The following is a 95,977-nucleotide window of genomic DNA, read 5'->3' as shown; positions in this document are numbered from 1 at the left end:
GGCGACGGCCTCGTCGCCCGTTCCGCCGACGATGAAGCCGCGCCGTGCCGCTCGATCGCGCGTCAGTCGAGCAGCGTCAGGATCTCGTCGTACAGCGCCTTCGGAATCCGCACGCCGTTCGCGATGCTGCGCGCACGGGCGTCGAAGCGCCGTTGCGACGGCAGCCGCGCACCCTGCGCGACGATCGATTCGAACATCCGCTCGCCGCGCGCGAGCCCCGCATCGAGATCGTCGCCGAGAAATACCTTCGGATCGAACGCGATCACGAGTTCGCCATGGCACGGCGTCGCGCCGACGCCTTCGTCGAAGTCCATCGATTCCCGGCTCGTCATGTCGCCGATCAGTGCACCGCCGAGCAGCTCGACCATCGCCGCGAGCGCCGAGCCCTTGTGGCCGCCGAACGTGCGCATCGCGCCTTGCAGCGCGGCCTTCGGGTCGGTGGTCGGCTGGCCGTCCGCGTCGATCGCCCAGTGCGGCGGAATCGCCTTGCCCTGTTTCGCGTGCAGCTCGATGTCGCCGCGCGCGATCGCGCTCGTCGCGAAATCGAACACGAACGGCTCGCCGAACGGGCGCGGCCACGCGAACGCGATCGGGTTGGTGCCGAACACCGGTTCGCGGCCGCCTTCCGGCGCGACCCAGCTGTGGCTCGGGTTCATCGCGATGCCGACCAGCCCTTCGGCGGCGATCGCCTCGACCTCGGGCCACAGCGCGGAGAAGTGATAGCAGTGGTTGATCGCCATCGCGGCGATGCCGTGCTGCTTCGCCATCTCGACGAGCACCGGCAGCCCCGTCTCGAAGCTCAGCAGCGAGAAGCCGCGATGCGCGTCGACCGCGACGATCGACGACGACAGCCGGCGCAGCGTCGGCACGGCTTGCGGATCGACCTTGCCCTTCTTCAGCGACCGCACGCAGACGAGCAGCCGGTACACGCCGTGCGAATGGCACTCGTCGCGCTGGCCCTGCGTGATCACGTTGGCGATCGCGCGCGCATGCGCGTCGGACATCCCGTTGTGCGTCAGCACGCGCAGCGCGAGCGCATGGACTTCATCGAGCGACAGGACAACTTCGGTGGTTTGCTCAGACATGGTTCACCTCCCGCGGGGCAGGCACGCCGTCGATGCGTTGCGGCACGTGCAGCGGATTGCTGCTGCGGATCGCTTCCGGCAACAGCGCGTCCGGCAGGTCCTGATACGACACGGGGCGCAGGAAGCGCTCGATCGCGCGCGCGCCGACCGACGTCGTGCGCGTGTCGGACGTCGCCGGAAACGGGCCGCCGTGCACCATCGCATGGCCGACCTCGACGCCCGTGCCGAAGCCGTTGACGAGAATGCGGCCGGCCTTGCGTTCGAGCGTCGGGCGCAGCGCGGCGAACAGCGCCGCGTCGCCGTCGGCGAGATGCGCGGCGATCGTCAACTGGCCTTCGAGCGATTTCAGCACGCGATGCAGCGTGTCGGCGTCCGGGCAGCGCACGATCAGCGATGCGGGGCCGAATACTTCGTCGCGCAATTCCGGATGCGCGATGAACGCGTCGGCGGATGTCGCGAACAGCGCCGCGCGGGCCTGGTGACGGCCGCCTTGCGCGCCTTCGGCCAGCAGCTCGACCGCATCGTGATCGCGCAGCGCCGTGATGCCTTGCGCATAGCTCGCGTGGATGGGCGGCGTCAGCATCGTCTGTGCGGCCACGGCGCGCACAGCGTCGGCCGCTGCGGCTTCGAATGCGCGCAGCGCGGGGCCGTCGACCGCGAGCACGAGGCCCGGATTCGTGCAGAACTGGCCGGCGCCGAGCGCGAGCGATGCGACGAACTGCGGGGCGATGGTGTCGTGACGCGCCGCGAGCGCGGCGGGACACAGCAGCACGGGGTTGATCGAGCTCATTTCCGCATAGACGGGGATCGGCTCGGCTCGCGCGGCCGCGATATGCATCAGCGCTACGCCGCCGCGGCGCGAGCCCGTGAAGCCGACCGCCTTGATGCGCGGATCGGCGACCAGCGCCTGGCCGATCTCGCGCGACGCGTCGAACAGCAGCGAGAACACGCCGGCCGGCATCCCGCATTCGCGTGCGGCCTGCTGGATCGCGCGGCCGACGAGTTCCGACGTGCCCGGATGCGCGGAATGCGCCTTGACGATCACCGGGCAGCCGGCCGCCAGCGCCGACGCCGTGTCGCCGCCGGCCACCGAGAACGCGAGCGGGAAGTTCGACGCGCCGAACACGGCCACGGGCCCGACCGCGACGTTGCGCAGGCGCAGGTCGACGCGCGGCAACGGCTTGCGCTCGGGGCGCGCCGGGTCGATGCGTGCGTCGAGAAAACCGCCGTCCCGTACGAGCGACGCGAACAGCGCGAGCTGGCCGACCGTACGGCCGCGCTCGCCTTCGATGCGCGCGCGCGGCAGCCCCGTTTCGACGACGCAGCGCTCGATCAGATCGTCGCCGAGCGCCATGATGTGGCGGCCGATTGCGTCGAGGAACGCGGCGCGCGCGTCGAGCGACGTTTCGCGATACGTGTCGAACGCGTCGTCGGCGAGCGCGCACGCCGTTTCCAGGTCGTGCAGGCTCGCGCCGCCGAACGCCGGTTCGAGCGGTTCGCCGGTCGCGGCGGCGATCGCGTGGAGGGTGCCGTTCTGTCCGGCGACAGCCGATTGGCCGATCAGGAGCTGACCTGTGAGTTGCATGGTTTTCCTCGGAAAAAAGCAGGGCCGGGCGTGCTGCGCCCGGCCGATGGAAGGGGAAAAAGGCGCGGGCGCGTCAGTCGTCGTCGTCGAGCTGCAGCTTGTCGGAACGGACGCCCGTGTGGGCGCCCCAGTAGTAGATGACGAGCGCGACGGCCGCGACGACGACCGTGTCGTACGGATGCGCGAGCCGGCCCGTGCCGCCGAAGCCGCCGAGATACGACAGCACGATCATCGCCGCATAGAACGCGATCAGCCACGCGGACGAACGCACTTGCTCGGCGAGGCTCAGGTGCGCGGTCGGCACCCAGCGGCGGCACGCGAGATAGATCGCGAACATCACGATCTGCAGGCCGAGCAGCCAGGACACCGTGCTCCAGCCCGACCAGTAGACGATCAGCGCGGCGATCACGAACGACGCGGGGCCGGTGATGCCGAACGCGCTGGCGCGAAACGGCCGCGGCAGGTCGGGCGCGGTGCGGCGCAGCGCGGCGACCGACACGGGCGCGACCGCATAGCTGAGCACCAGCGCGGCGGACACGATGTTGATCAGCGCTTCCCACGACGGGAACGGCAGCGTCCAGAAGATCGCGAGGCCGAACGTGAGCCACAGGCCCGCGCGCGGGATGCCCGACGCTTCGTCGACGCGCGTGAACACCTTGAAGAACGTGCCTGTCTTCGCCCAGCCGTAGACGACGCGCGGCGTCGCGTTCATGTAGATGTTGCCGCAGCCGCTCGGCGAGATCATCGCGTCGGCGACGACCATCACCGCGAGCCAGCCGACGCCGAGCGCGAGGGCGATATCGCGGTACGGCAGCGAGAATGCCTTGCTCACGTCGTGCCAGCCGGCGGCGAGCATCGCCGTCGGGATGCTGCCGATGAACGCGAGTTGCAGCAGCACGTAGATCAGCGTCGACAGCAGGATCGACAGGATCAGCGCGATCGGGATCGTGCGCTGCGGATTGCGCACCTCGCTCGCGACCGACACGATCGGCGTGAGCCCGAGGTACGCGAAGATGATGCCGCCCGCCGACACGGCCATCTCGATGCCGGGCATGCCGAACGGCGCGAAGCCGTGCACGGTCAGGTTCGCCGGCTTGAAGAACGTGAACAGCACGCCGATCACCGCGAGCGGCACGATGAACTTGAAGATGCTGATGATGTTGTTCGCCTTCGCGAACGTCTTCACGCTCGAGTAGTTCAGGTAAAAGAAGAAGCAGAGCAGCGCGGCCTGCACGAGCCAGCCGAGTGTGGTCGGGTCGCTCGACCCGGCGACCGTCAGGCCCGGAAACCACGCGGCCGCGTACTGGCGCGCGGCGACGACTTCGATCGCGATCAGGCTCGAGAACGCGATCAGCGTGATGAAGCCCATCAGGTAGCCGAGCAGCGGGCCGTGCGAGAACACCGGGTAGCGCACCACGCCGCCGGCGCGCGGCAGCGCGGCGCCGAGTTCGCAGTAGACGATGCCGAGCAGCAGCACCGCGAAGCCGCCGAGCAGCCACGAGAAGATGCCGGCCGGGCCCGCGATCGTCGACACGTGACTCGCGGCGAACAGCCACCCCGAACCGAAAATGGCGCCGAGGCCGATGAACGTGAGATCGGTCAGCGACAGCTGTTTCTTGAACTTGCCGTGACCCGCGTCGGGGTGCGCGGAACGGGAAAGCGGGACAGACGGGTGAGCATTGCCTTGGCCTGGCATGGGCGTGTCTCCTGGAGAATGTCGGTGCAGGCGCGCGTGGCGCGCGCTCCGACGGAGCAGCGCGCACGCCTGCCGGCCGGCGTCGCCCGGTTCGAACGACCGGGGCGGGCCATGGCCCGTTCACGCGCGGCGCGGGCTGGCGCCGGGGCGAGCGGGACCGCAGGCCATGCCGGACCGCGGATGGCGACGCACCGGGCAAGCCCGCGCGCCGCCGCAGGGGCGTCGATCAGAGACCGACGTCGGGCAGCGCCGGGCGCGTTTCGAGCGCCTTCGCGACGATGGCCTTCACTTCCGCGAGCGTGTCGCCTTGCAGCGCGAGGCGCGGCGGACGCGTGACCGCGCTGCCGCGGCCGACCAGCTCTTCGCACAGCTTGATGCACTGTACGAGGTCCGGGCGTGCGTCGAGGTGCAGCAGAGGCATGAACCAGCGATACAGTGCGAGCGCTTCGTCGAAGCGCTTTTGCTTCGCGAGGCGGAACAGCGTTTCGCCTTCCTTCGGGAACGCGTTCGACATGCCCGACACCCAGCCTTCGGCGCCGACCGCGATGCTCTCGACCACGACGTCGTCGAGGCCCGCGAACAGCACGAAGCGATCGCCGACCGCATTGCGCAGGTCGATGAAGCGGCGCGTATCGCCCGACGAATCCTTGAAGCAGACGATGTTCTCGCAATCCTGCAGCGCGATCAGCACGTCGGGCGTCACGTCGTTCTTGTAGATCGGCGGGTTGTTGTAGACCATCACCGGCAGGTCGGTGCTCGTCGCGACCGCGCGGAAGTGCGCGGCGGTTTCGTGCGGCTTCGCCGAGTACACGAGCGCGGGCATCACCATCACGCCGTCGACGCCGACGCGCTGCGCTTCGCGCACCGTGTTGCGCGCGAAGTCGGTCGTGAATTCGGCGATGCCGGCGATCACCGGAATCTTGCCGCCGGCCGCGTCGCGTGCGGCTTCGATGACCTGGAGCTTCTCGCTCGTCGACAGCGACGTGTTTTCGCCGACCGTGCCGCAGACCACGAGGCCCGACACGCCGTCGTTCACCAGGTTCTTGACCACGCGGTGCGTGGCGTCGATGTCGAGGGAGAAGTCCGGCTTGAACTGGGTGCTGACGGCCGGGAAAACCCCGGTCCACTGAATGGCTTTGCGGCTCACTGAAATCTCCTACGTTCGTATCGGTCGGCCGACGGGTGTGTCGGTGTGGCAACCAGTATCGCCGCGCAAACGCCCATCACGCTTGAGTCGTATCGCGGAGCAAAATGACGAAATCGGCACAGCGGCCGGCGGGGGCGCGAAGGGCGCATCGCACTATGCCGATTTCGTCGTCGTCCTCATCGAAAAGCCACAAGCGGACGGACGCGCGACGGAGGAAGCTATGCTCCTTTCCCCACTTCGGACAGCTCATGATGAAGCGTATCCAGATCATCGATTCGCACACGGGCGGCGAACCCACTCGGCTCGTCGTGTCCGGTTTTCCGGCGCTCGGCAACGGCACGATGGCCGAGCGCCGCGACGTGCTCGCGCGCGAACACGACCGTTATCGGACCGCGTGCATCCTCGAGCCGCGCGGCAGCGACGTGCTGGTCGGCGCGCTGCTGTGCGACCCGGTCGCGGCCGACGCGGCGGCCGGCGTGATCTTCTTCAACAATAGCGGCTATCTCGGGATGTGCGGGCACGGCACGATCGGCGTCGTGCGTACGCTGCATCACATGGGACGCATCGCGCCCGGCGTGCACCGGATCGAGACGCCGGTCGGCACCGTCGAGGCGACGCTGCACGAGGACCTGTCGGTCAGCGTGCGCAACGTGCCCGCGTATCGCCACGCGCAGGGCGTCCCGCTCGACGTGCCGGGATACGGCCCCGTGAAGGGCGACGTCGCGTGGGGCGGCAACTGGTTCTTCCTGATCAGCGACCACGGGCAGCGCGTCGCCGGCGACAACGTCGCGGCGCTCACCGCGTATGCGTCGGCCGTGCGCGAAGGGCTCGAACGCGCGGGCATCACCGGCGCGAACGGCGGCGAGATCGATCACATCGAGCTGTTCGCCGACGATCCCCAGCACGACAGCCGCAGCTTCGTGCTGTGCCCGGGCCTCGCCTACGACCGTTCGCCGTGCGGCACCGGCACGAGCGCGAAGCTCGCGTGCCTCGCGGCCGACGGCAAGCTCGCGCCGGGCGCCGTGTGGCGGCAGGCGAGCGTGATCGGCAGCGTGTTCCAGGCGAGCTACGAGCTGGCCGACGGCGGCATCGTGCCGACGATTCGCGGCAGCGCTCACCTGAGCGCGGAAGCGACGCTGCTGATCGACGAAGACGATCCGTTCGGCTGGGGCATCGGGTCGTGAGCGAAACGAAGACCGACGTCGTCGTGATCGGCGCCGGCATCGTCGGCGCGGCGTGCGCGCACGAACTCGCCCAGCGCGGGTTGCGTGTGCTCGTCGTCGACGACGCGAGCGGCGGCGCGACCGGCGCGGGCATGGGGCACCTCGTCGCGATGGACGACAACGCGGCCGAGCTCGCGCTGAGCCATTACTCGATCGAACTGTGGCGCGCGTTGAGCGGCGAGATGCCCGACGGCTGCGCATACCGCAACTGCGGCACGCTGTGGCTCGCGGCCGATGCGCACGAGATGGATCTCGCCCGCGCGAAGCAGGCGACGCTCGCCGCGCACGGCGTGGCCGGCGAGCTGATCGACGCGGCAGCGCTCGCGCAACTGGAGCCGATGCTGCGCGCGGGCCTCGGCGGCGCGCTGAAGATTCCGGGCGACGCGATCCTCTATGCGCCCGTCACGGCGAACTGGCTGCTGCAGCGCGCGCCGCGCGTCACGTTGCGCCGCGAGCAGGCCGTCGCGGTCGATGGCCCGAACGTGACGCTCGCGAGCGGCGACGTGCTGCGTGCGGAGCGTGTGGTCGTCGCGAACGGCGTGGCGGCGCGCACGCTGCTGCCCGAATTGCCGCTGCGCCCGAAAAAGGGCCATCTGCTGATTACCGACCGCTATCCGGGCCACGTGTCGCACCAGCTCGTCGAGCTCGGCTATGCGGCGAGCGCGCACGCGAGCGACGGCACGTCGGTCGCGTTCAACGTGCAGCCGCGGCCGACCGGCCAGTTGCTGATCGGCTCGTCGCGCCAGTTCGACACCGAGGATGCACGGGTCGAGCCGCCCGTGCTCGCGCGCATGCTGCGCCGCGCGGTCGGCTACCTGCCGGATCTGGCCGACCTGAACGGGATCCGTGCATGGACGGGTTTTCGCTCCGCGAGCCCCGACGGCCTGCCGCTGCTCGGCGAGCACCCGGCGCGGCCGGGCGTATGGCTCGCGCTCGGGCACGAAGGGCTCGGCGTGACGACCGCGCCGGGCAGCGCGCGGCTCGTTGCCGCGCTGATGGCCGGCGAACGGCCGCCCATCGATATCGAACCGTATTTGCCGGGACGCTTCCTGACCGCGTCTCTTGTAGCCGGAGCGCTGACATGAAACGACCCCCACGCTCACTTCGCTCGCTGTCGACCGGAGTTGGCGCTTCAGCGCTTACTCCGGTCCCATGCAAGGCGTCCCCGACGGGAGCGGTTAGCCTCCTTGGCGCGGCCCGGCGGAGGTTGACATGAAACGACCTCCACGCTCACTTCGTTCGCTGTCGACCGGAGTTGGCGCTTCAGCGCTTACTCAGGTCCCGTGCAAGGCGTCCCCGACGGGGGCGGTCAGCCTCCTTGGGACGGCCCGGCGGAGGCTGACATGATCATTCATCTGGACGGCCGTGCATTGACGGTAGCCGACGGCGCGACCGTCGCGGCCGCCGTCGCGGCGAGCGGCGACGACACGACGCGCGTGTCGTGCACGGGCTCGGCGCGTGCGCCTTTTTGCGGAATGGGCATCTGCCAGGAGTGCAGGATGACGATCGACGGCCGCCGCCGGCTGGCTTGCCAGACGCTGTGCCGCGACGGGATGCGGGTGGAGCGCACGCGATGAAACAGGAACGACTGAGCGTCGACGTCGCGATCGTCGGCGCGGGGCCGGCCGGGTTGTCGGCGGCACGGGCCGCCGCGCGCAGCGGCGCGACCGTTGCGATCGTCGACGACAATCCGCGTGCGGGCGGGCAGATCTGGCGGCAGCCGGCAGCGGCGGCACCGACGCCGGCCGCCGCCGAACGCCTCGCCGTGCTGCGGCAACCGAACGTCACGCATCTCGCGGCGACGCGCATCGTCGCCGAAACGCAGCCGGGCACGCTGCTGCTCGAAGACGACGAACGCGGGCTGCTGCTCGATTTCCGGACGCTGATTCTCTGCTGCGGCGCCCGCGAACTGCTGCTGCCGTTTCCGGGCTGGACGCTGCCGGGCGTGACCGGTGCGGGCGGCTTGCAGGCGCTGATCAAGTACGGGCTCGAGGTGCGCGGGCAGCGCACGGTGATCGCGGGCAGCGGGCCGCTGCTGCTGGCGAGCGCGGCGACGGCCCGGCAGGCCGGCGCACACGTATCGCACGTGCTCGAACAGGCGGCATGGGGCGACGTGGCCCGCTTCGGCGCGGGGCTGTGGCGCTGGCCGTCGAAGCTCGCGCAGGCCGCGAAGCTCGTCACGTCGGCGTATCGACCCGCTGCGCACGTCGTCGAGGCATTCGGCGACCAGCGGCTCGAACGCGTGCGGATCCGGCACGGCGATCGCGAATTCGACGTCGACTGCGACCGGCTCGCGTGCGGCTTCGGCCTCGTGCCGAACACCGTGCTGCCGCGCCATCTCGGCTGCCGGGTCGAGAACGGGGCGGTGGCGGTCGACGCGCACCAGCGCACCAGCCGCGACGGGTATTTCGCGGCGGGCGAATGCACGGGCGTCGGCGGCAGCGAACTGGCAATGGTCGAAGGCGAAATCGCCGGCTACGCGGCGACCGGGCAGACCGCGCGGCTGGCCGAACTCGTCGCACGGCGCGCGCACTGGCAGGCTTTCGCGGATGCCGTCCGCGAGCGCTTCGCGATCCGGGAGCCGATCCGCCGGCTCGCACGGCCCGACACGCTGCTGTGTCGTTGCGAGGACGTGCGGTTCGATGCGGTCGCACGGGAACCGGGCTGGACGGCCGCCAAACTGCAGTCGCGTTGCGGGATGGGCGCGTGTCAGGGCCGCGTGTGCGGCGCGGCCGCGCAGGCACTGTTCGGCTGGACGCCGCCGGCGCCGCGCACGCCGCTCGTGCCAGCGCGGGTCGGCACGCTGATGCTCGACGGCACGGGGTCTTGCGACGGCGCATGACGCGTGCAGCGTCGCAGTGAAGCGGGCCGGTTCGCGGCGGGCCGTGCCCGTTACTCGATCTTCACTTTTTCCCATTCGCAGACCTGCGGCGCCGCATTGGCGCGCAGGCACTCGATCGTTGCGGCCATGGCGGCGCGGTTCGCACTGTCGGGCGCCAGTACATCGACACCGCGCCCTGGCCCTTTAGCTCCATCGGCAGAATCCGGATCGCGTTCAGTTGCGCGAAGCGCCGTGCGGCGCGAGCGCGTTCACCGTCGTTGCCGCGCCATGCGTGATCGCGGCGCTGGCGCTCGGCGTGGTGCGCGCCGGTGCGGTACGCGCGGCGGTCGCCGACGGAATGGCGGGCAAGCAGTGCTGATCGAAGGAGGGCAGCGAATTGGCGATCCGGCAAGCAGCGGGATACGATATTATACAAAATAATATAATGTTGATTCTTTAATCGTATTCCCCGCTCCGATGAACGACGATCTTCCCGCCGGGCCGCCCGGGCCCGATCAAATGCGCGCCGCCGCCGAGTCGGCCTGCGCGCTCCTCAAGGTGATGTCGAATCCCGACCGGCTGCTGCTGCTGTGCGAACTGTCGCAGGGCGAGTGCTGCGTGAGCGATCTCGAGGCGCGACTGGACATCCATCAACCGACGTTATCGCAGCAGCTCGGCGTGTTGCGGGACAACGCGCTGGTTCGTACGCGCCGCGAAGGCAAGAACATCCACTATTCGCTCGACAGCCCGGCCGCGATCGCGGTGATGGGCGTGCTCTACGAACAGTTTTGCGGGGTGGCCGCGAAGGAGGCGCGCGATGCAGGTTGATGCACTTCATTTCACGCCGTGGTTGTCGTTGGCCGGCGGCGTGCTGATCGGGCTCGCGGCCGCGGGGCTCGTCGCGTTCAACGGTCGGATTGCCGGCATCAGCGGGATCGTCGGCGACTTGCTGACGGCGGGCGGTGCAGAGCGCGGCTGGCGCGTCGCGTTCATCGCCGGAATAATCGCCGCGCCCATTGCGATGCGTTTCGTCGGGAGCAGCCTGACGCCGCAGGTCGACGCCAACTGGCCTGAATTGCTGGCGGCCGGGCTGCTGGTCGGGATCGGCACGCGGTACGCGGGCGGCTGCACGAGCGGTCACGGGGTTTGCGGGATGTCACGTGGCGCGCTGCGTTCGGTGGTCGCGACGGCGACCTTCATGGTCGCCGGCTTCGTGACCGTATTCGTGCGACGGCACGTGCTGGGAGGCTGACATGCAGGCAGGATTCGCGTTTCTGGCCGGGCTGCTGTTCGGCGTCGGCCTCATCGTGTCGGGCATGGCCAATCCGCAGAAGGTGCTCGGTTTCCTCGACCTGGCGGGCCGCTGGGATCCGTCGCTCGCGTTCGTGATGGCGGGCGCGACCGGTGTTGCGGTGTTCGCGTTCGCGTGGGCGAAGCGCCGGACACGGTCATGGCTCGGCTTGCCGATGCAGTTGCCGGCGTTGCGGGCGATTACCGTGCGCCTGGTCGCTGGAAGTGCGGTGTTCGGCATCGGCTGGGGGCTCGCCGGGTTTTGCCCGGGACCTGCGATCGTGTCGATCGGCTTCGGGTCGGCCAAGGGGCTCGGGTTCGTCGTCGCGATGCTGGCCGGGATGGCGCTGTTCGAGTGGATGGAGCGTCGACGGAACGGGCGGTGAGGCAGGGGCACGCTCGCTGGGCGCGTTCGATCGGCACCTGCACCGGTTCCGCGAACAGTTGCGCGCGCAGCGTGACGTGACGATCGACGCGATTGCACGGCATTTCCCGGCCGGCAACGTGGATGACCCCCACCGCCGGGCGGGATGCTGCCGTGGATCGCGTTGCCGGAAGGCATGCGCCCCAATGCGCCGTTCGATGCCGCACTGGCGTACGAAATCAAGATCGCGCCCGATTCGATCTTCTCGAATTCGGACCGTTTCGACGGCTATATCCGGTTCGCCTGCATGTGCGTGTTCGATGCGGCGCACGAGGCGGCATTCGACACATTCGGACGCCTCGTACGGGAAGCCATGGCGGCCGCCTAAGCGCGACGGCGGCGGCCGGCCGGACTTGCGAATACGCGAGTGCGCCGGCCGGATGCGGTACCGAAGCGGCAAGCCGCCGCCATTTCATCGGCCGACCGAGTGCGTGGCGAGGTGCTGGCGGATCAGCGACAGGTAGCGATCGCCGACCGAAAAATCGCGGGCCGCGCGCGGCCGGGCGGGCGCCGGCCGCAGCGTGGCCGGCGCGCTCATGCCCAGATACCGGCACACGGCGGACGGAAAGGGCTTGCGCGTATGCCCGAGCTGACGCGCCGCGCGCTCGACGCGGGCATCGCCGACCTGGGCACGAAGCCACGCCAGCACTTGGCGATCGGTGTCGTTGACGATACGGACCAGATGTTCCATCGTGCGCCTCACTGTTCATAAATACAGTACTGTAAATATAACCAGTGTTTGCGGTAACTGCAAGCGGGGACACGTCGACTGGCCGTTCGGCCAAGGTCAGCGCGCCGGCGCGGCGGTGCGCGTGATCCGCGCGTCGGGAGCGGCCGAGGCGGCGCGGCCGGTATAGCGCGCGTCGGTCAGCGTGCCGAGGAACGCGACGATGTCGTCGATTTCCGCGTCGGTCAGCGCGGGCGGCGTGCCGGGCCGGCGGTTCATCGGCGTCGAGTTGACGTTGATGTTGCCGCGATAGGCGGCCGGCACGTCGTCGAACGTCCTGGCGCCGTGATACCAGAAGCCGGGATCGGTCGAGCGCGTGTTGTAGAACGCGACCGCGTCGCGCAGCGTCGTGAACACGCCGTTGTGCATGAACGTCTGCTTGACCGCGACGTTGCGCAGCCCGGGCGTGCGCAGGTAGCCGCACCATTGCGTCGGTTCGGGCCAGCGCAGCCGACGCGCGGTGTCGCACAGCCCGTTGTCGAAATGGCGCGGATCGCGATTCGCCGGCAGCGCACGGTTGCGCGGCACCGCGATCGCGTCGTAGCCGAAATCGGTGAACAGCGAACGCTCCGGGCGGCTCGACGTGTCCGACAGCGTATGGCAGGTCATGCAATTGCCCTTGTCCGGATTGCGGAACAGCGCAAGGCCGCGCATCTCGGCCGGCGCGAGCGGCGTGCGCGTGCGCAGGAACGCGTCGAAGCGCGACGTGAACGGCGCCATCTCGTCGCTCTGCAGATAGGCTTCGACGGCCGAGCCCAGCGCGCGCACCAGTTGCTCGGGATCGCGCCGCACCGGCGCGCCGAAGCGCGCGGCGAGATCGGGCGCGAGTTCGGTCGCATCGACCTTGCGCAGCAGCGCGGCCGGCGACCGGTTGTTCATCTCGTTCGGATCGAACAGCGGCCCGCGGATCTGCTCGGCGAGCGTATCCGCGCGACCGTCGCTGAACAGGCCGCCGAACGGCGACGGGGCCGGTGCGTCGTCGTCCTGGTAGAAGTGGCGGCGCGGCACGTAGCGGACATACAGCAGCGAGGGCGCATTGCGTTGGCTGAAGCGCCCGGGCCGGCTGCCTTCCGGCACGCCGGGCCCCGCGAGAGAAGCCGCCGACAGCGTTGGCGCGAACGCGCGGTCGGGATCGTGGCAGCCCGCGCACGACATGCCGCGCGGCTCGGACAGCCGCGGGTCGAAGAAGATCCGGCGGCCGAGCGCGACGAGCGTCGGGTCGGGCGCGAAGCGCGCGGTGGCCGCGTCGATCTTGCTCGTCACCTGCGGCGTGCCGTTGCCGATCGTGTCGACCACGCGCGACGGCGGCGCGCCGGGAAGCAGGACCGTTTCGGCCGGCGCGGCGTGGGCCGCGAGCGCCAGGCCGGCGAGCGTCGCGGCCGAAAGCGTGCGAACCGTTCGCCGGCCGCGCGCGGCAGCGGAACCCGCCGCCGGAACCGAGCCGGTGCACGGCCGTGTTTCCACCGTCAGCGCACGCCAATCGACCGCACGCATCAAATCGCCATCCCGTCGAACCTCGTCACTCACGGCGCGATGAACCCCGTCTTGTCGCAGGCGAGCGTCGTGCCCGACTGGTTGCACGACGCGAGCAGCTTGCCTGCCGCCGAATACGCATGGAAAACCCAGCCCGTCGCCGGCGCGGCTCGGCGCTCCATGATCAGGAAACCAAAGCTGTTGTTGTGCGACAGCCGCTCGATCACGGCGCCCGGCGCGGGCGTCAGGCCGGCCGGGAACGGGTCGGGCAGCGCGACGTCGAGGTTGTCGCCGCCGTTGCCGGACACGATCGTCGCCGGGTGCCCGGACGAGAAGTTGATCGCCTGGAAATCGTGCACGTGGCCGTGCAGCGCGACGTGCACGCCCGGCGGGTAGTACGCCTGCGCGTTGAGGCTCGACATCACCGACTGCAGCGCGAGATTGCCCGGCGCCGGCGTGCTGCCGGCGATCGGCGCGAACGCGAGGATCGGATGATGATTCGTGAAGATCGTCGTCGTCATGCCGGCTTTCGACGCGAGCGATGCGACCGTCTGGAACTGCTTCTGGTAGATGCTGAACTGCGCGTCGGTCGTCTTCAGCGGCGCGCGGCCGACCTTCGCGGTGTCGAACACGATCACCTGCGAGCCGCCGCCGAGCGACACCGCATAGGGTTCCGAATAGTTCGCGTTGTTGTCGTTGGCCGGGTCGTCGCATGAACGTGCGGCCGAATACGGGCGCGGGTCGAGGAAGCGGAACCAGCCCTGGCCCGCACGTGCGCATTCCTCGTGATTGCCGCGCACGACGACCCACGGCGCTTTCGCGAGCAACGGCGCGGCCGGGCGGAACAGGTCGGCTTGCCACGTATCCCAGCCATAGCCCCACGGGCTGTCCTTGCAGCCGGCGATGTCCGGCGGGCACGCGTTCTCGCGATAGTGGTAGTCGCCGACGTGCAGCACCAGATCGGGCGACAGCTTCGCGACGCTGGCCGCGATCGTGTCGAGCGGCCAGACCGCGGCGTCGTTGCACGCCTGCCATGCGTTGTCGGCCTTCTTCATCCGGCAGCCCGTGTCGGCGATGATCGCGATGCGCTGCGGCTGCGCTTTCGGCAACGGCAGCATACGGCCCGCGACGCTGGCCGCCTGCGCGCCGGCGGGCAACGTCGCTTCGCAGACGGACACCGGGAAGCTCGACGGTTTCGAATCGGCCGGGTCGCTGGCGGTCGGCCGCTGGGCGACGGTCGCGGCGCCCGCGCGCAGCGCCATGCGCGACAGCTTGCCGTCGACGGCCAGTTGCGGGCACGGCGGATCGCCGGCCGACGCGGGCGTGTAGTTCGTGATGACGCGCGCGATCGCCTGGTTCGCATCGCCGATCTCGACCCATGCGGCCTGGACGTTGGTCGACGCGCTGGCCGGATCGTCCGGCGTATCGATGTGATTCGAGCACGCGGACAATGCGGCGAGGGCAACAAGAGGGGCGCAGCGCACGAGCAGCGCGCGCGTGAGGAATCGTCGCATGGGAGGCGGAGGCATCGTAGGAAAGTCGTCAACGATACGCAGCGCGAATGTAAGAAATGTGAAAAACGGGGCTGACGGGGCGCGCACTGGCCGGCCTTGACTTCAAGCCGGCTTGAAGCAGCACAGTCCGGTTCGTCATCAATGAATCGGAAGGGGATCGACGATGGAAACCAACCGGCCCAATGAAGCGCAATCGGCGCTATGGAACGGTCCGTCGGGGCGCGCATGGGTCGATGCGCAGGCGCCGATGGACCGGATGTTCCAGCCATTCGAAACGCTGCTGGCGGATGCCGCAGAAGCGTCGTCCGCCAGCAGCGTGCTCGATGTCGGCTGCGGCACGGGCGCGGTCACGCTCGCGATCGCGCGGCGGCTCGGTGCGAACGCGCAGTGCACGGGCATCGATATTTCGGCGCGAATGATCGACGCCGCCCGGGCGCGTGCCGAACGCAGCGGCCTGCGCGCCCGGTTCGTGTGCGCGGACGGGCAGACGCATGCGTTCGAACCGGCGAGCGTCGACCTGATCGTGTCGCGCCTCGGCGTGATGTTCTTCGACGATCCGGTGCGGGCGTTCGCGAACCTGCGGCGGGCGGCGCGCCCGGGCTCGCCGATGCGGTTCGTCGCATGGCGCGGCGCGGCCGACAACCCGTTCATGACGACGGCCGAGCGGGCGGCCGCGCCGCTGCTGCCGAACCTGCCCGCGCGGCAGCCCGGCGCACCGGGGCAGTTCGCGTTCGGTGACCGGCGGCGGATCGCATCGGTGCTGTCGGACAGCGGCTGGGCCGACGTTGCGATCGAGCCGGTCGACCGGGCGTGCGTGCTGCCGGCGTCCGCGCTGGATGACTACATTGCCCGGCTGGGCCCGGTCGGCCTTGCATTGCTGAAGACGGACGAAGCGACGCGGCGGCGCGTGATCGACACGGTGCGCGCGGCGTTCGACCCGTACGTGCATGGCGCCGAGGTGCGTTTCGATGCGGCTTGCTGGCTCGTGACGGCGCGTGCGCCGACCGCATGATGTGTAGCGTGAAGGCTGCGGATCAGGGAAGGGGCGGCCGCCCGTTCGCCCCGCGCGCGACCGTGCCCGCATGACGAAGCGGGGCCGCGCGACGCGCGGGCGTCAGCGCTTGCGCGCGCGCAGCATCAGCCACGCGCAGCCACCGGCGACCAATGCGAGTCCGAGCAGGACGGCTTCGACGCCGAGCGCGAAACCGGGCGGCATTTCGCCGCTGTTCGGTACCGGCGACAGGTTGCCGCCCATCGCGACGGCGCCGCCGGCGAGCAGCGCCGCGCAGACGATCCAGTAGGCCTTGCCGAGCGGCGCCGCGGCGCGGATCCGCCACAGCGCGATGCCGGCGCCGCCGAGGTACAGCACGGCGAGCGTGCCGAGTGCGATGACGTCGACGGCGCGGCTTTGCAGCAGCCCGCTCATTCGGCCTCCGTCGCGTGCCCCGGCGCACGGCTCAGCAGGTGCGTGCGTTTGTCCGCGGCGAGCGACACGTAGCGTTCGTACTGGCGCAGCACGTCGGCGATCACTTCGTCGCCGCGCAGGTATTCGACGTCGTAGCCGAGCCGGCCGTCCTCGAAGAACGTGACGATGCCGTGGACGTGCGCACGCGACTCGTCCGGCTCGGCCGCCTCGCGCACCAGGAACGCCGCCGCGGATTTCGCGGTGACGCGCACGCCGTACACGAAATCGCGGTGTTCGGCGGTCGGCACGGTGAGCCGCACCGCATCGTCGCCGTCGCGCTGCACGTGCGCATCGACGCCGCTCGCGCGCAGCTCGTCGGCGACCTTGCGCAATGCGGGTTCGACCGTTTCCGCGACGAACTGGCGCGCCTCGACCTCGGTCGTCTGCCGCAGGATGTGCGTCAGGCGATGGCGCCAGTGCTGGCCGGTCCAGAAGCTCGCCGCGGGCGCGATGTCCTGCGAATAGTGCGCGCGGTCGGCCGCGAGCCCGCGCCACAGCCCGTAGCAAAGCGCGAGCATGATGAGGGCGACCGGCAGCGCGGCGATCAGCGTCATCGCCTGCAGCGCGCCGAGCCCGCCCGCGACGAGCAGCACCGCGGCCGTCACGCCGAGCAGCGCGGCCCAGAACAGCCGCTGCCAGACCGGCGAATGCGCGTTGCCGCGCGTCGCGATCTGGTCGATCACGAATGCGCCCGAATCGGCGGACGTGACGAAGAACACCGCGATCAGCACGATCGCGGCGATCGACAGCAGTTGCGACAGCGGCAGGAAATCGAAGAAGCGGAACAGCAGCGCATCGACGTTGGTGGCCGTCTGCGCGAGCGCGCCGGCCGCGCCGTGCGTGTCGAGCCAGATCGCGCTGTTGCCGAACACGGTCATCCAGACGAGGTTGAACGCGGTCGGCACGAGCAGCACGCCGATCACGAACTGGCGAATCGTGCGGCCGCGCGAGATGCGCGCGATGAACATGCCGACGAACGGCGACCACGAGATCCACCATGCCCAGTAGAGGATCGTCCAGCCGCCGAACCAGCCTTCCTCGCGCGGCGGCGCGTATGCGTACGTGCGGAACGACAGGTCGACGAGGCTCGACAGGTACTGGCCGATGTTGTCGCCGAGCGCGCGGAACAGGAATGCCGTCGGGCCCGCGACCACCACGAATGCGAGCAGCAGGAACGCGAGCAGCAGGTTCAGCTCGGACAGCCGGCGCACGCCCTTGTCGAGGCCGCTGGCGGCCGACAGGCCCGCGAGCAGCACCACGATCACGACGAGCCCGATGCGAAACACGTTGCTGCCCGTGTTCCACCCGGCGACCGTATGCAGCCCCGCGCTCAGCTGCATCACGCCGTAGCCGAGGGTCGTCGCGATCCCGGCGACCGTGCCGACGAGCGCGAACGCATCGACCGTGTGACCGATCCAGCCGTCGATGCGCTCGCGCAGCACCGGATACAGTCCCGAGCGCAGCGTGAGCGGCAGGTTGTAGCGGAAGCCGAAGTACGCGAGCACGAGCCCCATCAGCCCGTAGATCGCCCACGCATGGAAGCCCCAGTGGAAGAAGGTCATCAGCATCGCCTCGCGTGCAGCGGCGGACGTGCCGGGATCGACGGTCGGCGGCTTCAGGAAATGCTGCATCGGCTCGCCGACACCGAAGTACATCAGGCCGATGCCCATGCCGGCCGCGAACAGCATCGCCGTCCACGACATGAAGCTGAATTCGGGTTCGGCATCGTCGGGGCCGAGCCGGATATTGCCGAAGTCGCTGGCGGCGATCAGCACGAGAAATACGAGGAAGCCGGTGACGGCGAGCACGTAGAACCAGTCGAAGCGTGCGATGACCCATTGCTGGCCGGCGGAGAACAGCGTGCCGGCTTCGCTCGGGAGCAGTGCACAGACGGCCAGCAGTGCACCGATGACCGCGAGCGAGGGCAGGACGACCTGCGGCTTGAATGTCGTGCGGGGCGAGGGACGGGAATCCGGCATGGCGGGCATCCAGTTGTGGGCGCAACGAAGCGCGACGCCGTCCGGCGCGCACGTCGCGTGTCGGACCCTGATACGGCGTGCGTCGAGTGTACCGCGGTGTCAGGACTGCAAGAAGGGGCATGCAGAAGGGAAAAACCTGACGAATTGTAAGGTATCGGGGCGATCGAGAAAACCCGCGCGGTGCGCGCGGCGGGCCGGTGAGGCGGGGAAAACACGCGGCGAATGCGTAGCCGGCGGCCGGACGACGCGCGCGGCAAGCGCATCGTCCGTGCCGGAGACGGTGCGCTGAAGGCGCCGTCGGAAGGAGTTCAGAACGTGACGGCGATCCCGGCCATGCCGACGAACTGGCCGTGTGTCGTCGACGGCGTGAGCTGCTGCGAATCGCCGACGATCGGCGCCGCATCGATGACGTGGCCGGCGCCCTGCGCGCCGAGCGTCTGTCCGCTCGAATGCGTGTATGCCTGCAGCGCATAGAGCGTCGTGCGTTTCGACAGGCTGTACGACTCCTTCAGCGAATACTGCTGATAGCGGGCCGCGCTTGCGACGCCGTTCGCCTTCGACGCGAGCGTGTACGCGAATGCGCCGGCCACCGAGAACGTCGGCGTGAAGCGGTACGCGGCAAGCGCGCCGTAGGTGTTGAACACGGCCGTGTCGGTGAAGGTCGAGCCGTTGCCGGGCAGATACTTCACGTTCGAATAGTTGAGCCCCATCGTCAGGTCGCCGAGCGTATAGTTGCCGGCCGCCGCGACCTGCTCGACGGCCTTCGCGGTCAGGTAGCCCTGATTCAGCACGGATACCGCGAAGCTGCCCGACGACGCGGTGGCCGGATTCAGGAAGCCCGTGGACGAGCCCGAGCTGTTGATCCGCAGGTAGCCGGCCGCGATCCCGATCGGCCCGTTCGCGTAGCGCAGCGCGGCGCTGAACGTGTTGCCCTTGCCGGTCGCGCCGGCAATGCCGCCGAATGCGTACATCGCGCTCGCGCTCAGCCCGGCGAAGGTCGGCGACGTATAGGTGACCGAGTTGTTCACGCGGATCGTCGTGTCGAGGCCGTCGATGTCGCCCGGATGCGCGCCGGTCGCGCCGGTCAGCCAGCTGCTCGATGCGTACGGGCCGACGAACAGGAAGTAGGGCGTGTACTGGCGGCCGGCCGTCACCGTGCCGTAGCGAACGTTGCGCAGGCCGACGAAGGCCTGGCGGTTGAAGATCGTGCCGGCGGCGGCCTGCGCGCCGTTGTTCAGGTTGAAGCCGGACTGCAGGTCGAAGATCGCATGCGTGCCGCCGCCGAGATCCTCGTCGCCGCGCAGCCCGAACTTCGACGCATACAGGTTGCCGTCGCGCATGTACACGTTCGAGTGGCCCTGCTGATTGTTTACGTACGCGAGCGAATCGTCGACGACGCCGTACAGCGTGACGCTGCTTTGCGCGTGGGCGGTGGCCGTGCCGAGCGACGCGGCCGATAAAATCAGGATTGCGTAACGGTTGACGGATGCTTTCATTGTCGATCTCCGGGTCTCTTCATCTTTTCAAGGGGGCGGGAGGTTGAATGCCTCCTCTGTGGCAGGCGGCAGGCCGCGCGAACGGCCCGCCTGATCGGGTTTGCTCAGTAGTCGAACGCGACGACGAGGCGGCGCCACGCACCGTCCCGCGCATCCTGCTCGACACGCGCACCGCGCACGGCAACCGGGCCGTGCAGCGACGCGGGCAGCAGGATCTCGACGCGATCGGCCGGGCGCGCCGCGCGGCCGTCCCAGCGGACCGACACGCCGAGCACGCCCGACGCCTCGCGGCCGGTCTCGATGCGCCACAGTCCGTATTCGCCGTCGCGCCATGCTTCCGTCTCGCCGTCGTCCTCGACGCATTCGCCGGACGCGACGCCGTCCTCGATCCGCGGTGCGACGAGGAAGCCGCGCGTATCGGCGCGCGCACCGAAATGCTGTTCCGCGACGTTCAGCGGCAGCACGCGGCCTTCGCGCAGCAGCATCACCGGCGTGTCGAGCGGCGCGGGCAGCGTCACGCTCGCGCCGCCGTCGAACGACTGCGCGCTCGCGCAGCACGTCCAGCGTGCGCCCGACGGCAGGTACACCGTGCGTTCGGTCTGGCCGGGATCGACGACCGGCGCGACCAGCAGCGCGTCGCCGAGCATCATGTCGTCGCATGCGTCGTAGCAGCGCGCATCGCCGGGGAAATCGGCGAAGGTCGGCCGCAGCACGGGCTCGTAGCGCGTCGTCGACAGCCACAGCAGGTGATAGAGGTAGGGCAGCAACCGGTAGCGCTGCTTGATCAACGACGCGACCTGCGCTGTGATCTCCGGGTACATCCACGGTTCGTTGACGGTGCCGTCGTCGTTCCACGAATGGATGCTGAAGCGCGGCATGAAGATGGCGAACTGCACCCAGCGCAGCAGCAGTTCGGGCGACGGCGCGGGGCCGGAGAAGCCGCCGATGTCGTGGCCGATGTTCGATACGCCCGACAGCGCGAGCCCGAGGCCCATTTTCAGGTTGTAGCGCAGCGTTTCCCAGGAGGTGAAGTTGTCGCCGGACCACGTCTGCACGTAGCGCTGCATGCCGGCGCCGCCGGAGCGCGACACGAGGAACGGCCGGCGCGCCGGCGCATGCGTGCGCTGCGCGTCGCGCGACGCGCGCATCATCAGCATCGTCTGGAGCACCTTCGCCTCGCGTGCCGGAAACGGCTGGCCGAAGCCGTGCGCGATCGCGTCGGGCGACCAGATCTCGTATTCGTTGTTGTCGTTCCAGGTCGACTCGATCCCGTATTCCAGCAGCGCCGACGTGACCTGCTCGCGCCACCAGCGGTAGGTGTCCGGCTGCGTGAAGTCGAGATACGCGCCGACTTCGTCCCAGAACTGCACCCATGCGGGTTCGCCGGATGCCGAGCGGATCAGCAGCCCACGCCGCGCGGCTTCGTCGAAGGCGGGATGGTCGCGCAGCAGGCACGGCTTGATGTTCGCGCACAGGCGGATGCCGTGGTCGCGATAGTGCTGCACGAAACCCTTCGCATCGGGAAACTTGTCGCGGTTCCAGTTGAACACGTAGCGCTTCGCGCCGATCGACGTATAGCCCGACGACAGGTGGAACGAATCGCACAGGATGTCGTGCGCGTCGCACTGCTCGACGAACTGGTTCATCTGCTGCTGGGCGTCCGGCGCGTCGGTGTAGCTCATCGTCGAGCCCGAATAGCCGAGCCCCCATTTCGGCGTGCGCGCGGGGCGCCCGGTCAGCCACGTGAAGCGCCGCGCGGCCGCGAGCGGCGTATCGGGCGACGCGATGAAGTAGTAGTCGAGATCGCCGTGCTCGGCGACGAAATAGCGATAGAGCCCGTGATAGTTGTCGAGCTCGCGGCCCATGTCGAACGAGCAGTCGGACAGCGTGTCGTAGAACAGCCCGAACCCCTGGCACGCCTCGGGCGACCACGTGATGTAGAACGGGATGTGCTTGTACAGCGGGTCGGTGTGCTTCGCGCTGTAGCCCATCGCGTCGATGTTGCGCATCTCGAAGCGTGCGCCCGTGCGGTCGAGTTCGCCTGCGCGTTCGCCGAGGCCGAATACCTGGTCGCCGCGCTCGCGGGCGACGTAGTGATACGCGCGATCGTCCCACCAGCCGAAGTTGTACGCCTGCGTCGCGCGGTCGGCGAGTGCGACGCGCCATGCGCCGTCCGCGCCGCGCATCGACCACGTGCAATGGCCGCCTTGCCGGCGCACCGCGAGCCGGATCTGCGCGGTTTCGATGTGTACGGCGGCGTCGTCTTCGGCCAGCTCGTATGCGGGCAGCGTGAAGTCGCTCAGGTCGAGGCGGTCGCGCCCGTCGAGCGGCACGTCGTCGAGGCCGGGCGCGATCGTCCACGTGCGCGGGGTGCGCGCCGTCGCGTCGGGCAGCACGCGCACGCGCACGATGTCGTCCTCGAGCACGAAGATTTCGAGGGTGGCGCCCGTTTCGGATGCGAGCAGCACGCGGTTCGCGTGGTGGCCGGCGACGCGGAACACGGGCGGATGAAGGAGCGAAGTCATGAATGCGATTCCTGGTGAAAACGGACGTCAGGCGTGCTGCGCGAGCAGGCGTTCCTGCTTCGACTGCCCGCGGATCAGCACCGCGAGCAGCGTGACGCCGATGATGTCGAACAGGCCGAGGCACGCGAACAGCGGCGCATAGCCGATCTTGTCGGCGAGCGCGCCGACCAGCAGCGAGAAGCCGAGGCCGCCGATCCACGCGGCCATCCCGGCGAAGCCGCTCGCGGTGCCGACTTCCTCGGGATCGAAGACGTCGGCCGACAGCGTGTTGACGAGCGCGGAGATCATCTGGTGCGCGAAGCCGCCGACGCAGAACAGCGCAATCGCCGTGTACGGCGACGACACGAGCCCGATCAGCGCCGGGCCGAGCATCAGCACCGCGCCGAGCGCGACGCCGGCGACGCGCGACCACACGAGCGGCAGCTTGAAGCGCGTCGCGAGATACGGCGACAGGTAGCCGCCGGCGATGCCGCCGAGGTCGGCCGCGAGAAACGGCATCCACGCGAACACAGCGATCTGCGTGAGCGGCATGTGGCGCTCGGTCGCGAGGTACAGCGGAATCCAGAAGCTGAAGGTCTGCCAGGCGGGTTCCGCGAAGAAGCGCGGCAGCGCGATCGCCCAGAAGCGGCGCGCGGTGACGACGTCGCGGATGCGGCGCTTCGACACGGGCGGCATCGTGGCCTGGCCTTCGCGGATCAGCGTGCGTTCCTGCGGCGTGAGGCGCGGATGGTCGGCCGGAGACCGGTACTGCGTGTACCAGAGCGCCGCCCACACGAACCCGAGCGCGCCGGTGACCATGAACGCGGCCTGCCAGCCGAACCGCATGGACAGGAACACGACGAGCGGCGGCGCGATCGCGGCGCCGAGCGACGTGCCCGCGTTGAAGTAGCCGACCGCGACGGATTTCTCGCGATCGGGAAACCATTCGGCGACGGCCTTCATCCCCGACGGAATCGCGGCCGCCTCGAACAGGCCCAGAAAGCCGCGCAGGACGCCGAGCGACAGCCAGCCGGACGCGAAGCCGTGCGCGACGCCGACCACCGACCACAGCATCGCGAACAGCGCGAACCCGAGCCGCAGCCCGATCAGGTCGACGATGAACCCGCATACCGGCTGCATGATCGTGTAGCCGATCTGGAAGGCGCCGACGATGTACGAGTACTGCTGCGTCGAGATCGCGAACACCTGCTTGAGCTCGGGCGCGAGCACCGCGAGGGAATTCCGTGCGAGGTAGTTGAGGATCGTGCCGAGACACACCAGCACGATGATCCACCAGCGCAACGCCTTGACTGTCTTCACTGCTGTCTCCTGTCAGGGAGGGCGGCGCGCGGCGCCTGCCCGGTCCATGAGGGCCATCCGTCCAGGATGGCTTGTTTCGTTTTGTTCGTACGATGTCCGATCTTGATGCGTGCCGGTTTTTACCGGTTCATATCGAAATTACGGTGTTCGAGCGAACATTTCATCGTCATCGAACTGCGATGTTATCTGACGACTGATCATTTTCGAACATCCTATGTTCGAATACGAATCCGGTCAACGTGAATCTGCATTCGAACGAACGTACCCGGGGTTTTCCCGGGGAGCGGTGACGGCCGCACGAGCGGCGGCGCAGGCAGTCGCCCGTCAAAGGCCCGTGCGGCGGGCCGGAGGATCGTCCGGACGGTCGGCGCGTGCCGGATGGCGCGTGACAACCCTGATGAAAATTTATTTCTTTTCAGGGAGCAGATTGTGTAAATTGATTTTCATCTAACCTTGCAACGACCCTTCGCATGACGCCTCTCGTTCCGCCCGATGTCAGTCACGACGAACCCGCGATCGCCGAGCGGATCGCGTCGGCGATGCCGTTGCTGACGCCGATTCACCGGCGCATGGGCGAATTCGTGCTGGCGAACCCGTTTCGCGCGGCGACGATGCGGATCGACGAGCTCGCGCAGGCCGTGAATGCATCGATCGCGACCGCGAACCGCTTCGCGAAAGCGCTCGGTTTCGACGGCTATCCGGCGATGCGCGCGGCGCTCGTGCGCGGCTTCGAGGCCACGCTCGGGCCGGTCGAACGGCTGCGTTCCGCGCAGGAGCAGGAGTCCGGCGTACGCGGCGCCGCATGGATCGACGCGGTGTTCGACCAGGCTGCCGCCAACATCGAGAACACGCGCGCGCAGCTGGACGCGGCCGATGTCGAGGCGGCGGTCGAGGCGATCGTCGGCGCGCGGCGCGTGCTGATTCTCGGCGCCGGATCGAGCGCGTTCCTGACCGGATTGATGGAGCACGGGCTGTCCGTCTGCCATGACAGCGTGCAATCGCTCGCGCTGCTCGGCGGCCCGTCGCATGCGGCGCGACGTCTGTACACGGCCGATTCGCGCGATCTCGTGATCGCGCTCGCGTTTCCGCGCTACGTGAAGGACACGATCGAGCTGGCCCGTCGTGCGGCGGCGCGCGGCGCGCGCGTGCTCGGCATCTCCGACGGCCCGCAATCGCCGCTCGCGCCGATCGCGTCGCTGAACCTGTACGTCAAGGCCGAGCGGCGTTTCGCGGCCACGTCGGAAGCCGCCGTGCTGACGATGATCGAGGCGCTGATCGATGCGGTCGCGCTGCGCACTCACCGGTCCGCGAAATCCGCCGCCGAAATGACCGAATTCCTGCTGCCGTGGCTCGTGCAGCCGCAAGCGGCCTTGCCGGCCGCCAACCCTTCTTTCCCACGTCCGAAAAAATCATGACTTCACCCGCGATCGTCGCGATTCACGGCGGCGCAGGCACGATCCTGCGCGAAGCGATGGATACCGACACCGAACGTCGGTACCGCGCCGAACTCACCGCGATCCTGCAGGCCGCGCAACAGGTGCTGGCCGAGGGCGGCAGCGCGATCGACGCCGTCACCGTCGCGGTGCGGATGCTCGAGGATTGTCCGCTGTTCAACGCCGGGCGCGGCGCCGTCTATACGGCGGAAGGCAAGCACGAACTCGACGCGGCGGTCATGGACGGCGCGACGCTCGGCGCCGGCGCGATCTGCTGCGCGACCCGCGTGCGCAATCCGGTGCTCGCCGCGCGGCGCGTGATGGAGGCGAGCGAGCACGTGCTGTTCGCCGGCGCGGGCGCGGATGCGTTCGCGGCCGCGCAGGGGCTCGAACTGGCGGAACCCGGCTACTTCGACACCGAATCGCGGCATGCGCAGTGGGTGAAGGCGCGCGCGGCGGCCGGCGCGATGCTCGATCACGATGCGGCGACGTTCGTGTTCGGCCAGTCGCAGCAACAGCCGCAGCCGGCCGAGCCGCTCGATCCGGACCGCAAGCACGGCACGGTCGGCGCGGTCGCGTGCGACCTGAACGGCCACATCGCGGCGGCGACGTCGACGGGCGGCATCACGAACAAGCAGCCGGGGCGAGTCGGCGATTCGCCGATCATCGGCGCCGGCTGCTATGCGGACGACGCGACCTGCGCGGTATCGTCGACGGGCACCGGCGAGATGTTCATGCGGCTCGCGACGGCCTACGACGTCGCCGCGCAGATCGCATATCGCGGCGCGTCGCTCGCCGATGCCGCGCACGACGTCGTGATGAACAAGCTGCCGCGCCTGGCGGGCCGCGGCGGGATTATCGCGGTCGACGCACACGGCAACGTCGCGATGCCGTTCAACACCGAAGGGATGTACCGCGGCTATGCGCGCGTCGGTGAAGCGCCGGTCGTCGGCATCTACCGCGACGACGCGGCCTGATCCCGGATCGCACGAGGAGATACGCATGACTTCGAGCCGTAACCCGTCGGTCCCGGCGCTGCCGGAGCAGCGCGTGGTGGCCGTCGACGATCTGTCGGTCACGTTCCGCCGCGAAGGCGCGACGTTCGACGCGGTACGCAACGTGTCGTTTCACGTCGATCGCGGCGAGACGCTCGCGATCGTCGGCGAATCGGGCTCGGGCAAGTCGGTCACGTCGCTCGCGCTGATGCGGCTCGTCGAGCACGGCGGCGGCGAAATCACGAGCGGCCGGATCGCGTTCCGGCGCCGTGGCGGCGCGCTGGTCGATCTCGCGCGGGCGAGTGGCGCGACGATGCGCGGCATCCGCGGCGCGGACATCGCGATGATCTTCCAGGAACCGATGACGTCGCTGAACCCGGTGTTTACGGTCGGCGACCAGATCAGCGAGGCGATCGCGCTGCACCAGTCGAAGGGCGCCGCCGAAGCGCGCGCGGAAGCACTGCGGCTGCTCGATCTGGTGCGCATCCCGGAAGCGCGCCGCGTGTTCGCACGCTATCCGCACCAGTTGTCGGGCGGGATGCGGCAACGCGTGATGATCGCGATGGCGCTGTCGTGCCGGCCCGCGCTGCTGATCGCCGACGAGCCGACGACCGCGCTCGACGTGACGATCCAGGCGCAGATCCTGCAACTGATCCGCGGGCTGCAGGACGAAATGAACATGGGCGTGATCTTCATCACGCACGACATGGGCGTGGTGGCCGAGGTCGCCGACCGCGTGCTCGTGATGTACCGCGGCGAGAAGGTCGAGGAGGGCGAGTCGGACCGCATCTTCGCGACGCCCGCGCATCGCTACACGCGGGCGCTGCTCGCGGCCGTACCGCGGCTCGGCTCGATGCAGGGCACCGACGTACCCGAGAAATTCCCGCTGCTCAAGGTGGACGGCACGAACGCGACGGCCCCGACCACGGCGTCCGCCGCGAACGACGCGCAGCCGCTCGTCGATCGCGCCGCGCCGCCGATCCTGCGCGTGCGCGATCTCGTCACGCGCTTTCCGGTGAAGAGCGGCGTGTTCGGCCGCGTGTCGCAATACGTGCATGCGGTCGAGCGCGTGAGCTTCGAGCTGCGCGCGGGCGAGACGCTCGCGCTCGTCGGCGAATCGGGCTGCGGCAAGTCGACCACCGGCCGTTCGCTGTTGCGCCTCGTCGAATCGCAAAGCGGCTCGATCGAATTCGACGGCCGCGACATCAGCGCGCTGAAGGGCCCGGATCTGCAGGCGTTGCGCCGGAACATCCAGTTCATCTTCCAGGATCCGTTCGCGTCGCTGAACCCGCGCCTGACCGTCGGCTTCTCGATCATGGAGCCGCTGCTCGTGCACGGCGTCGCGAGCGGCAGCGAAGCGCAGGCGCGGGTCGACTGGCTGCTCGACAAGGTCGGCCTGCCGCGGGAAGCCGCACGCCGCTATCCGCACGAATTCTCCGGCGGCCAGCGCCAGCGGATCGCGATCGCGCGCGCGCTCGCGCTGAACCCGAAGGTCGTGATCGCCGACGAGTCGGTGTCGGCGCTCGACGTGTCGGTGCAGGCGCAGATCGTCAACCTGATGCTCGACCTGCAGCGCGAGTTGGGCGTCGCGTACCTGTTCATCTCGCATGACATGGCGGTGGTCGAGCGCGTCAGCCATCGCGTCGCGGTGATGTATCTCGGCCAGATCGTCGAGATCGGCCCGCGCCGCGCGGTGTTCGAGGCGCCGCAGCATCCGTACACGAGGAAGCTGATGAGTGCGGTGCCGGTGGCCGACCCCGCGCGCCGGCATGCGCCGCGCCAGCTCGCGGCGGACGAGATTCCGAGCCCGATCCGCGCGGTCGGCGACGAGCCGGTCGTCGCGCCGCTCGTCGCGGTCGGCCCCGATCATTACGTCGCGACGCATCGCGTCGGCGGCGCGTATTGAGTGGTGGAGTCGCTCGCCGCGATGACGGCGCACGAACCCGCAGGCAGTCGAAACCGAAACGCCCGTGAGGCGTCACCGATTCACCGATAGGAGCCCAGCAAAATGACCCAGCAGCATCCGTTTCCGATGTTTCGTCCGCGCGCATGCTTCGTCGCGCTCGCCGGCGCGTTTGCGCTGTCGGCCGCGCTGCCCGCGTACGCGCAGCAGACCGCGGTGATGGCGGTGGATTCGACCTTCACGACGATGGACCCGTACGACGCGAACGACACGGTGTCGCAGGCCGTCGTCAAGTCGTTCTACCAGGGGCTGTTCGGCTTCGACAAGGACATGAAGCTCGTCAACGTGCTCGCGACCGGCTATGAAGCCAGCCCCGACGCGAAGACGTACACGATCAAGCTGCGCTCGGGCGTGAAGTTCCACGACGGCACCGATTTCAACGCGGCGGCCGTGAAGGCGAACTTCGACCGCGTGACCGATCCCGCGAACCACCTGAAGCGCTACAACATGTTCCGCGTGATCGAGAAGACCGAGGTCGTCGATCCGACCACGGTGAAGGTCACGCTGCGCGAGCCGTTCTCGGCGTTCATCAATACGCTCGCGCACCCGTCGGCCGTGATGATCTCCCCGGCCGCCCTGAAGAAGTGGGGCCGCGACATCGCGCTGCATCCGGTCGGCACCGGGCCGTTCGAGTTCGTCGAGTGGAAACAGACCGACGACCTGAAGGTGAAGAAGTTCGCGGGCTACTGGAAGAAGGGCTATCCGAAGATCGACGCGATCGACTGGAAGCCGGTGGTCGACAACAACACGCGCGCGGCGCTGATGAAGACGGGCGAAGCCGATTTCGCGTTCCGCATTCCGTTCGAGCAGGCGGCCGACCTGAAGGGCAATCCGAAGGTCGACGTCGTCGAGCGGCCGTCGATCGTGCAGCGCTACGTGTCGCTGAACATGCTGCAGAAGCCGTTCGACAACCCGAAGGTGCGCCAGGCGCTGAACTACGCGGTGAACAAGGAAGCGCTCGCGAAGGTCGCGTTCTCCGGTTTCGCGACGCCGTCGACCGGCGTGGTGCCGCAGGGCGTCGATTACGCGACGAAGCTCGGCCCGTGGCCGTACGACCCGGCGAAGGCGCGTGCGCTGCTGAAGGAAGCCGGCTATCCGAACGGCTTCGAGACGACGCTGTGGTCGGCCTACAACAACTCGACGTCGCAGAAGGCGATCCAGTTCGTGCAGCAGCAGCTCGCGCAGGTCGGCGTGAAGGTGCAGGTGCAGGCGCTGGAAGCCGGCGAGCGCGTCGCGAAGGTCGAGAGCGCGCCGGATCCGGCGAAGGCGCCGGTGCGGATGTACTACATCGGCTGGTCGTCGTCGACGGGCGAAGCGAACTGGGCGATCACGCCGCTGCTGGCCGGCGCGTCCGCGCCGCCGAAGCTCGTCAACACCGCGTACTACAAGAACGACGCGGTCGACGGCGATCTGACGAAGGCGCTCGAGACGACCGATCGCGCGAAGAAGGCCGAGTTCTACGCCGATGCGCAGAAGCAGATCTGGGCCGACGCGCCGTGGATCTTCCTCGTGCAGGAGAAGATCGTGTATGCGCGCAGCAAGCGTCTGCAGGGCGCATACGTGATGCCGGACGGCTCGTTCAACTTCGACGAGATCTCGCTGAAATGACGGCGGTTCGTCCGCCACGCAGTGCCGGCGGCGCGAGCCGCCGGTGCGCTGATTCGATCGGTGTCCCATGCTGAATTTCCTCGTCAAACGCCTGTTCGGCCTGCTGCCCACGCTCGCGATCGTCGCGGTGCTGGTGTTCCTGTTCGTGCACCTGCTGCCGGGCGATCCCGCGCGGCTCGCGGCCGGCCCCGAAGCCGACGAAGCGACGATCGCGCTCGTGCGGGCCGATCTCGGGCTCGACCGGCCGCTGCCCGCGCAGTTCGCGAACTTCTTCACGAAGATCGCGCACGGCGATTTCGGCATGTCGACGCGCAGCAAGCGGCCGGTCTCGACCGAGATCGGCGAACGCTTCATGCCGACGCTGATGCTGACGCTCGTCAGCATGGTGTGGTCGACGCTGTTCGGCATGGCGATCGGGATTGCGTCGGCGGTCTGGCGCAATCGCTGGCCCGACCGTCTCGGGATGACACTCGCGGTGTCGGGCATCTCGTTTCCCGCGTTCGCGCTCGGCATGCTGCTGATGGAAATCTTCTCGGTGAAGCTCGGCTGGCTGCCGGTCGTGCCGGACGGCTCGTGGAAGAGTTACGTGCTGCCGTCGCTGACGCTCGGCGCCGCGGTCGCGGCCGTGATGGCGCGCTTCACGCGCGCGTCGTTCGTCGAGGTGCTGAACGAGGACTTCGTGCGCACCGCGCGCGCGAAGGGCGTGCACGAGCCGATGGTCGTGCTCAAGCACTGCCTGCGCAACGCGATGATCCCGGTCGTCACGATGATGGGGCTGCAGTTCGGCTTTCTGCTCGGCGGCTCGATCGTCGTCGAGGTCGTGTTCAACTGGCCGGGGCTCGGGCGCCTGCTCGTCGACGCGGTGACGATGCGCGACTACCCGGTGATCCAGGCGATCGTGCTGCTGTTCTCGCTGGAATTCATCCTGATCAACCTGACCGTCGACGTGCTGTACGCGGTCATCAACCCGACCATCCGGTTCAAGTGAGGGGCGCATGAACGCGACTGTCCAGCCCGCGGCGCCGGCCGCACCGACCGCGATCCGCACGCCGTGGCGCGAATTCTGGCGCAAGTTCCGCAAGCAGACCGTCGCGCTCGTCGCGGGCGGCTTCGTGCTGGCGCTCGTGGTGCTCGCCTTCGTCGGCCCGCACATCGTGCCGTTCGATCCGGAGAACTATTTCGACTACGACGCGCTGAACGCGGGGCCGTCGGCCGTGCACTGGTTCGGCGTCGATTCGCTCGGCCGCGACATCTTCAGCCGGATCATCGCAGGCACGCGCATTTCGCTCGCGGCCGGCTTCTTCTCGGTCGCGCTCGGCGCGGTGATCGGCACGTTCTTCGGGCTGCTCGCCGGCTACTACGAAGGCTGGTGGGACCGCATCACGATGCGCATCGCCGACGTGCTGTTCGCGTTCCCGGGCATCCTGCTCGCGATCGGCGTGGTCGCGATCCTCGGCAACGGGATGATCAACGTGATCTGCGCGGTCGCGATCTTCAGCATCCCGGCGTTCGCGCGGCTCGTGCGCGGCAACACGCTGATGCTCAAGCACATGACCTACGTCGAGGCCGCGCGCAGCATCGGCGCATCCGACTGGACGATCATCATGCGGCACATCCTGCCGGGCACCGTGTCGTCCGTCGTCGTCTACTTCACGATGCGGATCGGCACGTCGATCATCACCGCCGCGAGCCTGTCGTTCCTCGGGCTCGGCGCGCAGCCGCCGACGCCGGAGTGGGGCGCGATGCTCAACGAGGCGCGCGCGGACATGGTGACGGCGCCGCACATCGCGGTGTTCCCGAGCCTCGCGATCTTCCTGACCGTCCTAGCGTTCAACCTGCTCGGCGACGGGCTGCGCGACGCGCTCGACCCGAAGCTGGAGCGCCGTTGATGCGGGCTGCACCGATGTGGACGGCGACGCTGCCGGCCGGGCCGCGCGGCACGATCGCCGACGTGCCGGGCGTGACGGTCGGCCATTGCACGCTCGATGCCGGCAACGTGCAGACGGGCGTGACCGTCGTGAAGCCGCATCCGGGCGACGTGTACCGCAGCAAGGTGCCGGCGGGGGCGGCCGTGATCAACGGCTTCGGCAAGAGCGTCGGGCTCGTGCAGGTCGACGAGCTCGGCACGCTCGATACGCCGATCGCGCTGACCAATACGTTCGGCGTCGGCGCGGTCGCCCACGCGCAGATCCGTGCGGCGATCGCGGCGAATCCGCGGATCGGCCGCGACTGGTCGACCGTCAATCCGCTCGTGTTCGAGTGCAACGACGGTTACCTGAACGATATCCAGGCATTCGCGGTCACCGGCGCGCATTACGACGACGCATGCCGCGCGGCGTCGCGGGACGTCGCACGCGGCGCGGTGGGCGCCGGGCGCGGGATGTCGTGCTTCGACCTGAAAGGCGGGATCGGTTCCGCATCGCGCGTGGCCGTCGCGGCCGGCCGGCCCTATACGGTGGGCGCGCTCGTGCTCGCGAATTTCGGCCGGCTGCCGATGCTGACGCTCGGCGGCGTGCCGCTCGGGCGCATCGTCGCGCAGCGGCGCGCGGCCGAAGCCGCTCAACCGGCGCCGCCCGAGCAGGGCTCGATCATCCTGTTGCTGGCCACCGATGCGCCGCTCGACGCCCGACAACTGTCGCGGCTCGCGCGCCGCGCGGCGGCGGGGCTGGCCCGCACGGGCTCCGTGTACGGGCATGGCAGCGGCGACATCGCGCTCGCCTTCTCGACCGCCTACACGATCGCGCACGACGCATCGACGATCGCGCTGCCGGCCCTCGTGGCCGATGCGGCGCTCGATCCGCTGTTCATGGCCGCGGCCGAAAGCGTCGAGCATGCGATCGCCGACGCGTTGCTGCAGGCGGTAACGGTCGCCGGGCGCGACGGCCACGCGCGGCAATCGCTGCGCGACGAGGTGCCCGATCTCGACCGGTGGTTCAACGAAGACAACGAAGGACGTTCGATCCTGTCATGAAGATCCTGATTTCAACCGACATCGAGGGTGTCGCCGGCGTATTCGCCACCGAGCAGACGCGCGCCGGCAATCCGGAATACGAGCGGGCGCGCCGCTGGATGACCGCCGAGGCGAACGCGGCGATCGAAGGCGCGTTTGCCGGCGGCGCGCAGGCCGTCTGGGTCAACGATTCGCATGGCGGCTATCGCAACCTGCTGCCCGACGGGCTCGATGCGCGGGCGCGCGTCGTGCTCGGCAAGCCGCGTACGCTCGGAATGATGGCGGGCCTCGAACAGCAGCCCGATCTCGTATTCATGATCGGCTATCACGCGAAATCGCAGACACGCGGCGTGCTCGCGCACACGATCAACAGCTTTGCGTTCACGCAGGTGTGGCTGAACGGCGTCGAGCTCGGCGAAGCCGGGCTGTACGGTGCGCTGGCGCGCGAATACGGCGCGCATGTCGCGCTGGCGACGGGCGACGACGTATTCGCCGAGGAAACGCAGCCGCTGTTTCCGGACGCGCGTTTCGAGACGGTCAAGACGGCCGGCGGCGCGTCGAGCGGCGAGACGCTCACGCCGTCCGCGTCGTGCGCGCGCATCGCGGCCGCCGCACGGGAGACGGTCGCGCATGCGCTGTCGTCCGGCCGGCGCGCGGGCGCTCATCGTCCCGCGCCGGCCGCTTGCACGCTGCGCGTGCAGACGGCCGCGCTCGCCGACCTGTTCTGCGTGCTGCCGTCGCTCGAGCGCGTCGACGCGGTGACGCTGCGTTTCGACGGGCCGTCGGTCGAGCATGCGGTGCGCACGCTGAACAGCCTGTCGGCGATGTCGTTCATGTTGCGGTGACGCGCGCCGCGCGATGCCGCCGGCGCGTGGCCGGCCCGCCGATCGCGGCGGGGCGGGCCGCCTTCGATAGCGGGTCATTGATGATGGAATTCGGGCCTTGAGAAATACGCTGCTGGATCCCTACGAACACATTCCCCGGAGCGTGGTCGTGCTCGCCAACGACTTCGCGGCGGGCACGACGTTTCCGGATCACGCGCACGTGCGCGGGCAATTCGCCTTCGCGTCGCGCGGCACGATCAGCGTGTCCACGCCGCACGGCCGCTGGCTGGTGCCGCCGCAGCGCGCGTGCTGGGTGCCGGCCGGCGTGCGGCACGAACTGACGACGACCGGGCCGGTCACGATGCTCAACGCGTTCGTGTCCATCGACGCCGCGCAGGCGGCCGGGCTGCCGACCCAGTGCGGCGTGTATGGCGTGTCGCCGCTGCTGCGGCAGCTGCTCGACGATGCGGTCGACCTGCCGGCCATGTACGACGTCGACGGCCGCGCGGGCAAGCTGATGGATCTGCTGGTCGCGGAAATCGCGACGATGCCGCGCCTGTCGCTGCATGCGCCGCTGCCGGCCGATGCACGGCTGGCGAAAGTGTGCCGGCACCTGTTCGCGGCCCCGTCGATCGACGCCGATCTCGACCGGGTCGCGGCCGACGCGGGCGTGAGCCGGCGCACGTTCACGCGACAGTTTCGCGCGCAGACGGGCGTGAGTTTCGCCGCATGGCGCCAGCAGGTGTGCATGCTCGCCGCGATTTCCCGCCTGACCGACGGGCAGCCGGTGACGCGCGTGGCGCTCGATCTCGGCTACGCGAGCGCGAGTGCGTTCACGTCGGCGTTTCGCCGCATTCTGGGCGACACGCCGAGCCGGTATCTGGAAATGCGCCGCTAGGCGCCAAGGCCCGGCGCAGGCCGCGCCCGTACGCGAGCCGTCGCGCAAAAAAATACGCGCCCGCCACCTTCGGCCGGACGCGTTTAAAGGCACTCCGTCTGAAAAATGCGCGGGCCGCCTGTCGGGCAACGTCGCGCATGATTCATGTCATTGTTGCCTCGTCCGATTCAATCCTGTCGGCTCATTGTGGATAACGAAGCATACGCCGCATAACGCGCAAACGATATCGTGTCGGCCCCCCGATTGATGTGCTTTCGCAGCACGCGTTTCGATGACGCGTTCGATATCGGGGCGGGAAGCCGATGCGGACGAGCATCCGCAGCCTCGTTGATCACGATGCGGCGCACCATCGAATGATGGCGACGGTGCCTCAAAAACGACGTGTGGCGCGATGCCCGTCGGTATCGCGCCACACGGCGGTGCGGTTGCACCCGGCGCCGGCCAGCGCCGGCGCATGCGTCAAACGTCGAAGAACACGGTTTCTTCCGGCCCCTGCATGCGGATGTCGAAGCGGTACACGACCGGGCGGCCCGGCTGCGCGTCGCGTTTCGCGACGAGCGTCGCGCGGCGCTCGGCCGGCACGGCGTTCAGCACGGGGTCGACCGCGTTCGCGGCGGCTTCGTCGTCGAAGTACACGCGGGTGAATGCGTGGGTGAGGATGCCGCGCATCATCACGGTCACGTTGATGTGCGGGGCCTCGTCGGCGGCGAGGCGGCCCGGCTTCACCGTCTCGACGACGAAGCGCTGCTGCGGGTCGGTGCCCGTGCCGACCCGCGCGAAGCCCGTGAAGCCGGATTTCGCGATGTCGTCGCGCGACGCGGGGTAGCGGCCCGCGCCGTCCACTTGCGTGAATTCGAGTACCGCGTCGCCAACGACGTTGCCGTCGCCGTCGAATACCTGCCCGACCAGCAGCACATGCTCGCCTTCGGCGTGCGCCGCGGCGATCGTCGGCGTGAACAGGCTTTTCAGGTCGTAATCGTATTGCTGCGGGCACAGGCCGTACGCGAAGTACGGGCCGACCGTCTGCGAAGGGGTTTGCTTCAGCGTCGTCATGGTTCAGCGCTCCATCGGGGTGGCGTCGCGGCCGCGCAGCACGATGTCGAATTCGTAGCCGAGCGCATAGCCTTCTTCGGTGATGTCCATCGAGAAGCGCGAGATCAGGCGATCGCGCGCGGCTTCCGGCGTGCCCTGGAAGATCGGGTCGTACGCGAGCAGCGGATCGCCGGGGAAGTACATCTGCGTGACGAGACGGGAGCCGAAGTAATCGCCGAACAGCGAGAAGTGGATGTGATTCGGGCGCCACGCGTTCGGGTGGTTGCCCCACGGATACGCGCCGGGCTTGATCGTCAGGAAGCGGTAGCGGCCTTCGTCGTCCGTCAGGCAGCGGCCGGCGCCAAGGAAGTTCGGGTCGAGCGGCGCGTCGTGCTGGTCGACCTTGTGCACGTAGCGGCCGGCCGCGTTGGCCTGCCACACCTCGACGAGCGTGTTGCGCACGGGCTTGCCGCCTTCGTCGAGCACGCGGCCGGTGACGACCATTCGCTCGCCCAGCGGCTCGCCGTTCTTCACGGCGTTCTTCGTCAGATCGTGATCGAGCGCGCCGAGATCTTCCGCGCCGTAGACGGGCGCGTACTGGTCGCGCAGCTTCTCCTTCAGCGGGATCAGCGGGCGGGTCGGGCCGCGCTTCACCGACGAACGGTACTCGGGGTGGACATAGGCCGGATGCGACGGCCAGTCGCGCGGCGTGAGGATCGTGGGGGAATCCATCGGGCGTCTCCTGATAGGTATTTCGCGAAGGGGATGGTCACGACTTTAACCAATCCGGAAAGTTATGCAAAATGACCTTTTTTCGCGAATCGCATAACTGTTCGTTATGTTCGCCCCGATAATGAAAATTCCGCCGGACAGGCAGCCTGTCCGGCGGAAAAAGCGATCGGGCTTCGCGTCGTCGGTGACGACCCCGTGCACGGCCCTCCAGCCAGCCCGTCGCTGTTTTTTGTCTTTCGTTCTCGTTGTTATCCGGTCTCCCGGAGCGTGCCCGTCGTCATGGGTGGCGGGGATCGAACACGATCCCGTCGAATTCGAGCGCCAGCGTGCCGCCGCGCAGCAGGGCCGACGGTGTCGTCGCGTGGCCGGCGCCGAGCACCTCGGTCACGTACTGCGCGCAGAAGCCGCGCCGCGCGCGCAGGTTGAAGCGACTGCCGAGCAGCGCATCGATTCGCCGTTCGGCCAGCGCATGGACGTGGCGCTGCGCATCGGCCGACGCCGCCGCGACGCGGCGCGCCAGTGCGATGCGTCCGCCGTCGGTACGGGCGACGAAGCGCGACAGCAGCGTGAGCCTCGTCCATGCGAACACGGCGGATTCGGCGATCACCGGTTCGTCGCCCGACGTATCGACGACGATGCCGAAACGGTTGGCCCACGTGCCGGGCGCGCCCGTCGAGACATCCGGTGCGCCGGCCGGCACGCGGATGAACACGAGATCGCCGACATGTGCGCAAGCGGCGAGCGAGCGCACGGTGGCGAGCGGCATCGTGCGATCGGTGTCGCGGGCATCGCGCGGTGCGGCGTGGTGCGGTTCGCAGGCGGCTGTGTCGATTCGGGCGGTCATTTCGGCTCCGTCGTTGCATGACAGGACGGAGCGGATTATGCAGACAAGTATCCAAAAGTGCTGATGTGGATGCATGAGTAGCCTAATATCCGACCGTGAGCATCATTTTTCGATACCAACATGACCGAAACCGCCCAACTCATCGAAACGCTGAAGCGCCAGCTGAAGGCGCAGGGGATGACTTATCGGGACGTCGCGCGGGCGCTCGACGTCTCCGAGACGAGCGTGAAGCGGCTGTTCGCGAGCGGCCGCTTCACGCTGGAGCGCGTCGCGGAGATCGCGCAACTGCTCGGCTATACGCTCGCCGAGCTCGTGCAGGAAGCATCGGCGTCCGCGCCGCGCCTGCGCGTGCTGACCGAGCCGCAGGAGGCGTTGCTCGTGTCGGACGAGAAGCTGCTGCTGGTCGCCGTCTGCGCGATCAACTACTGGACCGTGCAGGACATCGTGTCGGCCTATCGCCTCACGCAGGCCGAATGCGTGAAATATCTGCTGATGCTCGACCGGATGAACGTGATCGCGCTGCTGCCCGGCGACCGGATTCGCGTACGCGTGGCGCGCGATTTCGACTGGCTGCCGGGTGGCCCGATTCGCCGCTACTTCCATGCGCACGTGCTCGACGATTTTCTCGGCAGCCGCTTCGACGGCCCGGGCGAAACGATGACGTTCCTGCAGGGGATGCTGACGGATGCGGCCGCCGCGGAGCTCGAACAGGAACTGCGGCGGCTGAGCAGCAAGGCCGCGGCGCTGCATGCGGAGTCGTCGTCCGCGCCGCTCGGGCAGAAGCACGGCACGGCCCTGCTGATCGCGAAACGGATCTGGGAGCCGACGGGATTCCACGCGCTGCGGCGCCATGGATGACGCCGTCCCGAACGCTTGGGGCTTTCCGGAAAGTTATGCAAAATGGCGATCCATCGTCATTCGCATAACCACCCGTTATGAATAACCGTATCGCTGACGGCCGTGTCAAATTCCGGCACCTGCAGTGCTTTCTCGCGGTCGCGCAGCTGGGCGGCGTGCAGAAGGCGGCCGAAAGCCTGTCGATCACGCAACCGGCCGTGTCGAAGACGATCGCCGAGCTGGAGGCGATCCTCGGCGTGAAGCTGTTCGAGCGCGGCCGGCACGGCGCGCAGCCCACCCGCGAAGCGCAACTGTTCATGCCGCACGCGAATGCGTGCGTGCTGGCGCTGCGGCAGGGCGTCGGGCTGCTGGCGCGCGAGGGCGGGGCCGCCGCCGCGACGCTGGAAATCGGCATGCTCCCGACCGTCGCGGCCTCGCTCGCGCCGGCCGTGATGAAGGCGCTGAGCGCACGCTGGCCGCGCATCGTCGTGCGGATCGCGACGGCCGCGAACGCCGAGTTGCTCGAGCGTCTGAAAGCCGGGGCGATCGAATGCGCGATCGGCCGGCTGTCGGAGCCGGAACGGATGATCGGGCTCGCGTTCGAGCAGTTGTACAACGAGCCGCTCGTCGCGGTCGTGCGCGCCGGGCATCCGCTGCTCGCGAGCGCGGCGCCGGCCGCCGAGCTGGCGCGCTATCCGGTCGTGCTGCCGCCGTTCGGCACGTTGATTCGCCAGTCGGCCGAGCAGTTGCTCGGCGCATGCGGCGCGCCGCCGCTCGATTCGTTCATCGAGGTGCTGTCGGTATCGGTCGCGCGCGCGCTCGCACTCGAGAACGACGCGGTCTGGTTCGTGCCGCTCTACGCAGCCGAATACGATCTGTCGGCCGGTGCGCTGGCGCGCCTGCCGCTGCCGTCGGCGGGCACCGACGAGCCGGTCGGCCTCGTGCTGCGTACCGATGCGCAGCCGTCGCCGGTCGCGCGGACGCTGATCGACGCGGTGCGCGACATCGCGCGATCGCGGTTCGGCGATGCGCGCCCGCACCGGGCGCCCCGCGCGGCACGCAAGCCCGCTCGCGGCAAGCATTGATCCACCGGGCCACCGGCCCGGCAATGCGCCGGGCTCGATCTCCTTCCTTGCCGCAGGATTGGCCATCCGGTCAGTAGCCGCCGTCGGGGTGCTTGGCATATCGTACCGTTTTTGATACGATGGACGACAAGACGATGGCGAGACAGCAGATTCAGGTCACGCTCGGCGTGCGGTTCTTCCGCACGGCCCGCGGCCACGAGCCGGTGCGCGAATGGCTCAACGCGCTCGGGCAAGTGGAGCGAAGGGCGATCGGCGAAGAGATCAAGACCGTTCAACTCGGCTGGCCGCTCGGCATGCCGCTGGTCCGGAAGATGGCGAGGGATCTGTGGGACATCCGCGTGATGGTGCCGGGGCGAAGCGCGCGCGTGCTGTTCACGGTCGTCGGCGACACGATGGTGCTGCTGCACGGCTTCTTCAAACAGTCGCGGGCCACGCCGTCGGACGATCTCGACGTCACCGTCGCACGCCTGAAAGCGCTGACGCACGCCATCTGAATTCCCCGGTTGCGCCGGAATGCACCGTCTCCGACGGTCGGGCAGCCGGCAACGCCATGCACCTGGAGTACGACATGACGACCACGAACAATCCGCATATCGGCAGCGATTTCGACGCCTTCCTCGAAGCGGACGGCAATCTCGAAGCGGCCACCGCCACCGCGATCAAGCGCGTGATCGCGTGGCAGATCGGGCAGGAAATGAAGGCGCAGCACATCACGAAAACGGCGATGGCCGCGCGGATGAAAACCAGCCGCGCCGCACTCAACCGTCTGCTCGACGAAACCGACACGAGCCTCACGCTGGCGACGCTCGCGAGCGCGGCCGCCGCGCTCGGCAAACGGCTCAGCTTCGAGCTGGTGCCGGCCTGACCGACGCGAACGAACGGCGCACGGCCCGACCGACGTGATTGTTCGCGCGATGGGCGCGGCGAGCAGGCGGGCGTTGGGCAGCCGGCGCATGCCCGGTCATTGACGCGGGCCGGTCACCTGCAGATAAACCAGTGCGCCGCCCGCGAGCAGCAGCGGGCACAGGAAATACCATCCGGTCGTCACGAACAGCCCGGCGACCGCAATCAGCGAAATCCACGCGCAGCGATACGCGATGCCGCCACGCGGCAGCAGCTTCAGCGCAGCCGCCGCGCCGAGCCCGTACACCATCACGAAACATCCGGACGTCACGAGCACGAGCGGCTTCGGTCCGACTTCCGACAGCGCCGTGGCGGCCAACGCGATGGCCGCGAGCACCGCGATCACGCCGAGGCTGCGGCGCGGCACGCCGCCGACCTGGCTGCCCTGCGCGAGCCAGGCGGGCAGTGCGCCGTCGCGCCCCAGCGCCGCGCCGAGTTTTGCCGCGCCGGCGAAATACGCGTTCATCGTGCCGAGCGTGAGCAGCAGCGCGGCGGCGGCGGCCAGCACCTGCGCATGGCCGCCGATGCCGCCTGCGATCAGTTCGGCGAGCGGCGCGCCCGACGCACCCGCGGAAGGCCCAAGCACCATCACGCTCGCGGCGGCGACCGACAGATACAGGAACCCGACGACCACGACCGCGATGCCGGCCGAGCGCGGCATGTCGTGCGCGGGCCGGCGGAACTCGGCCGCGAGATGCGTGATCGCTTCCCAGCCGGCGAAACTCCACACGAGCAGCGCGGCGGCCTCGCCGACCGCGAGCCAGCCGTGCGGGGCGAACGGATGCAGGTTCGCGGTGCGGGCATGCGGCGCGGACGCAAGCACCGCGGCAAGCAGCAGCGCGACGAGCAGCGCCGACAACACCAGTTGCATGCGGCCCGACACGGTGACTCCGAACGCGTTCGCGGCCGACACGGTCGCGATCAGCGCGGCGGCCGTGACGATGACCGTCGTGTGTCCGCCGCCCGTGACGGCCGCGACGTATGCGCCGCCGAACATCGCGGCGGCCGGCGCGCCGGCCGGCACCGCGAAATAGAAGCACCAGCCGACGATGGCCGCGGCCTTCGGGCCGAATGCGCGCCGCGCGTAGGTGGACACGCCGCCCGCATCGGGATAGCGGGCGCCGAGTGCGGCGAAGGTGGCCGCGAGCGGCCCGGACAGCACGACGAGCGCGGCCCATGCGAGTAGCGAGGCCGGCCCGGCGACTTCGGCGGCGAGCGCGGGCAGCGCGATTACGCCGGTGCCGAGCACCGCGCCGATATAGAGCGCGGCGCCCTGGAAAATGGTCAGCGAACCCGCGTGATCGGCAGCGGGCGAATCGGCATGCGAAGGCATGAGCGGCAGTCTCCGGAAGTCTTGTTTTGTGTAGACGAGGCGCGTGAGCCCGCGCGGTCGATCATTCGATGCTACCCGAACGATGGCGTCCGCGCGGCCCGGCGATCAGTAGTCGTGTGCCGTGTGCGTGTCAGCCGATGTCAGCAGGAACGTGCGAGCCGCAGGCGCGCGTCCTCGCGCGCGGCAGGCGACAGTTCGGGCGCGTAATGGAACGACCCCGCCACGAGCGATGCGACCGGCACGCCGTCGCGGAACAGCACGCGATTGCCGGCCAGCGCCGGCACCTTGTCGCCGGGCAGCAGCGTGCCGGCGAGATTCAGCGGGTCGGCGCCCGTCACGCATACGTACTGCCCATCGCCCGGTTGCCGCCGCAGTTCGCGCAGGATCGGGATGGCCTCGGGCAGCGCGAACTGCTCGCCCGCGAGCCCGGCGACGAAGCGACCGCCGCGAATCTCGCCGCGTGCTTCGAGGCGCTGCAGCACGCGCACGAGTTCGCGCCAGCTCGGCAGCCAGTCGGCTTCGCGTTCGAGCAGCCGCCAGAACACGACGCCGTAGCGGCGCAGCAGCGTCCACGCGATGTGTTCGAGCGCGTCGGGATCGGTCGTGGCGGGGCCGCGTTTCGGTGCGGGCGTGTCGTCGTCCGGCGCTGCCTGACGCTGCACGAGCGCCCAGCGGCCGGCGTCGTCCATCCCGCCGATCAGCGCACCGCCGCGTCGCGTACGTGGTGCATAGGTCGCGCTGCGCTTGACGGCCGGCTTGAGCAGCGCGCGCAGGCCCGCGTAACTGTCCGCATTCACGAGGCCGGCCGACACGAGTTCGCCGAGCGCCTGTTCGAGCTCGACGGGCAGCATGTGCAGGTCGTCGAGCAATGCGTCGAAGAACATCGCGCCGTGGGCGGCGAGCGCGTCGCGCACCTGTGCGGCGCGTGCGGACAGCGCCGGCTGCGCATCGGGATCGCGTAGCGCCTGCCACGCGGAAAGATGGCGGCGCGGCAACAGCACGATCGGCGTCGTCTTCACGGGCGTGCCGGCCGCGCGCGCCGGCACGCCGATACGGGTCCACACCAGCTTGCCCGAGCGGCACAGCTCGTCGAGGCCGCCCGCCGTGTAGTCGGTGAGCCGCGCGGGCAGCAGCGCGTCTTCCCAGGCGCTCGCCGCGGCCTCGTAGCCTTCGAGCTGTTCGACCACGGCGGCCAGCGCGTCGCGGCCGGTGCCGCGCGTGTCGGGCGTCAGATGCTGCCAGTGGAACAGGAAGCGCATGAAATCGGCGCGCTCGACCGGCTCGATCTCGCGCCGCAGCCGCTTCACCGTATAGCGATGAATGCGCGCGAGCAGGTGACGTTCGCACCATTCGTCGGTCGTTGCGCCCGGCGTGAAGCGGCCGCGCATCACGTAGCCTTCGCGCTCCAGCGCCGCGAGCGCCGTCGCGATCGACGCGGGCGGCAGGCCGAGCGGCGCGGCGATCGCATCGAGCGTCAGCGGCCCGAAGCCGGTGAGCCGGGCGCGGATCACGTCGACGAGCGCCGCATCGGCTTCCCACGGCTGCGCGCATGCGGCCGGCACCTTGAGCGCCGGTGTCACGCGGGCGTCGGGATGCAACGCGCGCAGGCACACGAGCCGCTCGACCGGCACCCACAGCGCGGCGCCGCCCGGCGTCGCGAGTTTCGTCGCGCGGCGGCGTTCCGCGAGTTCCGCGAGTCGCTCGGGCCAGCCGGCGTGGGCGTGCGCCTCGCTGTCGGCGACGCAGGCGAGCGTGAGCAGCGCATCGTGCATTTCGTCGGCGTCGCGCACGAGCGGCCACGCTTCGTCGCGCACCGCGGCGATCGCGTCGGCGTCGAGCGCGCCGAGATCGTCGGCCGATTCGGGGTCGCTCCAGCGGCGCGACTGCACGGCCTGCGTGCGGCGCTCCTCGAGCGGCGCATCGTCGAGGAACGCGTAGGGCTTCGCGTTCAGGATCTCGGCCGCGAGCGGCGACGGCGCGGGCAAGTCGCGCGCGACGAGCTCGATCGCGCCGCTTTCGATCCGGCGCAGCAGTGCAAGCCAGCCGTCGGTGTCCATCGCGTCGTGCAGGCAATCGTCGAGCGTCTGGTCGACGAGCGGATGATGCGGAATCTCGCGTTCGCCGACGACGTTCTCGAGGCACGCGACCTGATCGGGGAACACCGTCGCGAGCAGATCGTCGCTCTTCATGCGCTGCAATTGCGGCGCGGTGCGCTTGCCGCCGGTGAAACGCGGCAGCGCGAGCGCGGTGGTCGCGTTCCAGCGCCAGCGCACGCCGAACATCGGCGCGTCGAGCAGCGCCTGGATCAGCACATGCTCGGCGCTGGCCGAACGCAGGTAGCGCCATACTTCGTCGAGCGCGAAGCTGTGCGCGAGCGACAGCGACAGGATGATCGCGTCGTCGGTGGCGGCTGCCTGGAGTTCGAAGTTGAAGTTGCGACAGAAGCGCTTGCGCAGCGCGAGCCCCCATGCACGGTTGATCCGGCTGCCGAACGGCGAATGGATCACGAGCTGCATGCCGCCCGATTCGTCGAAGAAACGCTCCATCACGAGCGTGTCCTGCGTCGGCAATGCGCCGAGCGCCGCGCGGGTGCGCGCGAGGTAGTCGGCGATCTGGCGCGCGGCGTCGGGCGTCAAGTGGATATCGTCGACGAGCCAGTGCAACGCGGGCGCGAGGCGGCTTTCGGCGGGGGCGAGCGCGGTGGCGGTTGCGGCTGTTGCGTCGGCTTCCGTTTCCGCATTGCTCACCGCGTGGTCGCCGGCGCGCTTGCGCCCGGCGGTGTCGGCCTGGCGCTCGCCGTCCGCGAACAGCCCGTCGAGCCGCGCGCGCAGCCGGCCGACCGCCGCCGACAGCTCGTCGCTGCGCCCGAGCCCCTCGCCGAGCCAGAACGGAATGCTCGGCGACTGACCTTGCGCATCCTCGACGCGCACGCGGCCCGTTTCCACGCGAATGATCCGGTACGACTGGTTGCCGAGCTGGAACACGTCGCCGGCCAGGCTCTCGATCGCGAAATCCTCGTTGACGGTGCCGACCTGAATGCCCTGCGGTTCGAGCAGCACCGCGTAGTCGGCCATGTCGGGGATCGTGCCGCCGGAGGTGGTCGCGGTCATCATCGCATTGCGGCGGCCGCGCACGGTGCCGCCGACCACGTCGCGGTGCAGGTACGCGCCGCGTACGCCGCGGCGGCTCGTGAAGCCCTCGGCGAGCATCGTCATCACTTCGTCGAAGCGTTCGCGCGTCAGCCGCGAGTACGGCGCGGCGCGCGTGAAGCTCGCGTACAGCGCGTCTTCCTGCCATTCCGCGCACGCGACTTCGGCGACGATCTGCTGCGCGAGCACGTCGAGCGGCGCTTCGGGAATTCGCAGCGCATCGAGTTCGCCGCGTTGCACGCAGTCGAGCAGCGCCGCGCATTCGACCAGCTCGTCGCGCGACAGCGGAAACAGGCGCCCCTTCGGCACGCCGCCGACATGGTGTCCCGAGCGGCCGACGCGCTGCAGGAACGGCGCGATGCCGCGCGGCGAGCCGACCTGGCAGACGAGATCGACGTCGCCGATGTCGATGCCGAGTTCGAGCGACGCGGTCGCGACGAGCAGTTTCAGTTCGCCGCGTTTCAGGCGCTGCTCGGCGTCGAAGCGGTGCTCCTTCGCCAGACTGCCGTGATGCGCGGCGATCGCGTCCTTGCCGAGCCGGTCGGCGAGATGGCGCGCCATGCGCTCGGCGGTGCGCCGCGTGTTGACGAACACCAGCGTCGTACGATGCGCGGCCGCGAGGCCGGCGATGCGGTCGTATACCTGTTCCCACACGTCGGTCGCCATCACCGGTTCGAGCGGCACGTTCGGCAGTTCGAGCGCGAGATCGCGCTCGCGGGTGTGGCCGGTGTCGACGATCGTGCAGTCGCGCGGCGCGTCGGCCGGGCCGCCGACGAGGAAGCGCGCGACCGCGTCGATCGGCTTTTGCGTGGCCGACAGCCCGATGCGCGGCAGCGCGCGCCCGGTCAGCGCGTCGAGGCGTTCGAGCGACAGCGCGAGATGGCTGCCGCGCTTGGACGAGGCGAGCGCATGGATTTCGTCGACGATGACCGAGCGCACGTTCGACAGCATCTGCCGCCCCGATGTGGACGACAGCAGCACGTACAGCGATTCGGGCGTCGTGACGAGGATGTGCGGCGCGCGCTTGCGCAGCGCGGCGCGCTCGGCCTGCGTCGTGTCGCCGGTGCGCACCGCGGTGCGGATCGCCGGCACCGGCAAGCCGAGTTGCGCGAGCGATTCGGCGATGCCGGCGAGCGGCGCATCGAGGTTCACGTGGATGTCGTTCGACAGCGCCTTCAGCGGCGAGACGTAGACGACCAGCGTCGCGTCGGGCAGCGTACCGTCGTGCGCCAGCGCATCGCGCACCAGATCGTCGAGCGCGCACAGGAATGCGGTGAGCGTCTTGCCGGAACCCGTCGGCGCGGCGACGAGCGTGGAGCGGCCAGCCTTGATGTGCGGCCACGCGAGCGCCTGCGCGCCGGTCGGCGCGGCGAACGTGCGCCGGAACCACGCGGCGACGGCCGGGTGGAACACGTCGATCGCGCGGGTAGCTGGGCGGGTAGCAGTGACGTCCATCGGAGCGTTGAAATGGGGTGCGAGCGTGCGGATGTATCGCACGCGAATCGAATCGTCAGTGTGCCAGACGTCGCGCATGCGTGCCGGGCGTGCGTGCCGGCGATTCGCACTCAGATGGGGGCCTGCCCCGCGCTTTCAATGGACGGAAAGTTGCATGCCCGTCGGCATGCCGATCGCGTGCGGAATTGTGTCGAATTGCAACTAGACGCGATGCAGCCAGCCGAGCCAGTGTTCGATCAGCGGCGCACGCGACCACAGCGACTGCGCGAGCCACAGCGTGCCGCCCCAGGCGGCGGCCACCACGATCAGGTCGCAATGCCCGCTGTTCCACAGGTTGAGCGAGTGGCGCCGCCAGATCCACGGTACGCCGAGCGGATTGGGCCAGTCGGCGAGCAGATGCATCACGCCGCCGCAGGCGAAGCCGAACAGCGGCGCGGCCCAAAGCGGATGCGGATGATGGATGAGCCCGTGCCATCCGAGCGCGAGCAGCGCGAGCCAGCCGATGCCCCAGTGCGTGATGGTGCGATGCGTGATCCACAGGCGGCGCTTGCGGCTCCACCATGCGACTTCGAGCCAGTCGGGCGCGGTGCCGCCCGCGACGCCCGCCGCGAACGCGGCGAGCATGCCCGAATGCCAGGGGCCGGTTGCGCCGGTTTGGGCGACGAGGACGGCGGCGGCGACGCCGGCCGCGAAGCCGGACGCGTGATGCGCATTGTGTGATGCCATAGGGAGCGAGACGAGGAAACGTGAAGCGGCGCATGCACGAAACGATGATGCGGCGCGCAAACGGGGCGCTATCTTCGCAGATCGGCCTGTGCCGCGGGCGGCTCGTTCGCGGATTTTTTTGCTCGCGCTGCGGGGGCTGCCCCACGGTTCGCAACTTTCGGTTTTGTGCGTTGCGCGATGGCGCCCGCCGCGCGAGGTCAAGCGATCCTCGTGCGCGTCGCGGCGCCGCAACGTGACCGCGCGTACACGATCGGCACGCTTTCGCCTCCGCCGCGTGTTCGACCCTTTTTGTCCCCCTATACTACGAAGCCGGCATATGGCCGCCGGCGCGCCAGCGGCCATCCACGGATCAGGTGCTCGTCGTGCCTGAACGAGATCCACATGGGGGACATGCAATGACTACGCTGAATCGCTTCAAATCATCCGCCGCCGTGCTCGCGACGGTGGCCGGCATCGGCTTCCTGCCGAACGCGCCCGCCTACGCGAAAGGGCCGCAGCCCGCGGTCCTGACGAGCTCCGCGGTGGCGGTGGCCGACAAGTACAGCGCGGATGCGGCGGAGCGGATCTTCAAGGAAGGCGGCAACGCAATCGACGCGGCCGTCGCGATCGCGTTCACGCTCGCCGTCACGTACCCGGAAGCCGGCAACATCGGCGGCGGCGGCTTCATGACGATCTACAAGGACGGCAAGCCGTACTTCATCGATTATCGCGAGCGCGCGCCGCTCGCCGCGACGAAGGACATGTACCTCGACAAGGACGGCAACGTCGTCAAGGGCATGAGCCTGTACGGCCCGCGGGCGGTCGGCGTGCCGGGCACGGTGGCGGGCATGTGGGAAGCGCAGAAGCGCTTCGGCAAGCTGAAGTGGAAGCAGGTGCTCGCGCCGGCGATCCACTATGCGCGCGACGGCTTCGTCGTCGATGAGCAGCTGGCGCAACGCGGCGTCGACGCATCGAAGGAGTTCGGCGGCAAGACCAACTTCGACAAGTACTTCTCCGGGCTGAAGGCCGGCGTGAACTTCAAGCAACCCGATCTCGCCGACGTGCTGACGCGCATCGCGGATGGTGGCGCGGAAGGCTTCTACAAGGGCAAGACGGCCGAGCTGATCGCCGCGTCGATGAAGACCGGCGACGGCAACGGGCTGATCACGACCGAGGATCTCGCGCAATACCGTGCGGTGTGGCGCCAGCCGGTGCAGGCGAAGTGGAACGGCTATGACGTGATCACCGCGCCGCCCCCGAGTTCGGGCGGCATCGGTCTCGTGCAACTGCTGAAGATGAAGGCCGACCTGAAGCAGGATTTCGAGGGCGTGAAGCTCAACTCGCCGCAGTACGTCCACCTCGTCGCGGAAATCGAGAAGCGCGTGTTCGCCGATCGGGCGCAATATCTCGGCGATCCCGACTTCTACAAGGTGCCCATCGCGCAACTGACCGACGATGCCTACATCGCGAAGCGCGCGGCCGAGGTCAACCCGAAGGAGCCGTCGGATACGAAGAGCGTGCAGCCGGGCCTCGGCACGACGATGCCGGAGAAGGCCGAAACGACGCACTTCTCGGTGGTCGACAAGTGGGGCAACGCGGTGTCGAACACGTACACGATCAACGGCTATTTTGGCTCGGGCGTGATCGCCGACGGCACGGGCATCGTGCTGAACGACGAGATGGACGACTTCTCCGCGAAGCCGGGCGTCGCGAACATGTTCGGCGTGGTCGGCAGCGACGCGAACGCGATCGAACCGAAGAAGCGCCCGCTGTCGTCGATGTCGCCGACGATCATGACCAAGGACGGCAAGGTGTCGCTCGTGATCGGCACGCCGGGCGGCTCGCGCATCTTCACGTCGATCTTCCAGGTGATCAACAACATCTACGACTTCAAGATGCCGTTGAAGGAGGCCGTTGGCGCGATGCGTTTCCATCACCAGCTGCTGCCGCCGAATACGATCTTCTGGGAGCCGTACCACCCGATCGAAGGCGAACTCGCAAAGCAGATCGAGGCGCGCGGCTATACGCTGAAGGGTCAGGATTTCAGCGGCGACATCCAGGTCATCAAGATCGACGGCAAGACGCCGGAAGCGATGGCCGATCCGCGCGGGCGGGGCGTGACGCGGGTCATTCGTTGACGTTGACGTTGACGTTGACGTTGACGTTGACGTGAAACGATGCGTGCGCGTCGGCGACAGCGGCCGCGCGCGCCGTTCGGCAGCCGGTGGTTCGATCCGGCTGCCGAATTTTTTTAGCCGGTCGTTCGGAGGAATTCCGCGATCCGCGCGGCAATGGCATCGGGCGCATCCTCGAAGCAGTAGTGCCCGACGCCTGCCAGCCGCTCGATCGGCGCGGACGGAAACAGTGCGGTAAAGAGCGGCAGGAAGTGTTCGGCGCCGAGCGTTCGGTCGGCGTCTCCCCAGATCGCGAGCGCGGGTTTGTCGCGTATCGCGCGCAGTGCCGCCGCGTCGGGTTCCTCGAACCGATGCGCGCCGGCCGCGTACCCCCGCGCCCATCCGATCGCGCCGAGACAGTCGGCCGGTTGCGCGAACGGCGCGCCGTATGCGGCGATCCACGTATCGGTGATGATCGCGTGGTTCTCGAAGCCGTTCAGTTTCAGCGTGCTCAGGATGTTGAAGCCGAGCTGTCCGAGCACCGTTTCGAGCGTGTCGTCGGCCGCCGCGCGCATGATCCACCGGAACCAAGGTGCATCGCGGCCGTTTGCACTCGCGCGCTCGCCGAGATCGGGTTGACCGAACGGCGTCGGGCCGTTGGCCGACACGATGCGCCGGATCCGGTCCGGATGCCGCGCGGCGAGCCCCATGCCGACCGGGCCGCCGAAGTCGTGCATCACGAGCGTGATGCGATCGAGGTCGCGCGCAAGCACGAAACGCTCGAGATTGTCGATGTGATCCTGCAGCCAGTAGCTGCGGTCCTGCGGCGTCGCGCTTTTGCCGAAGCCCATGTGGTCGGGCACGACGACGCGGTACGTTGGGCTCAACGCGGTCACCAGATGACGAAACAGATAACCCCATGTGGGCTCGCCATGCAGGCACAGGACGATTTCGCCGTCGCGCGGGCCTTCGTCCGCGTAGTGCATCCGGAAGCCGGACGTGTCGTCGAAATGCGGGGCGAATGGAAAGGTGCCGTCGAACGTGGCATCGGACCGGATCATCGAACGCTCCTTCGGTAGTCGGACGAGTGGTTTCAAGTTGAAACTGAATCGAAGCGTAGGCTATATGGTTTCAAGTTGCAACCAAATAATCGAGAGGGCAGTAATCAGGTGCGGAGCCGGTCGAGTGGAACCACGCGATGGAAAGCTGCGATGCTTGACTCCTTACGTGGAACGGTATGAATAGTTGTGCCAAACCGGGTAGAGCGATCGTTCCGTTCGTCGATCCCAAGCAGTCGGGCCCCTCGAATTGATCTTTTCATGATATGGTTTTATATTGAAACCGTTCAATTCAACGAAACCGACCGCCGTTCAGCCCATATCCCGGCCACGGCATCGCCGCATGCACCGATGAACAGACGAACCACGCACGAAGATTCCCTTTGCGGCGTCGCCCGCCCGCTGGACGCGATCGGCGACTGGTGGTCGCTGCTGATCGTCCGCGATGCATTCGACGGGCTGCGTCGCTTCGGCGAATTCCAGAAAAATCTCGGCCTCGCGAAGAACATCCTCGCCGCGCGTCTGCGCAACCTGGTCGCGCACGGGATCATGGACGTCGTGCCGGCCGCGGACGGCGGCGCGCATCACGAATACGTGCTGACCGAGAAGGGGCGCGGGCTATTTCCGCTGCTCGTCGCGCTGCGACAGTGGGGCGAGGATTTCTTCTTCGAACCGGATGAGGCACACGTGTTGCTCGTCGACCGGAAAACCGGGCTGCCGGTCAGGAAGCTGGAGTTGCGTTCGCAGGACGGGCGCGTGCTCGGGCCGGAAGATACGGTCGTGCTGCCGCCGCCCGACTGACACGCGGCGAACCGGCGGGACCGCGGACGGGCCGGCGGGCTGCCCGCATGCCGCTTCCGACGGGCGCGGCCGCCTATTTTCATGAATTTGACGCGCGACACTGGGATAATGGCCGAGTTTGGCTGCGTCAATGATGGAAGGAGGCCCCATGGGCGACAACGATACCCGCACCGAGACCGACGACCGTACCGATACGAGCTCGATGGAAACACGCCAGCGCCGTTTCGAGGAGGATCTCGTCGACGCATACGACGAAGAGCTCGAGATGGAGCTCGACGACCGCCGCTTCGACGAGGGCGACGACCTGCTGTTCTCGCGCGAGCGTCGCGAGGCGCGCAAGGAATATTTCCGCGAGTTGTTCCGCCTGCAGGGCGAACTCGTGAAGCTGCAGGACTGGGTGGTGAACACCGGGCACCGGCTCGTCGTCATTTTCGAGGGGCGCGACGCGGCCGGCAAGGGCGGGGCGATCAAGCGCATCACGCAGCGCCTGAACCCGCGCGTGTGCCGCGTCGCCGCGCTCCCCGCGCCGAACAACCGCGAGCGCACGCAATGGTACTTTCAGCGCTACGTCGCGCATCTGCCGGCAGGCGGCGAGATCGTGCTGTTCGATCGCAGTTGGTACAACCGCGCGGGCGTCGAACGCGTGATGAATTTCTGTACCGACGACGAGTACGAGGAATTTTTCCGGTCGGTGCCCGAGTTCGAGAAGATGCTCGTGCGCAGCGGGATCCAGATCGTCAAGTACTGGTTCTCGATCACCGATCACGAGCAGGAGATGCGCTTTCAGAGCCGGATCGCGGATCCGCTGAAGCAGTGGAAGCTGAGCCCGATGGACCTCGAAAGCCGCCGTCGCTGGGAGGCTTATACGGCCGCGAAGGAAGAGATGCTGCAGCGCACGCATATTCCCGAGGCGCCGTGGTGGGTCGTGCAGGCCGTCGACAAGAAGCGCGCGCGGCTGAATTGCATTCACCATCTGCTCGGCCAGGTGCCGTATCACGAGGTGCCGCGCCCGAGCATCGATCTGCCGCGGCGCGAGCATCACGAGGATTACATTCGCCGGCCGGTGCCCGACAACATGATCGTGCCGGACGTTTATTGACCGGTTCGCGCCGTCGATCGCGATGGGATGAAGCGCGCCGCGTGATGCGGCGCGTTTTTTTGTTTCCGGTTGAGGGCGGACGAGTCGGCCCGACAGGGTTTACAGTCTTTCAGGATGTCGGGCTGATAGTCTCGACAGTGTGCCCCGATGTGCGCGTCGATGTGCGTGGATGCCGTTGAAACGGTGCGATTCCGACGCACCGGGAAAAACGATAGCGGCGAGCGCTCCGAGCGTGCGCCGCTCGGGCCTGTCGCTGCAACGGCTCAAATCTCCGGAAACCCCGAGCGCCCCTGCGTCAGATCGAACAGTTCGACTCTTGCCGCGGCTTCGGCGGTTTCGGGCAGCTTGATCACGAGCTTCACCGTCATCCCGTACGCGCTGTCCACCAGCGCGTAGCCGGCCTGTTCGATCCAGCGGCGCACGCGCGCTTCTTCCGGGTAGCCGATCTCGATCGCGAGCCGCGTGTGCCGAATGCGCTCGACGCGCTCGGCATCGAGCAGCGCCGACGCGATCGCATCCGTGTACGCACGCACCAGCCCGCCCGCGCCGAGCTTCACGCCGCCGTAGTAACGCACGACCGCGCCGAGCACGCCGTCGAGGTCGTGATGGCGCAGCACTTCGAGGATCGGCCGGCCCGCGGTGCCCGACGGCTCGCCGTCATCCGACATACCCGACTGGCCGCCCGCCAGCAACGCCCAGCACACATGGGTGGCCGCCGGATGCTCGTCGCGCAGACGCTGCAGTACCTGCATCGCGGCATCGCGATCCTCGACGGGAACGGCATACGCGATGAAACGGCTCTTGCGGATTTCGAGTTCGCGGGTGTACGAGGTGGCGAGCGAGTAACTCATGCGTCGCGACGCGGAAAGCGTAGGGAAATCAAGGTGATGATGGCGGGTGGATGCTTTTGACGTTGGCCCGGGGACGGATGGATATCGTCTGCATAAGCGCGGGGCGAAGACGCGATTTTACCGTGGCGCGCGTCGAGGCATTTCGATGCCGTCACCCCATGGTTCGAGCGGCGTGCCGGATACGAATCGACGAAGCGCGCCGCGGGCCGATGTGGTTGGCTCGACCTGTCGCAAAGTATGGTCAAGCGCGAGGTAATCGAGTTTCACGACAGCGAGCGGTTCTGGCTCGTCAACCGGTCATTCGTCAGTCGGATACGTATCCGAACGAGACGGCCTCGGATGCGTATTCCGGAGGGCACGAAGAGGACCCGTTGACCTGCAATATCTCGCAACGATGACTCGCTGCCGTCGTCCGCCCGATCAAGGACGGAAGCGCGGAGTCCTGTTCGTTTATCAGTTCGTCCAGCGCACGCAGTTTGCTTTCCCGCGATGGGCTCAAGTCAATTCATCGATGCCGCGCGCGGCATCAGCGCCCCCCAACCGACGACCGTAGCGCCGCGCCCAGCGTGCGCAGCGCCTGTCTGGCTCGCGCGTCAGTCAAGCTCGAGTAGAGCACCACGTCGCGCGTCGGCAGCGGCGGCAGCCCGTACCGCGTACCCACGTCGACGGTGCCGGCGGGCGCCACGCGATGCCCGAGCGCCGCGACGGCCAGCCCCGCGGACACCGCCGCGCCGATCGTCGCTACGCCGCCGCCGACAAAGACTTCCGTCCACGCGACACCGGCTTCGTTCAGCGCGTCGACCGCCATGCGGCGCACGCTGCATGGTTCGGCCTGCGTGGCGAGCCGCAGCGGTTGCGGCGGGTGGTACTCGAAATCGGCCGCCGCCATCCAGCCGAACGACTCCGACAGGATGGTTTCGCCGTCGAGCCGCCGGCTGTCGTGCTGCAGCGCGACGGCCGCATCGAGCTGGCCGCGATCGAACGCATCGAGCACGTCGCGCGACGCGGCGACGCGGATCTCCAGCACGAGCGCCGGCTCCGCTTCGCTCATCCGCCGCAGCAGCATCGGAAGATCGGCACCGACGACATGGTGGCTGACACCGATGACCAACCGTCGCTGGCTCGCGCCGAACGCGCTGATCGCGCCATGGTGAGCGGCCACCAGTTCGCGTGCCGGTTCCAGGAACGCGGTGCCGTCGGCCGACAGGCGAACCTGCCGCGGCGTGCGTTCCAGCAGGCGGCGGCCGAGCCCGTCTTCCAGCCGCTTGATCTTCAGGCTCACCGCGGACTGCGTCGTGTCCAGCGCTTCCGCGGCTCGTGTGAAGCTCTTGAGATCGGCGGTCAGCACGAATGCCTGCACGGCTTCGACGTCGAGCGTTTTCATCGCACCCTCGTTCATTTCAGAATCGAATCATTGAAATATTCTGCCATCGCCTTTTCAAATGATTCAAGGTCTTCTACGCTGCCTTCATTCCGCCCGTTTCTTTCGCCAGGAGTCGATCATGCTGACCGCGTACTACGTGCACCGCCTGCCTGCGGACTACGACCTCGACATCATCCGCCATCGCGTGCGCGAGCGCGGCCGGCTCTGGGACGACACGCCGGACCTGCTGTTCAAGGGCTTCCTGCTGCGCGAGGCCGGCCGTCACGGCGCGACGGAAAACGGCTACGCGTCGTTTTACCTGTGGCGCAACGAACAGGCGTTCGCGCGATTCGTGACGGACGGCCGCTATCGGGTCGTGACGGACAGCTTCGGCCGAGCGCCGATCGACACGCAGGTTGCGCTCGACGCGCGCAAGGGCAGCGCGTCGACGGGACGTTTCGCGCGTCTGGAGACGATCGAGATTCCGGCGGACGCCGATCTCGACGCGGCACTGGCGCGGGAGATCGCATGCAATCGCGACGCGGCGGCTCGGCAGGGCGTGGTCGCGGCGGCTGTCGGTCTCGATCCGCTGCGCTGGCGGTTGACGCGTGCGCTCGTGACGGAACATGAACCGGACGATGGCGGCGCCGGCACGGTGTACCAGGTCCTGCATCTGGCGAGGCCGTTGCTCGACACACTGGAAGCGGGCGGCGCGTGATGGCCGGCATCGCGTCGCGATTGCCGGCCGGTGTGGTGATCGCCGCGCATCTGGCGGGTGTGGTGGTGAGTATCGCCGCGATTGCGGCGCTTGCGACGGTGCTGGCGCTGTTGCTCAGGTGAGCGCTTCAGCGCAGGGATGATTGACGCGGGAGCGCCGCGCATGCGATGCATGACGCCCCCGGTTGCTTCATCGCCGCTCGCTCAGTGGCCCTGCAAGCGGATATCGCGCGACGACGCGCCGACATACACGGTCCCGCCCGAGACGACCCGCCAGCCGTTGCGCGACGTATCCCAGACGCTCTGCATGCGCGGCGACACGGTCACATGCACACGCCGCGCCTCGCCCGGATTCAGCCGGATCTTGTCCCAGCCGACCAGCCGCTTCGGCGGCTCGTCCTTGTACGGCACGCCGAGATAGACCTGCGGCGTTTCCGCGCCGGCAACGCGCCCGTCGTTGCGCACGGTAAACGCGACGTTCAACGAGCCGTCCCATTGCTTCGACACCGACAGCCCCGAGTACGCGAAGTGCGTGTACGACAGGCCGTAACCGAACTCGAACATCGGCTTGATGTTGCGCGCGTCATACCAGCGGTAGCCCATGTTCAGCTTTTCCGCGTACACCGGGTCGGTGTCGAACGTGCCGTTTTGCCCCCACGTCGGCGAGTCCTGATCGCGCGCCGGGAAAGTGACGGGCAGCTTGCCGGACGGATTGACCGCACCGAACAGCACGTTCGCGATCGCCTTGCCGCCGGCTTCGCCCGGATACCACGCCTCGACGATGGCCGACACGTTGTCCTTCCACGGCATCAGCACCGGGTTGCCGCTCTGGACGACGACGATCGTATGCGGATTCGCGCGCGCGACGGCTTCGACGAGCGCATCCTGGTTCGACGGGTTCGCGAGGCTCAGGCTCTGCAGATCGCCGAAATCCTCGCCGGCCGGCTGCGTGACCACGACGATCGCGACATCCGAGCGGCCCGCGAGCGCCACGGCCTGGTCGATCTCCTGCTGCGTGTACGCGCGGAACGGCGACTGCTGGTCGCTGTTGCCGGCGAACGTGACCTGCGCGGCCGGCGCCAACGCGCGGATCGCCGCGACGATCGGCACGTCGACCTTGAGCCACGGATTGCGCCACCAGCTGCACCCGGTCGACGACCCGAACGTCAGGCCGCCGCAACCGGCGAACGAACCCGATACGGGATCGCGCGTATTGCCCGAGCCGCCGCCGGACAGCACGGCCGCATCCGCATGGCCACCGATCACGGCGATGCGCGACAGCGCCGACGCGACGAGCGGCAACTGATTGCCGTCGTTCTTCAGCAGAACGATCGACTGCTCGGAGGCCGCCTGCGCGAACCGGTTACCGGCCGCGAAATCGATCGTGCCGCCGCCTTTGGCCGGATCGTCCATCACGCCGACGCGGATCATCACGGCGAGCTTGCGGCGCACCATGTCGTCGAGGCGCGCGGTCGACACCGAGCCGTTCGCGATCGCCTGCTTGACGGCCGCCGGCGTCAGATACACGCTCGGTCCGACGTCTTCTTCCTCGTCGAGCCCGGCGTTGATCGCGGCGGCGGTGCTGTGCGTGGCGCCCCAGTCGGACTGCACCTGCCCCTGAAAGCCCCATTCGTTCTTCAGCACGTCGTTCAGCAGGTGAGGGTTTTCGCACGCATAGGTGCCGTTCAGGCGGTTGTAGCTGCACATCACGCTGCCGGGCCGGCCGCGCTTCGCGGCGATCTCGAACGGCAGCAGATACAGCTCGCGCAGCGTGCGCTCGTCGATCTGCGTATTGCCGCCCATCCGGCCGTGCTCCTGCTCGTTGCCCGCGTAGTGCTTGATCGTGGCGATGACTTTCTGCCGCTGCGTGGCGAGCGTGCGTTCGGCGAGCAGGTCGCCGGCGAGCAGCGGATCCTCGCCGAGATACTCGAACAGGCGCCCGCCGCGCGGCTCGCGCGCGAGGTTGGTGCCGCCGCCGAGGCCCATGCCGAATCCTTGCGCGCGCAACTGGATCGCGACCTGCTTGCCGAAGTCGTACGACAGCCGACGATCCCAGCTCGCGGCGACCGCGATCGTCGCCGGGAACGTCGTGCTGGCCTGCGACGTGCTGCCGGAGCCGGTCGCCGAATCGACCATGTTCAGATCGGGAATGCCGAGCCGCGGCACGCCCTGGATGTAGCCGGCGCCGCCGCCCGGCACCTTGGACATTTCGTATTGCGAATGAATGAATTGAAGTTTCTCGTCGAGCGTCATCTTGCGCACGAGCAGGTCGGCGCGCCGTTGCGCGGCGGACGATGCGAACGCATCGGTCGCGTCGCCCTGCGCATTGAAATCGGCGTCGCCGGCGTAGGCGGTGGTGCAGAGGGTCGCTGCCAGCACGACGGCCGGCCAGAGGGTGTCCCGCATGTTGCTCTCCATGATCGTATTGCCGGTTGTTCGGATGATGTCTGGAGCTGCGCGCGCCAGGTGGATTCGCACCGGACGCATTCGGCTGGCGATGCAGGGTGGTTGCGCGTCGGCATGCCAGGCCAGGCGGGGAATCGTTACGGCCGGTTGGGCTCGACCGGTCAATGCGGGCGGCGACGCGCTGGCCGCCCGACACTGTCGAATCGGATGTAGCGATTCTCTGCTGCGACTAATGGTATGAATGTAGTTTGACTACAGCATCGGTGTTTCTACCGATGCGTGTGATCTTTATTTCGTAGGGGCGCGCGGCGGGATGAAAAGGCGGTCATCGTTCCCGATTGCGGGAGGTGAGGTGGGTAAGAAGTACTTGGGAGCAGGCGGTCTTGCGGGGTAATTCGTCGGGATGGGGATCGACTCGTTGCGTGCGCATCGAACGCGGGGAGGGAGCGTCCTGCGCCTCCGCTCCCCGCGTGCGGCTGGCCTGGCTACTTCGTGACGAGTGCGCCGGTCAACCCCGCGCTGATCGCCGGCAGCAGCAGGTTCAGCACGCGGCTTGCGCGGACCAGCCCGGTGTTGTCGACATACACGACATCCTTCGACGCGAGCGGGAACTGGTTCGCGAGCAGCATCGACACCGGCGACTGCATGTCGAGGTGATAGATGACGGGCGCGCTGTCGGCGGCCTTGCGCAGCACGAACACCTGCTTGGCGTTCGACGTTTGCTGGTTGAGCTGACCGGCCTGCGTGAGCGCTTCGCTCAGCGTGAGCGAACCGTCGCGCAGCGGCGCGACGGCTTGCGGCCTGACCACTTCGCCCATCACGTACACGGGATTGTCGTCGCGCGCGCTCACGTGCAGCATGTCGCCGGGCCTCAGCATGATGTCCGCCGGGTTTTTCCCCGTCTTCATCATCTGCGCGACGTTCAGCGGATAGATCGTGCCGTTGCGGGTGAGCGTGACGCGGCTCTGATCCGCGGTCGGCGCAAAGCCGCCCGCGCGGCTGACGGCTTCGATCAGCGTCATCGGAATGTCGTTGATCGGTTGTGCACCCGGATTACGCACCTCGCCGTCGACGTAGACCTGCGTGGCGCGGAACGACGCGACGCGAACCGTGACCTGCGGCTTGACGAATACCTTGGCGAGTTCGGTCCTGACCTCGTGCTGGAGCTGCGCGGCGGTTTTCCCGACCGCGTGGATCGGCCGCGGGACATACGGAAACTGCACGTTGCCGTTGCCGTCGACGACGAAGCCGGGCGCGGCGTCCGCGGCCTTCGTGTTCTGCACCGGCTGCCCGGCGGCCGTCGCGAATTCGGGGTGATCCCATACCGTGATCTGCAGCACGTCGCCGGCGCCGATCCTGTACATGTCCGACTTCGCGAACAGGCTCGGCGCAATGGTCGCACCGGGCGCACGTTTCTGTGCGGCGCGAATCTGCTCGATCTGCGTCAGGTCGATCTGCTTGACCGGCACCTGCATGTCGCTGGTGACGTCGCCGTTGTCGGCGGTCGTGACCGGCAACGCGGTCGAACTCATGTGCTGCCCCGGCACCGTGCAGGCGGACAGCGTCGCGATGGTCGCGAACGAGAACGCCATGCACATGCGGCGCATGACGGTGCGAGGGTGGCCCGGCGCCACGGAGTCCAGCGGTTGAGCGATTTTCATTTTTGTGTCCAGCATCGTTGAATCGATTGAGACGTTATCCGGATCGAATCGAAAGTGCTTGTCGCGCCTTTCGCTTCGTTCTGCACATCGTGACGACACGCGCGGGCAGCACTCGGGCGCACGGCGATCCGCGCGTCGTTCGAGGCGAGGCGGCTCCCGGCATCGATTGTCAAACATTGCCAATGACGGAAGGAAGTCGTCATGCGCGGCGGGACGTGACGGCGATTTCGATGCCGGTTCGCACGTCGCCGTGCCGATCGCGAACAAAGCGTAACGCAGGTTGAACGCCTGGATCGAGCGGTGGCGGCTTAATGTAAGCCATCGCACGCAGCGTGCCGGACATCTATCGCATAGTGGCGCCAACGAACATGGTCGTGCATTCGCGACCGAATGTGCGGAGGCGCGAACGGCATCGTGCCGGCGTCCGACTCACTGTCTGCGAGAGATTTCATGACACGCTTCATTGCCCGTTCGAGGGCGCCTTTGCGGTTGGGTCTGGGCGGCGGCGGAACCGACGTGCCGCCTTATTCGGACCGGTTCGGCGGTCTGGCGCTCAATGTCACGATCGAGAAGTTCGCATATGCGTCGATCGCGCCGCGCGACGACGCGAAGGTCGAACTGGTAGCGGCGGATACGGATACGCGCTGGATCGGCGCGGTGTCGCCGGTGCTCGAAGTGCAGAACGGGCTCGGGCTGCATGTCGGCGTCTACAACCGGATCGTGCGGGATTTTCATGGCGGTCATCCGTTGGCCGTCACGATCACGACATGCTCCGAAGCGCCGCCGGGATCCGGGCTCGGCTCGTCGTCGACGATCGTCGTCGCGCTGGTCAGGGCGTTCTGCGAACTGCTGTCGCTGCCGCTCGGCGAATACGACATCGCACACCTCGCGCACAACATCGAGCGAGAGGATCTCGGGCTTGCCGGCGGCAAGCAGGATCAATACGCGGCGACGTTCGGCGGACTGAACTTCATGGAGTTCTACGGCGATCGCGTGATCGTCAATCCGTTGCGGATCAAGCAGGAAATCAAGGCCGAGATGGAGGCGTCGCTCGTGCTGTATTACACCGGCGTATCGCGCGAGTCGGCCAATATCATCAAGGAACAGAGCAGCAACGTGACGGAGGGCGTCGTCGATTCGCTGGCCGCGTTGCACGAGGTCAAGGACGAAGCCGTACGCATGAAGGAAGCCGTGCTGCGCGCCGATTTCGATGCGTTCGCCGCGTCGATGCGCGACGCGTGGGAATCGAAGAAGCGGATGGCGAAGAACATCTCGAACTCGATGATCGACGATCTGTACCGGGTCGCCGTCCGGGCCGGCGCGCGGGCCGGCAAGGTGTCCGGCGCGGGCGGCGGCGGCTTCATGATGTTCTTCGTCGATCCGGTCGAACGGTCGGCCGTGATGCGCGCGCTGGACGCGTACAAGGGGATCAACGGCCAGGTGCTCAACTGTACGTTCACCGACATCGGTGCGCAGTCGTGGAGAAAGAATCAATGACGATCGGAGTGGAGAGCGAAATTCGCCAGACGCTGTCGGTGCTGACGGCGCTCGTATCCGACCGTGAGCAACTGGCGCGGATCGAACAGGTGGCCGAACGCGTGACGGAAGCGCTGCGGACAGGCAACAAGATCCTGCTCGCGGGCAACGGCGGCAGCGCCGCGGACGCGCAGCACATCGCCGGCGAATTCGTCAGCCGTTTCAACTTCGACCGGCCGGGGCTCGCGGCGTTTGCGCTGACCGTGGACAGCTCGGTCATGACCGCGATCGGCAACGACTACGGTTACGAGAAGCTGTTCGAGCGCCAGGTTCAGGCGACCGGACGCCCCGGCGACATCTTCTGGGCGTATTCGACGTCGGGGCGTTCGCCGAACATTCTCCGCGCGCTGGAAGTCGCCAGGACGGCCGGCATGTTTTCCGTCGGCTTCACGGGAAACGGCCCGGGCGCCGCCGAGATGCGCAGGCGTGCCGACATCTGCATCGAGATTCCGTCCGCGTCGACGCCGAAGATCCAGGAAGGGCATCTCGTGTGCGGCCACATCGTTTGCGGCATCGTCGAAGAGCGGATCTTTGCATGAACGCGATGCTGCCCTGCCTGATCCTTGCCGGCGGCCTCGGTACGCGGCTGCGCCCGGTGTTGGGCGACGCGCTGCCGAAGGCGCTCGCGTCGATCGACGGCGAGCCGTTTCTGGGCTGGATGCTGCGAGGGCTGCAGCAGCAGGGCGTGACGGAAGTCGTGCTGTCGCTCGGCTACGGCAGCGGGCCGATCAAGTCGTTCGTGACGTCGCGCCGCTTCGGCATCGCGATTTCCGTGATCGAGGAAGACGAGCCGCTCGGTACCGGCGGCGCGATCGTTCACGCGCTGAAGGCTCACGGCGCGCGCGACATGATCGTGATGAACGGCGATACGTTGTCGAATCTGGATCTGCGCGCGTTGTCGGTGTTTCATCACGCGACGCGTCCCGATCTCGTCGTGGCGGCGACGTGCGTCGACGATGCGTCGCGCTACGGCACGCTCGAATTCGATGCGACGTCGCACCGGCTGTCGGCATTCCGCGAGAAACGCCCGGCGCGCGGCTACATCAATGCGGGCACGTATGTCGTCAACGCGAGCAAGTTGCTCGGCTTCACGCTGCCGACGAAGTTTTCGTTCGAGCAGGATTTCCTCGCCGAACGGGTCGACACGCTCGACATCCGCGTATTCCCCGCAGTCACGTCGTTCATCGACATCGGCGTGCCGGCGGACTACCGGCGCGCGCAGACCGTGATTCCGTCGATGCTGGAGACCGGAACCAGTGAAGCGTAAAGCCCTGTTCCTGGATCGCGACGGCGTGATCAACATCGACTACGGCTACGTCCACCGGCAGCAGGACTGCGTGTTCGTCGACGGCATCTTCGATCTCGTGCGGCTGGCCAATGCGAGCGGTTACCAGGTGGTCGTCGTGACGAATCAGGCCGGCATCGGCCGCGGATATTTTTCGGAGTTGCAGTTCACCGCATTCATGGACTGGATGTGCCGCAGGTTCGACGAGCGTGGCGCAAGAATCGACCGCGTCTATTTTTGCCCGCATCACCCGGTGGCCGGGATGGGCCGCTACCGGCAGGCATGTGCATGCCGGAAGCCGCAGCCCGGGATGCTGCACGACGCGCGGCGCGATCTCGACCTCGACCTGGCCGCGTCGATCCTGGTCGGCGACAAGCCGTCCGATCTCGATGCCGGTGCGCGCGCCGGCGTCGGGCGTCGTTTCCTGTTCGTGGGCGACCGCGCGGGCCATGCGCCGGCCGATCCGGCGGCCGACGTCGTCGCGCGGCTGTCCGACATCGGTGCGGCGCTGCAGCGCACGGGAATCGTCGCGGCGGGTGTGTAGCGGGCGGCGGCCTCGACGACTGCATGCCGAGACGAAACGAACGAGGACTCGACAACGGCTTGCCGGCCGTTGCGCCGGTCGGGCACGCGCGGGGCATCCAGGCTCCCGACGCAGCGCGCGCCGGGGCGGCACCGAAGGGTTTCCAGCCGGATTTTCAAAGACATGAACGTGAATCACAACGCGCGTAAAGCGGCGAAGCCAGCCGGATCTTCCATTCTGGAGTTCAGCATGAAGATGGACCGACCTGCATTGACCGGGCATCAGAACGAACCGAAACAGGCCGCCGGACATGCGACGCGGTTGTCGCCGATCGATTTGCTGGAGAACGTGCTCGACAACGGGCGCCTGTTCGCGGCCGTGCTCGCCGCCTGCCTGTTGCTGGCGATCGTCTATGCGATCGCGGCAACGCCCGTGTATTCGGCCGACACGCTGATCCAGATCGAGGAGAACAAGGCCAGCGCACTGGGGTCGCTGTCGTCGATCTCCAAGGCGCTCGATATCCAGAATTCGGCGGTGGTCGGCGAAATCGACATCGTCCGTTCGCGCTCGGTCGTTCTGGAAGCGATGAATGCGACGGCCGCACAGGCCGAGGTGTCGGTCGAGAACCGGTTTCCGATCGTCGGCGGGCTGATCGGTTCGTTTCTGCCGAAGGACGCGAACGGCCTCGTCGACGCACCGCTCGGGATGTCGTCGTGGGCATGGGGCGGCGAGCGTCTGGAGTTCAGGACGTTCGAGGTGCCGGACGCGCAGATCGGCAAGGCGCTGACGTTCGATTATCTCGACGGCAACCGATTTCGGCTGACGGACCGCGGCGGCCAGGTGGTGCTGAGCGGGGTGGTCGGCGTGCCGAGCGCGAGCAACGGTTATCGCGTGGATGTGACACGGATCGTCGCGCGCCCCGGCGCGCAATTCCGCGTGCGGCGCGTCGCCACCGACGTGCGTCTCGAAGCGATCCTGAAGAAACTCGGCGTGACCGAGACGAAGCGCCAGTCGGGCATCATGCAACTGAGTTTCGAGGATGCCGATCCCGTCTTTGCCGCGCGCATGCTCAATGCGATCGCCGCGGCCTACCTGAACTTCAACGCGAGACGCCGCGCCGACGATGCCGAGCGCAGCCTCACGTTCCTCAACGCGCAGATGCCGCTCGTCAAGGCCCGGCTGCAACAGGCCGAGCAGGCGCTGAACACGTTCCGCAATCAGCAGGGTTCGATCGACGCGCAGGGCGATATCCGGCTGCTGGTCGAGCAACTGGCGCTCGTCGACAAGTCGCGGCTCGAAACCCGGCTCGAGTATCAGGATCTGCTGTCGAAATACGTACCGGGGCAGCCGCAGGTCGTTGCGGCAGCCAACAAGCTGAAGGAACTCGACAAGCAGGCCGCCGTGTTGAAGGACAAGGCCGCGCGCCTGCCGTCGCAGCAGCAGACGTACTTGCGTCTCGCGCGCGACGTCGAGGTCAACAACCAGCTCTATGTCGGATTGCTGAACAATACGCAGCAGTTGCAGATCGCGGAAGCCGGCACGGTCGGCAACGCATCGATCGTCGACAAGGCGATCGTGAGCGACAAGCCGATCCGGCCGAAGCGCCTGATCGCGATTCTGGCCGGCGCGGTGATCGGGCTGATGCTCGGGTTTCTCGCGGCGCAGGGTCGTGCATTGCTGTCCGGCCGCATTCGCGATCCGCATGAGCTGGAAGCGGCGTTCGGCATCCCGATGCTCGGCATTCTGCCGAATTCGCGCCGCCAGGCCGATGCGGATGCGAACCGCACGCCGGCCTTCATCGCGACACAGGAGCCGGCCGACGAGCCGCTGGCCGATGCGATGGACAGCCTGGCGCTGACGTTGCGACACCGGCTGGCGGCCTATGGCGGCGACGCGAAGGTCGTGCTCGTGTCGTCCGCGGCGCCCGCCCAGGGCAAGTCGATGATCGCCGCCAACCTCGCGTACCTGTTCGCCGAGAAGGGGCTCAAGACGGTGATCGTCGATGCCAACGTGCGCGCGCCCGCGCTGCATCGCTATCTCCCGGTCGCCGCGTCGCCGGGCCTGTCCGACGTATTGAAGGGCGCGCTGCCGGCCGACGAGGCGATCACGCGCGTGGCCGGGAAGCTCGATGCGCTGTCCGCCGGCACCCAGCGCGCGTCCGCGCGCAACCTCTTCGACGTCGCGCGTCTCGACAAGCTGGTCGTGTCGTTGCGCAGCGGCTACGACATGGTCATCGTGGATGCGCCGTCCGCGCTGCCGGTGGCCGACATCGCGGCCTTGTCGCGCGTGGCCGACATGACGCTGTTGGTGGTGCGCCAGGGTTCGGCGAACTCGGCCGGCATGGCGGACGCGCTCGACGGCCTGCGCAAGATCGGTGTGCGCATCGACGGGCTGGTGTTCAACGGGTTCGAGCCGTCGCCGTTGCACGGCGTTCGCCGGATCGGCGCGGGTTTCGCCGCGGCGCGCGCCTGACCGCTCGGGGGGAGTCGATGCAATCGGGCGAGGAGTGCGACGCATGAGTGATTCGATGGCGGGCAATGACGGACTGCGGCGCGAGTCGCCCGCGGTGCGGGTCGTGTGGTTTCTCGGCCCGCGTCCGGTGAGCTGGAACGGCGTCATGCGATACAGCCTCAAATGTATCGATTTCATCCCGGCAATGGCGGGATTCGACGTGAAGGCGGTCGACATTCCGGCCGAGCCGCGTTCGTTCCTGCGCTACTGGACGCAGTTCGTGCTGTATCCGCTGCGTGCGATCGCGGCGGCGCGCGCCGGGCACTTCGTGATGCTGTACCAGGAAGACCTGGCCTTCATGATTCCGCCGATCCGGTGGGCGGGCGGCCGCGTCGGCATCGTGCTGCATCACGTGCAGCGTCCGGGGCAGGTGCGCGGCGTCGTCGAGCAGTTGAAGAATGCGTACATGCGATTGACGCAGTCGCTGATCGCGACCGCGGACGCGGTGCTCGCGCCGTCGGACGTGACCGCGCAGGAAGCGCTGGCGGAGCTGCGCATCCGCGCCGACCGGATCCAGGTCGTTCCCAATGCGTTCGACGACCGCTATGCGCCGATCGACGCCGCGGTGCGAGAACGGGCGCGCGCGATGCTGCTCGCGCGCTTCGGTATCGACGTCGGCGACGCGCTGGTGGTGCTGAACGTCGGCTCGGACGAAACGCGCAAGAACAATGCGACGCTGTTTCGCGCGCTGGCGTCGCTTGGACGCAAGGACGTGATGGTGCTGCGGGTAGGCAGCGCACACACCCAGGCGAACCGCGACGAATGCCGCGGCATTGCCGCGCAGGCAGGCTTCGCCGCCCATTTCGTCGAGAACGTCGGTGACGAGGATCTCGGCTACTTTTTCCAGGCATCGGATCTGTACGTATCGCCGACGTTGCACGAAGGTTTCGGTCGCACGGTGATCGAGGCGCAGTTCGTCGGCGTGCCGGTCGTCGCGTCCGATTTGCCGGTGTACCGCTACACGATGGGCGAGTCGTTCGTGGCCGTCGCCGATGCGATGGATGCCGCCGAATGGGGCCGGCAGATCGAACGGGTCGCCGGCGACCCGTCGCTGCGCGCCGCTCTGGTGAGCGCAGGGCGGGCGAACGCACGGCGTTTTTCGTCCGGCGCGGTCAGCGCGCAACTGCACGATGCGCTGGAGCGAGCCGTGCATGACCGGCCGCGCGCCGGCCGGGCGGACGTGTGAACGAGGCGACGATGCGAACGATTCACGCCGGCGGCCGAGCCGCGGCGCTCACGGGCGTGACCGTGCCGACGCTGCTCGTGCTCGCGTTGAGCGTCAATGCGATGCTGCCGGCGCTCGGTGCGATGGAGCCGAGCGCGACCTGCACGTTGCTGGCGGCGGTCGCGGGCGTGATCGCGCTGATCGTCGCGCGCCCGGTGTTCGCCGTGTCGGTGCTGTACACGCTGGTGATCGGACTGACCGCGTTCGTTGCCGGCGTCGGGATAGAGTCCGGCGGATTCCTGCGGGAAACGGACATCTTCGGCGTCGCGAACGGCGCGTTCAGCCGGCTGCTGTCGTTCTACGTCATTTTCGTCGCGTGCGCGCTGTTCACGTTCGACCGACTGCTGAACGTGCGCGCCGGCCATCCGCCGATCCGCGCGCGGATGACGCTTCAGCCGGTCAGCGTGGCGCTCGGGCTGGGGCTGGTCGGCGCGATCCTCGCGACCGGCGTGCTGGCCGGCCTGACGGGCGGCTTCGCGGTGCTGAGCGGCGTGAACCGCTACGCGCTGCGCAACGACGCGTCGAACAGCACGCTGTTCAACCTGTTCCTGAACAACCAGACGTTCGTCGCGGTGCTGCTCGGCACCTTCTGCACGAGTTCGAAGCGGGCCGTGCGCTGGACGTCCGTGTGCCTGATCGTGGTCGATCTGGTGCTCGAGGCGTTGCACGGCGAGCAGTTCATGGCCGTGCTGCACGTATGCCTGACCGTCCTAATCCCGTTCATCGCGATCCATGCAATGAACGGCAAGCCTGTGATGCGCTACCTGGGAATCGGCTCGGTCATCGCGCTCGTGATCGGCAGCGTGTCGGTGTTCTATGCGTACCGGGGGCAGGGGCTCGACGTCGCGGAGACGGTGGTATCGCGGTTTCTCGAACAGGGGCAGGCGTGGTACGTGGTGGACGCGGACGCACACCTGTTCAGCGCACCGGCGTTCGGGGGCATGGCGGCGTTCGCGCGCTTCATCGGTTCGCTGGGCTCGTTCACCGAGCCGACGTTCTTCAGCGATGCGCCGGTGAGCGGGCTGCGCGACCTGATGCTGTCGTACGGCACGCCGGAGATCCTGAAGGCCTACGTGTTCGACGACGTGACGTTCACGATGGGCAACATGGCGGTGCCGGTCTACTGGTTCGGCTACGCGGGCGGCGCGCTCTTCATTGCGCTGACGGGCGCGATCTACGGCGTCGCGAGCGCGGTGCTGATCCTGGTCGCGATGCGCGGCGGGGTCGTGATGCTGTGGCTGACCACGAAGATCTTTGCCTACGCGACCTATGCGATGCAGCAGGGCGATTACTGGACGCTGTTCGGCGCGCGCACGCTGTTCTACCTGGCGATCGCGCTGATCTGGTGGCATTGCATCGACGCGCGGCGCGTGCATGCCGATGCGGCGCGGACGGGGACATCTTGAACGCGTTCGTCAGGCTTCTGTTTTCGTCGTTCGCGGGCGTGGTGTGCGAAAAGATCATCGGGGCGCTCGCGGCGATCGCGAGCAATCACCTGTTTGCGAACATCTACGGCGCGCGGCTGTTCGGCGAGCTGCAGTTCGCGTTGTCGCTGGCCTACGTGATCGGCAGCGTCGCGCTGATTTTCGGCGCACAGGTGATCCAGCCGATCCTCGGCAAGCACCCGCGCCTGCGGCACATGGTCGTCTACCGCGCGTTCCGCCTGCGGCTCACGTTGACGCTGGCCGTCATGCTGCTGTTCATGGGGATCGTGGTGATCGTGATGCGGCCGTCGAGTGTCTCCGAGCTCACGTTGATCGCGGCCTTTGCGTTGATCGTCGAGCCGATCGCCCTCGGTTCGCTGATGGCCTACGCCGAATCGAAGCCGTGGGTGATCACGCGGGCGCGGGCGTACGCCAGCTGCGTGCGCGTGCTGTGGCTGTACGTCGCGGCACACGCGTCGCTGGGCGTGGTCGTCGCCGCGTTCGCATGGCCGCTCGAGGCGTGCGTGGCGGCCGCGGCGCCGTTCAGCCGCTATCGCGAGCTGGCGTTGAAGTCGCCGAAATCGTTTCGCGGCAGCGCGGCAGTCACGAAAGCGTTGGTCGTGCGCGGGCTGCGGATCTGGCCTGCCATTGCGGCCAGCGTGCTGGTCCTGCGCATGGACCGGCTGCTGCTCGGCGTGCTGGTGTCCAAGGCCGATCTCGGCATCTATGCGTCGGCGGCGTCGCTGGTCGAACAGTGGAACTCGGTCGGCACGACGCTGGCGCTGGCATTGGCGCCGAGCATGGTCTTTTCCGCGCGGACCGAGCCGCTCGTGCGCGCCAAGGCATTGAAGCTCGGCCTGTATCTCGGCCTCGTCGGCTGTGTCGCGTGGGTCGGCAGCTACGTCGTCGGCCGCAAGGTGTTCCTGATGATCTACGGGCCCGCGTTCGTGCAGGGCGTGCCGGTCATGATCTACGCGACCGGCTGCGCGATCGCCACGTTCGTCGATGCGGGGCTGAGCACGTGGCTCCTGGCCGTGCGGCGCTACCGGCTCATCATGATCAAGCAGGTGCTGATCGTCGCGGCGATCGTCGCCGCGCCGTTCGTCATGCCGCGCACGCTGGTGATGTACGCGCCTTCGACGGGCATTGCGGTATCGCTCGTCGTGTTCTGGTGCGTGGTGCTCGGGAATCTCGCGTTCGCCCGGGAGCGGCCATGAGCCGGTGTGCGGGCGGTTGTTCGCCGCGCCGGCATGAGCCGGCGGAACATGGAATCGGGAAGGTTTCGGATCGTTGGGGAGGTCGCTCGTGAAAAACCGGGTGCTGATGGTGATAACGCGGGACATTCCGCAAGACGTATCGAACGGACGGGAGCGCACGCTGAGCTTCATCCGGAAGGCAATCGGCGACCAGATGGACGTGACCGAATTCAAGATCCGCTCGGTGTTCGAGGACGGCGGCTGGCGCGCGAAGATCGGCGCGGCGGTGCGTGTCGGATGGAGCGTGTTGCGTGGCGCGCCGTGCGCGCTTCAGGTGGCGATGTTTTCGCATCCGCGCAAGCGCACGGCGCTGCTGCGCGCCGTCGAGACGATCAAGCCGGACGTGATCTATTTCGACGGCATCCGGCTCGTCGATTACGCGATCCTGGTGCGGCGCAGCGTGCCCGGCTGCCGGATCGTCGTGGATTTTGACGATCTCATGTCGCGCCGCGCGAACATCCTGCGCGAGCAGGATTTTCCGTTGTCGGCCGGGTATCTGGAGAAGTCGATTCCGGGGCCGTTCGTCAGGCTCGTCAATGCGAGGCTGGTCCGCAACGCATTCCTCGGCTATGAAGCATTCGCGCTGAAACGGCAGGAGCGCGCGGCGATCGGCTCGTCGCATGCCGTTACGCTCGTCTCGACGGAGGACGCGCAGTCGCTGCGGCGCTCCCTCACGAACGACGAGGCCGTGAAGACGCACGTGATCGCGCCGCCGATGCATGCGCTGGTGCCGATGCGGCGTCCGGCGGCGCCGTTCCGGTTCGTCTTCATCGGTTCGGACCGCCAGTTGCAGAACCGGCTCGCGATCGAATTCCTGGTCGCGTTGTGGGCGCGTATCCGGCCGGCCACGCCACTGGTGATCTACGGACGCATGGCTGGCCGGTACGCGCCCGTTCCGAACGTCGAGTTCGCCGGGTTCGCGCCGACGCAGGCGGATGTCTACACCGGGTGCTCGATCGCGTTGTGTCCTGCTTTTCTGCGCGGCGGCATCAAATCGAAGGTGCTGGAGGCGGTTTCGTACGGTTGCGTGCCGGTCGGCAACGAAGCGGCCTTCGAGGGGCTTGTATTCCACGACGACGCGCTTGCGATGAGCGACTCGAGACTGGAGCGGTTCGTCGCCCATCCGGCCGCGGATCTGGATCGCGTCGTGGCGGCGGCCACGCGCTTCGCCGGGTACTGCGAGCGGCATTTCAGCACGCCGGTATTCGATCGTCGGTGGCGCGAGCTCATCGCGCCGCCGGCAGGCAGTCCGTCGTGACGGACGCCGCAACGAAGAGGAGAGCCTCGATGGTGTGATCCGAACGGCTCGCGGCCGGCCGGCTGCAGGACCCTGCATGTGCGGCATGGATACCTGAAAGGGGAAGGCTGGCGCGGGCGATTTGCCGTCCTGCGGCCGATCGATTCAGCAGTCGGGCCGAAGGGCGTCGTACCCATTCTTCACCGATACCTAATAGAAAATGAGACCGATCATATTTGGCGGACGGTTCGGATGGCTGCATCCGGGCAACGGGACGCGGGGCGTCGTCCTGTGCAACGCTTACGGACACGAATCCGTCTGGAGTCACGGCGGCATGCGGAATCTGGCGGATCGCCTGTCGGCGCTCGGGATGCCGGTGCTGCGTTTCGATTACCGCGGCACCGGCGATTCCGCCGGGGCCGATGGCGCGAACGACCAGTTCGAAACGGCCGTCGACGACGTGCGCGCGGCCGTCGCGCGATTGCGCGAGGAAACCGGCGTGACCCGCGTGACGCTGTGCGGGCTGCGGCTGGGCGCGGCATTCGCGTTGCTTGCGGCGAACCGCGGCGACGTCGATCAGCTCGTGTTGCTGGCGCCGGTGGCAAGCGGGCGCAGCTACGTGCGCGAGCTGGCGATCATGCGCAATATCTGGCTCGACCAGTTGCCGGCGCCGCTGCGCGCGGCCCAGCCGAAAGACGCGCCGCTCAACGTGCTCGGGCAGGTTTACAGTGCGGCGTTCCGTACGCGGCTCAATGCATTCGACGCGATCGACGCGTTGACGGACGGCACGGATGCGCCGGCAGCGGGAACGCTGATCGTCGACATGAGCGGCGGCGGCACCGAACCGCTGCGCAAGCGGCTCGAAGCGCTGGGCGGAAAAGTCGAGCAAAGGCCGTTCGAAGGCTATGCGGCATTCATGCAGGAAACGACGTTCTCGCGCTTGCCGACGCGCGTGTTCGACGCCGTCGTCGACTGGATCGCGGCCACCGATGGCCGGCAGCAACCGTCGTCGCGTACCGTGCAGAAAACGGACTGGGATCCCGACCTGATGCTGCGCACGCCGGAAGCATGCGAGCGGCCGGTCCGATTCGGAGTGGCCGGCCGCCTGTTCGGCATCCTGTGCACGCCGCACGAGATGCACGACCGGGGGCCGGTTGTGCTGATCACGAACACATCGGCGAGTCCGCACGTCGGCGACAGCCGGCTGTCGGTGCGGATCGCCCGCGAACTCGCGCGCCGCGGCATCGCGTCGCTGCGATTCGACGGACGGGGAATCGGCGACAGCTCGCCGGTGCAGGGCGGCAGCGCGCCGCAAGATGCGCGCCAGCCGGTCTATTCGAGCGCCGTCGTCGAGGACGTCGCGACGGCAGCCCACTGGTTGAAGGAGCAGGGGTATCGGCAGATCGTGGCGTTCGGCATCTGCTCGGGCGCGTACAGCGCATTGCGGGCGGCGCTCGTGGGACGCGCGCTGTCGGGCGTCATATCGGTGAACCTGCAGCGTTTCCATATGCCCGAAGGCATCTCGACCGACGCGCTGCGCGAGCATCGCCCCAATTCGATGGCCGGCTACCGGTCGTCGTTCTTCGAGCTGAAGAAATGGAAGCAGGTGCTGAGCGGCGATCGAAAGATCATGCCGTTCGTCCGGCTCGTGCTGAAGCGCTGGGCGACGACGCTGGCCGTGCGGATCGGCGCATGGCGACGCCGGATCGTCGGCTGGTCGTGCGCGGAGACGACGCCGGTCGATCCGCACGAGATCCTGCGTGCGCTGCAGCGCAAGGAGGTGAGCACGTTGCTGGTCTGCGGCGCATACGACAGCAGCCTCGACCTGGTGACGATGTATTTCGGCCCGCGCGGAAAGCGGCTGTCGCGATTTGCCGGCGCGCGCGCCGTCGTCCTCGACGATCTCGATCACAGCGTGTTCGGTCCGCATGCCGCCGACGCGGTGGTCGGGCTGTGCAGCGAGTTCGTCAAGGGGCTCGAAGCGCGTCGCGCGACGGCGACGACGATCATCAACGCGGAGTCGCCGGCGTGATTCGACCGGGGCCGGGCTGTGTCACATGTCGCACAGTCGGCCCACCGGTGCGGTGATACGGTAACGCGTCTGTTCTCCGGCGATACCGCCGACCTCCACGCGACCATGACGATGCATTCCGAACACGCCGGACGTCTGGACCATATCGATGCGATGCGCGCCGTCGCGGTCCTGCTCGTCATCTGGACGCACTACGCCGAGCGGTTCGTCGCGCTGGCGGGCGCTCAGCAGTGGCTCGACACGCTGCAGCGCTCCGTCAATTTCGGACGGATCGGCGTGGTGGTCTTTTTCGGCATCAGCGGCCTGTTGATTCCGGTCAGTTTGCGCGGCCCGGCCGGCCCGGGCACGCGGCGCTTTCTGATCCGCCGTTTCCTGCGGTTGTATCCGGCGTTCTGGCTGTCCGTTCCGATCGGCTGCGTCGTCTTCTGGACGTTGTTCGGCAAACCGGTGAGCGCGGCGCTGCTGATCGCCAATGCGACGATGATTCCGACGGCGTTCGGGCAGGAGCCCGTCATGGGGCATTACTGGACGCTCGAAACGGAACTGTATTTCTACGGGCTTTGCCTCGTGCTGTTCTGGTGGGGCGGGCTGCACCGGCTGCGCGACCTGTCGCTCGCCTGCATCGGGCTGTGCGCGGTGTTCGTGATCACCGTCGCGCTGCACGTCTTTCCCGACGACACGTTGGGCCAGTACAAGGCCATGCCGTATCACCTTGCGATCATGTTCTGGGGCGCATGTTTTCGTCAGGCCTACGACCGGCCGCTCGATACGCTGCGGGTGAGATGGCGGCGCGGCGAACACGGCGGCATCACGCTGACGTACCGGTCCGTGGCGGGTCTGCTGACGGCGATGATCGTCGGCGTGGCGCTCGTCGGCGCGGCCAACGACTGGCGGCATCACAACGTCGATCATCTGCCGTCGTCGCTGGCCTATGTAGCCGGCATCGCGATCTTCGTGGCGATGGCGACGGTATTGAAAGTCCGTGCGCGCGCGATGGCGAAGCTGGGCGAGGTCAGCTACTCGATTTACCTGTTTCACGCGATCCCGCTGTTCGGGTTCTACTGGCTGTGCGAACACTACCGATGGACCGGGTGGCCGCTGGGCGTCTACATGATCGTTCCGGTCGTGCCTTTGATTGCGTTGTCGTACCTGAGCTACCGGTATTGCGAGGCGCCCTGTGTGCGGCTCGCGCATCGCCTGACCGCATCGCGGCAGCGCGGCGATCTGCCGGCCGGCAATCGGTCGGTCGATGCGACGCCGGACCCGGTACGCAATGGATGGCGCGCGGACGGATGAAACGGCCTGGAACGGCTTGGAAACGGCGATCCCGTGTTGCCGATACGAATGGAATGGACGATACGGAGCGCAGACGATGCTGACGAGTACGGTGGTGCATGACGATGGCGGCGGCATGCCGCGATGCCGGATGGTTCGACACACGTTCGGGATACCGAATTGAACGGGGTATCGCGAATCGGCTCCCGCGCGGAAGCGACGCGCATCGTCGTCGTGAACGACTACGCGCGCAAGGCTGGCGCGGAGGAGGTCTACCAGACCTCCATCGAGGTGCTGCGCAATATCCCGGACGTGGACGTGTACTCGTTCGACGAGACGAACTTCCCGGCGGGCAAGGGCGCGTTCACGCGCGGCTGGAACCGCGCCGCGGCGGGCGCACTGGCGACGTTGCTCGACGACGTGCGTCCGCATCGCGTGCTCGTGCACAACTATCACAATCTGCTGACGCAATCGATCCTGCCGGTACTCGCGCGGCGGCGCCGGGAGCAGGGATTCCGCACGTATCTCACGTGCCACGACTACCATTTGGTGTTCTACAACCCGAACCTGCTCGCCTATCGAAACGGGCGTCCGGTGCCGGTTCCGGTCGATGCGCTGTCGAATCCGGCGCGCTTGCTCGCGCTGGCGAGCCCGCGCGGGCGGCTGTACGACACGGTGAAGAAACTGCACTGGCACGCGGTGTACGCGTATTGCAATCCGCGCGACGTATTCGACCTGTTCCTGTGCCCGAGCCCCTACATGCGCACGGCGCTGGCGCAGCGAGGCATCACGCGCACCGCACTGCTGCCGAATCCGGTGAGCACGCTGGCGGAACCGTTCCCGCCGCGCGTGTGCGATCGCGAGCAGTTCGATCTCGCATACGTGGGGCGGCTCGATGCGGAGAAGGGCATTCACGAGTTCATCGAGCTGGCGCGCCAGACGGCGTTCCGCCGTATCGGCAGCCTGACGCTGTACGGCGACGGCACACTGCGCGCGGAGCTCGAAACGCGCCACCAGGATCTGGTTCAGGCCGGCCGGTTGCGTTTCGCCGGGCGACTCGGCCACGGCGAGCTGTTTCATGCGCTGCGCGCGCACGATGCACTGGTGCTGCCGTCCGTCTGGGCCGAAAACGCGCCGCTCGTGCTGGTCGAGGCGGCCACGCTGGGGCTGCCGGTGCTCGCGCACGAGATCGGCAGCCTGTCGACGTTCGGCAGCGAGATCGGCAACAAGATCCTGTACCGGAATTCGCTGGCCGGCCTGACGAGTGCGCTGGACGAATTGGGGCGTCACCTGCACGTCGCCGATCGGCACTACGATTGTTCGGCCTACACGCCGTCGCGCTACGCGGCGCAGCTTGCGTCGTGGATGGGGCTCGGCGGGCAGCGGGGCGATTAGTGGGGCGATTAGCAGCGCAGCGGATTCGACGACCCGGGCGGGTTCGGCTAGTACCCATGCCGGCCGCGCGTTCATCCCGCGGCCGCGATACTTGAACAAGAGGAGCGTTATGCGGGCATTGCGGCGCATCGTGGCGGTCGCGCTTGGCGCACTGGCGTTGTCGGCCGTCTACGGCTATTGCCAGAGCGGCGAGCGGGTGATGGCGCTCGCGCCGGCCAATACGTCCGGCAGCCGCGATTTCAAGGGATCGTCGAACGGGCTGCTCGCCGGCACGTCGTCGATATCGAAAATCGACGTGCACACGTTGCTGTACCCGGGCAGCACGACGCAGGTGCTCGCGCACTACCTGCCGTGGTGGGGCCCCGACCTGCGCGGCGTGAACGTCGGCTATCGATCCGACGATCCCCGCCAGGCGTTTCGCACCTTCGCCGACATGCGGTCGCGAGGTATCGACGGCGTGATCGTCGACTGGTACGGCGCGGGCCATTTCGTCGACACCGCGTGGCAGGCATCGCTGCCCGAACTGGCGAAGTTTCCCGGGATGACGTTCTCGATCATGATCGACAGCGGTTCCTTCAAGTTCAATGCGTGCCGCGGCTGCGACCTGACCGGAACGATCCTGCACAACCTCGCGTACATCAGCCGCGAATACTTCACGTCGAGCCAGTATCTGCGCTACGAAGGTCATCCGGTCGTGTCCGAGTTCGGTATGGATGCGGTCGGCAAGGCGGACTGGGCACGGATTCACGCGGCGTACCCCGACATCTACTGGATTCATACGTTGACGCAGGGCTTCGATCTTCCGTACAGCAAGGGCGCGTACGTGTGGGCGCAGCCGTCGTCGTGGGTCACGCCGCACGCGGTCGGCATACGGCGCGACCTGCAGTATCGCGAGCGCTTTTACGACATCGCACGGAATCAGCCGCCCGGGACGATCGCGGTCGGCGGCGTGTGGAGCGGCTTCGACGATACGAAGGCGTCGTGGGGCGCCGCGGCGCCGCGCTTTCTTGCGCCGTCGTGCGGTCGGACCTGGCTGGACACGTTCAGGAGCATCAACGAGCGCTACAGCGTGCGGCAACAATTGCCGTTCGTTCAACTGATCACCTGGAACGACTACGAGGAAGGCAGCGCGCTCGAAACCGGCATCGCCAGTTGCACCGCAATCGATGCGCAGCCCGTGGGCGCGAGCGTGACCGTCAGGATCACCCATCCGGAGACCGTCGACCATCTCGAGCTGTACGAGCGGCTCGCCGACGGATCGTTCACGCTGGCCGGCCGCTATCCGACGGATACGACGAGCATTCCGCTGCCGGGCGCCCGGGCCGGCACCTACTTCATCAAGGCGGTCGGCAAGCCGTTCATCCAGAACGTCGTGTCGACAGCGATCGTCGTGCGCTGACGTGCGGGCGCAATGCCCGTTCGGTCAGCATGCGTCGCCCGTCGACGGTGCGGCAAGCACGACCGCCTTCTGTGTAGCCGGTTCGGGCAGTGCGCACGTCGGCCGCCCATACTGATCGTCGAAGCGGACGATATCGTCCTCGCCGAGATAGTCGCCCGATTGCACCTCGATGATTTCGAGCGGAATCCGGCCGGGATTCTCGAGGCGATGTACTTCGCCGACGGCGATATACGTCGATTCGTTCTCGCACAGCAGGAACGTCTCGGCGCCGCGCGTCACCTTCGCGGTGCCGCGCACGACGATCCAGTGTTCGGCGCGGTGGTAGTGCATCTGCAGCGACAGCCGCTTGCCGGGTTCGACGACGATCCGCTTCACCTGGAAGCGTGCGCCGAGATCGATCGAATCGTAATGACCCCACGGCCGCTGCACCTTCCGGTGCTCGCTCGCCTGCGGGCGCCGGTCGGTCTTCAGGCGCTCGACGATGTTCTTCACGCGCTGCACGTCGTGCTTGTTCGCCACCAGCACCGCATCGGCCGTCTCGATCACGACGACGTCCTTCATCCCGACGCATGCGATGAGGCGGCCTTCCGAGCGCACGAGGCTGTCCTGCGTATCCTCGAACACGATCGGGCCGCGCGCGACGTTGCCGTGATCGTCCTTCGGCATGATTTCCCAGATCGCATCCCACGTGCCGACGTCCGACCAGCCGGCGGCGAGCGGCACCACGATGCCTTCGATGCCGAGCTCGCCGTGTTCCGCCAGGCGTTCCATCACCGCATAGTCGATCGAATCCGACGGGCACGCGTCGAAGGCCGCCGCATCGATCCGGAAGAACGGATCGTCGGCGACGCCCGCGCGCCACGCGCTCTCGCAGGCTGCGTGGATGTCCGGCGCGAGCGTGCCGATCGCCTTCAGCCAGACCGATGCGCGCGTGACGAAGATCCCGCTGTTCCACCAGTAATCGCCCGATTGCAGATAGCGTTCGGCGAGCGTCGCATCGGGTTTCTCGACGAAACGCCCGATCGCGTAGCCGCCCTGGCTGCCGTGGCGGCCCGAACGCGGCTCGCCGACCTGGATGTAGCCGTAGCCCGTCTCCGCGCGGCGCGGCAGTACGCCGAGCGTGACGATCGCGCCTTCCTGCGCATAGCGCGCCGCGCGTGCGATCGCGTCCTGGAACGCGCCGACGTCGACGATCACGTGATCGGCCGGCATCACCGCGAGCACGGGATCGTCCGCGAGCGCGCTCGCGTCGAGCGCGGCAAGCGTCAGCGCGGGCGCGGTGTTGCGCGCGGCCGGCTCCAGCAGGATGCGGGCGGGCGCCGAGCGGCCGTGCACCTGCTCGGCGCTCATGAAGCGATGCTGTTCGCCGCATACGAGCAGCAGCGTGTCGCCGAGCGACGCGTTCGCGATACCGTTCAGGCGGCGCGCCGTCGCCGACAGCGGCGATTCGTTCGATACCAGTTCGATCAGTTGCTTCGGATACTGCTCGCGCGACAGCGGCCACAGCCGCGTGCCGGAGCCGCCGGCGAGAATCACCGGCAGGATGCTCGGCAGATCGGGTTCGGGAACCGGACGAAGGGTGCGGGTCATCGGTTCGCTCCGGTATCGGCGGGTAGCAGGGGGCGAGCGCGGCCGTCGGCGCGCGCGTCGTCGTTGCGCGAGACCGAAACGGCACGCGACAGCAGATGCCGCAGCGCGCCGGCCGCACGGTCGGCCGACCGTATCAGGCCGACGTACGGCGCGCCCTGTTCGAGATACGGTCCGTAGGCCTTGCGGAATCCGAACTGTTTGTAGAACGCCTGACGCGGCGCAGGCACGTGCGTGCGCACGGCGGTGTCCGGCCATGCGGCCTGCGCGGCGGTGAGCGCGCGCCCGATCAAGCGTTCGAGCGTGTCGTCGTCGCGGCAGCTTTCGCTCGTCAGCACCTTGTCGATCACCACGTCGGGATCGATGTCGTCGCCGGGCAGGATGCGCGCGTAGGCCGCGACTTCCGTGGTGTCGCCGTCGCGCACGCTCGCATAGACGTGCAGCGCGCCGGCGTCCTTGCCGTCGATGTCGAGATGCGTGTGTGCGTCCTCGACCACCAGCACGGCGTTGCGCGCGCGCAGGATTGCATAGAGATCGACGGCGCTCAGATGTTCGAATTCACAACAATGCCATTCCATGATGCTGTCCTCGCGTGATGCCTTCGGCATGCCGCATCGCACGGATGCGATCGATCCGTGCGGCGCGGCGATCTTCATCATCCGGATGCATGGTGCAGCGGTCTGTTCGAAAGCGTACTCACACTCCGGATTCGCATGCGCGACGCGGGATACCAGGCGATGCGCGCGCCGCGGGAGCGCCGCAATGTGCGGTAGCACACACCGTCGGGGCCGGTGCTTTTTCATAATGGATTCATCGTGGCGGCTGCAATGAAGCGGGCCGGCCGACATCGCACGCAAACGCGGCGCCGGGAGACGGGACCGGGCAGTGCGATCGCCTACGACGACGGCCGGCCGCGCACGACAGTGCCGGGCACAGGTTCGCCGTCGATCGCGTGGTGCGAGCCGGACGACGTGATCTCCCGGCATTCCGTCGATCCTGCCTGCCCGCACGGCGTGCTCATCCGCATCGGTACGCTGCCGCTCGCGCGCTTGCACCGCCGTGGTGATCGGCCGGTGCGTCCGCTTGGCGGATCGTGCAAGGACGGCCATCATGCTGCACCGCACGACTCGTGCGGCCAGCGCCCGGAATCCGAGCCGGTTCGGCGGGAATTCGCCGAAAAAGGGGCCGCGCGGCGTGAAGCCGGTGATTACGACGTGTAACGGCCGGGCGGCCCGCGCGCCGGCGCGATGCGATGCGGCGACCCGGCGGCGAACGCGATTATGTGGTCCATGGCGCACGGTACTTGGCTTTTTTGGGGATTTCGATGGAAACCGCGGGCAATCGACAGGATCAATCTTGCGGAAAAGTAGTATTTGCCACTGATTGACGGGAATGGTCAGAGATAATCAAATCTCAGTGGTCAAAAGCGCGCAGCGCCGGGCCACGGGCAGCGTAACCGACTGATTCACGTTTATCTTTTGGTAACAAGGCCAACTCGAAACGGGGTGTAAATTCAGGTGCGGATGAAATGGGGTCGTCAATCCCGGCGCGGTTTGGCGGCCTTCCGGTTCAGCATCGGGCGCGACTGTCGTGTACGACGCGACGCACATGCGGACGGCGTTTTCGTTTGCCGGCGTGCCCCGCCTGACGGCGGGTCGCATCAAAGCCGGAATGTCACGGCTCCTGCAGTCGCGCATTCCGTTCGAGTTCGATGACAACGAGGCCGGATGACATCCGGCTCGACCTCCGGGGGTTCTCGCCGTGTGCAGTTTCGATCTTCGCCAAGGCTGCGGAAACGCAGCGCGGAAAGGCGGCCATGCGCCGCCGGCCGCAGCGCACGCGAACGGTTCGCGGAGTGCAGAGAGTGATGGTTCGTTATGAATATGCCAATAACGCGCGATAAGAGCGCCGGCGCGGGGAGCGGTAACGGGCAGCGTCCGCTGATTTACTGGACGCAGTCGCCGTCCGTGATGCTGCGAAAGGAATTGTCGCGCCGCGACTGGAAAGTGTCGGTCGTCGCGCATGCGAACGAGCTGCGCGACACGTCCGGCGAAATTACCTGCGGCATTCTCGATTTGAGCGGCGGCCACGCCGATGCGATCGGCAGCATCGCGTCGACCTGTGCGTCGATGCGCGACGTCGTCTGGGTGGCGCTCGTGGACGCCGGCCAGACCGCGTCGCCGAACGTGCGCGCGCTGTTGCGCGACTACTGCTTCGACTACGTCACGCTGCCGGCGTCGCACCAGCGGATCGCCGATACGGTCGGCCATGCCTACGGCATGGAGTGCCTGTTCGCCCGCGATCGCGAACAGCTCGAATCGGAGGAAAAAGGCATCGTCGGCACCTGCAGCGCGATGCTGCGGCTGTTCGATACGGTGCGGCGTTTCGCGCGCACCGACGCACCGGTGTTCGTGTTCGGCGAAACGGGAACCGGCAAGGAACTCACGGCCGTCGCGATCCATCGTCATTCGGAGCGGCGCAACGGCCCGTTCGTCGCGGTCAACTGCGGCGCGATTCCGCCACATCTGCTGCAATCCGAACTGTTCGGCTACGAGCGCGGCGCGTTTACCGGCGCGAACGCGCGCAAGATCGGCTACGTCGAGGCCGCGAACGGCGGCACGCTGCTGCTCGACGAAATCGGCGACCTGCCGCACGAAAGCCAGGCGAGCCTGCTGCGGTTTCTGCAGGAACGCTCGATTCATCGTCTTGGCGGCAGCGATCCGGTTCCGGTCGATGTCCGGATCGTGTCGGCGACGCACGTCGATCTGCGCGATGCGATGGAGGAAGGGCGTTTTCGCGCCGACCTGTTTCACCGTCTGTGCGTGATGCGCATCGACCAGCCGCCGCTGCGCGCGCGCGGCAAGGACATCGAACTACTCGCGCACCACATGCTCGAACGCTTCCGCGGCGATGCGCGCCATCGCGTGCGCGGGTTCTCGACGGATGCGATCACGGCGCTCTACAAGCACGACTGGCCGGGCAATGTCCGCGAATTGATCAACCGCGTGCGCCGTGCGGTCGTGATGACGGAAGGACGCCTGATCACCGCGCGGGATCTCGAGCTCGAATACTGTCTCGACGCGGCGTCGCCGTCGGTGGCCGACATCCGCAAGTCGATCGAGCGCGAGGCGATCGAAACCGCGTTGCTGCGCACGCGCGGGCGCGTCGCCGCTTCCGCGCGCGAACTCGGCGTGTCGCGCGCGACGCTGTATCGCTGGATGGAGGCGTACGGTATCGAGCGGCCGCGCGGAACGGGCTCGTCCGACTGATACGCGGCAACCCGACGCTCGCGGCCGCCGCGAGCGTCGCGTCAGCCGGCCTGGGTGGCCCGCACCGCGCGCGCGGCGTTCACGGCCCGGATTTCCACAGCGGGCGGCGCATCGTCGTCAGCCGGCTTCCCGTCGATTCGCAATGGAATGAGCGCGACGCGCGCCGGCGTGCCGGGCGCGAGATGGAACCAGTCGTCGCTCGGCATGAAACCCGGTGCGTCGATCTGCACGTGGCGTGCGACATGCCGCGTGTCGATGTCGACGTGCCAGGTCGCGCCGGTGCGCGATACGCACGCCTCGATTCCCGGTTCGCGACGCGCCAGCACGGCCGGATGCGTACGGGACGGGAAATGGAACGCCTGCGACAGCAGCGTGCCGTCGTCGGCGCGCAGCGTCGCGACGACGGTATCGTGTTCGCAGGGGCCGAAGCGGTACGCGTAGGTCCAGTCGAAGAAGCGGCCGAGCAACTCGGCCGAGCCGAGTCGCACCGTGTCGTGCGCGGCGATCCGCACCGGGCAGCCGGCCCGTGCGACCGGCGTGCGGCCGTCGCGCAGCGCGACCAGCTCGATCGCGGCCGACAGCGGCGCCGGGCGCTCGTTGACCACGTGCACGTCGAGCCCGTTCAGGCCTTCGTCCACGAGCAGCACCTGGATCGGCTGCAGTACCTGGCGCAGCGCATACCATGCCGATTTCGGGCGGTGCGCGGCGTCGATTACGCCCCATCCGGCGCCCGGCATCACGTCCTGGAGTTGCCACACGAGCGCGCCGGCGCAACGCGAACCGGTGCGTCGCCATTCGGAAAACGTCTCGCGCATCACGTCCGCGATCACCGCACGCGACAGCTCGAAGTAGCGCGCCGGATCCTCGCGTCGCAGCCGGTCGGGCGCGACGTCGTACAGCGTTTGCAGATAGTGGTCGCGGATATCGTCGAAATCCCACGACGTGCCGGGGTCGCGCGGCACGGCCGCCTTCCAGCGCGGTTCGTGCACGCCGGGCGAGCCGAGCTCCGCGAGCGTCGCATCGCACGGCACGTTCGCGAACGCGAGGCATTCGCTCGCGAAGCGCACGTCCGAGCGGCGCGCGTCGTCGAGCGGACGCAGGTACGCGCCGACGCCGTAGTAGTGCGACACGCGTTCGCGCGGCGTGAACGGCAGCACGCCGCCGTCGGGCGAATCGGGCACGTACGGGACGTCGGGGCGGTGCGCGGTTGCGTGGCCGGCCAGCCGGTCGGCCGTCAGCTCGAGGAAGCGCTGTTTCGGCCCGAGTCCCGACATCGCGGCCTGCTGCGCGATCTCGCTGCCGCCGCACAGCACCGCAAGCGACGGCGACGCGCCGTGACGCGAGAGAAACTGGCGCGCTTCGCGATCGACGTTGGCCGCGAACGCGGGATCGTCGAGCGCGTAGTCGAAGTTCGCGAAACCGAAGTCCTGCCAGACCAGCAGCCCGAGCCGGTCGCACCATGCGTGGAATGCGTCGGCCTCGTAAGTCATCGTGCCGCCGACGCGGATCATGTTGAAGCCGGCGTCGCGTGCGAGTCCGAGCAGGCGGCCGTAGGTCGCGTCGTCCGCGTGCAGTGCGAGCGGTGCGGCGCTGCTCCAGCATGCGCCGCGCGCGAACACCGGCACGCCGTTGATGCGCAGCCCGAACCCTTTGCCGTCGGCGCCGGCATCGATCTCGATCGTGCGGAAACCCGTCGAGCCGAGCGGCCGGCGGGCAGCGCCGATATGCAGCGCGATCTCGTAGAGCGCCGGTTCGCCGTGCGTATGCGGCCACCAGCGACGCACGTTCGGTATCGCAACGCTTGCGCGCAGTTGGTCGGCGCCGGCACGTTCGAGCGTCGCGTGATGCTCGCCGCACGACAGCCGCGCCGCGAGCGCATCGGGCAGCGGCGCGGCGAACGTCAGTTCCGCGTCGAGCCAGCCCGTGTCGCCTTCGATACGGGCCTGCAGTTTGCAATCGGCCAGAACGGGGCCGTCGGCCAGATCGAGCACGTCGACGGGCCGCCACGGGCCGGTGGGCACATACGGCGGAAACCAGCCCGGCATGTGGCCGAACAGCGACGTGCGGATCGTGCGCAGCGCGGCCGGTTCGGCGAGCCGCGTGCGCCAGCGCGCACGGCGCGGCGCGTGCGTGTCGCGCAGGTGCGGCGCGAGCGCGCGGAAACAGACGGTCAGCCGGTGCGTGCCGTCGAGCGACACGGGCACGTCGTGCGCGACGAACATGCTGTCCGAGCGGTGGATCGGCGTGTCGTCGAGCCATGCGCGGGCGAGCGTCGCGAGGCCGTGAAAGCGCAGGATGCGCGGCCCGCGCCCGCGCAGCTCGAGCCGGTACCAGTGGTCGCGCTCGTCGAGCGACGCGGCTTCGTCGAGCCGGCCGGCCAGTGCGAGCGCCTGCGCGACCGTGCCGGGCACCGGCGCCGCGATCCAGCCGTCGTGGTCGGCCGGAAGCTCGCGCGGATCGCGCACGGCGCCCGCGGCCGTCGCCAGCATCGACCACGCGGGCAGGGCGCGCGCGCGCGTCACCGCATGGCCGACACGGGCACCGTGCCGGCGCGCACGGGCGTCACGTGCCGCAGCGGCGCCCCGATCTGCCGCGCGCACGCGACGAGGTCGGCGTACGCGGCCTCGATCGCGTCGAGCGTCGAATCGCCGCGTTCTTCCCTGCCGCGTGCGCACGCGCGCGCGAGCCGGAATTCGAGCACCATCGCTTCGGAGGCGATGCGATCGCACGCGGCGCGGATCTCGGCGAACGGTCCGATGCAGCCGCTCGCCTGCAGCCAGCGTGCATAGTGGCCGAACAGTTCGAAATTCGCGCCGAGCTGCCGCACCGAGTTGAACGAATACGCATGGAAGCGCTCGAGCGGCGCCTCCGCGAGAATGGGCGCATCGGTCTGCAACTGCCGGCGGAACGCCGCGATCGGATCGACGACCGGCAGGCGCCGCAAGTGGCGCTGCAACGCGGCGAGCGAGGCTTCGCACAGCGCGCGTTCGTCGAGCGGCGCAAAGCGTCGCTTCGCGCATTCGACGTACGGCGGCAGCGTCATCGGCGAACTGGCGCCGACGAGCCCGTTGTAGTCGAAATCCTCGGCGACGTAATAGCCGCTGTTGTGGAAGTAGCCGATCTGGTGCTTCGCGCGGTCGATCGCGTCGATGCCGATCGTCGTCTTCGTGTGCTGCGTGCGGTAGCTACTGCCGCGCGTATCGGGCAGGAACCACGCGTCGACCTCGACGATCATCAGGTGGCCGCGCGCGACCTGCGTCTCGATGTGCTGGTCGAGCGGCTCGTAGATCGAATGTTCCTGCACGACGATTCCGTAGAGCCGTTCCAGCTCGTCGTGCGGAAACTTGAAGAACGTGAACTGGTCGCCCTCGAAATCGAGCGCGATCGTAAACGGCAGCGCCGCATACGGATTGAGGCCCCACCACCGGAGCACCTCGAGCCACATGTCGACATAGCAGTTGGTCTGTTTCCAGACCATCTCCTGACTGTGCAGCGGGTGCGGCCGGTAGTGGCGCGCGCGGTGGCGCACGCCCTCGAACGACGCGTCTTCGCCGTCGCGCGAAACGAACCTCATGGCGTGCCCCACAGCACGTCGCGGACCGCTTGCGGCCATGCGTCGATGTCGAAGCCGTGATGGCGGAACAGCGCGAGCGTGAGCCGCTCGAGGCCGAAGCCGACGCAGCCCGTGTGCGCGACGTCGCCCGTCGCGGTGCGGATGTCCCACAGCAGCCCGAAATGGTCCATGTGGTAGTTGAAGCTCAGGCAGGCTGTCTGTCGGCCGTCGTGCTCGATCGGAATCAGCAGCTCGAACTTCAGGTTCTGCTCGCGCTGGCTGTTCGCGACGATCTTGCCGCCGCGCCCGAAGAACGGGTCGTTCGCGAGATCGATCGCATTCGGCAGGCGCAGCGCCTCGATCATCCGCGTGCCGCGTTCGATCCACGTCTCGCGGAACGAGACGATCTGCTCGGGCGTGCCGATCCGCACGTACTCGCGCATCCGGAACAACTGCATGCGGGTCGGATCGAGCGACGGCTCGTGACGAAAGCAGTACGAGAACACGTCGACGATCCGGCCGTCGGCGGGCAGCGCGCCCGCGCGTGCGACGACGGGATACACCGGGTAGCACGCGGCCGGCGTCATCACGACGTAGGTCGGCTTCTGGTTTTCGGTCCAGTCTTCGCCCTGATCGAGGCATTGCAGCACGCGCTGCTGCTGGCCTTCGTCGCCGCAGAATGCGTGCACGCTGCCCGCCAGTTGCGGGAAGCTCTTCATGTATTCGCTGCGCTCGAACTCGGTGCGGCTCATCGCCGGCGGGAAGCGCAGCACTTCGGCCTGCTGGTCGGCGCCGATACGCGTGACGAACGCGTCGAGCGCTTCCACCACGCGCTCGAATCGTTCGCTGCGGCCGAACAGGCCCTGGATGCCGGTCGAAACGAGCAGGCCCGCATCGATCAGCGCGTCGCGCAGCGGATTGACGCCCGCACGGTCGAGCGGTGCATCGGCGGGAACGGTGGCGGTGGAGGGCACGGCGAGGCGATCGTTCACGTATGTTTCTCCAGCGTCGCGGGACGCAGCGCGAGCAACAGGCTCGCAGTATTGGCGGCAATGCGGTCGTTGCTGATCATCAGCGGCGCCGCGTGCAGATCGCGAATGTGGCGGCCGATGCTGAACGGCGTGCCTTGCTTGTAGCCGGCCATCCCGCAGATCATCATCGCCTGGTGCGCGACTTCGAGCGCGGTCGCCGACACGTAGGTCTTCAGCGTATTGATCTCGGCGGCCCAGGCCATGCCGGCCGACCACGAGCGGGCCGATGCGTTCGCGTGGAGGCGCAGCACGTTGTCGACGCGGGCCTGCATCGCCTGCATCAGCGCGAGCGATTCGGCGATGCGTCGCGCGGCGGGCGACGGTGCGCCATCGGTCTGGCGCGCCTGCGCGCGGAAGAACTGGTGCGCGCGATGGAACGCGTCGCCGGCCACGCCGATCCACACCGCGGCCCACAGGATGTGCGAGACCGGCACCATCGTTTCCTCGGCGATCTTCGCGAACGGCACCGGCAGGCATTGCACGGCGGCGCCTTGCGCGTCGAGCACGAAGCCGTTGCTGCACGTGCCGCGCATGCCGAGCGTGTCCCATTCGCTGCGGCGCGTGAGCGTATAGCCGTCGCGCAGCAGCGTGACGAGCACCTGCTCGGAAGCCGGCGCGTCCGCATCGCGTCGCGCGGTGGCGAGAATGCCGTCCGCGTAGTCGCCGTACGAGATCGTCGGCGCGGATTTGTGCAGCCGGAACCCGCTGCCGTCGATTTCGAGCGCGCACTGGCTCGCGCGCAGGTTGCCGCCGACGCCGTCTTCCGACGTGGCCGACGCGAGCAGCCACTGGTGACGCACGAGCTGCTGCAGGAACAGCTTGTGCCAGCCCTGGTCGGCGGCGTGGTCGACGATGCAGGCGACCTGGATCTGATGCATCGCGAATACCATCGCCGACGATGCGCACGCCTGGCCCAGGATCGAGCAGGCCGACGCGATGTCCTCCAGAGACGCACCCGCGCCGCCGAGATGGGTCGGCACCATCGCGCCGAGCAGCCGGCGCGCGCGCATCGCCTCGATCGCCTCGACGGGGCAGCGCGCGTCGCGATCGACCGCATCGGCATGCTGGGCGGCGATCTGCGCGACGGCATGCGCGGCCTCGTCGAGCCGATGCGAATCGCTGTCGGACGCGAGTTCGGGAAGCAGCGAGCTCATGCGGAGTGCTCGGTGCGTTGCAGCGTGGCGATCGTATTCGCGAGTGCGTCGATGCTGCGGAACAGGTTGCGGTTCAGCATCTCGTCGGGAATCTCGATGTTGAACTGCTTTTCGATCGCGAGCATCAGCTGGATCGTATCGAGCGAGGAGAGGCCCGCTTCGTAGAGGTCGTCCCCGTCGCCGATCGAATCGATCGCGGCTTCGAGGTGGGCGACGTGCTTCAGGATGGTTCTGATTTCGTTTTTCACGTGCTGCTCCGGCGTGCGTGGTGTCGTCCGCTCGGGCAGACGCGCGATAAGCGCTGACATTCCCCCCGGCAGTCCGGCATCAGTAGACCATCGGCAGACACGGCGTTCTGTTCGCCACCCTACAAACAGCTGACCCGGCACGCGGACGGCGCCGAAGCGCCGTCCCGGTCCGGTGCGCCGGTCACGCGCGCGACGCGGCCGGCACGCCCGAGTCGGCCGACAGGATGCGCTTCATCTCGTCGCGCACGATCGCGCGGCAGCCGCACGACATTTTTTCGAGGCCGTCGAGGTCCGCGAGCTCGATCGAGCTGCGGTATTGCCGGATCAGGCCGAGTTTCTGGATTTCGCCGGCGGCGTCCGTGACCGTTTCGCGCCGCACGCCGAGCATTTGCGCGAGCATGCTGTGCGTCACCTGGATCTCGATGCTGCGCGTGCGGTCGAACGCGAGCAGGAACCATCTGCATAACTGATGTTTGAGCACGTGATGACGGCTGCAGAACGTGATCTGCGAGACCTGGGCCATCAGCAGCCGCACGCAGACGAACACGAGGTGGCGGATCACCGGCGACGCGTCGAACGCGGCCGCGAAGATGCGCCGGTCGAGCCGGTAGACGAAACCGTCGCGGCACGCGACCGCCCGGCAGGGCATCCGGCCGCTGCCGCCGATCACGTCGTCGCAGACCACGCTTTCGCTGCCGATCTCCGCGACTTCCAGCGTCATGCCCCCCGACGACACGTACTGCAGCGAAATCGCGGTCGTGACCGGCAGGTAGACCGCGGCGAGCATTTCGCCGGGTTCGCAGAGCACCTGCCCGGATTTCAGGTGAACGAGTTGCAGGTGGGGTGTCAGCGTGGCGAGTTCGTCGCGGTCGATGGCCGCGAGAAACCGGTTGGCGTCGAAGCTGTGGGAAAGCTCGATCGCGCCGTTCGCATACGCGACGGCGTCGGCGGCCTGGTGAGTCACGGCGCATCCTCGCAGGTTGGCGGTCGCGCGTCGTCTCCGCGAATCCCGGAACGGGATTTCGCACGATCGTGCGGACTTTCGTTGATCAAAAACGGAATGACGATACTCGCGAAAAAGGCTAGCACGCAATTGAATTCGAACCATTCCGCATTCTGTCATTTCACAAAGTTTGACGGTTGAGATTGAATGCAAACGTCATGTCGATTTAATGATTCATTTTCCTGGAATTAATCATCCGGAAATGGAATCGTGAGGTTGCTCGTCATTCTATGTCGACCGGGAATCAATCGATCAACGTGGCGAATCGTACAGCGAAAGTGGCGAGAAGGCATTGAACATTATTTGACAAATAAAGAGGGTGCGCCTGATTTTCTATTCGGATCAATGGTTTGCAGGTGATATGTGCGATGCCTGACAGAACCTCGAATTAGTGTACCGATTCAAATTTGAGACAGTTTGAAACGAGCGTGTGAGGTGCGGCGACGGCGGGAAATGCTGCGCTGCACATCACGGAAACAATTGAAAATCGGCTGTAAGTAATTGAACGATAAGCGTCGCGGCCGCAATGCAGTCGTCGCGCCCCGATGCGCGGGAATTGATCAGTCGAATGCTCGCTGTGTCCGCCGCGCGGAGGAGTGTCCGGAAATGAGACGTTTTTCGGGATTTGGGGACGGTTATTCGGGGGCTCTAAATCGGATGTGATTCATATATTAAGGACGGACGGGTATTGGCACGTAAATCGCTTATTCGGGCTGGCGTGTCGAAACGGGGCAGTCGACTCAATTCGGCGATGACAAGCCGATGATCAGTCGGATTCAGGGTTGTGGGCCGCAACCGCTGTCAATGTCCGGACGCGCACCGAGATAACGAGTTCCATGCCGGCTGCCGCAGCCGGCGCGGACGATAAAAGGGATACAGACATGCTTCATCTTCACTCGAGCTATTCGGCGAACGCCATCCTTGCTGCCCTCCCGGAGGACAGCGTCCGCGCCATCGCACCGCATCTCGAACTGGTCAGGATCAAGGCCGGGATGCTCGACCGGGTCGGCGAGCCGATGCGCCATCTGCATTTTCCGACGACGGCGATGATGTCGGTGCAGCACCTGATGGAAGACGGTGCGATGGTCGAGGTGGCGATGGTCGGCCGCGAGGGGGTGGTCGGGCTGGGGACGCTGGTCGGCGGTCTCGCCGCGTCGAGCCGGGTCGAGGTCCGTATCGGCGGAATGGCCTATCGCGTGCCGAGTTGCGTGATGCGCGCCGAATTCGAGCGGTCGGCGCAGACCTACCGGCTGCTGCTCAACACGTGCCAGGCGACGATGGCGCAGATCTCGCGCAGCGCGCTGTGCAACCGGCATCACTCGGTCAGCGAGCAGTTGAGCCGCTGGCTGCTGCTCGCGCACGACCGGATCGACGGCGACGAGCTGGCCGTCACGCAGCAGACGATCGCGAACATGCTCGGCGTGCGGCGCGAGGGGGTGACGGAAGCAGCCGGGAACCTGCAGGAAGCCGGGCTGATCCGGCAACGCCGCGGCCGTATCACGGTGCTCGACCGGCACGGCCTCGAACATCAGGCGTGCGAATGCCACGACCTGATTTGCGCCGACTATCGCCGGTTGCTCGGCACGCGCGGGAATGCGAGGCCGGCGGCGGTTCGCCCGCGCATGCTGGAGGCGCACCGCAGATTCTCCGCACCCGGTGCGTGACGATGCAGTCGATGCCGGGTGGAACGAATGCAATGCGGCGTGCCGCGATCGCGGCGGCCGACGTCCTGCTCGTGCTGGCCGGGACGCTCGTCGCGCAGGCGGCGTCGGGTCTCGGATGGCATGAGCTGTCCGATGCGCAGCGCGGTTCGATCGCGCTGCTGGGTGTGCTGACGGTGGCGCTGCTGCCGCGCTGCCTGCGCACCGTGCGCGGCGGCGTGGCGGTGCAGGGCGGCGCGCACGTGCTGGCGCACACGCTGGTGGCGGTGGTGTGCGCGAGCGTGCTGACGGTGGCCGGCGCGATGTGGATCATGAATCGCGGCGGCACGGTGACGACCCGCTGGATCGTGCGCACGGTGCTGGCCGGCGACGCGGCGGTGCTGCTCGGCCGTGCGGCGCTGCTGGCGCTCGCGCTGACGCGCGGCGACCCGCGTGCGCGGCAGCGCCGCGTCGCCGTCGTCGGCGCGACGGCTTACGGGCGCGTGGCGATCGAGCGGATGCAGCTCGCGCCGAACGGCCCGTTCGTGGCCGCGTGCGTATTCGACGACGATGCACAGGCCGCCGCTGGCGGCATCGGCGGCGTACCGATGATCGACGACTGGAACGTGTTGCGCGACCTGATTCGCGGCGGCGACATCGACGAGGTCTGGCTCACGCTGCCGATGTCGCACGAGTGGCGGATCCAGCGCATCGTGCGCGAGTTGCGCGACGAGTTCGTCGAGTTGCGGCTGTTGCCCGACGTGCGGCAGATGGCGATCGTCGATCGCTCCGCGACCGACGTGCTCGGCATGCCGGCGATCAATCTCGCAACCACGCCGCGCTCCGCGCCGGAGCTGTGGGCAAAGTTCGCGTTCGACCGGCTGTTCGCGTTCGGCGTGCTGATTCCGTTGCTGCCGCTGCTGACGCTGCTGGCGGTCGCGGTCAAGCTGTCGTCGCCGGGGCCCGTGCTGTTCAGGCAGCGCCGCAAGGGCGTCGACGGCCGAGAGTTCGATATCCTGAAGTTTCGGACGATGCGCGTGCATCGCGCACAGCCGGGCGTCGTCCGGCAGGCGTCGCGCAACGATTCGCGCATCACGCGCGTGGGCGCGTTCCTGCGGCGCACGTCGCTCGACGAGCTGCCGCAGTTCTTCAACGTGCTGTTCGGGCAGATGTCGGTGGTCGGCCCGCGTCCGCACGCGATCGAACACGACGACCTGTATCGGCAACTGATCGACTGCTACATGTACCGCTACCGCGTGCGGCCCGGCATCACCGGATGGGCCCAGGTGAACGGCTATCGCGGCGAGACGCGCAAGGTCGAGGCGATGGAGGCCCGGGTGAAGTTCGATCTGTTCTACATGCAGAACTGGAGCTTCTGGTTCGACATCAAGATCATCCTGATGACGGTGGTGCGCGGCTTCATCGGGCGCAATGCATTCTGAGGATAACGAATTATCCAGGCGTCGTCGTGCGATCGATCTTGGCGATGGCGCGATGCAGGTTCGCGAGCACGGAAAGAAGCGCTGCGGCCGCTTGGAAAATTGCTGCGCTGCGGTTGCGCCGGCGGGCTTCGCGGCGCGCGCCGCAGGTCGGCATTGCGCGTCCGTCCCCAGTTTCCGCACCGCTGCCGCCGCATGACGGGCACGCTGATTCCGGTCAACACACGCGTGTTCAATGGGTTTATCCTGCGTCGAATGCGTCCGGCGTTTCGCACGTCCGGCCGCCCATCCGGATGCGGCGGCGCAGTCATGCCTGCGTGCCGCGCACCGGCGCGATACCGCGCGCCGCTCTTTTTTCGCGCGGAACCCGGAACAGGAGAGACGGCCATGTCGCTCGACCCACAACAACGACAGACGCTGAAGCAGCGGCTGAACGAGAGCGAGCAGGCGCTGCGTGCGGAGATCCGCACGAGCGAAGACCAGCGCGCGTCGGAATCCTATGCGGACCTTGCCGGCGCGGCGCCGGACGAGGGCGACGAGGCGAACGCGGATCTGTTCGTCGACGTCGATCATGCATTGATCGGCATGAAGCTGACCGAGCTGCGCGCGGTCGGCCGCGCCCAGCAGCGGATGCGCGACGGCAGTTACGGCGAATGCATCGACTGCGATGGCTCGGTCGGCTACGAGCGCCTGCTGGCGCGCCCGACCGCCGAACGTTGCACGCATTGCCAGTCGCTCTACGAGCGACGCTACGCGACGACGCCGCGCGCGTCGCTCTGACGTCGCGGCTTCAACCACGCTGCACGCGACGCGCGGCCGGCGTAGGATGACCAACGGGCGCCCGGCGGCGTCGACATGCGGCGCCGGGCGGGCAGACGCCGTCGCGCACGCGTGCGGCGCCATCCATGTGGAAGGGAGCCACGCCGATCATGCCGATCCACAATGCCGAGTGCGCGGCCGTGTTCGCCGAGATCGCCGACATGCTCGAGATCCAGGGCGCCAACCCGTTTCGCGTGCGTGCGTACCGCAACGCCGCGCGGACGGTCGCCGACTACGGCCGCGATATCCCGACGATGATCGCGAACGGCGACGATCTCGGGAAGATTCCGTCGATCGGGGCCGATCTCGCCGCGAAGCTGCGCGAGATCGCCGCGACCGGCACCTGCGAGCTGCAGCAGACCTTGCGTCATGCGCTGCCGGGCGCGATCGTCGAACTGCTCGATGTGCCAGGGCTCGGTGCGAAACGCGTGAAGGCGCTGCATGACGCGCTGCACGTCGATTCGCTCGAACAGTTGCGCGCCGAAGCGAAGAGCGGGCATGTGCGCGAGCTGCCGGGCTTCGGCGCGAAAACCGAAGCGCATCTGCTCGAAGCGATCGACGATCGCCTGCAGCGCGAGCCGCTACGCTTTCTGCTGCCCGACGCCGCGCATGCGCTGATGCCGTTGCTCGAACGCCTGCGTGCGGTGGCCGGCGTTGACAAGGCCGTGTCGGCCGGCAGCTTCCGCCGCCGCCGCGAGACGGTTGGCGATCTCGACATCCTCGTCACCGCACGCGACCCGGCCGCCGTCGCCGAAGCGTTCGTCGGCTATGGCGACGTCGCGCGCGTGCTCGCGCACGGCAAGACCCGCTCGAGCGTGACGCTTGCCAGCGGGTTGCAGGTCGACCTGCGCGTCGTCGATGCCGATGCGTTCGGCGCGGCGCTCGTCTACTTCACGGGATCGAAGGCGCACAACATCGCGCTGCGCAGGATCGCGCAGGCCGGCGGCCTGAAGATCAACGAATACGGCGTGTTTCGCGGCGACGAGCGGATTGCCGGCGCGACGGAGGCATCGGTCTATGCGGCCATCGGGCTGCACGAGGTACCGCCCGAGTTGCGCGAGGCTCGCGGCGAGATCGATGCGTCGCGTGCCGGCACGCTGCCGGCGCTGGTCGAGCGCAAGCATCTGCATGGCGACCTGCACGCACATACCGATGCATCGGCCGGCCGCGACGGACTGCGCGCGATGGCCGACGCCGCGCGTGCGCGCGGGCTCGCGTACCTGGCCGTCACCGACCGTGCGCCGCCCGATGGCGATCGCGGCGGCTTCGACTGGCTCGCGCGCCAGCTCGACGAGATCGATCGCATCAACGCGACGTTCGACGATTTCGTGTTGCTCAAGGGCGTGGAAGCCGGCATTCGCGAGGATGGCAGCCTCGATGTACCCGACGCGATGCTCGGCCGGCTCGATCTCGTGGTGGGCGCGGTACGCGACGGTTTCGGCCTGCCGCGCGGCGCGCAGACCGATCGCATGCTGCGCGCGATGGACCATCCGCATTTCACGATTCTCGCCCACCCGACCGGCCGCGTGCTCGGCGAGCGCGACGCGTGCGAACTCGATGTGCCGCGCGTGCTGGCGGGGGCCGCCGCGCGCGGCTGCTTCGTCGAACTCGATGCGCAGCCGCGGCGATTCGATCTGCCGGACGTCTGGTGCCGCGAGGCCGCGAAGGCCGGCGTGCCGGTCGCGATCGGTTCGGATGCATGCAGCGCGGACGAACTCGACAACCTCTCGTTCGGCATCGATCAGGCGCGGCGCGGCTGGCTGACGCGGCAGGACGTGCTGAACACGCGCACGCTCGCGCAACTGCGGCCGCTGCTGGCGCGCACGATGGGCGGTGCGGGCAGCGCGGTTGGCGGCGCGAAGCGGAGCCGGTCGAAGGGCACGTGAACGCAACGCGGGCGGCCGCGATGCGTTCGACTCATGCTGCCGGCATGGTCATGCGAGCATGCCGGTCGCCGGGACGTAGGGCAGGCCGAGCGCCAGCGCGACGGCTTCGTACGTGATGTGGCCGTCGCACACGTTCAGGCCCGCGCGCAGATGCGGATCGTCGAGCATCGCCTGCTTCCAGCCCTTGTCGGCGAGTGCGAGCGCATGGCCGAGCGTTGCATTGTTCAGCGCAAAGGTCGACGTGCGCGCGACCGCGCCGGGCATGTTCGCGACGCAGTAGTGAACCACGCCGTCGACGACGAAGGTCGGCGCCGCGTGCGTGGTCGCATGCGAGGTCTCGAAGCATCCGCCCTGGTCGATCGCGACGTCGACGACGACCGCCCCCTTGCGCATCGTCGCGATCATGTCGCGCGTGACGAGGCGCGGCGCCGACGCGCCCGGCACGAGCACGGCGCCGATCACCACGTCGGCATCGCGCACGGCTTCGTCGACCGTATGCGCATTCGAGCAGACGGTCGCGATCCGGTTGGCGAACACGAGATCGAGCTGGCGCAACCGGTTCACGTTGGTATCGAGCACGGTGACGCGCGCGCCCAGACCCACCGCCATCTGCAGTGCGCCGGTGCCCACGACCCCCGCGCCGAGCACGACGACGTGCGCGGCCGGCACGCCGGGCACGCCGGCCATCAGCAGGCCGCGGCCGCCGCGCGGGCTTTCGAGGTGGGTCGCCGCGACCTGGATCGACATGCGGCCGGCGACTTCGCTCATCGGGGCGAGCAACGGCAGGCCGCCGCCGGGGCCCGTCACGGTTTCGTACGCGATGCAGACGGCGCCGGATTTCACGAGCGCCGCGGCCTGATCGGGATCGGGCGCGAGATGCAGGTACGTGTAGAGGATCTGGCCGCGCCGCAGCATCGCGCATTCGGCCGGCTGGGGCTCCTTGACCTTGATGATCATGTCGGCGCGCGCGAAGATTTCGTCGGCGCCGTCGCTGAGCGACGCGCCCGCGGCCGTGTAGTCGTCGTCGAGCAGGCCGATCGCCGTACCCGCGCCGCGCTGCACGAGCACGCGATGGCCGTGCCGCGTGAGTTCGCGCGCGCCGGCCGGCGTGAGGCCGACGCGGTATTCGTGGTTCTTGATCTCTTTCGGCACACCGATCAGCATGAGTCGCCTCCATGGCCTTCGTTATCGTCGTCGTGCGGGCAGCCGCTTGCGCAACGGCGTGCCGACCGCAGTACTGGAATAACAGGGTAGTAGCGCACGGAGGGAAGTCAAGCGGCCGGGCTGCGCGACGACGCATGCGCACTGCGGCGCAGCATGCGCGGCGGCCGGTTGCGACCGGACGTCGCAATGCGCGCGTGGCCGGGATTCGGTATCGTCATGCGTGCCGCGCGCCGAGATGCTTTCGGCAAAACAACGACACGACGAGACGAGGACATTGATCGACATGACCGGTGCGTATTTCAGCGTGCCGACGCTTGGCGCCATCGCGCTGGTGCACGTCTACTGGGCGTTCGGCGGGCGGCTGGGCAAGCGCGCGGCCATTCCGGAGCATGACGGCGTACCGTTGTTGCGGCCCACTGCCGTCGGCACGCTCGCCGTCGCGGCGGCACTGCTGTGCGGCGCATGCGTGGTCGCCGCGCGTGCCGGCTGGCTGGGGCGCAACGCATATCCCGGCACGATCGCGTTCGCGGTCGTTGCGCTCGCATTGATCTTCGCGGTGCGGGCCGTCGGCGATTTCCGCTACGTCGGCTTTTTCAAACGGATTCGCGGGTCGCGTTTCGCGCGGATGGATACGCTGTATTACTCGCCGCTGTGCGCGGCGCTTGCGTTGTCGATCGGATCGATGTTCTGGCCGTGGTGACGGGTGAGCGGCGCGCGATTCAGCCGCGTGCGGTTCGATCTGCGTAAGGTATTCGGCCGGCACGGCAGCGGTCGGCCAGATGCCGTTTTCGGCGACGAAGAACGTGTGGCCCTCCCGGTGCATGCGCTGCGCATCGACTTCGACGATCGCGGGCATGCCGTAGCGCGCGCCGACGGCTCGATCGTCCGCCAGACCGGCGCAGGCATCCGCCTTCTCGCCATCCTTGCACATTCCGCCTTGCGGATTTCCCATTGTTGCTAATTTCGATGCACTGAATTGCATTGAACCCTCTAGCACTGGAACCGGTTCCATATATAATTCGCCGCATTCGTCGCCGGGCCCGAAAAGAGGGTCGTGCACGTTGCGCTTGCCGTCGGCAAACGCGCCGTCTAAGTTGAACGAGGGCCATGGGCGATGGCGGGCAGATGCAGGCCGATGCCGGTATTTGTCCGACGATAGGCCCGCGAAGAGGTCGATCCTCGCGGCGCCGCCGGCACCGAGGCGACGTGCGGCCGCAATGACGGGCCACCGCGGATCGCCGCCGGACGCCTGCATCGAGGTTGTGCGCAACACACGAAAGAACAGGGCGACCGGCCGACTGCGGCACGGCTGCCCGCCGGGCACGCGACATGCGGAATGTGCGCGTCCGAACCCGATCCCCAACGATCAACATCCGACCATGTCCACGCCACCTGACAAACCCAATTCACGTCGCCGTTTCCTGCGCACCTCGGTCGCGCTCGTGCCGATCGCGTCGGTCGCCGGCTGCGACCTGCGCTCGTCGTCGTCCGCGACGACGGCCGGCAACGCGTCCGCTGCGT

General features: G+C 67.9%; 82 protein-coding genes and 2 pseudogenes (1 of these 84 only partly in view). 50 read left to right on the top strand and 34 right to left on the bottom strand.

What is annotated here, in order from left to right:
* Positions 1 to 62 precede the first annotated feature (62 nt).
* The 4 genes from HWX09_RS05490 to HWX09_RS05475 form a co-directional block, all read right to left on the bottom strand.
* Positions 63 to 1,085: an Ldh family oxidoreductase gene (locus HWX09_RS05490; RefSeq protein WP_027782807.1), complete on the bottom strand. Its 1,023-nt coding sequence runs from the start codon at positions 1,083 to 1,085 to the stop codon at positions 63 to 65.
* A complete protein-coding gene (locus HWX09_RS05485) occupies positions 1,078 to 2,670 on the bottom strand; it encodes an aldehyde dehydrogenase (NADP(+)) (RefSeq protein ID WP_027782808.1) in 1,593 nt (530 codons plus the stop codon). Before HWX09_RS05485 ends, HWX09_RS05490 begins: the two co-directional genes overlap by 8 nt.
* A gap of 73 nt (positions 2,671 to 2,743) precedes the next feature.
* Positions 2,744 to 4,366 carry an APC family permease gene (locus HWX09_RS05480; protein WP_027782809.1) on the bottom strand — a complete coding sequence of 541 codons (1,623 nt, stop codon included), beginning with the start codon at positions 4,364 to 4,366 and terminating at the stop codon, positions 2,744 to 2,746.
* A gap of 226 nt (positions 4,367 to 4,592) precedes the next feature.
* On the bottom strand, positions 4,593 to 5,513 hold the full coding sequence (locus tag HWX09_RS05475; protein WP_027782810.1) for a dihydrodipicolinate synthase family protein: 921 nt from the start codon (positions 5,511 to 5,513) through the stop codon (positions 4,593 to 4,595).
* A gap of 251 nt (positions 5,514 to 5,764) precedes the next feature.
* Between HWX09_RS05475 and HWX09_RS05470 the strand changes: the two genes are divergently transcribed.
* From HWX09_RS05470 to HWX09_RS05455, 4 genes are all read left to right on the top strand, one after another.
* Positions 5,765 to 6,697: a 4-hydroxyproline epimerase gene (locus HWX09_RS05470; RefSeq protein ID WP_027782811.1), complete on the top strand. Its 933-nt coding sequence runs from the start codon at positions 5,765 to 5,767 to the stop codon at positions 6,695 to 6,697.
* The gene (locus HWX09_RS05465) at positions 6,694 to 7,821 is read left to right on the top strand and encodes an FAD-dependent oxidoreductase (RefSeq protein ID WP_027782812.1); all 1,128 of its coding nucleotides are present in this window, start codon (positions 6,694 to 6,696) and stop codon (positions 7,819 to 7,821) included. Before HWX09_RS05470 ends, HWX09_RS05465 begins: the two co-directional genes overlap by 4 nt.
* Positions 7,822 to 8,079: 258 nt before the next feature.
* Positions 8,080 to 8,313 carry a 2Fe-2S iron-sulfur cluster-binding protein gene (locus HWX09_RS05460; RefSeq protein ID WP_027782813.1) on the top strand — a complete coding sequence of 78 codons (234 nt, stop codon included), beginning with the start codon at positions 8,080 to 8,082 and terminating at the stop codon, positions 8,311 to 8,313.
* Positions 8,310 to 9,578, top strand: a complete 1,269-nt coding sequence (locus HWX09_RS05455) for an FAD/NAD(P)-binding oxidoreductase (RefSeq protein WP_027782814.1) — start codon at positions 8,310 to 8,312, stop codon at positions 9,576 to 9,578. Before HWX09_RS05460 ends, HWX09_RS05455 begins: the two co-directional genes overlap by 4 nt.
* Before the next feature lie 50 nt (positions 9,579 to 9,628).
* On the opposite strand, the pseudogene HWX09_RS33950 reads toward HWX09_RS05455, so the two are convergent.
* Positions 9,629 to 9,819 (bottom strand): annotated as a pseudogene (locus HWX09_RS33950) (LysR family transcriptional regulator); the annotation flags it as partial.
* Here HWX09_RS33950 and HWX09_RS05450 point away from each other — a divergent pair.
* The 5 genes and pseudogenes from HWX09_RS05450 to HWX09_RS05430 all read left to right on the top strand — a co-directional run.
* Positions 9,796 to 9,936, top strand: coding sequence for a hypothetical protein (locus tag HWX09_RS05450; protein WP_175888558.1), 141 nt, complete (start codon positions 9,796 to 9,798; stop codon positions 9,934 to 9,936). The pseudogene HWX09_RS33950 and the gene HWX09_RS05450 sit on opposite strands and share 24 nt — an antisense overlap.
* Before the next feature lie 98 nt (positions 9,937 to 10,034).
* Entirely contained in the window at positions 10,035 to 10,385 is a 351-nt protein-coding gene (locus HWX09_RS05445; RefSeq protein WP_027782815.1) for a metalloregulator ArsR/SmtB family transcription factor, read from the top strand.
* A complete protein-coding gene (locus HWX09_RS05440; protein ID WP_027782816.1) occupies positions 10,375 to 10,809 on the top strand; it encodes a YeeE/YedE family protein in 435 nt (144 codons plus the stop codon). The genes HWX09_RS05445 and HWX09_RS05440 overlap by 11 nt, the downstream gene beginning before the upstream one ends.
* 1 nt (position 10,810) lies before the next feature.
* Positions 10,811 to 11,233, top strand: coding sequence for a DUF6691 family protein (locus HWX09_RS05435; protein WP_027782817.1), 423 nt, complete (start codon positions 10,811 to 10,813; stop codon positions 11,231 to 11,233).
* A 19-nt stretch (positions 11,234 to 11,252) separates the two neighbouring features.
* Positions 11,253 to 11,599, top strand: a pseudogene (locus HWX09_RS05430) (PLP-dependent aminotransferase family protein); the annotation flags it as partial.
* Positions 11,600 to 11,683: 84 nt separating this feature from the next.
* Here the strand turns inward: HWX09_RS05430 and HWX09_RS05425 are convergent.
* The 3 genes from HWX09_RS05425 to HWX09_RS05415 form a co-directional block, all read right to left on the bottom strand.
* Positions 11,684 to 11,962 carry a hypothetical protein gene (locus tag HWX09_RS05425; RefSeq protein ID WP_027782819.1) on the bottom strand — a complete coding sequence of 93 codons (279 nt, stop codon included), beginning with the start codon at positions 11,960 to 11,962 and terminating at the stop codon, positions 11,684 to 11,686.
* Positions 11,963 to 12,058: 96 nt separating this feature from the next.
* Positions 12,059 to 13,492 carry a cytochrome c peroxidase gene (locus HWX09_RS05420; protein WP_230469088.1) on the bottom strand — a complete coding sequence of 478 codons (1,434 nt, stop codon included), beginning with the start codon at positions 13,490 to 13,492 and terminating at the stop codon, positions 12,059 to 12,061.
* A gap of 29 nt (positions 13,493 to 13,521) precedes the next feature.
* Positions 13,522 to 14,985, bottom strand: a complete 1,464-nt coding sequence (locus tag HWX09_RS05415; protein WP_027782821.1) for a metallophosphoesterase — start codon at positions 14,983 to 14,985, stop codon at positions 13,522 to 13,524.
* Positions 14,986 to 15,148: 163 nt separating this feature from the next.
* Between HWX09_RS05415 and HWX09_RS05410 the strand changes: the two genes are divergently transcribed.
* Positions 15,149 to 15,997, top strand: a complete 849-nt coding sequence (locus HWX09_RS05410) for a class I SAM-dependent methyltransferase (RefSeq protein ID WP_027782822.1) — start codon at positions 15,149 to 15,151, stop codon at positions 15,995 to 15,997.
* Positions 15,998 to 16,099: 102 nt separating this feature from the next.
* On the opposite strand, the gene HWX09_RS05405 is transcribed toward HWX09_RS05410, so the two are convergent.
* From HWX09_RS05405 to HWX09_RS05385, 5 genes are all read right to left on the bottom strand, one after another.
* Entirely contained in the window at positions 16,100 to 16,411 is a 312-nt protein-coding gene (locus tag HWX09_RS05405; RefSeq protein ID WP_027782823.1) for a hypothetical protein, read from the bottom strand.
* Positions 16,408 to 18,429 carry a BCCT family transporter gene (locus HWX09_RS05400; protein WP_027782824.1) on the bottom strand — a complete coding sequence of 674 codons (2,022 nt, stop codon included), beginning with the start codon at positions 18,427 to 18,429 and terminating at the stop codon, positions 16,408 to 16,410. The genes HWX09_RS05405 and HWX09_RS05400 overlap by 4 nt, the downstream gene beginning before the upstream one ends.
* Before the next feature lie 308 nt (positions 18,430 to 18,737).
* Positions 18,738 to 19,925 carry a porin gene (locus HWX09_RS05395; protein ID WP_027782825.1) on the bottom strand — a complete coding sequence of 396 codons (1,188 nt, stop codon included), beginning with the start codon at positions 19,923 to 19,925 and terminating at the stop codon, positions 18,738 to 18,740.
* A gap of 104 nt (positions 19,926 to 20,029) precedes the next feature.
* Positions 20,030 to 22,450 carry a glycoside hydrolase family 31 protein gene (locus HWX09_RS05390; RefSeq protein WP_027782826.1) on the bottom strand — a complete coding sequence of 807 codons (2,421 nt, stop codon included), beginning with the start codon at positions 22,448 to 22,450 and terminating at the stop codon, positions 20,030 to 20,032.
* A 27-nt stretch (positions 22,451 to 22,477) separates the two neighbouring features.
* Positions 22,478 to 23,749, bottom strand: a complete 1,272-nt coding sequence (locus HWX09_RS05385) for an MFS transporter (protein WP_027782827.1) — start codon at positions 23,747 to 23,749, stop codon at positions 22,478 to 22,480.
* 470 nt (positions 23,750 to 24,219) lie between these two features.
* On the opposite strand from HWX09_RS05385, the gene HWX09_RS05380 reads away from it, so the two are divergent.
* From HWX09_RS05380 to HWX09_RS05340, 9 genes are all read left to right on the top strand, one after another.
* A complete protein-coding gene (locus HWX09_RS05380; protein ID WP_027782828.1) occupies positions 24,220 to 25,164 on the top strand; it encodes a MurR/RpiR family transcriptional regulator in 945 nt (314 codons plus the stop codon).
* Positions 25,161 to 26,159 (top strand): isoaspartyl peptidase/L-asparaginase, encoded by a 999-nt coding sequence (locus HWX09_RS05375; protein ID WP_027782829.1) that lies wholly within the window; start codon positions 25,161 to 25,163, stop codon positions 26,157 to 26,159. Before HWX09_RS05380 ends, HWX09_RS05375 begins: the two co-directional genes overlap by 4 nt.
* 25 nt (positions 26,160 to 26,184) lie before the next feature.
* Positions 26,185 to 28,083, top strand: coding sequence for a dipeptide ABC transporter ATP-binding protein (locus HWX09_RS05370; protein WP_027782830.1), 1,899 nt, complete (start codon positions 26,185 to 26,187; stop codon positions 28,081 to 28,083).
* A gap of 102 nt (positions 28,084 to 28,185) precedes the next feature.
* Entirely contained in the window at positions 28,186 to 29,748 is a 1,563-nt protein-coding gene (gsiB, locus tag HWX09_RS05365; RefSeq protein ID WP_027782831.1) for a glutathione ABC transporter substrate-binding protein GsiB, read from the top strand.
* A 67-nt stretch (positions 29,749 to 29,815) separates the two neighbouring features.
* Positions 29,816 to 30,736: a glutathione ABC transporter permease GsiC gene (gsiC, locus tag HWX09_RS05360; protein WP_027782832.1), complete on the top strand. Its 921-nt coding sequence runs from the start codon at positions 29,816 to 29,818 to the stop codon at positions 30,734 to 30,736.
* A gap of 7 nt (positions 30,737 to 30,743) precedes the next feature.
* Positions 30,744 to 31,637 carry a glutathione ABC transporter permease GsiD gene (gsiD, locus tag HWX09_RS05355; RefSeq protein WP_027782833.1) on the top strand — a complete coding sequence of 298 codons (894 nt, stop codon included), beginning with the start codon at positions 30,744 to 30,746 and terminating at the stop codon, positions 31,635 to 31,637.
* The gene (locus HWX09_RS05350; RefSeq protein WP_027782834.1) at positions 31,637 to 32,719 is read left to right on the top strand and encodes a P1 family peptidase; all 1,083 of its coding nucleotides are present in this window, start codon (positions 31,637 to 31,639) and stop codon (positions 32,717 to 32,719) included. Before gsiD ends, HWX09_RS05350 begins: the two co-directional genes overlap by 1 nt.
* Positions 32,716 to 33,543, top strand: coding sequence for a M55 family metallopeptidase (locus HWX09_RS05345; protein ID WP_027782835.1), 828 nt, complete (start codon positions 32,716 to 32,718; stop codon positions 33,541 to 33,543). Before HWX09_RS05350 ends, HWX09_RS05345 begins: the two co-directional genes overlap by 4 nt.
* A 97-nt stretch (positions 33,544 to 33,640) precedes the next feature.
* Positions 33,641 to 34,420 (top strand): helix-turn-helix transcriptional regulator, encoded by a 780-nt coding sequence (locus tag HWX09_RS05340; RefSeq protein WP_027782836.1) that lies wholly within the window; start codon positions 33,641 to 33,643, stop codon positions 34,418 to 34,420.
* Positions 34,421 to 34,879: 459 nt separating this feature from the next.
* Here the strand turns inward: HWX09_RS05340 and pcaG are convergent, their stop codons facing one another.
* The 3 genes from pcaG to HWX09_RS05325 form a co-directional block, all read right to left on the bottom strand.
* Positions 34,880 to 35,473, bottom strand: a complete 594-nt coding sequence (pcaG, locus tag HWX09_RS05335; protein ID WP_027782837.1) for a protocatechuate 3,4-dioxygenase subunit alpha — start codon at positions 35,471 to 35,473, stop codon at positions 34,880 to 34,882.
* Positions 35,474 to 35,476: 3 nt separating this feature from the next.
* Complete coding sequence (pcaH, locus tag HWX09_RS05330; protein ID WP_006489685.1) at positions 35,477 to 36,184, bottom strand: protocatechuate 3,4-dioxygenase subunit beta; 708 nt, start codon at positions 36,182 to 36,184, stop codon at positions 35,477 to 35,479.
* Between the two features lie 277 nt (positions 36,185 to 36,461).
* Entirely contained in the window at positions 36,462 to 37,028 is a 567-nt protein-coding gene (locus HWX09_RS05325; RefSeq protein ID WP_027782838.1) for a YiiX/YebB-like N1pC/P60 family cysteine hydrolase, read from the bottom strand.
* A 120-nt stretch (positions 37,029 to 37,148) separates the two neighbouring features.
* On the opposite strand from HWX09_RS05325, the gene HWX09_RS05320 reads away from it, so the two are divergent.
* The 4 genes from HWX09_RS05320 (at position 37,149) to HWX09_RS05305 (ending at position 39,815) form a co-directional block, all read left to right on the top strand.
* The gene (locus HWX09_RS05320; RefSeq protein ID WP_027782839.1) at positions 37,149 to 37,886 is read left to right on the top strand and encodes a helix-turn-helix transcriptional regulator; all 738 of its coding nucleotides are present in this window, start codon (positions 37,149 to 37,151) and stop codon (positions 37,884 to 37,886) included.
* Positions 37,887 to 37,963: 77 nt separating this feature from the next.
* Positions 37,964 to 38,950: a pca operon transcription factor PcaQ gene (pcaQ, locus tag HWX09_RS05315; RefSeq protein WP_027782840.1), complete on the top strand. Its 987-nt coding sequence runs from the start codon at positions 37,964 to 37,966 to the stop codon at positions 38,948 to 38,950.
* A gap of 134 nt (positions 38,951 to 39,084) precedes the next feature.
* The gene (locus tag HWX09_RS05310) at positions 39,085 to 39,444 is read left to right on the top strand and encodes a type II toxin-antitoxin system RelE/ParE family toxin (RefSeq protein WP_027782841.1); all 360 of its coding nucleotides are present in this window, start codon (positions 39,085 to 39,087) and stop codon (positions 39,442 to 39,444) included.
* Between the two features lie 74 nt (positions 39,445 to 39,518).
* The gene (locus HWX09_RS05305; RefSeq protein WP_012338300.1) at positions 39,519 to 39,815 is read left to right on the top strand and encodes an XRE family transcriptional regulator; all 297 of its coding nucleotides are present in this window, start codon (positions 39,519 to 39,521) and stop codon (positions 39,813 to 39,815) included.
* Between the two features lie 96 nt (positions 39,816 to 39,911).
* Here HWX09_RS05305 and HWX09_RS05300 read toward each other — a convergent pair whose 3' ends face one another.
* The 3 genes from HWX09_RS05300 to HWX09_RS05290 form a co-directional block, all read right to left on the bottom strand.
* Positions 39,912 to 41,186, bottom strand: a complete 1,275-nt coding sequence (locus tag HWX09_RS05300) for an amino acid permease (protein WP_027782842.1) — start codon at positions 41,184 to 41,186, stop codon at positions 39,912 to 39,914.
* A 140-nt stretch (positions 41,187 to 41,326) separates the two neighbouring features.
* Positions 41,327 to 45,790 (bottom strand): DEAD/DEAH box helicase, encoded by a 4,464-nt coding sequence (locus tag HWX09_RS05295; protein WP_027782843.1) that lies wholly within the window; start codon positions 45,788 to 45,790, stop codon positions 41,327 to 41,329.
* Positions 45,791 to 45,991: 201 nt separating this feature from the next.
* Entirely contained in the window at positions 45,992 to 46,516 is a 525-nt protein-coding gene (locus tag HWX09_RS05290; protein WP_027782844.1) for a metal-dependent hydrolase, read from the bottom strand.
* Positions 46,517 to 46,911: 395 nt separating this feature from the next.
* On the opposite strand from HWX09_RS05290, the gene ggt reads away from it, so the two are divergent.
* Complete coding sequence (ggt, locus tag HWX09_RS05285; protein WP_027782845.1) at positions 46,912 to 48,633, top strand: gamma-glutamyltransferase; 1,722 nt, start codon at positions 46,912 to 46,914, stop codon at positions 48,631 to 48,633.
* A 113-nt stretch (positions 48,634 to 48,746) separates the two neighbouring features.
* Here the strand turns inward: ggt and HWX09_RS05280 are convergent, their stop codons facing one another.
* Positions 48,747 to 49,670, bottom strand: a complete 924-nt coding sequence (locus tag HWX09_RS05280; protein WP_027782846.1) for an alpha/beta fold hydrolase — start codon at positions 49,668 to 49,670, stop codon at positions 48,747 to 48,749.
* Between the two features lie 348 nt (positions 49,671 to 50,018).
* Between HWX09_RS05280 and HWX09_RS05275 the strand changes: the two genes are divergently transcribed.
* Both HWX09_RS05275 and ppk2 read left to right on the top strand, forming a co-directional pair.
* Entirely contained in the window at positions 50,019 to 50,468 is a 450-nt protein-coding gene (locus tag HWX09_RS05275) for a helix-turn-helix domain-containing protein (protein ID WP_006479218.1), read from the top strand.
* A gap of 148 nt (positions 50,469 to 50,616) precedes the next feature.
* Complete coding sequence (ppk2, locus tag HWX09_RS05270) at positions 50,617 to 51,567, top strand: polyphosphate kinase 2 (protein ID WP_027782847.1); 951 nt, start codon at positions 50,617 to 50,619, stop codon at positions 51,565 to 51,567.
* A gap of 263 nt (positions 51,568 to 51,830) precedes the next feature.
* On the opposite strand, the gene HWX09_RS05265 is transcribed toward ppk2, so the two are convergent.
* Positions 51,831 to 52,418, bottom strand: coding sequence for a YigZ family protein (locus tag HWX09_RS05265; protein WP_027782848.1), 588 nt, complete (start codon positions 52,416 to 52,418; stop codon positions 51,831 to 51,833).
* A 526-nt stretch (positions 52,419 to 52,944) separates the two neighbouring features.
* The gene (locus HWX09_RS05260) at positions 52,945 to 53,802 is read right to left on the bottom strand and encodes a LysR family transcriptional regulator (protein ID WP_027782849.1); all 858 of its coding nucleotides are present in this window, start codon (positions 53,800 to 53,802) and stop codon (positions 52,945 to 52,947) included.
* A 118-nt stretch (positions 53,803 to 53,920) separates the two neighbouring features.
* Between HWX09_RS05260 and HWX09_RS05255 the strand changes: the two genes are divergently transcribed.
* Both HWX09_RS05255 and HWX09_RS33810 read left to right on the top strand, forming a co-directional pair.
* Positions 53,921 to 54,499 (top strand): DUF4865 family protein, encoded by a 579-nt coding sequence (locus HWX09_RS05255; RefSeq protein ID WP_027782850.1) that lies wholly within the window; start codon positions 53,921 to 53,923, stop codon positions 54,497 to 54,499.
* Complete coding sequence (locus HWX09_RS33810) at positions 54,496 to 54,621, top strand: hypothetical protein (RefSeq protein WP_268907359.1); 126 nt, start codon at positions 54,496 to 54,498, stop codon at positions 54,619 to 54,621. Before HWX09_RS05255 ends, HWX09_RS33810 begins: the two co-directional genes overlap by 4 nt.
* Before the next feature lie 81 nt (positions 54,622 to 54,702).
* On the opposite strand, the gene HWX09_RS05250 is transcribed toward HWX09_RS33810, so the two are convergent.
* Positions 54,703 to 56,904: a glycoside hydrolase family 3 C-terminal domain-containing protein gene (locus tag HWX09_RS05250; protein ID WP_027782851.1), complete on the bottom strand. Its 2,202-nt coding sequence runs from the start codon at positions 56,902 to 56,904 to the stop codon at positions 54,703 to 54,705.
* A gap of 485 nt (positions 56,905 to 57,389) precedes the next feature.
* A complete protein-coding gene (locus HWX09_RS05245; protein ID WP_034185282.1) occupies positions 57,390 to 58,565 on the bottom strand; it encodes a polysaccharide biosynthesis/export family protein in 1,176 nt (391 codons plus the stop codon).
* Positions 58,566 to 59,015: 450 nt separating this feature from the next.
* Here HWX09_RS05245 and HWX09_RS05240 point away from each other — a divergent pair, with 450 nt between their 5' ends.
* From HWX09_RS05240 to HWX09_RS05180, 13 genes are all read left to right on the top strand, one after another.
* Entirely contained in the window at positions 59,016 to 60,062 is a 1,047-nt protein-coding gene (locus HWX09_RS05240; protein WP_027782853.1) for a dehydrogenase, read from the top strand.
* Entirely contained in the window at positions 60,059 to 60,640 is a 582-nt protein-coding gene (locus HWX09_RS05235) for a D-sedoheptulose 7-phosphate isomerase (RefSeq protein ID WP_027782854.1), read from the top strand. The genes HWX09_RS05240 and HWX09_RS05235 overlap by 4 nt, the downstream gene beginning before the upstream one ends.
* The gene (locus tag HWX09_RS05230; protein ID WP_051421344.1) at positions 60,637 to 61,368 is read left to right on the top strand and encodes a nucleotidyltransferase family protein; all 732 of its coding nucleotides are present in this window, start codon (positions 60,637 to 60,639) and stop codon (positions 61,366 to 61,368) included. The genes HWX09_RS05235 and HWX09_RS05230 overlap by 4 nt, the downstream gene beginning before the upstream one ends.
* Positions 61,358 to 61,930, top strand: a complete 573-nt coding sequence (gene gmhB / locus HWX09_RS05225; protein WP_027782856.1) for a D-glycero-beta-D-manno-heptose 1,7-bisphosphate 7-phosphatase — start codon at positions 61,358 to 61,360, stop codon at positions 61,928 to 61,930. The genes HWX09_RS05230 and gmhB overlap by 11 nt, the downstream gene beginning before the upstream one ends.
* A gap of 228 nt (positions 61,931 to 62,158) precedes the next feature.
* Positions 62,159 to 64,381 (top strand): GNVR domain-containing protein, encoded by a 2,223-nt coding sequence (locus HWX09_RS05220; RefSeq protein ID WP_080681249.1) that lies wholly within the window; start codon positions 62,159 to 62,161, stop codon positions 64,379 to 64,381.
* A gap of 43 nt (positions 64,382 to 64,424) precedes the next feature.
* Positions 64,425 to 65,606, top strand: coding sequence for a glycosyltransferase (locus HWX09_RS05215; RefSeq protein WP_080681250.1), 1,182 nt, complete (start codon positions 64,425 to 64,427; stop codon positions 65,604 to 65,606).
* 11 nt (positions 65,607 to 65,617) lie between these two features.
* Complete coding sequence (locus tag HWX09_RS05210) at positions 65,618 to 67,051, top strand: DUF6418 domain-containing protein (protein ID WP_034185368.1); 1,434 nt, start codon at positions 65,618 to 65,620, stop codon at positions 67,049 to 67,051.
* Positions 67,048 to 68,286, top strand: coding sequence for a hypothetical protein (locus HWX09_RS05205; protein ID WP_089501640.1), 1,239 nt, complete (start codon positions 67,048 to 67,050; stop codon positions 68,284 to 68,286). The genes HWX09_RS05210 and HWX09_RS05205 overlap by 4 nt, the downstream gene beginning before the upstream one ends.
* Positions 68,287 to 68,374: 88 nt before the next feature.
* Positions 68,375 to 69,583, top strand: coding sequence for a glycosyltransferase (locus HWX09_RS05200; protein WP_155257320.1), 1,209 nt, complete (start codon positions 68,375 to 68,377; stop codon positions 69,581 to 69,583).
* A 199-nt stretch (positions 69,584 to 69,782) separates the two neighbouring features.
* Positions 69,783 to 71,594 (top strand): alpha/beta fold hydrolase, encoded by a 1,812-nt coding sequence (locus tag HWX09_RS05195; RefSeq protein WP_027782860.1) that lies wholly within the window; start codon positions 69,783 to 69,785, stop codon positions 71,592 to 71,594.
* A 111-nt stretch (positions 71,595 to 71,705) separates the two neighbouring features.
* Positions 71,706 to 72,890: an acyltransferase gene (locus HWX09_RS05190; protein WP_027782861.1), complete on the top strand. Its 1,185-nt coding sequence runs from the start codon at positions 71,706 to 71,708 to the stop codon at positions 72,888 to 72,890.
* Between the two features lie 159 nt (positions 72,891 to 73,049).
* Positions 73,050 to 74,264, top strand: a complete 1,215-nt coding sequence (locus HWX09_RS05185) for a glycosyltransferase (protein ID WP_080681251.1) — start codon at positions 73,050 to 73,052, stop codon at positions 74,262 to 74,264.
* A gap of 109 nt (positions 74,265 to 74,373) precedes the next feature.
* Positions 74,374 to 75,663: a hypothetical protein gene (locus HWX09_RS05180; protein WP_051421345.1), complete on the top strand. Its 1,290-nt coding sequence runs from the start codon at positions 74,374 to 74,376 to the stop codon at positions 75,661 to 75,663.
* Positions 75,664 to 75,687: 24 nt separating this feature from the next.
* On the opposite strand, the gene HWX09_RS05175 is transcribed toward HWX09_RS05180, so the two are convergent.
* Together HWX09_RS05175 and HWX09_RS05170 are read right to left on the bottom strand one after the other, a co-directional pair.
* Positions 75,688 to 77,253, bottom strand: coding sequence for a mannose-1-phosphate guanylyltransferase/mannose-6-phosphate isomerase (locus HWX09_RS05175; RefSeq protein WP_027782864.1), 1,566 nt, complete (start codon positions 77,251 to 77,253; stop codon positions 75,688 to 75,690).
* On the bottom strand, positions 77,250 to 77,828 hold the full coding sequence (locus HWX09_RS05170) for a drug:proton antiporter (protein ID WP_027782865.1): 579 nt from the start codon (positions 77,826 to 77,828) through the stop codon (positions 77,250 to 77,252). Before HWX09_RS05170 ends, HWX09_RS05175 begins: the two co-directional genes overlap by 4 nt.
* Before the next feature lie 249 nt (positions 77,829 to 78,077).
* Here HWX09_RS05170 and HWX09_RS05165 point away from each other — a divergent pair, with 249 nt between their 5' ends.
* Both HWX09_RS05165 and HWX09_RS05160 read left to right on the top strand, forming a co-directional pair.
* A complete protein-coding gene (locus HWX09_RS05165; protein ID WP_027782866.1) occupies positions 78,078 to 78,470 on the top strand; it encodes a hypothetical protein in 393 nt (130 codons plus the stop codon).
* A 657-nt stretch (positions 78,471 to 79,127) separates the two neighbouring features.
* Positions 79,128 to 80,519 carry a sigma-54 dependent transcriptional regulator gene (locus tag HWX09_RS05160; protein ID WP_034185283.1) on the top strand — a complete coding sequence of 464 codons (1,392 nt, stop codon included), beginning with the start codon at positions 79,128 to 79,130 and terminating at the stop codon, positions 80,517 to 80,519.
* Between the two features lie 41 nt (positions 80,520 to 80,560).
* Here the strand turns inward: HWX09_RS05160 and HWX09_RS05155 are convergent, their stop codons facing one another.
* The 6 genes from HWX09_RS05155 to HWX09_RS05130 all read right to left on the bottom strand — a co-directional run bounded on the left by HWX09_RS05155 (position 80,561) and on the right by HWX09_RS05130 (position 87,469).
* Positions 80,561 to 83,008, bottom strand: a complete 2,448-nt coding sequence (locus HWX09_RS05155; RefSeq protein WP_230469091.1) for a glycoside hydrolase family 2 protein — start codon at positions 83,006 to 83,008, stop codon at positions 80,561 to 80,563.
* 29 nt (positions 83,009 to 83,037) lie between these two features.
* Positions 83,038 to 84,093: a DUF1839 family protein gene (locus HWX09_RS05150; protein ID WP_027782869.1), complete on the bottom strand. Its 1,056-nt coding sequence runs from the start codon at positions 84,091 to 84,093 to the stop codon at positions 83,038 to 83,040.
* Positions 84,090 to 85,064: an amino acid--[acyl-carrier-protein] ligase gene (locus tag HWX09_RS05145; RefSeq protein ID WP_027782870.1), complete on the bottom strand. Its 975-nt coding sequence runs from the start codon at positions 85,062 to 85,064 to the stop codon at positions 84,090 to 84,092. The genes HWX09_RS05150 and HWX09_RS05145 overlap by 4 nt, the downstream gene beginning before the upstream one ends.
* The gene (locus tag HWX09_RS05140; RefSeq protein WP_027782871.1) at positions 85,061 to 86,257 is read right to left on the bottom strand and encodes an acyl-CoA dehydrogenase family protein; all 1,197 of its coding nucleotides are present in this window, start codon (positions 86,255 to 86,257) and stop codon (positions 85,061 to 85,063) included. Before HWX09_RS05140 ends, HWX09_RS05145 begins: the two co-directional genes overlap by 4 nt.
* The gene (locus tag HWX09_RS05135) at positions 86,254 to 86,505 is read right to left on the bottom strand and encodes an acyl carrier protein (protein ID WP_027782872.1); all 252 of its coding nucleotides are present in this window, start codon (positions 86,503 to 86,505) and stop codon (positions 86,254 to 86,256) included. The genes HWX09_RS05140 and HWX09_RS05135 overlap by 4 nt, the downstream gene beginning before the upstream one ends.
* A 181-nt stretch (positions 86,506 to 86,686) precedes the next feature.
* A complete protein-coding gene (locus tag HWX09_RS05130; protein WP_027782873.1) occupies positions 86,687 to 87,469 on the bottom strand; it encodes a Crp/Fnr family transcriptional regulator in 783 nt (260 codons plus the stop codon).
* 920 nt (positions 87,470 to 88,389) lie between these two features.
* On the opposite strand from HWX09_RS05130, the gene HWX09_RS05125 reads away from it, so the two are divergent.
* The gene (locus tag HWX09_RS05125; RefSeq protein WP_027782874.1) at positions 88,390 to 89,172 is read left to right on the top strand and encodes a Crp/Fnr family transcriptional regulator; all 783 of its coding nucleotides are present in this window, start codon (positions 88,390 to 88,392) and stop codon (positions 89,170 to 89,172) included.
* A 32-nt stretch (positions 89,173 to 89,204) separates the two neighbouring features.
* The gene (locus HWX09_RS05120) at positions 89,205 to 90,590 is read left to right on the top strand and encodes an undecaprenyl-phosphate glucose phosphotransferase (protein ID WP_230469092.1); all 1,386 of its coding nucleotides are present in this window, start codon (positions 89,205 to 89,207) and stop codon (positions 90,588 to 90,590) included.
* 10 nt (positions 90,591 to 90,600) lie between these two features.
* On the opposite strand, the gene HWX09_RS05115 is transcribed toward HWX09_RS05120, so the two are convergent.
* Positions 90,601 to 90,744 (bottom strand): hypothetical protein, encoded by a 144-nt coding sequence (locus HWX09_RS05115; protein WP_155257321.1) that lies wholly within the window; start codon positions 90,742 to 90,744, stop codon positions 90,601 to 90,603.
* 230 nt (positions 90,745 to 90,974) lie between these two features.
* Here HWX09_RS05115 and HWX09_RS05110 point away from each other — a divergent pair, with 230 nt between their 5' ends.
* Together HWX09_RS05110 and polX are read left to right on the top strand one after the other, a co-directional pair.
* Positions 90,975 to 91,367, top strand: a complete 393-nt coding sequence (locus HWX09_RS05110) for a TraR/DksA family transcriptional regulator (protein ID WP_034185284.1) — start codon at positions 90,975 to 90,977, stop codon at positions 91,365 to 91,367.
* Positions 91,368 to 91,516: 149 nt separating this feature from the next.
* Complete coding sequence (gene polX, locus HWX09_RS05105) at positions 91,517 to 93,292, top strand: DNA polymerase/3'-5' exonuclease PolX (RefSeq protein WP_027782877.1); 1,776 nt, start codon at positions 91,517 to 91,519, stop codon at positions 93,290 to 93,292.
* 48 nt (positions 93,293 to 93,340) lie between these two features.
* Here the strand turns inward: polX and ald are convergent, their stop codons facing one another.
* Positions 93,341 to 94,456 carry an alanine dehydrogenase gene (ald, locus tag HWX09_RS05100; protein ID WP_027782878.1) on the bottom strand — a complete coding sequence of 372 codons (1,116 nt, stop codon included), beginning with the start codon at positions 94,454 to 94,456 and terminating at the stop codon, positions 93,341 to 93,343.
* A 283-nt stretch (positions 94,457 to 94,739) separates the two neighbouring features.
* Here ald and HWX09_RS05095 point away from each other — a divergent pair, with 283 nt between their 5' ends.
* The 3 genes from HWX09_RS05095 to HWX09_RS05085 all read left to right on the top strand — a co-directional run.
* On the top strand, positions 94,740 to 95,156 hold the full coding sequence (locus HWX09_RS05095; protein ID WP_027782879.1) for a DUF3995 domain-containing protein: 417 nt from the start codon (positions 94,740 to 94,742) through the stop codon (positions 95,154 to 95,156).
* 27 nt (positions 95,157 to 95,183) lie between these two features.
* A complete protein-coding gene (locus tag HWX09_RS05090) occupies positions 95,184 to 95,417 on the top strand; it encodes a hypothetical protein (RefSeq protein WP_155257322.1) in 234 nt (77 codons plus the stop codon).
* 418 nt (positions 95,418 to 95,835) lie between these two features.
* On the top strand, positions 95,836 to 95,977 hold the 5' portion of the coding sequence (locus HWX09_RS05085; RefSeq protein WP_027782881.1) for a gluconate 2-dehydrogenase subunit 3 family protein. The gene runs 596 nt beyond the window's last position; the window shows 142 of its 738 coding nt (coding positions 1–142); the start codon lies at positions 95,836 to 95,838; its stop codon lies off the right edge, out of view.

This window comes from Burkholderia sp. BCC1208, from assembly GCF_902833095.1.
In the GTDB taxonomy this organism is placed as follows: Bacteria; Pseudomonadota; Gammaproteobacteria; order Burkholderiales; family Burkholderiaceae; genus Burkholderia.
The sequence above is the reverse complement of the archived record's forward strand: the minus strand, read 5'-3'. Positions and strand labels throughout refer to the sequence as shown.

Coding starts and splice junctions, on each gene's coding strand:
- HWX09_RS05490 (WP_027782807.1), bottom strand. CDS start 1,085: ATGTCTGAGCAAACCACCGAAGTTGTCCTGTCGCTCGATGAAGTCCAT.
- HWX09_RS05485 (WP_027782808.1), bottom strand. CDS start 2,670: ATGCAACTCACAGGTCAGCTCCTGATCGGCCAATCGGCTGTCGCCGGA.
- HWX09_RS05480 (WP_027782809.1), bottom strand. CDS start 4,366: ATGCCAGGCCAAGGCAATGCTCACCCGTCTGTCCCGCTTTCCCGTTCC.
- HWX09_RS05470 (WP_027782811.1), top strand. CDS start 5,765: ATGAAGCGTATCCAGATCATCGATTCGCACACGGGCGGCGAACCCACT.
- HWX09_RS05460 (WP_027782813.1), top strand. CDS start 8,080: ATGATCATTCATCTGGACGGCCGTGCATTGACGGTAGCCGACGGCGCG.
- HWX09_RS05455 (WP_027782814.1), top strand. CDS start 8,310: ATGAAACAGGAACGACTGAGCGTCGACGTCGCGATCGTCGGCGCGGGG.
- HWX09_RS05445 (WP_027782815.1), top strand. CDS start 10,035: ATGAACGACGATCTTCCCGCCGGGCCGCCCGGGCCCGATCAAATGCGC.
- HWX09_RS05440 (WP_027782816.1), top strand. CDS start 10,375: ATGCAGGTTGATGCACTTCATTTCACGCCGTGGTTGTCGTTGGCCGGC.
- HWX09_RS05435 (WP_027782817.1), top strand. CDS start 10,811: ATGCAGGCAGGATTCGCGTTTCTGGCCGGGCTGCTGTTCGGCGTCGGC.
- HWX09_RS05425 (WP_027782819.1), bottom strand. CDS start 11,962: ATGGAACATCTGGTCCGTATCGTCAACGACACCGATCGCCAAGTGCTG.
- HWX09_RS05420 (WP_230469088.1), bottom strand. CDS start 13,492: ATGCGTGCGGTCGATTGGCGTGCGCTGACGGTGGAAACACGGCCGTGC.
- HWX09_RS05415 (WP_027782821.1), bottom strand. CDS start 14,985: ATGCGACGATTCCTCACGCGCGCGCTGCTCGTGCGCTGCGCCCCTCTT.
- HWX09_RS05410 (WP_027782822.1), top strand. CDS start 15,149: ATGGAAACCAACCGGCCCAATGAAGCGCAATCGGCGCTATGGAACGGT.
- HWX09_RS05405 (WP_027782823.1), bottom strand. CDS start 16,411: ATGAGCGGGCTGCTGCAAAGCCGCGCCGTCGACGTCATCGCACTCGGC.
- HWX09_RS05400 (WP_027782824.1), bottom strand. CDS start 18,429: ATGCCGGATTCCCGTCCCTCGCCCCGCACGACATTCAAGCCGCAGGTC.
- HWX09_RS05395 (WP_027782825.1), bottom strand. CDS start 19,925: ATGAAAGCATCCGTCAACCGTTACGCAATCCTGATTTTATCGGCCGCG.
- HWX09_RS05390 (WP_027782826.1), bottom strand. CDS start 22,450: ATGACTTCGCTCCTTCATCCGCCCGTGTTCCGCGTCGCCGGCCACCAC.
- HWX09_RS05380 (WP_027782828.1), top strand. CDS start 24,220: ATGACGCCTCTCGTTCCGCCCGATGTCAGTCACGACGAACCCGCGATC.
- HWX09_RS05375 (WP_027782829.1), top strand. CDS start 25,161: ATGACTTCACCCGCGATCGTCGCGATTCACGGCGGCGCAGGCACGATC.
- HWX09_RS05370 (WP_027782830.1), top strand. CDS start 26,185: ATGACTTCGAGCCGTAACCCGTCGGTCCCGGCGCTGCCGGAGCAGCGC.
- gsiB (WP_027782831.1), top strand. CDS start 28,186: ATGACCCAGCAGCATCCGTTTCCGATGTTTCGTCCGCGCGCATGCTTC.
- gsiC (WP_027782832.1), top strand. CDS start 29,816: ATGCTGAATTTCCTCGTCAAACGCCTGTTCGGCCTGCTGCCCACGCTC.
- gsiD (WP_027782833.1), top strand. CDS start 30,744: ATGAACGCGACTGTCCAGCCCGCGGCGCCGGCCGCACCGACCGCGATC.
- HWX09_RS05350 (WP_027782834.1), top strand. CDS start 31,637: ATGCGGGCTGCACCGATGTGGACGGCGACGCTGCCGGCCGGGCCGCGC.
- HWX09_RS05345 (WP_027782835.1), top strand. CDS start 32,716: ATGAAGATCCTGATTTCAACCGACATCGAGGGTGTCGCCGGCGTATTC.
- pcaG (WP_027782837.1), bottom strand. CDS start 35,473: ATGACGACGCTGAAGCAAACCCCTTCGCAGACGGTCGGCCCGTACTTC.
- pcaH (WP_006489685.1), bottom strand. CDS start 36,184: ATGGATTCCCCCACGATCCTCACGCCGCGCGACTGGCCGTCGCATCCG.
- HWX09_RS05325 (WP_027782838.1), bottom strand. CDS start 37,028: ATGACCGCCCGAATCGACACAGCCGCCTGCGAACCGCACCACGCCGCA.
- HWX09_RS05320 (WP_027782839.1), top strand. CDS start 37,149: ATGACCGAAACCGCCCAACTCATCGAAACGCTGAAGCGCCAGCTGAAG.
- pcaQ (WP_027782840.1), top strand. CDS start 37,964: ATGAATAACCGTATCGCTGACGGCCGTGTCAAATTCCGGCACCTGCAG.
- HWX09_RS05310 (WP_027782841.1), top strand. CDS start 39,085: ATGGCGAGACAGCAGATTCAGGTCACGCTCGGCGTGCGGTTCTTCCGC.
- HWX09_RS05305 (WP_012338300.1), top strand. CDS start 39,519: ATGACGACCACGAACAATCCGCATATCGGCAGCGATTTCGACGCCTTC.
- HWX09_RS05300 (WP_027782842.1), bottom strand. CDS start 41,186: ATGCCTTCGCATGCCGATTCGCCCGCTGCCGATCACGCGGGTTCGCTG.
- HWX09_RS05295 (WP_027782843.1), bottom strand. CDS start 45,790: ATGGACGTCACTGCTACCCGCCCAGCTACCCGCGCGATCGACGTGTTC.
- HWX09_RS05290 (WP_027782844.1), bottom strand. CDS start 46,516: ATGGCATCACACAATGCGCATCACGCGTCCGGCTTCGCGGCCGGCGTC.
- ggt (WP_027782845.1), top strand. CDS start 46,912: ATGACTACGCTGAATCGCTTCAAATCATCCGCCGCCGTGCTCGCGACG.
- HWX09_RS05280 (WP_027782846.1), bottom strand. CDS start 49,670: ATGATCCGGTCCGATGCCACGTTCGACGGCACCTTTCCATTCGCCCCG.
- HWX09_RS05275 (WP_006479218.1), top strand. CDS start 50,019: ATGAACAGACGAACCACGCACGAAGATTCCCTTTGCGGCGTCGCCCGC.
- ppk2 (WP_027782847.1), top strand. CDS start 50,617: ATGGGCGACAACGATACCCGCACCGAGACCGACGACCGTACCGATACG.
- HWX09_RS05265 (WP_027782848.1), bottom strand. CDS start 52,418: ATGAGTTACTCGCTCGCCACCTCGTACACCCGCGAACTCGAAATCCGC.
- HWX09_RS05260 (WP_027782849.1), bottom strand. CDS start 53,802: ATGAAAACGCTCGACGTCGAAGCCGTGCAGGCATTCGTGCTGACCGCC.
- HWX09_RS05255 (WP_027782850.1), top strand. CDS start 53,921: ATGCTGACCGCGTACTACGTGCACCGCCTGCCTGCGGACTACGACCTC.
- HWX09_RS05250 (WP_027782851.1), bottom strand. CDS start 56,904: ATGCGGGACACCCTCTGGCCGGCCGTCGTGCTGGCAGCGACCCTCTGC.
- HWX09_RS05245 (WP_034185282.1), bottom strand. CDS start 58,565: ATGAAAATCGCTCAACCGCTGGACTCCGTGGCGCCGGGCCACCCTCGC.
- HWX09_RS05240 (WP_027782853.1), top strand. CDS start 59,016: ATGACACGCTTCATTGCCCGTTCGAGGGCGCCTTTGCGGTTGGGTCTG.
- HWX09_RS05235 (WP_027782854.1), top strand. CDS start 60,059: ATGACGATCGGAGTGGAGAGCGAAATTCGCCAGACGCTGTCGGTGCTG.
- HWX09_RS05230 (WP_051421344.1), top strand. CDS start 60,637: ATGAACGCGATGCTGCCCTGCCTGATCCTTGCCGGCGGCCTCGGTACG.
- HWX09_RS05220 (WP_080681249.1), top strand. CDS start 62,159: ATGAAGATGGACCGACCTGCATTGACCGGGCATCAGAACGAACCGAAA.
- HWX09_RS05215 (WP_080681250.1), top strand. CDS start 64,425: ATGAGTGATTCGATGGCGGGCAATGACGGACTGCGGCGCGAGTCGCCC.
- HWX09_RS05210 (WP_034185368.1), top strand. CDS start 65,618: ATGCGAACGATTCACGCCGGCGGCCGAGCCGCGGCGCTCACGGGCGTG.
- HWX09_RS05195 (WP_027782860.1), top strand. CDS start 69,783: ATGAGACCGATCATATTTGGCGGACGGTTCGGATGGCTGCATCCGGGC.
- HWX09_RS05190 (WP_027782861.1), top strand. CDS start 71,706: ATGCATTCCGAACACGCCGGACGTCTGGACCATATCGATGCGATGCGC.
- HWX09_RS05180 (WP_051421345.1), top strand. CDS start 74,374: ATGCGGGCATTGCGGCGCATCGTGGCGGTCGCGCTTGGCGCACTGGCG.
- HWX09_RS05175 (WP_027782864.1), bottom strand. CDS start 77,253: ATGACCCGCACCCTTCGTCCGGTTCCCGAACCCGATCTGCCGAGCATC.
- HWX09_RS05170 (WP_027782865.1), bottom strand. CDS start 77,828: ATGGAATGGCATTGTTGTGAATTCGAACATCTGAGCGCCGTCGATCTC.
- HWX09_RS05165 (WP_027782866.1), top strand. CDS start 78,078: ATGAAGCGGGCCGGCCGACATCGCACGCAAACGCGGCGCCGGGAGACG.
- HWX09_RS05160 (WP_034185283.1), top strand. CDS start 79,128: ATGAATATGCCAATAACGCGCGATAAGAGCGCCGGCGCGGGGAGCGGT.
- HWX09_RS05155 (WP_230469091.1), bottom strand. CDS start 83,008: ATGCTGGCGACGGCCGCGGGCGCCGTGCGCGATCCGCGCGAGCTTCCG.
- HWX09_RS05150 (WP_027782869.1), bottom strand. CDS start 84,093: ATGAGGTTCGTTTCGCGCGACGGCGAAGACGCGTCGTTCGAGGGCGTG.
- HWX09_RS05140 (WP_027782871.1), bottom strand. CDS start 86,257: ATGAGCTCGCTGCTTCCCGAACTCGCGTCCGACAGCGATTCGCATCGG.
- HWX09_RS05125 (WP_027782874.1), top strand. CDS start 88,390: ATGCTTCATCTTCACTCGAGCTATTCGGCGAACGCCATCCTTGCTGCC.
- HWX09_RS05120 (WP_230469092.1), top strand. CDS start 89,205: ATGCGGCGTGCCGCGATCGCGGCGGCCGACGTCCTGCTCGTGCTGGCC.
- HWX09_RS05115 (WP_155257321.1), bottom strand. CDS start 90,744: ATGCCGACCTGCGGCGCGCGCCGCGAAGCCCGCCGGCGCAACCGCAGC.
- HWX09_RS05110 (WP_034185284.1), top strand. CDS start 90,975: ATGTCGCTCGACCCACAACAACGACAGACGCTGAAGCAGCGGCTGAAC.
- polX (WP_027782877.1), top strand. CDS start 91,517: ATGCCGATCCACAATGCCGAGTGCGCGGCCGTGTTCGCCGAGATCGCC.
- ald (WP_027782878.1), bottom strand. CDS start 94,456: ATGCTGATCGGTGTGCCGAAAGAGATCAAGAACCACGAATACCGCGTC.
- HWX09_RS05095 (WP_027782879.1), top strand. CDS start 94,740: ATGACCGGTGCGTATTTCAGCGTGCCGACGCTTGGCGCCATCGCGCTG.